Below are 87,927 nucleotides of genomic sequence, written 5' to 3' on the forward strand. Positions count from 1 at the left end.
TTGTGGTTCTTTTCGAATGCCATGAATTGCCATAACCACTTTCCCGTCTTCAGAGGATTGAAGTGATAAACGGGCATCCATGCGAGTAATAGCTGTCCCTAAATTAAGGCTGATGGGAACCAGTTCATTAGTTTTATAGCCTTTAAGTAAAGGTTCAAGCAGATTCATCTTTTCGAGTTTCTCTTTACTCAGTCCCAAATTGTTCATTGTTTCCCAATCAATCTGTTCTGGTTTAAAACGATATTCGTTTGCTTCCGGAGTTGTTTGTGTTGTTTCCATATTTTTTTGATTTTCTTGGTTATGTGCTACTGGTTCCTTGACTTCAAGTTTTGTCAGGAACGCTTCACCTTCTTTCGTTGGTGTGTCTACATTCTTCTGTATTTCCTTAGCTGTATCAATTGCTTCGAAGGCTGGAACTTTAAAGAATGAGAAATGAGTTGGATTCTTTAATTGGCTGAAAAAGTTGGCAAAGAAGTTTGAAAAAACATCGCCATTTTTGTCCACACGCATAAATTGATTTTGATTTTTTTTGTCTGCTGGAACCGTTTTTAACATTCCATCTTTATCAACTCCTTTTACAGCCACGATCTTCATTTTTTCCTTGTCCAATACTAACAGAATATCTGTTAGTTGTTCCTGGATGGGCTTTTCCATTTTTTTCTGTTCATTCATAATCTTACTTTTAAGTTTTGTTAAAGTAGGGTCGAAAGTAAATCAAGGTCAAGCATATATACCTTTAAGTCCCTGTCTGGCTTTATTTGGCAGGGATTGTCTCGATTTATTTTCTAACAGGAGCCGAAAAACTTTCTCTGATAAACTGGTGTACGTCCGATAGCTTGTAATACAGCTTGCCACTGATCGTATAATAAGGGAGCTTGCCAGAAGAACGATAACGCTGCAAAGAGCGGGCACTTACCTTTAGCATCATATAAAGATCCTGATTGTCTAATAATTCCTCCCCGTCAATAGAGTTTTTCTGTTTTTGAACATTCTCCAGACGTTCACCAAGTATATCGAAACGATCCATGATGCGTTCCATCCATGCTATAAATTCCATTCTATCGATATTCATATAGATGTGTTTTAATCATTTATACAAAGTTGGAAAGCATTTGTAATATATTCTGCCAAGCTTAGCCAATTGAAAATGATGTTTTTGAAACTTCTCAAAAAATATATAGTTGATTGTTTTTCAGATGATCCAGTTTTCTGTGGCAAGAAATATTTTATTGCGGAGGGAGTTTTACCAATGGGTAGATATGGGCAGCTATAATAAAAAAGCAGTGTTTTAAAACACTGCTTTTAACTGAGACGAATCATGTCACTTATTATAAATCTTTATCCATATATTGCTCCAATGAAGATTTGAGCTGATCTAAGAATAAAGTTCGATTGTTGGTCCTGTCTTTCATACGATGGAAAGCATGGTGTATATCACCTAGTTGGGTGCGGAATAAGATTTGGAAAACTAAACTGATTTTACGGATTCCCACCTTACCATTAGAAATTGCTCCGGATGCGTAAAGGGCATAAATTAATTCTATCAGTGCATTTTTGGATTCTGTCCAGAAAACATCTTTGGTGGATTCGGCATTCTGTAAAGCCATACCCGGCTTGTCTACGGGATTTATTTTGATAATCAGATAATTATAAAGCAGTTCATCCGCTATAATACGGGAAACTTTGTAATCATAATAAGTAGAAAATTGGGTATCAACTTCAAAGATAAAACTGTTAAGGCCCGTATTAAGATTTATCTTCCCCAATTTGAAAAAATCGTGATCCCTGTCAGTTCGTCCAGAACGATAATACCGGTAAAAATCGGAATTGCAAATATGTTCCTTATATTCCTGCTTTAGCTGCTGTAATTCACTGGAAAAATATTTATAATACATTTTTCCTGTACTCACTGGACAAGAGGTCTCTATTCTGTACATCTTGTTGTAATAGATTAACTTACCCAGTATTTGCGGTTTTATGATTCTGAAGAATTCAATTTCTTCATTTTCATCTGTAAAATGATGCTCCAAAACATGGTTTTTCATACCTGACAATAAATCCTGAAGGAATTTAGTCATACGATAGGATTCGTCTATTACATGCACAGATTCCAAGCTGATTTCCTGTTCTTTTTTCAGGATACTGTAGAGGGCATCTTTGTAAGTGGACTGCATCATACTGGCAATATTAAAGTGAATAAGTAATCAATTTATGTTCCATCTTTTAAGTATGTTCTGAATCTTCAATTAACTGACCATTCATCATTCAAATTTTAGCTTCAAACGGTATTCAGATGGGGACATGGAAGTATGTTTTCTAAAAAACTAAAAAATAAATAAATAAACTCATGAGTATGAGTTTGATATTTTTGAAAAAAACAATCTCTTTAGGAACGGTATTGAAATCTTTTTTATCCACTATTTTGCAAATTCCAGCCATATGACTACCCAATTCCAATTTAAAGTGAGCACCTAATTCCGGGGCAAAATGACCACCTCCATTTTTCATTAAAAACTACTTTTTTTTCATCTGTTAATTAGTATTCAAATACACTTCCGTTCTTTTGCAATTGATTTGTAATCGTTTTGCAAAGTATTCATAAATTCCATTGCGTAATTGTCTCTTGCCTGAATGTAGGCTACTTTTGAAATTATTTGGGCTCCTAACTTTCTTTTTTCAAAGGAAGCCGACACTCCAAAATCGATTTTTTGAAATTGTAACGCATTCGCTCTTTTTATAGTTTGAAACAACAATTGTCTGTAGAGTTGGTATTCTTTCGCCCATTTATAATCCATACCTATTAATTCTGGCACATAGGTATGATTGTTGTTTTTATAGCAAAACATGACTCCTACGAATGGATTTTCAGTTTCTGTTTTGAGTGCCAATACTATAAACTCCCAGTTTGGACTTTCATTCATGTTTTTGAAAACTTCTTGGGTATATCGGAATGTATTTATAGCGTAATTATTGTCTTTTACATTATTATAGAGTTGGTATGCTCTTGCTATTTCCGATTTACTTAATTTATCTTTTATTACAACATCATAGTATTTCTCAAAAGGCTCTATCTCTTTATTGAAATGTTTACGGGAACGAGGTGACAATTTTTTTGTAAATTCTTCGTAGGTATGCCAACTTTGGTTTTGCACCACACAGGATTCCGGCATGTCAATTTTAAAATATCCTTGATCCCGTATCGTTTTGTTGTAGTTGCTACTTTCTTCAAAATCTCTTAAAACCAACATATCTGCATTTAAAGAATTGTATTTTTCTTCTATACTGTCCAATAAAAGTTTTAATGCTTTTTCTGCTAAAAGATGTTCTTGATTGATGAAGCAGTGTTTTCCTTCTGTAAATAATGACCCCATACTCAACACTTTTGAGGTGAGGTATAAAGGATTGGTTTTTCTTATTTCTTCCAAATGCATGGAGATAGATTCTGTTGCCAGCATATCGTCTTTCCAAAGGCTGTAGGTGAAAAAGGTCATTAGTATTATGTTGCCTTTGTGGTCTTTAATGGTGTAGTAATAAAAATCCCATCGGTTGGTTGGGTCTCGATGTTGGCTGAATGTTTTTTCTAAATAATCCATTCCTTCCCAGTCGAAAATATTTTGTTTTCCCATATATTGATTCCATTCTAATTTTTCGATATTCTGAATGGTATTCATTTCTTCTATAAAAAGTTCCTGTATTTTTGATTCTAAAATCCTTTCATTTTTTCTACCATCTATTCCAAAAGCCTCTCTAATTTTATTTTCACTGTTATTGGTTTCTTCCAAAGCTTTGGGAAAATGGTATTCTATCGCTTCGGCTAAAGCTGTAATGTCCTGTTGATGATTGTGACTCGATAGCGTAATTCTAATTCCCGTATTCTTGATTGGTACAGCAGGATAAATTCCCAAATTCAGGAAAAAGCCTTCTTTGAATAAACGGTGCACAAAGTTATAAGCGGTTATTGGTGTGCCCATCCCCAGAAAGAAAACAGGAGAATCGTTTTTTGAAATTATAGGAAGGTTTCCTTTCGACAGCAGTTGGTTGAAGTAGGCTATTTTATCCGCCAAATCTTTTTGTTTTTTCGCTATCTCAGGAGATAAATGAATGTCTGCTGAGGCAATTGCAGCCGCCACAGATGCGGGTTCCAGTTGTGCAGAAAAAGTAAGTGGCCCTCCAAAGTTTTTAATCTTGTCTCTCAATTTCTGGTTTCTGCAAAATATTGTTGCGCCACTTGCTCCAAAAGTTTTGCTTAGTGTGCTTACCACAATGCAATTTTCGGGTAATTCTTTAATAACGTCAAAAGTAAAACCAGTTCCATTTTTGCCTTTCCAACTCATTCCATGAACATCGTCAAAATAGAGATTGAGTTGTGTATATTTTTGAGTTAAAGCCAATAATTCCAGTATGGGTGCATAATCTCCAAACATAGAATATACACCATCAGCCATGTACCAAATTTTGTTGCATTTTGTGGTTAGTTGTCTGATTTTATCTTCGAGCATATCCAAATTACTGTGTCTGATCATTTCTAGAGGAATTCCTCTTAGTTTTAAGAGTTGACAAGCATTTTGAACACTCCAGTGTACCTGATGATCCATTATTACTGCATCTTCATCTCTTATCAATGTCGGAATAACAGCTAAATGTCCTAATGTACTGTTCTTTGTTATAATTGGAGGTATCCCATACATTAATTCTATTTTTTGTTCTAGTTCATTGTAAAGCGGATGTGAAATATATGATTTTGAAAGTGGAAATTGCGTACCATAATTGTGTATGGCCGCTATTGCTGCCTCCTTCAACCGGAAGTCCTGTTCGAGTCCCAAATAGCCAGTTGTTCCAAAATGAAACATTTCCTTTCCCTTAATTTGGATTGTCCTGCCTGTTAGAACTTTGTCTTCTGCATATAAGTGCAAAACACCTTCTTTTTTAGCTCCAGATAAAACCTCATCTACTGTATCAATGAAGTTGTTGTGTTTGATTTTTGCCATTGGTTAGTTCTTTTTAGATATTATTAAAAAATAAACTTCTAAAAGTCATCATAAAAAATAAAAGTTTTTTCATGTTATTCTTTAATACTCCCAATATGACAAGTCAAAGTCCCGAATTGACAACTAAAACACCAAATAATCCCAAATTAGCAACGGCTCTATTAGTAAATATTTATAATTTTGTTGAATTACAACACTATAATTCATAGAACATGATTGCAGCCCATGATCTTTATGAGAATGATTTTGCCCGGTTTTGGATAACCGATGGTATTCTTTTTTTTGAATATAAACCCAATACTATTATTGATCTTAAGGTAGCTCAGTGTGTTGTAACCGATAGAATTCATTTTCAAAACGAAAGATCTTATCCCGTTCTGTGTGATATTCGGGGTATCGTTGCCACTAAGAAATCAGGTAGAGATTATTTGGCACAATCTGGGTCTATATTGATACAAGCCGTTGGTCTTATTGTGCACGAGAAAGTATTGTTGACAATTAGTACTTTTTATTTACAGATTAGCAGGCCCTCTGTACCTACTCAAATTTTCACTGAAGAAGACGACGCTTTGGTTTATCTGAAAGGGTTTATTATTTAGGATTTAGTTTATAGAAATAAGAATTAAGAGTTGAATCTTATGAAAAAAGCCTACAACGAAGAACGTATTGTTACAATACATCAAATGTTATTTGAGATGGCACGTGGCAATTTTAACAGTCACATTCCCTTAAGTTCCAATGAGGACGAATTGGAAACGCTAGTTGTTTTAATTAATATGGTTGCGGAAGAAATAAAAGAGTCGATTTTTCATGTCGGCTACGTTAATCCCCATAGGACACATCAATTTATAGCCCAATCCACATTTGTTTTGGATGCCTCTTTTTTAATCAAAAGTTTTACTCCTGAAGTTACTTACTTTTTAGGTTATTCGGAATCTGAGTTGATAGATCTACCTTTGGCGGGCATTATTACTGTAGCTTCTTTGGAACAACTTCAAGACGTACTCGATGCAAGCGTTTCATTACCTACTACTATTGCATTAGATTTCACACCTAAAGAACATTTACCTGTTTCTGTTTCTTGTAGTATTGGAAAGTTAGTTAATCGTTCGGAAATTATATTAAATCTTGTTACTCCTGCCCGTCAAGATTTCTACAATCCTTTGGCATACGAATATGAAAACGAGAAACATAATAAAACTCGAAAAGCAGATGCACTTTTGATTCAGAAACTTTATGACTATATATTAGCGCATCTTGAGGAACCGCTTCCGTCACTAAAAGCACTTTCTTGTGAATTTGGCACCAATGATCATAAATTAAAAGATGGTTTTCGTCATTTTTTTAAGACCAGTATTTACCAGTTTTATAATGATGAGCGTTTGAAAAGAGCTTATTTTATGATTGAACACACTACGATACCTTTGAAAAAGATATCGGTGATGAATGGTTTTAACAATTATTCCAATTTTTCAAAATCCTTTAAAAAACGATTTGGTTTTTCGCCATACGAAATGAAGCGAAATGAAACCAGTTTTACTTCTCTACCGGAAGGTTAAATTTTTAGTTTTTCAAACTTTCTCCGTTTTGGTCAAGTTTTACTCCCAATAAGACAAGAGTTATTATTTTAAAATTCAGAATTTTGCTTTGTGGAACTTAAATCTATAAAGCTATGAGATTGAATACCCAAATACAAAACCTGTTTTTAGAGTTTATTTGTTTTCTCTATATTTTGCTTTTTGTTTATGCAGCAGTCAGCAAATTAATGGATTTTGAAAACTTTGTAGCTCAGTTAGGACAGTCGCCACTCCTAAGTCCATTTGCGGATTATGTATCCTTTGGAGTAATTATTACAGAATTTACTATTGCTATTTTGTTGAGCATTCCAAAATTAAGATACTTTGCTTTGTGGGGTGCAGTCTCTCTTATGGTACTATTTTCCACTTATATTGTCATCATTTTAAATTTTAGTTCTTTCGTTCCTTGTTCATGCGGAGGTATTCTTGAGAAACTAGGATGGACAGAACATTTAATTTTTAATGCCGTATTTGTAGTTTTAGGAGTAGGTGCAATTCTCTTAAAATCCCGGACTAATCGTATTCTAATCAAACTATCAATTTTAATTCTACTGAGCATTTCCATTATTGTGGGCTTATTTCTTTTTTCGGAGGATATCATGCAAAAAGAAAACCCTTTTATTCGCCGTTTTCCTCAAGGAACTGCTGCTAAAGTGGCAGGAACAGATTTAAAGAACATATCGTATTACGTAGCAGGTACAGAAAAAAATAAAATTTATTTAGCCAATCGCTTAGCGCCACTTCAAATTCTTGAAATGGATACCGATTTAAAAAACAAAAGACATTATACCATACAACTTGACCGTGAAGATTTTAAATTTCAGGCAGTTGAGGTTCGAATTAGCCCTCCTTACTTTTATGTATTTGATGGTACAGTACCTGTGATTTACCGAGGAATGATTTCTGATTGGAAAGCTAAAGTAATCAGCGAGAAAAAATATTATTTTTCCGATATTATATTTATGAATCCAGAGTTGATATCATTCCGAACTCAAAAGCCTTACACAGGAGAAAATATTATTGGTATTGCAAAAGGTAATGACAGCCTGGGAATTAAATACAATCCGCTTGTATTGCAAAAACAGATGGATGGCATTTTCGACACTGATGGAACCATGCAGTATAGCGAAGCACTACATAAGCTAGTTTACACCTATTACTATCGAAACGAGTATATTATAATGAACGAAAATCTAACCGTAGCGCAGCGGGGGAATACCATTGACACGACGACAAAAGCAAAATTGAAAGTGGTTAAAATGAAACAATCCGGAGATACTAAATTGGGTGCACCGCCCTACATGGTCAACCGTCATACGACTATATCCAAAAATCTGCTTTTTGTCAATTCCTTATTGCGTGGCAAATATGAAAGTGCAGCCGTTTGGAAAAATGCTACCGCTGTTGACGTGTACGATATATCAAAACAAACCTATGTCTTAAGTTTTTATGTGTATGATGAAGAAGGCTTCCGGATGAAAAACTTTTTTGCGACCGATGCCGCCATCTATATCATTTCGGGGCATTATCTCCTCAAATACGGATATGGGGAAAGAATCCAATCAAAATTTCAATAGCTATATATAATATTCTTAAAAAATACTGGCCAGTAGCAGGAGTAACGATCGAAAACCTGTAGAAAAGAGTAGATCAATTTTTATTAATTCAAATTTTAATATTATGAAAATTACCATTTTAAGAGCGTTTGTGTTGCCAATGGCAGCATTTGCTCTAGCCAGTGCTGGTGCAGTGAGTACCAACACTTCGGATGAAAGTAAAGCGAATGTTTTAATGACGGCCTACATTCACGATCCAGCAGTTAACAGTTGTAAACCCGTTCAGGTGGATTGCAGCATTGGTTCAGGGCCTACTTGTCTAAGTGGGAGCTTTACCGCATTTGGGCAAGGCCCTCAAAATTCTTGTAACGTGCAATTGCACCGCAATTAGGTGAACCGATTTTTCAATGAAAGGTAATGCAGTTTCTTTTTTAAGAAACTGCATTACTATTTTCAATTGGTTAGTCTGCTGAAACTTCTTTCGATATCCATTCCTGTACTGGTTTCCCTTTCAATAAATGGTCAAACCATGCCATCATTCGCTTGCTGAGATCCGTTTGATTTTCTGCATTCTCCAGTGAATGATCTTCGTTAGGATATACCAGCAACCTATTTTTAACCCCCAATCTTCTGAGCGCTAAATAATAGGAAATACTCTGATTCCATGGAACGATTCTATCATTTTTTCCTGTCCACAGAAGTAATGGAGTTTTAACATTTTCCGCATGCATAATTGGAGAGTTTCTACAGTATCCCTCTTTGTCATCGTATAAAGATTTCCCCATGCGCCACTGCTGGTTTTCAAATCGCCACATATCGGACTGAAAAATACCATTTTTACTAATATTAAAGTAAAATGAAATGATGTCACTAATTCCGGCTCCGGAAACAGCAGCCGCAAAAATAGGGGTTTGTGAAATAATAAAATTGGTCTCATATCCTCCAAAAGAATGTCCAAACAAACCGATTTTGCTTTTGTCCACCAAGCCTTTGTCAAGAACCGTATTGACTGCTGCTGTTACACAATCAACAGCCGAAACTCCAGGATCACCCATCTTGTAAGCGATATCAGGTAACAATACAAAATAACCGTTGAGCGTATAATTGGTACTATTAAAACCTTCCCTATTTAAAAGGGAAGGTTTGACATAATGGTACAGGTTCTTAGACATACTATCATAGATATGAACCACCATTGGGTATTTCTTGGCGGGATTATAATTGGCGGGATAGAATAAGGCCGCTTTTAATTTTTGACCTGCACTATTAGTATAATATAGCAATTCTGATTTTCCAAAGTAATACTCTTTTTGTTGTTTGTTGGATTCAAAAAGTACTTTAGCATTACTATCATTTCTTTTCCTGAATTTAAGTCGTGGCGGTTGATTAAAGGTTTGATTCTGGAAAATATAAAGACTGTTTTTACTCTTCCTTATTTCATCCATTTTACTGGCACCGTATATCAAGGGCTTTTCTCCTGATTTGCTATTATAAATAAAATATCCAGTTGACCAATTTTCAGTATTTTCTGCTTCCAGTATTAGATCTTTGGACATATCTATGGTTGCTGGGGCTCTTCCATTGTAATTAACCCATGAAAAACCGTCATATTCAATCTGAGCTATTCTGAAAACTATGCTCTTTTCACGGCCTTTAGTCAATCTGGTGCAATTTGAACCATCAATAGCCACCAGCCATATATCATTGGCATCATACAATAGAACGTTTTTCCCGTCTGAGCTCCAGCCCGGATTGCCATAAGCCATGAATTGGTGGGGCGCATCAGTATTACTACTGTTGTCCCACTTTGTCGTGACTTTTCTTGTCAGATTCGTATGTGTTTCTTTGATAGGATCATAAATCCACCAATTGCTTTCCCGATAATACAGTATTTTATTATTGGAAGGATCAAATCCCATTTGGTTCGGGTCACAGGATTGCTTTTTCAGCATCAGGTTTTGAGAACCGTCTTTTATATTCTTAAGGTAATAATCGATTTCCTCATAATATTTTGGTTGCAAGCCATAGGCATTTTTATTGTATGAAATGGCATAATCCTGTTGACCGCTCAGCATAATGTGAGGTAACTCATTGCTATTGATTTGGGAGTACCAATCAGTATCAGGATACCAGACAGCCAGTTTTGGTATATCTCCCCACTGTTGTCTGTCTATATACAACCATTTATCATTGCCATTCCAAACTTCCACGGATTTTGGATCCTTTTTTACTTCCGGGTCCTTTTTTTTAGCCTCCATAAAAAACACTTTTGTACCATCATGGGAAATAGATAATGGGGTGCCATTGTAAATGGCCAGATTATCTGTTGAACCCACTTTAGCAGAATAATCAAATGAGAACAGTTTTTTACCGGCGATTCTGAAACAATGGATAGTAGTTGTTTTTGAAACAGAGTCTGTTTCATTCAAAAAAGCTACCGATTTGCCATTTTTTTGCCATGCCAGATTATGAAATTCGCCAGTGCTACCTTTCGATACCATAAAGCGGGAATACTTTTTAAAGTTGATAATCCCAACTTCATCGTACCCTTGATTATTTGTGGCAAATAATACTGCGTCTTTAGTATTATTTAAGGCATATTCCGTTACTCCAAGGATACTGTCAATAACATTTCCTTTTTCATTTCTCACCTTCAAAATACTTTTTTCGCCGTACCCACTATCTAAAGTTAGTATGTATTTGCCTTCAAGCACTACTTCATATCTTTTAACGGCTGTAAGTACTTCGGTTTTGAGCGTTTCTAGATGGATGACTTTTAGTTTGGATTCAGGTTGTAAAAAAGCAAAAATCTTTTCTCCCCCAAAATGACTGTCTCTGCCTTTCGGAAAAGAATAACGTTCATTTCCTGATGTACGCTGTAAAAATAAAGTATCGTTGTGATTTTCATACGTCATTTCATAACTGGACCACTTTCCCTGATCCGAAATATCTTTGGTGCTCAATGTTCCCCATCTTCCATAATCTGCCTCCGTTAATAGCTTTTTTGGCTGTTCCTGTCCCGCTACAGGACAGGATAACAGTAAAGTAAGGAATGGGATAAATAAACCTAAAAGATCCTTGTAAATTCTTCTTTCAATTAAATTGATATTTTTCATATGGCTTTTAGTATCCTGGATTTTGTGGGTTCAAATTCGGGTTCGCGCTCAACTCAAGAGCAGGCAGTGGCCAAAAGCCATCGGTAGTATTCCAGCCGGGTTTAGATCCTGACAATGTCTGATCCAACTTTGCTGTTCGCTTCAAATCAAAAAACCGCTGTCCAAATTCGGTAAACAACTCAAAACGGCGCTGATTAAGGATGTCCGCTATAATTTCAGTGGCTGTGGTCGCAATGGTATTGGGAAGCCCTGCTGTAGTTCGGATTGCATTTACATCCTCTTTCGCACCAATTAAATCATCTTGGCGTGCTCTGGCTTCTGCACGAATCAGATATTGTTCGGCAAGGCGAAACACTATTGAGTATTCCACTGAGCTTCCCGTGCTGGATTCCTGTTTGTACTTTGAGGCATAATACCATGTCGTTGTGCCATCTGTTACCGCAGTAGTCCAATGCAGTTTCCTTTGGTCGTTCGTCTCAAATGCATCCACAAAACTGGGTTTAAGCCCCACAATAGCTGGTGGTCCTGCAGCAAAAATATACAGATCCCCTTCGGCAGTATTGGTTCCGTTCGCCTCAGGCATGAATTGCCATATTGTGGTGGTGCTTTCTTTTAGGAATATTTTATCTAAATCCGTTTCCCATGTGTAAAGCGGATTATTAATAACCGTCGAGGCTGTATTGGCAGCTTCGGGATACGACCCCATATACAAATAAACCCTTGCCAAAAGTGCATACGCTGTACTCTGATTAGGAACAGTACGTTCCGCCGAAACATAATTTTCCGGCAGTAGGCTGATCGCTTCATTTAAGTCATTTACGACAAAGCCATAAACGGTGTTAGTTGGCATTCTTGAAACGGTGCTGTTCTGCACATAATCAGTAGTATTGATGTACGGAATATCGCCATAGAGGTTCAGCAGATAAAAATGAAGCAACGCCCTTACAAACAATGCTTCGCCCCGCAATTGGTTTTTTCCTGCTTCGGGCAAGACAGTGGAATTGCTCAAGCCCTCAATAATGGCGTTGGCAGCATAAATCTGATTGTAGCTCTGGTTCCATATATCGCTGACTCCCGGCTCTGCGGCAAATAGTGTATTGTTATAAAAGTTGCTTACCGCATTTTGTTGGTAGTAATCAAATTCATCTGCGTAGAGACCGAGATAACAGGAGATGCCCGTTGCATTTCCCGTCAATATACCGTTGTTTCGCATTTTGGCATACAAACCGGCCATAGCTGCATTGGCAGTACCGATGTCTTCAAACACGGCTTCCCCCGTAAGTTGGGAACTCGGCACATCAACCTCCACAAAGCTGTCGCAGGAACTGAGAAAAAAGCACGCCGCCAATATGGAACATTTCTTATAATTGGAATTCCATGCCCCTTTTAGGGATACGGTTTTTAAAAAATCAAGTCTATTTTTCATTGCTATACTAGTTAAGTTAAAAAGTGAGTTGTACACCTGCGGTATAAACCCTTAATGGCTGTAGGTATCCTGTGTATTTAAATTCGGGATCGCCACCCTTATACGGCGTAAAGGTCAATACGTTTTGTCCCTGTAGTGATAGTTTGCAGTTAACGCCTTTGAGAATCTGCAATGGCAAGTCGTAGCTTAACGAAATGTTCTTCAACCGAATGTAAGAGCCATCTACAATCGTGGCATCACTGTCGACATAGTTGTAATACGCATTTACGGCATCCCCATTTTGTCCTGAGGTATTCATTTGAAAAGGCTTTATATCTCCCCACTGTTGCCACGCATTTACCATATCGGAGTATTGATTTATGGGGCTACCACCTGGAACGTTAGGGCTGTAGTCATAATTTTGTTGCTTTACAAACTGGAAAAGAAAATCCAGTTGCCAGTTTTTGTATTGAAACTGGTTTTGCAACCCGCCAAAATATTTGGGTGTGAGATCAGCTATGGTTTTCTTGTCTCCCAATGATGTAATGATGCCATCACCATTTACATCTTCTACTTCATAGAGTCCTGTTTGAGGGTTGACCCCGGTATAGTGATACACTTTTACAATGCTTGTTGATTCTCCGATGACATACCTGTTGGAATACGTCGAGCCTTCCAGTCCCGGAAATGAGATTAGTTTATTTCTAGAAACTGAGATATTAAAATTCGTAGACCATTTGGAGCCTTTACTGTCAAAATTTACGGTTCGTAGCGTAAACTCGACACCAGAGTTTTGAACAGTGGCGTCAAGATTAGCATTAATTGCGCTAAATCCTGTAGTGCCCGGCAAGGGTATGCCAACGAGTTGATTAGAGGATTTATTTCTATACCATGCGGCAGTGAAGAATATACGATCTTTTAAAAATCCAGTTTCTATAGCAGCCTCAAACTTCCGGCTGGTTTCCCAACTAAAATCAGGATTGTATAAGCGTGTAGGTTCCAGACCAATCATGCCTTGGTAATTCAACCCGCTGGAAGCATAGGTATTCAAAAATTGGTAATCTCCTATTTGATCGTTACCCGAACTGCCATAACTCGCGCGAAGCTTCCCAAAACTCAGCACGGGACTGTCTTTTAGGAAATTTTCGTTCGAAAATAACCAGGCAGCACCTACAGCGCCAAAAGTGGCAAACTGCTTGCCTGGACCAAACCTACTGGAACCATCTCTTCTGCCGGTCAGGTTCAAAATATATTTCTGATTCCAATTGTAATTAATCCTCCCAAAAAAGGCCTGATATTTATAAATTGTTTCGTCGCTGGCAAAAATATATTTGGTGGTGGCAGATGCCATATCATGGATCAGGCTGTTGCTGGAAAACCCGATGCCGAGTTGGTATAGCCGAGATGAACGTTGCTGTTGCGCAGTACCACCAATCAAAACGTCTATTTTGCTGGTTTCAAAATTATGTGTCCAACGCAGTTGTGGCTCGACGATCCATGATTGTCTCATCGTAAGATTGGAATATAGCAACGAATTATCACTTCCCAATTGGTAGATCGGATCATACATTGTGGAAGGCAGTATTCGCTGTTCGGAATTTTTTAAATCCGTGAACCCTAAATTGGCTTTGAGTTCCAAGTTTGGTATGATTTGATAGGTAAGTACGGTATTGGCCATACCGTCATTTGTCTTTGCGGTGGTAATGCCCCGAAGTGCTGCAAGAGGATTTTGGAAGGTGCCATTTTCAAAATTCAGGTTGCCATTGGCATCATATAGTGCAGGGGCATTTGGAGCCAGATTGCGCGAGGTGCGGGTAAGATCCGTTGCAGCTTGCAAGTTGTCCTGAACGGTATACCCGCTGGAAAAAAGGAGTTTGAATTTTTTATCCTCACTGAAGTGGTTCATGCTAAAATGGACAGCCCCTTTGTCATACTCAAAATCCCCCGGGAGTACCGTTGTTTCTGTCCGATAGGTACCGCTCAAAAGATATTGCGTCAATGCCGATCCTCCGGATATTGATGTTTGCAGGTTATTGATTACGGCAGTCCCGCCCAAAAGCTCTTTTTGCCAATCGGTATATCGGTTTTGGTCCCATGTTCCGTTTATGTCATAAGCCGAATCAGGATAGGTGGTTATACCATCATTGACAAAGCCTTGCCTTCTCATTTCTAAATACTGTTGCGTATCCATTAAGTCAAGCATTTTTGTGACTTTTCCGACTCCTGATGAAGCGGAAACGGTTGTTTTCGTCTTTCCTGCCTGACCTTTCTTGGTTGTAATTAGTACCACCCCATTAGCACCACGAGAACCATAGATAGCTGTTGCATCGGCATCTTTTAAAACTTCGATGCTTTCAATGTCACTCGGATTAATACTGTTTAACGGACTTGTAGGTGTAGGCATTCCGGATGTGATATTGCTGTATCCTACGCTTTCCGAGGAATACGGCACTCCGTCAATAATATAGAGCGGCTCATTGCCATTTTCCCGAAGGCTGTTTAGTCCCCTTATTTTTATTTGAAATCCACCGCCTGGGGTTCCGCCATCCTGAGTGATATCAACCCCCGCCATTCTACCCTGCATCGTTGCCAGTACATTTGTAACAGGTTGTTTCTCTATATCTTTGGATGTTATTTTGGCGATGCTTCCAGTGCGTTCGCTTTCTTTCACGGAATAATAGCCTGCATTGATCTTGACTTCCTGTAGTGCGGTAGCATCTTCCTGCATTTTAATATTGATTGTCGAACGACCAGCAACAGGAATTGCAAGGGTTTTAAAACCCATATAAGTAAAGATTAGAATGTCGTTGGATGATACCGCTATAGTAAATTTCCCGTCGAAATCTGAAACGACTGTATTTTGTTGTCCCTTTACTGAAATGCTTACGCCAGTCAGAGGGGAAGTACCGTCTGTTATGGTACCAGTGACTTGTTGTTTTGAAGTAGTACTAAGGGGCACATTTTGTGCAAACGAAGGAGAGTGGCACAAGCACAGCCCTAAAATAAGGGAATAGCAAAGTACCAGCCATCCTTTGTTTAATGAAAAATTATTCATAATATTGGGTTGGTTAAGTGAAACGTTAGTTTTATTAGCTACGGTCCTCTAGTTAGTTTGTCGACGAGATAGAGGGCCATTTTTTTTGTTGTACCGCTAAAGCACAAAGGTTTTTGTGTTTTTTTTAATTCATTGGCATTTTTTTAAAGTTTTTTTAAGGAAAGCCAACTGCCCGTTGCCTGTTGCAGCCAGACGGTGGCAGTGCCTTTCCCAACTAATTCAATTAATTAATTAATTAATGGTATTGCGAAACTAAAAAAAGGAAGCGGTGCTAAGAATTGAAGTTGAGTTTTGCCTAAATATTGGACAAAAAAATGGCATGGAACTCAGCTTATTGCATCAGAGGCATTGGCATACCTTAACCACAAATAAGTGAGCCCACGCCATGGTCGTGAGCATCTTAACTTATCATCTCGTGGTTTTAAAACGCCAATTTTCTGATACGAGATTCAAAGCGAATGCTTCAAATATTTTTAAATGAAGAAACGCAAAATTACATTAAATAAAATGTAATTAATAATACAAATATATAAAATAATATTTACACATGTGTAATTGTCAAGATGTTTTTTTATAATTCAATTTGTTTATATGGGAAAACAGATAAAGATTGAAGAACTTACTAAGGCTATTTCTACTGTTATTAAGAAGCTTTATAAGGATCGCAATGGAGTAATCTTAAGTGAAAACAATGAATATTTTACGGAGATTGGTAAAAATTTAGGTCTAGAAAGATATATTAGCGATCACAATGTAACATGTAGTAAGCTTTTTGCAATCTGCGATTTTTTAGAAATTTCATTATCTGATTTCTTCAAATTAGTTGAGGAAGAAGATGAAAAATTAAAATTTAATAAGGAGACTAAAGGACAACTAGTTAAAAAAGCTTATAAAAAAACAATAACTATCTAAAAGGTTGTCATTGAAAATGAATAAATAAAACAGAAAGAGATGCCTAGGCATCTATTTCTATTTTACAGCGATACGGAATACTTGTCAATTCGGGATTAATAGTTGTCAAAAACGGAGTTTTTGGTTTCTTGCTGAAAAAGTAGGTCTCTATACGTTCTATATTTGAGGTATGGAATGGTATAAAATAATAGGGGTAATTGTGGTTTGGTTTTTTGGCCTTTACCTGAGAGGGAAGATTTATGAGTTTAGGAGGGACTATAATAAAAATGGTAGTTGGAAGGATAGGAGGAAGAAATAGAAGATGTCGAGAGGTGTCTTTTTTTATGCATAATATTTTTGGTTACATTATGGTAAACCATAATACATAATTAAAACTATTTTGTATGTTTGGTATAGCACAGTAAAGGTCATTTCACGACAGAGATCCAACTGAATATGAGGTATTGTAGTGGCTTTATGGCTGGTATGAACAAGTTAGCGGTCATTACAGCGTGATGTAATAGAACGAAAAATAAACCAATGACTGAAAAAGAATTATTATATCATTTTTCATACTTTATTGACAAATAAAGTAACTTTAGACATTTTGTAAATGACAACCATTCCTAATTATTCTGACAATTCCAATGAGTAAAGAATTAAGACAACATATTGAAGAAATAATACCTCTGACAGATAAAGATTTTTCCTACATACTTTCCCACTTTACTGAAAAGAAATTAAAAAAACACCAATATTTAATACAAATAGGTGACAAGGTTGCCCATACCTATTGGGTAAGTAATGGCTTGCTAAAAGCTACTTATACAGATGAAAAGGAAAAAGAACACATTATTCAATTTGCTATGGAGAATTGGTGGATAACCGATTATCAGGCATATTTCACACAAACAAAAGCTATACTCAATGTTGACTGCTTGGAAGCAACTGAACTTCTTTGTTTATCTTATGAAAATCGGGAAAAACTTTGTAAAGAATTACATAAAATGGAACATTTCTTCCGAAGAAAAGCAAATAACGGATTTATTGCTTTACAAAAAAGAATGCTTTCTTTTATGACAAATAGTTCAGAGACAAGATATGATTTATTACTAAAGCAGTATCCAACCCTTTTTCAGCGAGTATCTAAATCAATAATTGCTGCTTATCTTGGTGTATCAAGAGAAACATTGAGCAGATTTAATAAATAATGAAGTGACATTCATCACAAAAAATCCGTGATTTAAGTCCTTTTATTTGATAACATATCAACCCAACTTTGTATTATTTTTTTTTTTATAAAATGCAAAACACATTATTTATCACATCATTTGTTATTCTTACATTTCAACTATTCGCCAAAAAACCTAAAAATGGCAAATATTTCGCAATATTATCCCCTAAAGCATTAGCAATAATTTAATAAATATGATACACACGTACATTGTAGACTCTTTTACAGACAAGCCATTTCAAGGAAATCCTGCTGGGGTTTGCTTAATAGAAAATGATTTAAATGACAATCAAATGCTATTAATTGCAAAGGAACTAGGTTTGTCCGAAACTGCCTTTGTTAAAAAAATTGAGGGTGAGGATTTATTTTCAATTCGATTTTTTTCTCCCAAAATGGAAATGACATTATGCGGTCATGCAACTCTTGCCTCATCTAAAGTTTTATTTGAAAGAGATAAAAATCTTAATAAGATTCACTTTAAGAATATTCAAAATTTAGATTTAATAATACGTAAAGAAGGTGAGGAAATAATTATGGAATTCCCAATTTATGACACCGTGTCTTCTTCCGTTCCTTCAGAACTTTTATGGGCTCTTGGATTGACAAGTTATATAAACTGTGAATGCAACCAAGAATATAACATTCTAATTTTAGAAATAGAAGACCCTAAAACATTAAGTGAATTAAGACCTGATTTTGAAGCGTTATATAAATCTCATGATTCCATTAATGGTGTATTAGTTACATCTAGTTCTAATAAAGCCAACTTCGACTTCGAGTCGAGATATTTTTGGCCTTGGAGCGGAACCAATGAAGATCCTGTAACTGGTGGTTCGCATACATTCTTGGCAAAATATTGGAGCAAACGACTTGGAAAAACAAAAATGAGTTCATTTCAATGCTCTGAGAGAAGTGGTTTTATGGAAGTTGAATTATTAAATAACAGCAAAATGACAATAAGAAGTATGGCACAAATAGTTTTTATAGGTCAATTAAAAATATAAATTGTTGCTAATAAAGGAGGTAGTTAAAAAAATGGTGTGCCCACTATGTTAATCCAAGGAAAAAAAGGGAAAATGAAAGATAATAAGGAAAACCGTAAAGTATTGTGAAAATGGTTTTGTATGTTTGGTACAGCATAGTAAAAAGCTATTTTATGGCATAAAACAAACTTAATTTGGTTGGATTGTAGCCACTTTATGGCTGGTATTAACAAGTTGTGCGTCATTTTGCCCGAACAGTATAGAAAAAAGAAACCTAACCAAAAGAATAAATTTACAGTTCTATAAATTGTAAAATAAGAATTACAGAATGAAATATACATTAGAAGGACAAGAGACAGAAAGATTAAAATTTAGGTTATTAAATATTGAGGATTTTGATGATTGTATTGAATTGTTTAAAGACATTGAAGTTTGTAGATTTTTAGGAGTTGATAAAATTGAAACGCCGAAAGAAAGATGTAGACTTTGGTTTGAAATGACATTTGAAAGATATAAAAACGATTTAGGCGGACAGAATATTTTGTTAGAAAAAAATACAAATAAAATTATTGGACAGAGCGGACTTTTAGTAAGAGAAATTGAAGGGAAACAAGAAATTGAAATTGCCTATTCTATTTTGCCAGAATATAGAAAAAAAGGATTTGCAACCGAATCAACTGAAAAATGTAAAAATTTTGCCTTTGAGAATAAATTTTCTGAAAGTTTAATTTCAATAATTCATACTGAAAATATTAATTCTGAAAAAATTGCAAAAAAGAACGGAATGAGAAAAGATAAAAATACCGAATTTAAAGGAATGTCGGTAAACATTTATAGAATCGATTTTAGTGAATGGAAGGAATAAATAAAAAAACGAACGCACAACACTTGCTCACAAGAGATTTGGGCAATTGGCTTAATGGAATAATGGTTTTGTATTTGGGATGTTTAGGCAAATCCGAAAATGAGGCTTAATTTAACCCCAAACCTCTTGTAGCAAGGGAACGTTAATGCCATTTTACCGAACGACACTGCAAACATCAATCGACAGAAAAAAACTTTGAATTTTTTGTCCAATTTTGAAAATCTCAATCGTCATAGAGTCGTAAACAATTAATTTTAACAATTTTAAAAAGTAAAAAAATGACAGAATTTATGATGATTTTCAGAAATGAGTACAATCCATCGTTTAAACCTTCGTCTGAACAAATGCAAGCAAGCATCAAACAATGGCAAGACTGGATTGGCGGAATTGCAGCACAGTGAAAATTTGTGAGTACAAACCGCTTAGGTTTTGAAGGTAGAACTTTGAAGCCAAACAATGTAATTGCAGATGGACCTTATGCCGAAGTAAAAGAAATAGTTGGTGGTTATATTCTTGTAAAAGCAACTAACATTGCCGAAGCTATTAAATTGGCAGAAGGTTGTCCTATTCTTAATATTGGCGGTCACGTTGAAGTTAGAAATGTATTACCAATGAACAATTAATTTGCACAATAAGGAACTAATACCACAACTTTTTAAAACAGAGTACAGAAAAATAATTTCTGTACTCTGTAAGTTGTTTGGCATCATTCACATTGAAATTGCTGAAGACATTACAACTGATACTTTCTTGTTGGCTTCTGAAAATTGGGAATTAAAAGGCATTCCCGAAAATCCAACAGCTTGGTTATACGCAGTTGCTAAAAACAAAACCAAAGATTACTTTAAAAGACACAAAATATTTTCAGAAAAAATTATTTCGGATTTAAAGCACAATCAAAAATCATTTGATGAAATTGAAGTTGATTTGTCTGTTAAGAACATAACTGATAGTCAATTGCAAATTATTTTCGCCATTTGCAATCCAATAATTCCAGCTGAAAGTCAAATCGGTTTGGCATTAAGAATTCTTTGTGGTTTTGGCATTGATGAAATTGCAGAAGCATTTTTGACCAATAAAGAAAACATCAACAAAAGATTATTTAGAGCCAAAGAAAAACTGCGAACAGAAAATATTAAAATTGAACTTCCGAATGAAAATGAAATAAACAAAAGATTAGAAACAGTATTGACAACGCTGTATTTATTGTTTAACGAAGGCTATCATTCAAGCACACAACAATCACATTTACGAAAAGAATTGTGTTTGGAAGCAATGCGATTAAACTATTTTCTTATTGAAAATGAAACCACTAATAAACCAATCGTTAACGCTTTAATGGCTTTAATGTGCTTTCATTCATCGCGATTTGAAGCAAGAACTAATCAAATGGGCGAACCCATTTTGTATGAAGAGCAAAACAAGAGTTTATGGAACGAAGAACTTATTGAAAAGGGAAATTTCTTTTTAATTGAAAGTGCAAAAGGGCAAGAAATTTCAAAATACCATTTAGAAGCGTCTATTGCATATTGGCATAGTACCAAAATAGAAAATTCAGGGAAATGGGAAAATATTTTACAATTATACAATCAATTACTGCAAATTGAATATTCGCCAATTACAGCATTGAATAGAACTTATGCAATTTCGAAAGTATTTGGAAAAGAAAAAGCAATACAAGAAGCTCTAAAATTAGACTTGAAAGAAAATCATTTTTATCATTCACTTTTAGGAAATTTAAACACAAACCTTGAAAACAATAAAGCAATAATTCATTTTGAAATGGCTTATAAATTAGCAAAATCAAACAGCGATAGAATGACCATTGATAACCATTTAAAGAAATTAAAATGTTAGAAAATTTACCAACATTTATACCCATTGTTTTCGGAATTACAACAATTGCAGCTCTTTTGTTATTCCATTGGTGTATGAAAAATTCAAATTCAGAAGCAACACAAAAAAATGCAGCTAAAATAATTATCGGTTTGACAATTTGGTTGGCTATTCAAACTGTTTTGACTTTGAATGACATTTACAACAAAGACACAAATTCATTTCCACCAAAAATAATGTTGACGGGAGTTTTTCCGACAATTTTGACAATCATTCTATTGTTTGTAACTTCAAAAGGCAGACAATTCATTGACAATTTACCACTCAAAAACTTGACGTATTTAAACATTGTGAGAATTCCGGTTGAGATAGTTTTATTTTGGCTTTTTCTGAACAAAGCAATTCCTGAACTTATGACTTTTGAAGGACGGAACTTTGACATTCTTGCAGGTATAACAGCACCATTTATCGCATACTTTGGTTTGACAAAACTGAAAATTAACAGAAAATCAATTTTGATTTGGAATTTTATTTGTCTTTCACTTTTATTAAATATTGTAGTGAACGCATTATTTTCAGCACCTTCACCAATACAAAAATTTGCATTTGACCAACCGAACATAGCGATTTTAAATTTTCCATTTAGTTGGTTGCCGACATTTATTGTTCCAATTGTTTTGTTCGGACATTTGACATCAATTAGACAATTACTGAAACGAAAAACGGAAAAAAGTTAAGAAAAAACTTAATATAACCGCCGTTTGGCAATATCGCGGGTTTAGGCTTAATTTGAAGTTGGTTTTGTATTTGGAAAATTAGTCATTAACCGAAAGTTTAGGCTTCCTTAATCCGCCACATCGCCAAGCGGCCAAACGTTGAAGCCCTTATTTTGAAACAAAATAGTTAATTTTCTGTAGCCGTAAAATGGGGTAAACAAATATTGTTTATCCAGTAACGACATCACTTCAAGATCCTCTTCGCTGTCGCCTTTAGGCGAATAATAAACGCAATTCCTATTGATACATAACGACTTACATTGTACTACAAGGCTTAATCTCTCGCTGCTGTCAATCATTTTTCTCGCTCTTTCATTGGGACTATTTCAACTTTTTTTAGAAAATCGTTTTCCAAAGTCAGTTTCCCAATTCGAGCGTAAAGCTTTTCCCTCGGAACACATCCTTTGGTGCTTTGCTTTTTTCCGTTGAAAAAACAGCCGAAATGTTCTTTATCGCTTCTGCCTTCCAAACCGAAATCTGACCTGGTAAAAGCTCATATTTCTTGGCTAACGCTTCAAGAGTCTCTGTCTCTTTTAATGCTTCTAAAACTACTTTGGATTTAAAATCCTTCCCGAAACTCTTTTTGTTCTTGACATAATATTGCTAATTTAAGGTTTTTATTCTACCTTAATTCAAATCAATTTTCTGTATTAATTTGGGGGAGCAGCATAGATTTTATAAATGGGTTTTAAAGTTCACAGTTATCGTATTTTTTATTTACAAAGTTATAAAGAATAGATAAAAATACTAATAGTGACAAACCCGCCACTATTTTTAAATCTATAGTATTGTTATAAAAAATAGCTAAACTGATTTGTATTAAAAAAAAGACGATTCCAAAAAGTGTATTCTTTTTCATTGTTAAAAAAGTTGAGTTAAAAATTCGGCTAATAAACCTGTCGTTATTCCAAACAAAAAGGTAGTTCCTATAAGAATAAGTGGAATTTTATATCCACCTAATTTTTCTTTGGTAATCACCATCGTAAAAAGACCAAAAGCAGGTGCAGTAAATAACATGGTTGCAACAACTCCGTTAGAAAACCCAAGATGCAGTAAAACAGTACCTAAAAGTATTTCGAACAAAACAGGCACTGATAGCAAAGTTCCGATAAAAGAAACGACTATTATAACCAAATAGGGATTTGAATGTGTAAATGTGGATAAAACTTCATTTGGAAAAAAAACCCGGAATACAGCAGTAATTAGCGTACCGAGAACCATCAGCGGAATAAGTTTCCAAGCCAGATTTCCAGCAGAAACTAACCAATCTTCTATTGACTTTATAATAAATTTAAGAACCGATTTTTGTTTTCCTAAATAGGGAATAGGAATAGTGTCCAAAAAAGGGACTTGCTTTTCAGGGTCTGAAGAACTAGCATCTAGTTTTGAAACTAGGGGAATCATCACCAAAATAAGTATCGCACTCATGATAATTCTAGAAAAAACCACTGCAGGATGAAACAATCCAAACATGGTGATAATACCGATGATGTTGAATAACGCACCACCAAGAATAATGCCTAAAGTAGCTTCTTTGCTTCCAGATTTAGAATTGATACCAACACTAGCCACTGCAGAACAATTGGCACACATATTCAAGGGCATTCCTAAAAGACTGCCCAAGGCAGCACCTCGAACTCCTTTGTATTCTAAAAAACGAGCCGTTTTTTTGCTGGACAATACCAATGATAATCCAGCACCACCGAGTATAATTGCAAATGTCATACCTGTAGCATTGGCTTCCCAGAAATTGTGAGCTGATTTTAAGACTGCTAATACAAACTTGTCTTTTGCCTCAACATGAAAACGTTCATGATAGTTGAGTTCGCCATGTTCATGTGGTTTTTCGCATTTATTTTCTATACAAACTACTTTTTTTTCCTCAGCTTTAAAACGACTTGAAAATAAAAAGAGAAGTAAAAAACCAACCAAAATAATGGACTTAATTAAGGATTCTTTTTTCATATAAAATATTCATTTTGTTAAATTAATTTGGAACAATCAATTTATTCGCCACCAATTCGCCACTTGGTATAGGCCAAATATAATTACTTGCTGTAACCAAGACCAACGGTGCTGTGCCTATAGAACCGCTTTTTGCTGGTATAGTTTGCAGTCGTCTTTGTAAGTCTTGTAAGCGAAATCCTTCCCCCAAAAGCTCAATACGCCTTTCTGTCAAAATGGTATTTATCAAAGCATCTTTTGAATTAATATCCGCATCTGGAAAAACATAGGCGGGATTCGAACGATTTCTAACTGCTTTCAACAAGGCATTAGCTTTATCTAAATCATTGTTATTGGCCGCAGCCTCCGCATAATTCAGCAATATTTCTGCGTAGCGGATAACGGGTACATAATCTCGAAAAGGCGCCGTTGTTATAGCAAATTTTTTCAACACTTTTAAATTTGCACTATTAGTGCCAACTAATGCAGAGCGAGCATCTGTTGGTGTACTGAAAACAACATTGGAGACGATACCACCAGTTGCCAATGGAATTATAGGTTGTTTCAAATAATTGAATGCCAAGCAACTTTGTGTGGCAGGAGTTTCGGTAGTACTGTTGGCAAATGGAATTGAAAAAATAGCTTCTGGACCTACATAACTCCCGCCGAAAACCGTTGCGATATTTCCTTCTAATTTATGTGTTAATGCTCCGGAAGAATATTGAAACGGACTGTTGCCAGAAACCAATTTTGTAGCTTCAAGGATAACGTTTGTAAAATCATTTTGGTTAAGATATACTCTTGTTTTCAATGCAATTGCAGTGCTTTTTTTGGCTCTGGATGTGTTTAGTAATGCTGTAGCGTAGGATTCCGGCAAGTCTATTTCGGCTTCATTCAAATCTTTCAAAATTTGTGCATACACTTCTGCAACTGAGCTTCGCGCCAAATCGTTGTTGCCTGCCGATGTAATAGCGGTAAGACGTAACGGAACACCTAGAGCATTTTTGTCTAAATTATATGGTTTGGCATACGTTTGCACCAAACTCAAATAACTCAATGCACGCACGAATTTGGCCTCTGCTATGTAGGATTTTGTATCGGCCTCTAAAATAATTTTAGTGTCATTAAGGTTGCTTATCAATTTATTTGATGCATTGATTGCGGTATAAGCCACCGACCAAACATTGTTGATATACTCGCTAGTCGAAGCAACATTATTGTTCCAAACTGCTGAACCTGCGGCCGCATTGCCATCGTTTTGTCCAAATTCGTCGGCTCTTTGTTCATTGAAAACAATGTACCTACCACCATAAAAACTTGCATTTTGCAATTGTTGATACAGATTGTTAACTTGAGATTTTATTTTGGCTGGAGTGCTATAAGCTGCATCTTCTGAAATACTGGTTTTTGGCTCAGTGTTCAAAAAATCATCGTTACAAGCTACAAAAAGGCTTGATACCATAAGTATAAAAGAACTTGATCTTATTAATATATATATTGATTTCATTTTATTTGGATTTAAAAAGTAACATTCATGCCTGTTGTAAATACTTGTGCATTGGGAGGCACATTTTGATCTTTCCCAGAATTTATAGAATTTCCGTTTATAGAAACTTCTGGATCTGAACCCCTATATTTGGTCCAAGTATATAGGTTTCCTGACTGCAAATAGATGCGTGCCGATGCAATTTTGTTTTTCAAGAAAGTTGCTTTCACAGGAATAGTATATCCTATTGAAATATTTTTGATTTTGATATAATCGCCATTTTCTACTTTTGAACTACTCGAAAACGAGAACCCCGCCGACACATTATCGCCGTATTGCAATTTTTGGATTTCGGTTATATCGCCAGGTTTTGTCCATCGGTTCAAGATAAAAGTACCGTTGTTGAAGTATCTTTGGTCGGAGTTCGTGGCTCTTGTGCCGTTATATAGTTTATTGCCAGCAACAAAAGTAAGATTGATACTCATGTCAAAATTTTTGTAACTAAAAGTATTGTTGAATCCTCCAGAAATTTTTGGCAAAGAGGCCCCTTGAATTACACCATCTTTGTAATTGTCAATTGCTGGTGCAGCGGTTCCGTCTAGGTGGGTCCATTTTGGCGAACCAATATGGTTGTATTGCACGTCTTTTCCAGTACTATTAGTAAAAACCATTAGACCATTATCTGGATTTACACCTTTGCAGGGAACGGCAAAAATAGATCCTACAGAATAGCCTTCACGAGTCATGTTTTGCACGCCAAATACACTGGGCACAAATACGTCTGTCGACAATGAGGTAACTTGATTTTTGAGTGTAGAAAAATTAAATCCTACATTCCATTTGAAATTTGGTGACTCAATAATTCTTGCATTTATACCCAATTCAAATCCTCGATTATACATGCTCCCCATATTGGTGTTGATATAATTGCCTGGAATTCCTGCCGATAATGATTGTGGTGCTTTCAAGATTAAACCATTGATGACGTTGTTATAATAATCAAGCTCTACATTTATTTTTTCATTAAACAGTGAGAAATTCAAACCCAAATCAAACTTTTTTACTAGTTCCCATTTCAAGTCAGGATTGGCAGTTTGAGCATAATTGAGTGTCGATTCGCCTGCATAAGTGCCCGAGGTATAAGTGCCAATTGCAGGATAATCGCCTATTTCGCTATTACCAACAACACCATAACTGGCTCTAATTTTTAGGTTATCGATGGTGTTGTTAAAACCAGAATTTTTATAAAAATCTTCTTCAAAAACATTCCAACCTAGAGAAGCTCCACCAAAATTTCCGTACTTATGACCCGTTGCCAAGGCCGAAAGTCCATCTCTACGGAAGTTGAAACTCAACAAATATTTTTTCTCGAAATCGTAAGTTACATTAGAAAAATAAGAAAGCATCGCGTTTTGGGTAGCCACATTTCCGTAAGGAGCAATATTGACAAAACCACCTTGATAATTGGTATAAGAAGGATCTAGAATATTGGATTGTTGTGCACCCCAACCATTGGTGGTGGTTTTTATAGTTTCTTGACCCAACAAAATAGTGAAATGATGCTTTTCTTTGAAATTAGCGTTATAAAGTAAGGTGTTTACAAAGTTGGTACGATACAATTTGGTAAACGTATTGGTTGCAACACCATTGGAAGTGGCTCCGCCTCCGTGAATAGGATTCAAGAAAGATTCATTGATAATCTGCAAATTGTTAATGCCGAAACTGGTTCTGAACTTTAGATTCTTGACCAGCTCCAACTCGCCAAACAAATTTCCTACAAAAGTGTTGTTCTCTGACGTGTTCAAATCCAGTTCTTGCACCATGGCTAGATTATAGGCATTGATTGTGCCAATAGTGTTTGGGTTATTGGCACCATACCCCACACTGATTCCGTTTTGAATACTGTACGAACCATCCGTATTATAAACAGGAACATTTGGAGGCAAAACATAGGTCATTCTTGCCAAAGGTTCGTTGGTTATATAATTGGTGTTGTATGAAGACGATGCTAAGGAGTTGCTAGAAACCGCACCCGTATTAGGGCCTGCATTTTTGCCATTGCTGTAGGTAATAGTTGTGCCAAATTTCAAGGCATTATTGAGTTGATGCTCCACATTCAATCGTGTTGCCAACCGTTTGAAGGTGTTGTTTTTGATAAAACTGTTTTGATTGGTATATCCTGTCGAAAAAAAGTAAGAAGTGGCATCATTTGCTCCCGAAATACTGATATTATTACTTTGAGAGAAACCAGGTCTAAAAGCAACATCATACCAATTGGTGTTTACTACACTGCCGTCTGGATTTTTTGCCAGTGCATATCCTGGCGCTCTACCCGAATTGACCATAGCTTCATTTTTGATCATTGTATATTCTTCGGCACCCAACAATTTAGGTAAATTATAGGGTGTACTCAAACTGAACCAATTGTCATAAGTTACTTTTGATTTGCCAATTCTACCTTTTTTGGTTGTGATTACAATCACACCGTTGGCTGCTCTTGAACCATAAATTGCAGCTGCTGAAGCATCTTTGAGTACATCTATGGTTTGAATATCGTTTGGGTTGATGTCAGACAATGGATTGTTGCCAATCAAACCTCCTGCCGAACCCACAAAAACGGTAACTCCATCGATAACTACCAATGGGAAAAGTCCCGAAGTAATGGTGTTCAAACCTCTTATTCGCATAACTGGTGTATTGTTCAAAATATTTGAAGGTTGAATTATTTCAACACCTGTGGCTTGACCGCCCAACAATTGGTCAAAACTTGATGCAGGTCGATTGCTGATTTGTCTTGCCGAAATAGTAGCAACAGCTCCCGTAAACTCTCGTTTGTTTTGTTGAGTATAACCACTGGACACCACTACTTCTTTCAACTCATTATAATTTTCTTTGAGTTGGATTTTTATTAAATCAAAAGAGGTCACTTTTACTTCTTGGCTTTCATAACCAATGCATATTACTTTTAATAATAAAGGCAATTTGTCAATATTTTTTATTTCAAAATTACCATTCAAATCAGATGAGGTTTCTATTTTGGTTCCTTTCAATAAAATTGAAACCCCTGTTATTAGGTTTTTTTTGGGGTCAGTAATTGTGCCTTTCAATGTTTCTTGTCCCAATGTTACTTGTGAAATTATTGCAACAAAAAACAAAATAAAATTTGATTTTTTAAGGCAATTATTCAAAACTATTGTATTCATTTTTAATCTTTTTTTTCTTTGGTCATGCATATAAAAAGTACATATTATATATTTAAGTATTTTTTTCTTATTTAATTGGTCCCCTTTTTTTATAATTTTGAGTAATCAATTTCTTTATAGTATATTTTCTTAATATTTTAGAACTCAACCCTCATTTGAAATGTAGGAAAGAATCCATTTTGAAAAACTGTATTTACAGAAGAAGTATTTTTGTCAAAAACTTGAAAATAAACATTCTTTCTATTTATTATATTTTGAAAATCGAAAGAACCTTCTATTGCAATTTTTCTTTTTAAACTTTTACGAATTCCTAAACGAATATCTGGCTTAAAATATAATTTGTTATGTTGTGTAAATGCTTCATTATCCTTAAACCTTGGTTCATTGTTTAGAACAGAACTTTCAATATCAAAAGGAGTATAAGGTAACCCTCCCGCAATAGTAACCTTTCCATTGATTAAAAGCGTAAGGTTATTTTTGAGTTTATATTCATATCCTCCTAAAGCATTAATGACATACTTTCCGTTATAAGCTGAGTTTCTCCAAATATTATCACTTCCTTTATATTTAGAATCAAATAAAGAAGCCGTAAGAAGAATGTAATAATCTTTTTCAAAAATTTTTTCCAAAGTAAATTCAAGACCATAATTTCTACCAACACCATTATTAACTAAATAGCCTTTATATGAATTTAGAAATGTATTTGCAGCATAATTTAAGATTGAATATGAAGAACTTTTTGTTTCAATAGGCACATGATTTAAATACTGATAGTATATTTCTGCTTTAAACCTAAAACTTCTTGATATTTCATTATTATAACCCACTACAACCTGATTACTTTGGGTAAACTTTAAATTTCTATTACTTTCGATTTTTGTTATTGGATCTTGATAGTAATAAAATCCAAAATGTTGTGTTTGATTATGTAAACCATATGCAATACTAAATGATTGATTTGAATTAAAATTCCAAATCAATCCAAATCTTGGTTCAAGAACAAATTGCTTATTAAGATTAAAATATTGACAATGAACACCCGAATTTAATGTTAAAACATTGTTAACCTTGTATTTCCAATGTATGTAAGATTGGATGATTGATGTACTTCCATCAAACTTATTTATATATTTAAAACCATTATTTAAAGGATTGGTTTGTTTATATATACTGTCTGTAGTTGAATAATTAATATCTTCAATACTAAAACCAGTTTGGATAGTATTTTTCGAATTAATTTTTTTATTTAGGTATGTTGATAAAATCAATTTAAAATTTGAATATCCAAATCCGCCTATTCTATAAATATTTTCATCGGCTAAGATTGAATCTCTATGCTGAGCATTTCCTTCGTATGTGATTGCTAATGTGGTTTTTAAAAAAGATTTTTTGTTAATAAATATATTGTGACTTACTCCTAAAATCCCCATTTTAGATCCAAAGTGCACGTTCTCACCTTTATTAGCTGGACTAAATTGAGTACTGTCTCTTTTTGAGTCATAAAAAACAGTATTACTTTTTCCTCCAATTCCAAAAACAGAAAATTCACCCACATTTTTTGATACTAAATTTATTTTAAAAGATAAATCTTGATATGTTGGGATAGAAGCAAAACCGAACTTAATTCCTAATTTAGTTAAAGTAGATAATGTAGAATATCTATAAGAAACCATATACGAAGATTTTTTTTTTTTACTTATTGGTCCTTCTGTCATTAGTTCAGCACCCAATGCACCTATAGTAAAAGTATTTTCATGTTTTTCGTTATTCCCTTTTCTCATTTTCAAATCGAATACGCCAGATGTAGCATTCCCGTATTCTGATGGAAAAGCGCCTGTTAAAAAATCGGAATTTGAAAGTATTTGAGGATTAATTATACTTATTGGCCCTCCAGTACTACCTTGACCACCAAAATGATTTGGGTTTGGAATAGAAATACCTTCTAACTTCCATAATAATCCTAATGGAGAATTTCCTCGAATAATAATATCATTCCTCTGATCATTTGCCCCTGATACTCCTGCAAAATTTCTAGCCATTCTAGACGGATCACCCAAACTACCCGCATACCTAGCTGCTTCTTTTGGGCTAAAGCTCCTAGCACTAACACTTGTCATTTTATTATTTAATCTATTTGTGTTTCGTGTTTGAACTTTCACCTCATCAAGTTGTTTAATAGGGTTTTCATCTAATTCAATTAATAAAACTATTTCTTTTGCTGAATTAACTTGAAGATCACTAACTGTTTGAGATTTATATCCATTTGCAGATACCATAATTGACATCCTTCCTAGTGGCACTTTTGTTAATTTAAAGTTTCCTAATGAATCGGTATAAATTTCATTATTCTCTTCTGAATTTTTTAAAATAATTTCTACATTAACTATTGGTAATTTTGAATCTCTATCAATAACGAAACCTCGAATAGTTTGTGTAACACTTTGGGAGTACATCAGTGTCGTCAATAAAAGAAAAAAGATAATTATTTTAGTTTTCATTTAAAAGAGTTATTTTATATTTATTATATTGTTATGATTGTCTGTGACTAATACCGAACCAATAAAATTCGTCACAGATTATATTATTTTTACTGATTCTTTTCGAAACAGTCTATAACAGGTGCTAATTGGTGAAATTTGTGATAAAAAAGACGCTTGACATAGTTAAGAATACTCATATTATACTTCATAGGTACTTACATCATCAAAAAATAACTCTTTAATAAATACATCCTCAAGTCTTAATAGTCTTGAAGTACTACAAATATGACAAACATATTGATCAAGTAAATTTATTTTTTTGAAATAATAATCGGTGTTATCAAGTCTTGCAAAATCATCATTCATTTTGATATCTTTTGCATCGAAAAAAATATTTTGATCAAAAACTTTGTATAAAGATTCAAATTTTGTCCAATAAGTATAAAATGTTTCTGTCTTATTTTTAGAATTATTAATTTTAAAAAAATCTTCGTTTTTAAATATTATATTAAAATTCTCAATATCAATATTCCCTTTTTTTTCAATATCTATACCAATATTTAGCTTCGATAAAACACAAATTGAAATGTCCTCTGAGTGAGAAATATTAAAATGAACCATTTTGTTTTTAAAAAAAGGTTTCCCTAGTGAATTGTAATTAATCTCTATTTTCTTAATATCATAACCTAAAGAATACAGCCCCTCTAGCAATAGTAATCTACCTAAAATCGTAAGTTGTATATCTTGCCACTTAATATATTTTTTAATTTTGTTCCAATCGTAGAAAATTTCGGAATATTTTTTTAAGTAATATCTAACTAAATCGTAATGATTCTTTTTTGAAACAGATGCGTAAAAAATAGTCGTCATATAATTATCACAAATCCAGTTATTACTATGATTCTAATTAAATTGTACAACTTTCACTATAATCACTGTACTCTGGATATTTTTCAGTTCCTTGGCAACCACAATACTCACAGTTTTTATTATTTTCAACTTTATACGTTTCAAAATCCATACTTAAAGCATTGTAAACCATTAGCTTGCCCACCATGTTTTCTAAACCTAAAATTATTTTAATAGCTTCTGTAGCGCATAAAACACCTATTAAACCTGGAAGCACACCCAAAACACCTGCTTCGGCACAAGAGGGAGCAATTTCTGGTGGAGGTGGCAAAGGATATAAGCAACGGTAGCAAGGAGCGTCCTCAACTTTCGATGAGGGCCAAAAAGTAGTAAACTGTCCTTCAAAAAGAAAAACTGAACCATGTATATTTGGGATTTTTAATTTGACACAAGCATCGTTTATTAAATATCTGGTGTTAAAATTGTCCGTCCCATCAATAACGATGTCATAATTACTAATTATTATTTCAATATTTTCTTTAGTAATTCTTTTGTTATATTCGATTACATTAATTTGAGAATTTAATTCTGAAATTCTCTTTTTTGCAGACATAACTTTAGACTTACCTACTGATTTTTCGGAATGAAGTATTTGTCTTTGTAGATTTGTTTTATCTACAATATCGTCGTCAATAATTCCTAAAGTTCCAATCCCAGTAGCTGCTAAATAAAGGGCTACTGGAGAACCAATTCCTCCAGCTCCAACAATTAGTATTTTACTATTTAGTAATTTTAATTGTCCTTTTTCTCCTACTTCTGGGACTAAAATATTTCTTTTATATCTTTCAAAGTCTTCTGAATTAAGTTTTTTTGGAATCTCAAAAGGGAGTGATTTATTTTTCCAAGCATTAAATCCACCTTTGACAGAAAAGACGTTTTTATAGCCCATCTGTATTAATGAATATGAAGCTATCAATGACCTCTTACCCGCTGCACACATAATAAATAATTCTATTTCTGGATTAGAAACTATTTGTCCGATTTGCATTTCTAACATCCCTTTTGAAATTCGAATTGCATTAGTAGGACTTCCTGAATTGATTTCATCAGGTTCTCTAATGTCTATAATTAGAGCGTTTTTACTAATTTGATTATTAAATGCTTCATCAACGTTTTTTTCGATGACCTTTTTATTTACCACATTTAAATAAGAGTTTAAATCTATCATATTTTTAATTTTTTATAAGCCTGAATTAGCATGACATGAGTAACATTGATAGGCTTTTTTAAAGTCCTTTGAATTAATAAAACTATGCAAAATAGGTTTTGGATAAGATGCTAAATTTTGACGAAATGATTTAATTTCATTTAACTTATCTTTTCTTAATTGAAATGTAGATTTATCTCTCCAAGTGTTTAAAAGTGCTGATTTATGAGTTTCTATATAATTAACAATTGTATTCATTATTCCCAAATGCATATCTAAATCATTAATTTGAGTGGATGATAATAATGTGTTATTTGTTAGCATCCAGTCAATTTTTTTTAAATTAACATCAAATTTATATAGAGGTCCTAAAATTTCAGGATACTTACCTCCAATACTTGGTAAAGTTCCAGGCACAATTAATTTTGTATTATAAGTATTTAGTACTTTTTCCATTTCAGGATTCTGAAACGTATTTAAAGGATCGTTGTAGTCAGTTAATACTACAAGTGGCATTAATAAATTCCATACAGGAACTTGTGTATAGTCTTGAAGATTATAACCAGTAAAATCCGTAGCTAATTTATGTGCAAAAGGATTGCTGAGATGGTTCGTACTTCTCAATCTTTTTTCCGTTTGATTGACTAATACAAAAAAACCATAGGCTCTATCATTATAACCATTTAAAGTGTAAGCCTGTCTTGCAATTTCTTCGGCTCTAGTCATCATACTTAATAACTCAGTAACTTCAAAATTATTTTGATTAGATCTAGCTCCTGAAAATAAACCAATTTCTTTACCTCCACTTATATCATTAAAGCTTATATATCCATCAAGATATGCACTCACAAGAGCTGTAATGTAGAATGAATAATACTGTTTTGACAGCCTAAAGTTTTCTAAATCACTATCACTCGTATATATTCCTGAAAGATAATTTAACTCTTGTTTGCCGTAAATTTCTTTAAAATTACTTAAAAAAGTAGAGATGTTATTTTTAACATTTTGAGAATCGAAGTTTAATTTTTCAAAAAAAATGGGTCTTATTTCACTTAAAAAAAAATCAGCTTTGTCATCAATTTCTTCTGTTTTGTTGCAAGAAACAAATATTAAAATAATAAGACATATTGCAAATAACCGTTTGTATATTTTCATAATATTTAAAGTTTATATATGATTCCTAACATAATTTGATTTCTTATAAATTTATTTAATCCATTATTTTGTTTGCCAAAATTGTATAAGACTACGGAATGTATTTCTAAATCATTAATAACATTCCATTCGATTAATGACGATAGTTGACTTGTATTATCATCAAAACAATAAGCATATCTGAAAAAATAATTTACTTGATTTAAAAAATCATTCTGACCAAATTGTGAAAACAAATAATTTTTTCTAATGTATTGCATACCAGGATTTATTGCTCTTGCTAAGTTTTTCTTAGCCAATTCTTTTGTAACATCAAAATTATAATTTGACGAAGTAAGAATCATATCATAATAAATTTTTGAGGTTAATCTATCATAACCTCTACCATTATAAAAGTATTCCAAACTAAAAGTTGGGCCAAAGTTAAAAGTGTATGAAGCACCAGCAATATTAGAGAAAAATAATTTTTTATTATCATTTATCATTTCATAATTAATTAATCCTGTACTATTCCCTTGTACTGGATAAAACCGATTAGGTTTATAATTAAATGCTCCATCTACCCATATAAGTATGGCTTCATTCATGTTTTTTTGTCCATTAAACCCAAAATCATAACTTTTATTTTCATCGAATGCGAATAATAAACTAAATTGACTTGACTCTGCATAGTTTTCTATTTGAAGCGCATATTTTCTGTGGTATTCAAAAAAAGGAATTTCATATATTTCAGATTCCCCTTTACCTATATTTGCCATTAACTGAAGCTTCCATTTAAGTGATAAAGAATATTTAAGTTCGAAAAAATCCATTGGTTTGAGCTCTAATTTAGGATTTAGTGAGATTGATTCTGAAAAAAATAGATTACTTGGATTTATAGTTGCTGATGTTCCAATATTCTTAAAGTATCGCCCAAAATAAACTGTCGATTTGTTAGACAGATCGTATTTCAATTTTAATTCCTGAAAATAGAAATCGTCTAAAATATAATTATTATTGTACTGATCATATTCTAAGTTATATCTTGGTTTTAAATTTATGCTTATTTTTTTTTTTTCATAATTAATATCTGGTCTTATATATAATCCATAGTCAAAAGAATCAAGTTTTGCTACTTCATTGCCCGGATTGATTGTTTTTTTTTCTTTTCTAAAACTTGTACTTCTTAAAAAAGAAAATATATCTATTGAATAATTTAAACTTTTTTTTACAATAGAATCTTTTTTTACAATAGAATCTTTTTTTACAATAGTGTCAAATTGAATATCAAGCTTCAATGAATCAATTTGTGAAAATGATAAATTAAAACAAGATAGATAAACAATTGTTATGATAATAAATCTTTTACTCATTTATTTATCAAATTTAGACATATTAAATGATGTTAATTTCGGATTAGATATTTCTAATAAAGTATAATCACCATTATTGATATTATCAACTATTGTTATTTTAGAAATGAATTTAACATTTGCTTTTATAAAATTGTTATATTCAAATGTTGCTATTTTAATTAATTTATCAGATTTTCCAAAAAACTCAGCTTTTAATCCCAAATTATCATCTAAACTTATCCAATATTTCACTGTAGAATATGACACTAAATTATTCTTAGATTCTAAAACAAAAAGGTAACATTTTTTATTATCTAAGACAGTTTCTTTTGTAGATTTGATATTGTAATCAATAAAGTAATTTGCATTTGCAACATCTGCATTTGCTGCAGACCCAGTTAGTCTTTGTCTACCTGATATAGGAATTCTTTTCTCAACTCCTTTTTTAGAAAACCACATACTGTTATTCCTAATTAGTAATTTTTGATCTGAGAATTTTTTGGGTTTTAAAAATGATATGAGCGCAAATTGATTATTTTCTATAGTTGAAGCTTCTACAAATATATTTATTTGGTTTTCTAAAATTAATTTCTTGTAATTTTTAACCTCTAAGTCCCAACTCAGCCCGTTCAACTGCCCACCTCTATGTGTGTCTGCAACTTTTAATATTGTAGAATTTTTGTCGTTATTTTGACTAAAAATAAGATTTGAAATAAGCAGTAAAATTATTGTTTTTATTTTTTTCATGATTTTTTGTTAAAATAGATTTAAACCAATTAATGATGCTATAATACCACAAACAAAAGTGCAAATAGCTCTAATTATATAATATTTATAAATTCTGAAAGCCTCTTCATTTGTAGCTAATTGTAGTTTAGGCCAAGTAAATACTGTACCATAAAGTGTAAACAATGTCATAATAAGTAAACAAAAGACTTTTACGGCTACCATTAGGATTTGTGTTTTAGATTCTACGGGCTTTATTATTAAAAGACTAATTCCGGAAAACCATAAAAGAAAGATTCCCGTGTAAACACTATAAAACACTTTTGTACCTTGACCTACAATAAATTTGAATGGAAATTTACCTTTAGCCATACTTTCTCTGGCAGAAGGCCAATCTATAAATGCTCCCATATATACAGCTCCTACCCAAATAATAGTCGCCACTAAATGAATATTCTTTAAAATTCGTACTAGTATCATTTTTTCAATTATTAATATTTTAAAATACCTTTATAAAACAGGATTATCCTCCAGCTCTTGATAATAATAAAGAAATCTTATCATTTTGAACCACTTTTGTGCTAAGACCATTTAAGGTGTTAATATTATTTTCGCCTAAGTATAAATTAAAATAAGGTCTGACTTCGTTGTTTTCGTCAAGCAATCTTTCTAAAACATTTCCGTAAGTATTTTCAAGATGATTCAATAAATCAATAATACTTTCACCTTCAAATTCTACTTCTTTTATATTATTAATAAATTTTGCAATTTGTACAGGGAACTTAATTTGTATTTTTTTAGTTGTCATAATTGATTGTTTTAATTACTTTGATTTAACGAATTTATGATTCGTTGATTTGTGATTCTTCGAGCTGCAAAAAATGAAGAAACAACACTTGCTACTACAAACATTACAAACACACTAATAACAGTTGGAGCTTTAAAAATAAGGCCTATTAAGACTTCACTTGAAGCTACAGGCGGAATAAATGTAATGTTCAACCACTGTAGTAGTAATTTTATTAATAGAAGTATCGGAATGGCTATTAAGCAACCAAATATTCCCATAATTAGACCTTCTAAGCAGAATATTTTGATGATATTCTTTTTTAACATTCCCATTGCACCTAAAGTTCCAATTTCTTTGGTTCTTTCGTTTACATTCATTTGCATTGTATTTAATAGAGTAAGAAGTACTATAAAAGAGATAATGATACTTAACACTCTAAAAATTACACCAAACATTGTTTTTACTTTTCCGTAGGAAAGTGAAATTTTATCCCAAGTTTTAGATTCGACTTTAAATCCTTTTTGCTTCAAAGCTTTAAAGACTTGGTCTTGAGTAGTTTCCAATTTTGAAAAATCTTTAACTGTAACAACTAATCGTTGTGCACCTTCTGTATCGTATAATTCTTGTGCACTTGAAAAATTCATAAGCACAAATTTGTCATTTGTACCCGGATTTCCAGTATTGTATATTTGACCAACAGAAATATCTAAAGCATTTGCAATACCATCTTTAGTTGAAGTAAGCAGTGTTAAGTTATCACCTTCTTTAATTTTTAAATTTTTAGAAAGTTCAGCAGATATTGCAACAACATCCTTCTTATTATTATTGGAAGTAGGCAATGACACAACGCCTTTTTCTTTTATTCTTCCATCTATACTTGTTTTTGATAATTGTTCATCATCAATCGGCACAATTGCTTCAGATATAAAAATGGTTGAAGAATTTCCATTGCTTATTATTCCAAAAAGACTTAACCTTGGTGTTGCAATAGCTACATTTTCATTCGATTTTACTATGGCTTTAATGTCTTCAAGCTCTTTTTTAGTCCATAAATAATCTTGTGGACTAATTTTTCCATTTTCACTAAACCCTTCCTTCGAAATGGTAAAATGGCCTAATTTTTCATTAACAATTGCTTGTTCTTTAAGTCTAGAAAAAATATTATTAAGCATACCACCAATTACTCCTAATGCTGTGAATCCCAGACAAATTGTAAATATGGTAACAACGGATCTTTTTTTGTTTCTAAAAATATTTCGTAATGCAAAAACTATATTGTTCATAATTTATTTTTTTATTTGTCCATCTATCAATTCAATTGTTTTTTCGACTTGATTTATTATTCGCGGGTCATGAGTTGAAAATATGAAAGTTGTTTTTTTTGTTTCATTTATTTTCTTCATCAAATCGATAATTTCGATACCTGTTTTACTGTCTAAGGCAGAAGTTGGTTCATCAGCAATAATTATTTCAGGATTTGTTATCAATGCACGAGCTATTGCCACTCTTTGTTTTTGACCACCACTCAAATAATTTGGTCTGTGATTTAAATGATTTCCTAAACCTAATTCATTGAGTAGTTCTTTAGATTTTTCAATGTTTTCTTTGTTATTTCCATTTTGAATTTGAAGTGCTAAGGCAACATTTTCTGTAGCACTAAAAACTGGTATCAAATTGAAATTTTGAAAGATAATACCGATTTTGTTACTTCTAAATTGAGCAATATCTTTATCTTTGAGGTTTTCAACATTAATATCACCATATAAAATTTTACCTTCTGAAGGTTCATCTATAAAAGATACTAAATTAAGCATACTACTTTTTCCACTACCTGAAGGACCAATTATGGCTATAAAATCTTGATTGTTTATAGTTAAATCAATGTCTTTTAGGGCTTCTATTTTTTGAGTTCCAAGAAAATACGTTTTATTAACTTTCTGAAATTCAATTAGTTTTTTATCTTCACTCATAAAATATAAAATTAATTATTTATTACATTTAATAAATCATTCATTGATCCAAGACCACCTTGAATCGAAATTATTTTGTCTACATTTAAGTTTTTTTCATTAATATAATCCAAAAGGTATTTTGCTCGGCGTTTTAATTCCGATTTTGTAGAAGGTGTATAGCTGTTAAAAGCTTGTCCATTCCAAACTCTATAGAAACTACCCATCCAAAGCATTTCAGATTGAATTATTAAATGATATTCGGGAACGTACACAATTAACATATCATCAGAATGCTGCCCTGATAAACTATTAGATTCAAAAAAAGTTTTTAAAGGATGAATTTGTATTTCACCCCCCGAAAGGTTTACTATATTATTCACGGATTCAATAGAAACGGCTCTCGGGTTTAATGATAGAGCATCTGGATGAATATTGTGAATTGCATTAATAACAGAAGTCAATTTTCCAACACCATTTTGAGCAGTATAGATTTTCCCACATTCATAGGCAGTTTCTCTGATTCCTGAGAGCGTTGCACCATGAGAATGACTTGAAATTCCCGCAATTACAGGGATACCTGGGAATTTACTTTTTGCAGTATTTATTATACTTCGTGTCCATATATTATTTAAAGGGGATTCAAAAATTACTAAACCGTCATTGGTTTTAATGACTACTCCGTAAATACTATGATCTGGTCTGCCAATTATTTTTACATTATCGCCTACATGTTGATTTTGAATTCCATAAATTGATAAATCAAAATCTTCTAAAATCATGGCTCCACTATTTAATGGCTGATCAAAAATTAAACCTCTTACAATCCATCTGTTATACCATTGAGAATGTAGGTATCCAAAATCTGCATTTTGCTCATTAAAAACAATAGGATTAGCGATGGTGATATTAAAATAATCTGAAGTGATTAAAGGATTTATAATTAAATTGGATATTGTTTCAATTTTTAAAACCTTATCATTCAAAAGATAAGTTAATTTTTTCGGAAATTTTATATTAGAAATATCACTCCAATTTTCATATTTAACTTCAAAATAAACATCACCATATAAATAATCATCTTCTTTAATTCGGGCACATTTAGGTAGTTTAGTACTAGAATCAAATAATAATTCGATATTTAACCCTTGAATTCTTGTTGGAATTAATAAAGTATTCTCATTTACTTTGAGTCCTAATGTAATTGCTTGTTTTAATAAACCTATTGGATTTGCTAATTTTTGATTTTTTAAAATGGCTTCAATTTTACTGGAATATATTGGAATAGCCGAAGTTTGATTAAAGAAATGAGATTTGAAATCATATTTTCCACTTATAGAACCATGTTTATCATTAATTGTAATTATTGCACTATTTGAATTGTAGTCAAAAGGTTGTTTAATTTCAAGATTGTTATAAATAAGTTTACATTTTCTACTATTAACTTCTTCAATATAATCAAAGATATAATTAGACGTATTTATAGGGTTTGGCATAGTAATGGTTGACTCTTCCCATTCATATGAAGCTCCATTAATTCGATAAGATAAGGTATTAAAATTTGAAATATTTATCTCACCACCAACTTGTTTTAATGCTTCAGCTAAATTTATTGAATCATTAGACAAATCTTCTTCACAAGATGTTGTAAGCCAAAAAAGGCTTACAATTAAAAGTGAATTATAAATTATTTTTTTCATGATTTGAAACATTAACTAATTTGGTATTCTTCAAATAAATGAAACATAGAGTCTGGAAAATTGGTTGGTATCATTTTTCCATTTACCTCAACCATTGCTGCTGTTGCATGAGTTCCTTTGCATGATAACGTTAGCGATTTATCGGCTTCTTCTTTATAATATTCAAATCGCATAAGTAATCGGCTGCTACTTTGTGCTTCAAGATACATTCGCATAACTACTTTATCAAAAGCAAAAATTTGAGAGATATATTGAACACTTAAATCAAGTGTAATAAGAGCAAGACCTCTATAAATTTCGTCAATTATATCTGGACAATATTCATAAAGAAACATTTCTCTACATTTGCCTTGCCAAACCACGAAGTTTGCAAAATAGATATTGCCAACTACATTGGTTTCTTCAAAAGTGGTTATAAAACGATATTCGAAATAGGATTCTCCATCTGGAGATTTTATCATTGGCATAATTTAATTTTTTATTAGGTTTAATTCTTCTTGATAGATATTAATAACATACTCCGTTTTACTATTAGATAAAAGAACATTAGTTGAATCTAATAACTTATGACCGTTATTTTTTGAATTTGCATTGGTTAATAAAGAATTGAAAGAAATTATAACATCATTGTATTCCATTTTTGAAGATGTTGTTCCATTTGATAATTCATTCACTAACCTTCTACAATCGTTTAAATCAATTTTAATGTTTGAATTATTAATAAGATGTCGAAGTTTGTATTCTAAAAATGGAACTAATAAGTTATAATCCCATTCTCCTTTAAAGGATGTTCCAGAAACTTGGGTTAATATAAGTTCGTTCCAAATTTGTTTTACTTGTCCTTTTGCATTAAATACAATTACATCAATTGTTGTATTGCTTCCATTTTCAAATAATTCAGTTGTTTTAATATAGAATGGACCCTCAATTTTTTCTGGGTTTATTGAAATGCTTTTAGCAGATGTTGGCAATAATCTTTGGCTTGGTCTGCTAACTTGGTGACAATGAATTGCAGCATCATTTAATCCAGGGTCGCCTAGAATTTTTTCTTCTGATAAAAAAGAACTAAACCATTGATCTTCTATATTATTATTGGCTTGTGCAAGAGCACCCAATGATTTAATTTCAGAAAAAGCAACAATTCGTCTAAAAGGCCCTTCATGGAAGAGCAAATCATCATAGAATTTTTTAGGAACATCAATTTCTAGGCTATTCCAAGTTGTTACTTTATTATCTGTTTTTTTGATAAGTTCTGCTTCGAAATTAAGTTCTGCTTCGAAACAACTAACTTCAAAATTAGAGTCTTCACTTTGAACGATTACTTTTATTTTATATTCTGATAATCGTATAGCAATAAATCGAACACTATTATTGCCTTCTTTAGGAATAAATATTGATTTGTTAATTTTTAGGCCTTCAAATTTCCAATTTTCATTTGTTGGATAAAGATATTTTGCCACTTGAGCCATTCCTTCAAGAATCATAACTGTTGGAAATACGTATTGCCCGTCAAACACGTGATTTTTTAAATACAAATCATCTTCTAGATTAATATTTACTTCCGAAACGACTTCAATATTTGGGATATGGTGCGTTATGTTTGCAATAAATCTACCAATAATTGGTTTTCTTTTGGAGTAAACCAAAGTCGGAATTTTTCCAAATCTACCCGAAACAATATACCTTCCATTTTGGCATTGATCATCACTTATAACTGCTTTTAAAATTTCGACACCATTTTTAATAGGAATTGGCCAAACACCTTGTCCTTTAAGGATGTCTATACTATTTAAATTAACACCCATTCCGGTTTCATCCCAAACAGACCATTCTAAAGTAATGCATTTGCAATGACTATTTTCTTTACTAAAATTCTCAATTACTAAAGCTAGTTGATCGTTTGCCCATGCATAATCTGCATTGCCTTGCATTCCGCTTTGAGCAATAATAGAACCATAACCTATTACTAAATTCAGTTGCTTTGCATCTACAGCATCGATAATATTTTTCATTCCGTCTACTTTAACAGAAAAAGTTTTGTCGAAATCTTTTATTGATAGAAACTCAATTCGATTTGGATTATTAACTCCAGCTCCGTGAAGTATCGCTTTTATATGTCCTAATTCTTTAACAATGTTAACTACACAATCGTTTAAATCTTCTTTGTTTAGAACATTAACAGAATAATATTTATATGTAATATTATTTCTCTTTAACAGTTCTAGATTATCACTAAGCGCTTTATCTTGGTTAGGATTTGATCTTCCAAAAATGGCAAGTTTTGCATTTGTAACTTTTGCCATTTCAAATACCGATTCAAATGTTATTCCTTTTCCTCCTCCGCTTGCAAGAATAACATCTCCTTCAGAAATAGGATAATTGGCATTGTTTTTCTTTGGGAATATGATTTCAACTTCAGACTCTGTTCTAGTTTTAGAAACATCATAACTTACTTCTTTGTATTTATTACAATTTTTAATTTCGTCAATTAGCAGTGTTTCAAAATCTTTAATTTCAGAATTAAAATCGATAGATAAGGTTTTAACATCTGGACTTTCTTGTTGAAAAGAGCGTAAAATTGGTTTTAAATCGCCTTCGATTTTATTAAAAGTAAAATCTACTAAAGCAATAAATTCTAGATTTTTAATTTCAGGTCTTTTTAGAAAATTTAAAAAAAGTTCAAGGTAACTATATCCATAATCAGAAGAATAAACAAAAACGGCTCCATCACCGAGATTTAAATTGGTGTTATTTAAAACTAGCTTCAATTGATTTTTTAATTCTTCCTTTCCTTCAACTAGAATAGTACCCTGTTTTTTATTAACATTAATTTTAGTTAATTCTTTTGGTATTGCTTTTCTGATTAAAGTATGTGTCCAATTTGGCAAATTATCTAAATTGATTTTTTTTCTATCTAAGGAGTTTATATTTATCGTTTCTCCTTCAAAAATAAGTTTACTTAACTCGGAAATACTTCCATCGGAATTAGCCAATATAGAAGCCGCCGAAAAAACCTTATGGCTTTTATTAAAAACTTTTGCGGTTAGAGATAATATTTCTGTTATTGCCAACGAATTGATATGCAACTGCGACATTATTTTATCATTGTCGGTTATGATTTCAACAGGAATATCCGTTTTGTCACTAATGATTTTTTTAATATGAGTTATTATTCCTTCAACGGAATTAGATACACTTACATTATTATTATTATTATTTACTTCTTTTGAATCAGAAGTTTCTACAGAAGTTTCGGCTATTGTATAAGACCCATTATGATTGACTTTTTCACAAGGGTTTTCTAAAGCTTTTAATTCCCATGTATTGAAATCAAAATCTCTAAAAAATCTATTTGTTGATAATTCTTCAAAAGCAACTTGATTGCCACTAATAAATGCAGCCGAAAGAATTTTCAGAAATCCTTCTAAAGAATTAGAGCCATAATTTAATGAAATTACATGGGTATCATTATCATCAATAAGCGATTTAGAAAGTGCATTTCCGGGACCAATTTCAAATAAAAATGAGACTTTCTTTTTAATTTCATTTATGGCTTGAATAAATTTTACGGGCTTTTCAATTTGTTCAAATAAATGTTGATTTATATTTATTTTTTCATCTAAATATTTTGCAGACACAGTTGAAATTATTTTTTTTAACGGTTTATTAAACTCTATTTGAGTTGTTTGTTCTTTAAATTTAACGGCTGCCTTTTTCATTAAAGGAGTATGAAAAGCATGTGATACTTTAAGCCTTACTGTTTGAAAACCTTTACTAAAACCTTTATTTTCTATATCTCCTATGTGGATTGAATTTCCACCAACAACAAAATTATCTGTACCATTATAACCTGTTATTACGATTTTGGAATTTGAAATTAAGTCCTCAATTTCAAATTCATTACATTTTACAGCAAGCATGGCTCCATCTTTTTCGCCATATTTAGACATCAATTCACCTCTAATTTTTGCCAAGTCAATAGCGTCATTAGTATTAATAACTCCTGCCCATGCTAAAGCTGCAATTTCGCCTAAACTATGACCAATACCATATTCAAATTCAACACCATAATTTTCAAGTAAATTTAATGATTCAAGTGTGCTTTTAATGATGTGAGGTTGAGCAAAACTTGTGTCCACAGTAGCACTATTATTACTTAAATTACTGGCTCGATTTGAATTAGTTTCAAAATTAACATTTTCAAAAGCTCCAATATTAGGATAGATTGGTGCGCCTTGACCAGGAAATAAAATAGCATTTTCAATTTTGTCTTGAATAGCACTATAAAAAACACCTTCATTGATGTCGAAAAATAAGTCTTTATCTTTACTGATATTATCTAATAGAAAAGAAACTTTTTTAAATAAGTTTTCAGGGTTTTTTGCAACTAAACTGGCTTTCCATTTACCATTAATCTTTGTGGTTTTGGTTAGATTATTTGATAAATCTGTCATTTCAGCTCTAGAAATGTCACGAGAAATACTTTTTAGACGCTGTAATTTTTCTAATAATGATTCAAAATTATTTGAAGTTAAAGGAAACACTTCTGCATCAAATGGAGTTGTGGCTAATTTTTTTGTAAAAGAAGAAATTTTCTTTATTGGGGTTGATTTAGGAAATTCTTCAATTGTAATATGAACATTTATTCCACCAAAACCAAAGGAAGATATTCCAGCTCTAAAAGGTTGCTCATCAGTCCATAACTGAGGTTTATCTATTAATTTAAGAAAATTGCTATTTTCTTCTAATAGTGCATGAATGCCACTTGTTTTTTTAGAAGGTGGAATGATACTGTTTTTTGATGATAGAACTGCTTTTATTAACCCAGCTACACCAGCAGCAGCTTTAGTATGACCTATAAGATGCTTTATTGACCCTAATATTGCAGGGGAATTTGTTTTGTTTGAGTTTTTTAATTTGTCAACAATAGCTGAAATTTCAACTTCATCACCGGTTGGAGTACCTGTTCCGTGAGCTTCAAACATTGAAATAGTTGATATATCATAATTGGCTTTTGAATAGGCTCGGTCCATGGCCAATTGTTGTGTTTCAATTTTTGGCCTTGTCATACCTCCTTTTCCATCAGAAGAAATTCCCCATCCTTTAATTACGGTATAAATATTTAACCCTTTTTTAACAGCTTCCTCTTCTTTCATTAAAACAAGAATACCACAACCCTCACCTGGCCAAAATCCTTGAGATTTATTACTAAAAACTTCCATTTCAGACTTTGCAAGAGCGCCATTTCTAGCAAAACCTATAAGTTCAAAAGGGTCAATACTTAAATCGACACCACCAACAATTGCAACTTCTATATCATTATTTATAATTGAATTACATCCATTTACTACGGCTAGCAAAGAAGAAGAGCAAGCACCATCTACAGTATATCCACCACCTTTAAAATCAAAATAATTACATACTCTACCAGCTATTGTATTACTAAGACCGCCTGCTAACATATCAGCATCAGGTTCTGGAAAAGGTTCTTTATACTCTTTTTCAGCAGCAGATAAAATATCATTCATATCTTGGTCTGAATATTTTAATCTGTTCAATGTTGATTGCAAGGTTTTATAAACATACGGCCATCTTAATCTTAAGATATTAGCACGAGTAAATTCGGCATTTAAAGAATTACCAATGATAACGCCAACTTTTTCTTTATTAAGCCCATTACCGTTTTCAAAACCAGCATCTTTTAAAGCTCCCGAAACCACATCTAATGTTAGCCATTGTGCAATATCAGTTTGTTCAAAAGTTGATTTCGCTATTTTGTATTTCATTCTATCAAAATTATAGCCTGTCAAAACAGCTGCATGTTTTGAATAGGTATAATCTACTTTAGTTGCATCATCAGAACCGTAATAGTTTAAATTTAAACGACTGTCAGGGATTCTTCTAAATTGTTGTCTTAATGATAAAATGTTTTCCCAAAATTGATTTAAATTATCTGCACCAGGATATCTGCAATCTATTCCAACAACAGCTATTCCATTATTATTTTTCATAAACAATCTTTTTTATTACTTTACCAACATTGTCGTCATTTAAATTATATTTGACCCAAGCTCTTATTTCTTCTAAGAACACTTTTAACGAATGTTCTCCATTTATATACCTTCTTCCATCTAGTTTAACATTTGCTTTAAAGGCAAATTCATTACATTCTTTAGCTGATTTTCCGGTTAGAATTTGCTGTGTTGTATCTTTTTCATGCGGGTTTTCGGCTATATCTCTTGTGTGAGATGCTAATACAGATCCCTCGCCTAACATGTAATCATATTGGCAAGCCAATCTTTTTAAATCAAGAATTTTTTCAGGCGGAACTCCGCCAGCATAAGTAGCAGCTAAACCAACTCCAGCCCAAATACCTGCTTTTCTGTTTTCTGGGAAAAGAGAAATTGTTTGATGTATTTTTTCTGGATTTCCTCCATTATAAAACCATAAAGCTCTACCAATTCCATTATCATAACATTCTATATAAAATGGATCTTTTTGTACACTTTTAGGGATATATAGATTGTTGATTGCTTTTTTAGGTTTAAAATAAGCATAATAAAAACCAAATCCATTTAATATTAATAATCCGCTTGTGGGAGAAGCTTTTTCTAAAAAATTTTCAAAAGGTCTATTAAAAAAAACACCACAGGCTATACCAGCACCTATGTAAGACATGTATTCATGATTTTTACCTTCCCCTTTTATGAAATTCCAGAATCTATTTTTATTAAAAGGCGAGAATAAATCTAAGGTATATAAACCCATTCCTATTCCTTCATTATAAAACCCAACTAATTCTGTTTTTATAATAGATCTATTTAACATTAAATCATCTGATAACCCAGTTTCTAGAGCAGTGTTATAGCCTTTAACTACCGTTTTTGCAACACTTTCCAATCGTTTTCTTGGTAATTCATTGACTTGAAATCCACGAACATCAAAATTTGCTTCTGAAAGTGGTAATGCAAACATCATTTTTCTTAAAATAGCTAACTTTCCCATATAATTTATTATTATCAATAATTGTTTTCTAAAATTTTAGGTATTTCTTCTGTATAGATTACTTCTTTTCTCATTTCACCATTATTTGAATCAATATCCTTATTTATAGTCTCTTTTATTTCTTGTTTTTGCATATTAGTTATCCATAAATAAACTCCTCTAATACTACAAACTGTAAAAAGAGAAAAGAACAATCCGAAAACGACATGAAAAGCCATCAAAATGCCATAAGTAAAAGCAACACCAGCTCCAAAATAAATTTGGTTTTTAAATTTAAAAGGAGTTGTAGCTGGATCACTCACCATGTAAAAAGTAAATAATAGAAAAGCTACACCAGACATGGTTCCTAAACTTGCGATTGTTGCAGTATCAAAAATGGTTGTTCTGATAACTGTTTGAAGGAAAAATCCAATTAACCAAGCAAAAATCAAAGGCATTTTTTTTGTAAATTTTGTATTTAGAAAACTTCCTAAGGAAACAAAAACTAGTATAAGAAACCAATCCCAATAACCAGATGTTGCTTCTGAGAATTGATATGGAGGTGCTGATCCAACAGAAGGGAATAAAACAAACAAGGCAACTATACCCGTATTAGATGGATTTAAAAAGTGTTTGTTTTTCCCATTTATTTTGATTCTGAAAATATATTTTGATAAAAGTGCGGCAGCAACACCAAAAGAAACTAATAATAAGTTTGTATTAGTAAATGTTAGCATTCCGACTGCTAAAGCTGAAATGTGTCCAGGTAATAAAAAAAGTATTAAATTTTTTATTCCTCCTAAATAAGTAGGTTTTCTATTTTCATTTCTAGCTACTAAAGTTTCCATTAATAATTCAACGAAGTATGCCGTTCCCAATGCAACAGCTACATGCGAGTACGATTGTTCAAATCCTAAGTAAAGATGTCCTACAATGTTTAATAATGTTATTGCTGAAGCAAATCTTATTAATGCGGGGATTCTGTTATCTATTGCTTTATTCATAATATATTTATTTAATTATTAATATGGTAAGTAAATGGTATGCCATCCATTATTTAGATTGATTTTTGATTTTTTTATTATTCCTTTTGAATTCCTCCAAGTAAGATCAACACTAACAATTTCATTGTTGTTTTTACCAAGACCAAAATGAAGTTCTGGACTATTTCTTCCAGAATGGCCATTACCGCCATCAACAAAACGCATAAGTTCTTTTCCGTTTTTTAATTTTATTTTTGCGATTGCTCCAATTGCATATTTAGTTGGACCCTCAATTTTTTCGTCAATTTTAATAGAATTATTAGTAGAATTTAAGGGGAATTTTAGAGACAATCCTAAAAAGGAATTAAAAGATTTTGATTTGTTATGATATAGTTTTGAGTCTTCCCATTGGTTGCCCGTTACAAAATCTAGTTTACCATCATGGTCAATATCTGCTATTGCAATGGCTCTTGTAATTTGATTTTCATCAATACCAATATTTTTTGAAAGGTCAAAATATTTTCCAGATTCAGATTTAACAAAAAAAGGAATATGGGCATTTCCAGATATAGCATCGCCAGGTTTTAATTGTGGCCAAAAATTAATATCGGCTAATAATTCATCATTTAAAGTTGCTAATTCTTGTAATTCTGGCCAACGATTTGTTTTTCCTTTTACAAAACCAGTTGCTTGTACAGCTTCGGGTATCATATCATTATTGAAATCTCCAAATTTACAATCCCAACCCCAAGAACTTCTTGACATTCCGAGATCTTCACTTTTGTTTTCAAAAGGAGCTATTCCACTTTCAATTAGTTTTTTATCCCCATTATTTATAAATAAGAAGTGGCTTTCATGTAAAGCATAATCATCGGCAATATTACTAACAAAAATATCTAGTAAGCCATCATTATTTATATCATACATCTCAGCTCCCATTCCTTTAAATGAATCATTTCCGATTATATTAGATTTTAAACTTGTAAACGTTCTTTGACCTTTTAGTTCTTTGAATAGGAGTTTTCCTTTAGTAGATTTATTTAATAAAAGTTTATCTGGACCAAAATCATTTGATATATATAAATCAGGAACTAAGTCACCATCTATATCACCTGCAGCTACAGCTAAAGTCCAATCATTTGGAAGAGGAAGACCCTTTAGCCAATTCTTATCTTCTTTGAAAATAGCCTTCCCATTTTTATCAATTCCTGACCATAAAAAAATTCTATTTCTTGCGCCATTATCACCATGCGACATAGAATGTTGCATAATTTGATTTTTGTCTGTACAATTTGGATTGTATAAAATAGACTCATTAGGGAAATAGTTCCCAATAAAAATGTCGGGATGTCCATCAGAATCAAAATCAGCTATTGTTCCAGTTGTTGAATTCCATGTTTCATTTAGAATTAATTCGGCTTCATCGTATCCTTCATCTGACTTATAAAATAGGATAGGAGATCTTCCAAAATACATCACTAAAATGTCTTCTTTACCATCTTCATTAAAATCATTAACTAATAAACCAGAAGGCGCTACTCCTTCGTTCATTGGTAAAGTTTTTACTTCTAATTCAAAAGGTAAAAATCGATTACCAGTATTATTAAGTGGCGACACAAAAACTCTATTAAATCTTGGATCAATAGATACAACATCATTTAACAAATTGTCATCATCATAATCTATAAAAGCTACAGAGGTTCCAATAGAAGAAATCCATGTGGATAATTTTTCATATTGAGGATGCACTTTTCTTACGAAAATCGGATTCAAATTTTTTGGATAATACAATATGCTTTTTTCAAAATTAAAATTGGATGATAATTTTGTTTTTTCACTATTGCTAATATCTTTTGGTCTTGCAAAAGCGTACAATACTAATAATAGTATAACTGCAATAATTCTTGGAATTTGTTTCATAATAATAGTATTTCTATTGATGTCTAAATTTGATTTTTCTCTAAATATGGGTTTGAGTTATTGCTAATGGAAATAGTTCTATTTTTTGTTTTGGAAAGAACTCTAAAAAAAAGGTATCCAAAAACAATGATTGAAAAACTAATTCCACAGAGGTATAATGAAGGTTTTAATATTATTATTGCTCCTAAATATTGAATTATGGTTACTATATATAAAAAATTTGTGACTACATTTCTAGTAACAAGTGTTATTAAATAGGCACCTAAAGGAGCAAAAAGCATGACAAAAGGAATTGCACAAAGCCAATAGTTAAAAGCTACTGGTTGAAAATCTTTTAATATAAAAACATGCATAAAAAATCCGATTAATGTATTTATAGTCATTAAGACCACGGCTGTTGGTGTGGCAATTTTTTCATTTATTTTATAGTGTAGTGTTAATAGACAGAAAGTGAATATCCCAACTCCATCGCCAAAAAAAGAAGTTATAACGCCCCCAATAAAGCCAAAAACAATAAGTTTAATAACTTCTATTTTATCTAATGTTATTATTTTGTCAATAATTTCTCTGTTTTTATTTTTATTTAATAAATATAAAGCAATTGCAAAACTCAACCATAGTGATACAAATAATAGTTTAATTATTTTTGGAGGAAATATACCATCTAAAAGATAAATTCCAAATACTAATCCCAAAAAACCTCCAATCGATGCAAAACGGATAGATTTCCATTCAACTGGAATCTTCATTCCAATTATTAACAAACTAGCAGAAGTCATTCCTATACTTTGTATGGCAAAACAAAAATTTCTTGCAATGCTTGGTGAAATATCTAATAATAGTGTAAATACAGGAAAAGCAACTGCGCCACCACCTTCTGAAGTTGCTCCGGCAACAAATGATCCAAAAACCATGGTTAGAGAAACTACCCAATTTTTTTCAAACAAATAAAAAAGATTGTTGGAGGTCATATAGTAAATCCATATTGATAGTACTCCGACAAGAAAAGTTAAATAGTATTTCATATGTGTTTTATTTTTTGTAATATCAATTTTTTAAATTCCTTTTTCAACAACTCCCCAGTGTCGCATTTGTTACTTGAATCTAAGGTTTGAAAAAGAAAACTCTAAATTATCTAAAAAAGAAGGTTGCGAAAATGGATTTCCTTCTACATATAGGATTTTCGTAAATTCTAAATGGATTTAACTGCTTAATAGGGTCTATTAATTCTACGACTATAGTTTAAAGAAAGTGTACTATTATCGTTTGATTTATAACTCACATAGGCTGTTGGAAAGAGTTTTATGCAATTATTTGTGTTAGTTTCATTATAGTTTTTAGAATCCTTAATTTATCAACAAAACTTCAGCTAAATTAATAGGGGTGTTTTCATGGTTGACAACTTTACCCGTTACTTTAATCTGTGAAAACGAAACAGAACTATAAATAAGAACTAAGGCAATAATATTTTTTTTCATTGAAATAATAATGTAATTTTTCTGAAGCCAAAACTATATGAAAGGTGTTGTTCAAAACAAACGGTAGTGGTCGATATTTATAAATATAGAGTCTAAATTTATAAATTCTTATTAAGCTAAATTATAACCAACTGATTTTTAGACACATTATAAAATACTTTTTTTAATGATTTTGTAGGTATTTTTAGGAAAATAAGGATTAATTTTTAAAATAATTAGCTAATTTTGGCGCATACAATCTTATAATCGCGCTGTTTTTTTATTGTTTCCATGCCAAAATCAAAAATAAGTTATCGTTTCTTTTCTTCCTTCATAATAAGAACTCCGGTTTATCCTATTGATTTTTATAAAAATCTAACCAAAGGATTATTTATTGAGTCCGATGCAATAAAAGAAATACTTAAAAATGCTCCAATAAATGAAGCGTTGTTTTTGGCATCGCCCGAATTGTATGCCGAAATCCGAAAATGGCTTACACAAGAAGATTATCCTATTGATAAAGCCAGTAAAATTAAGCTTTCGGTGTTGAAATACTTTATACGAATGTCAACCCGATGTACTCCTTTTGGGCTTTTTGCGGCTTGTGGTGCGGGCAAACTGGCCAATGAAACGGTTATCAACATCGATAAAGAAAAAAGCTTTCGTAGAAAAACTCGTTTCGACATGCAGTTCCTAGCAAATTCGGTAAGTGAACTAACAGCAAATCCAACTATCCAAAACCAACTCCTTTTTTATCCCAATTCGACACTTTATCAATTGGGTGATTTTTATAGATATGTGGAGTATACTTTGCATCAAAATAAACGAAAGTATTCTCTTGAAGCATTAAAACGTACAGATTACTTAGATTTGATATTGCAAAAAGCGATTGTTGGTGCCAGGAAAAAAGAATTGGCATTAGTTTTAATTTCTGAAGAAATAAGTAAAAAAGAAGCTATGGAATTTATTGAAGAATTGATTTTCAATCAAATTCTGGTATCAGAATTGGAACCTACACTTACTGGAAGCTCATCTCTCAATCCATTCTCAGGGGAAAGAGATATCGAAAACATCAATAAAGAGGTAGTAGCGTTTGGAGGTTTTTATGATAAACTAAATAATCAGTTACTAAAAATTGACACTAAAATAGGAAATTTTATATCTTGTTATGAAGACATAATAGCAACTATTTCCAAAACAAATATTCCTTTTGATGAAAAATACTTGTTCCAAACCGATTTATTTCTTGATTCTGACAATTTGCAATTGGAAAAGGAATACTCGTTTGAATTATTAAGAACAATAGATCTTCTCAATAAAATTTCTGAAAAGCCAAAAAATACAGCATTAGAAAATTTCAAAAAAGCTTTTGTTGAACGATATGAAAGCGAAGCTATTCCATTAGTTAAAGCACTCGATGTAGAAACAGGAATTGGTTATTTACAGCAAAGCGGTAGTTTTGATGTTACACCATTATTAGATAGTTTAGCAATAAGGCAAAAAGTAAATCCGGATAATCATCAAATAAGCTTGAATAAAGCGGAGAAAATTATCTACAAGAAATTACAAAATGCCTTGCAGAATAACGAAAACAATATCATTTTGAATCTTTCTGACTTTGATAATATTGATTTTTCAGGACAAAATTTACCTGCTACTTTTTCGTGTCTTTTTGAAATTGTTGAAGAACAAGAAAAAGAATGGGTCGTAATTCAAAGCATTGGTGGTTCGAGTGCTGCCAATTTATTGGCTCGGTTTTGCTATGGGGATTCTGGAATAAATGATTTAGCAAATGAAATTACTCAATATGAATCGGAAAATTATTCCGATAAAATCTTAGCCGAAATAGTCCACTTGCCAGAATCAAGAACTGGAAATGTGTTACGAAGACCCAGTTTTAGAGCCTATGAAATACCTTATTTAGGACAAGCTAGTTTACCTACTTCTCACCAAATAAACATTGAAGATTTAGTACTATTTGTGAAAAATGACCGCTTAGTTTTGTGGAGCAAAAAACAGGATAAAGAAGTTATACCAAGATTGACTAATGCTCACAATTATTCCTATAATGCGTTACCCATTTATCATTTTTTGTGTGATATGCAATTTGAAAATTGTAAACCCTCAATTGGACTTCATTGGGACAACTTGGAAAAGCTTTTTGATTATTTTCCTAGAGTGACTATTAAAAATTGTATTGTATCGAAGGCCAAATGGGTATTTAGCAAAGAAAAACATCCTGAATTTTTTAAAATATTGACTATAAAAGAGATAATTTATGACAAAAATATTTTTAGTTTTGCGTCACATATTCCGTCTTTGGAGGTTAATGAGCTTTTACCTCAATATGTTTCACTGGCAGATGGAGATAATGCACTGATAATTAATCTAGAGAATAGTACATGTATTGAAATGCTTATTGAAACTGTTAAAAATAGATCACAATTTGTTTTAGAAGAATTCTTATTTCCTTCAAGCAAAGTGGTTACTGGAAAAACCGATTGTTATGCAAATCAATTTATTGTAGGATTAAAAAGGGATAAATCATAATGAAAGAAATAAAAAGGACTTTCATTCTGGGACAGGATTGGCTATATTATAAGATTTATTGTGGGAGTTACTCGGCAGATATTGTTTTGATAGAAAGCATACTGCCAATTGTAGAGGGGTTGCAGCAAAAAAAGCTTATTGACCAGTGGTTTTTCATACGATACCATGATCCTAAAAATCATTTAAGATTACGTTTTCATTTGCCGAATCCAGATAATCTTCAAGAAATCATAAAATTAACGCAGCCCTATTTCGGTAAACTGATTGAAAAAGATATCGTTTATGACATAGTAACGGCAACCTATAAAAGAGAAATGGAACGATATGGTAAAACAACTATAACAGCAGTTGAAAAATTGTTTTATTACCATAGCGAGAAAACACTTCAACTTATTGACAACATTACTCCGGAAGATGATGAAATAGCCCGGATATTTGCTTCGTTGCAAATGATAGACGATTTATTGGAAGAATTCGAGATGTCTTTGACTCATCGACAAGAGTTCATACACAGTATGCAATTGCAATTCAAAGAAGAACATAATATAGGAAAGGACAATACGAAAAAACTAGATCACTTATATAGAAATTATAGAACCGAAATTTCATTGTTTCTTACAGAAAAACAAGAACCACAATATTTAGAAGGACTCATAGAAATAGTAAAAACAAAAGAAGAGGAAGCCAAAATAATAAAAACCATTTTGAGTAAAATTAAAGAAAACGGCACTACTATTTCACTTGAATTGATTGCCTCACTCATTCACATGAACATCAATCGTGTTTTTCGATCCAAACAAAGACAATATGAAATGTTATGTTATGATTTCATGAACCGATATTACAAAACCAGACTAGCCAGAAAATGAAAAACCCTATTATAATTATTTTATTATTAATTACAACAACTCTTTTTTCTCAAAAAAAGTACCATTTTATTGTTCCAGAGTCATTACAAAACATGTCTTTTCAAACCTTGGAGAAGCGTTTTGACAATTCTCTTTTTAATAAAAAAAGCCTTGCTATTTATGCTAAAACCTATTATAAGAAATCAGAATGGCAAAATGATGAAATAATTAAAGCAAATGGAATGTACATGCTTGCTTATATTTCTAGTGAAGACTCATTGTTTTCTTTAACAGATTCAATCATTGCTTTAACAAAAAAAAGGAATGATTTTATTTTTCCTGCAAAAGCTTATATATTAAGAAGCATAATCTTTTTTTCAAATGGACAGTTTAATAAAGCATTAGTTAATATACTGAATGCAGAAAAATATTCCAGTAAGTCTGGTAATATAGAGCAAAAAACACTAATTAATCAGCAGATTGGTTTAATAAAGATTGAATTAGGTAAACCCCAGGAGGCATTAGCTTTGATCATTGAAAATTATAATTATTATAAAAATAAAAAGACAGGTTCTCCTTATTATGTCTATTCTGCCTGGATATTATCTAATATTTATAATCGTCTTAACAAACCAGATTTAGCTTTATACTATAATGAACTTTTCTTAAAAAAAATGAAAGTAGAAGATCCATATTATAAATATTTTATGCTTAATAAAGGAGTTTCATATCATTTAAAAAAACAGTATTCATTAAGTAATAAAATATTAGACGAAGCTATAAATCTGTTAAAAATAGATAAAATAAACCAAGCTATAGCATATTATTATAGAGGAGAAAATGTCTTACAAGGTGAAAAAAGCGATCTTAAATCTAAAAAATATTTTGAAAAAGTTGATTCTATATTAATATCTACAACTGAGTTTACTTCTATTTTACGAAATAATTATCTTCATTTAATTGAAATTTACAGGAAATTAAAAGATAATAATAAGCAACTTTATTATTTAAACAGGTTAATTGAGATTGACGAAAAATTAAACAAAAATAATGTTGTACTATCTGATAATATGAATCAGAAATATGATACTCCTCATTTATTGTTTGAAAAAGAAAAAATTATTGTCAAAATAAATCAAGAAAAATACATCTACATTGGTATTGGATTTATTGTTTTCATTGGATTAGTTTTTTCACTCTATTATTTAGTAAAAACTAAAAGAGAAAAACAACTTTTTGAAGAGCGTTTTAAAGTATTGATGGAGCAGCCTAAAAACGAAGTAATTCAGGTAATAGGCACAATACCAGTTACAACAATTGTGGAAGATAATAAAACAAAATCATTCGATTTACCAAAAGATATTGAAAAAGATTTATTGCAAAAGTTAGCATCATTTGAAAAAGAGCAAGGTTATTTAGTGATGAATTTAAAACTAACCGATCTTACCAAACAGTTTGACACCAATAGTAGCTATTTGTCAAAAACCATAAACCATTTTAAAGATAAAAATTTTAGCCAGTATCTTAACGATTTACGAATCGCATATGTAGTAAAGCATTTGAAAGCGGATAAAAAATTTAGAAAATATACCATAAAAGCAATTGCCGAAGAAGTAGGTTTTAGTAATTCCGAGTCATTTGCCAAGGCTTTTTATAATCAAACGGGGCTGCAACCCTCCTTTTTTATCAAAAAAATAGAGGAGAACAAGGAAATTTAATTTTTTTAACGTTATGAAAATAAAATACATACTGATATTTTAAATCGGAATTTATAAATCTAGACTACAGTTATTTTTTTGTGAAGAAGTAGCACATTACATTCGCCGAAATCTAATTTAAAAAAACAAATCATGAAAAAAAAGACAGTTGAAACAACAAAAAAGTTGTCGTTAGAAAAATTTAAAATAGCTGAATTAAAAAACCCAAAAGCAATTGTAGGAGGAAATGCAGACGATGGTGGTGGAGTTATAACTGCTGATCCTACTAAAATAAGTCGAGGTTAAAAAAAAATATCCCAGTTTTATCTTTAAAAGATTTATAAATGGTCAAAATAAAAGGTTGTCTATTTTTGTTTGTTTGTGTTTTTACTAATGCACTTATAGGGCAGAATATTTTATTGCCGGAGAAGCAGTTTAACGAAAAGTATTTTGAGAAAAATATTTCCGATCCATATCGCTATATGGAAAAATTAGATGATCCATTAGTCCAAAATTGGTTTAAGCAAAATAGTTTAAAAACACGTGCTTTACTGGATAATATTTCCGGTAGAAAGGAAATTGTAGATAAATTATTAGAAATTGAAAGTAGAAAATCCTACAATATAACATCGTTAAATATTACTGATGATGATTTCTTTTTCTATTTAAAAAAAACTGATAAAGATAAAACCGGGAAATTATATTACAAAAAATCTGAAAAAGGAGCTGAAAATTTGCTTTTCGATCCTGTTGAATATAAAAAAGGATACATAATCAATTATCTAAAACCTTCATGGGATAATAAGATAGTTGCGTTGGGTTTATCAAAAAATGGTGAAGAAATTGGTGAGATTGTTTTTTTGGATGTAAGTACGAAAACAATCAGGCCTGAAGTTCTACCAAATGCATGGCCCGCTGAATTAAAAGGAATAAAATGGCTTTTGGATAATTCGGGTATTATTTATCAGCACATTCCGGTTATCGATTCAAATAATAAAAATTATCTCTTGAATACTGAATCAGTCATTTATAAATTAGGAGATGATCCATTATATCATAAAGTTGTTTTTTCAAAAAATAGTAATCCGGAATTAGCTATCAAACCTGAAGATTTTCCTATTATTTGTGAATTCACTCCAAAGGACAAATATATTTTAAGCTTTTTAGGTGGAGCATCAAACTATTATGATTGTTTTTACGCTAAAATTCAAGATTTTAATAAGATACAAATAGATTGGAAACCTTTATTTAAAAAAGAAGACAATATTAAAGATCAAATTGTTATCGAAGATTCTATTTATTGTTTATCATCTAAGGAAGCGTCTAATTTTAAAATAGTTAAAGGATATATAACAAATTTTGATTCTCATAAATTAAAAACTATAGTGCCGGAAAACAAAAATGAAACTATTGATGATTTCGTTATTACAAAGGATGGATTATTTTATTCCACCACCAAAAATGGTGTAGAGGCTCATTTATATTTTGTTGATGATAAAATAACAAAGCAAATTGTTTTACCAATTAAAGCAGGAAGATTATCAATACAAATTAAAAATAAATTTCGTTCTGACTTATGGATATCTTGCAGTGGCTGGATTAATGCAAAGCAAAGATATAATTATGATGTTTTTAGAAATAAATTTATTGAAGCCTCTTTATCTCCAGTTATCACTTATCCGGAATATCAAAATTTTGTAGTCGAAGAAATTGAGATTCCATCGAAAGATGGAGTTTTAGTGCCTGTATCCTTAATCTATAAAAAAGGACTCAAAAAAAATAAAATGAATAATGTACTAATAGATGGATATGGGGCATATGGAACATCTCTAACGCCTGTATTCCAGCCTATATACTTGTCTTGGGTATTGAATGGAGGCATGTATGTAGTTAGTCATGTTAGAGGAGGTGGAGAAAAAGGAGATGATTGGCATCAGGGTGGTTATAAAGCTAACAAACCTAATACTTGGAGAGATTTAATAACTACAGCAGAATATCTAATTAAAGAAAAAATAACAAATAATAATAAAATTGCCATTTCTAGCGGAAGTGCAGGGGGAATTTTAGTTGGTAGAGCTATAACAGAAAGACCAGATTTATTTAAAGTTATGCTTTGTGAAAATGGAGATCTGAATACTTCAAGAATTAAAGAAGTCTCGAATGGACAAAACGGAATGAAAGAATTTGGTAATCCAAATATTGAAGAAGGATTTAATGCACTCTATGAAATGGATTCATATCAGCATCTAAAAAAAGGAGCTTCATACCCAGCTTGCTTGATTTCAGTTGGAATGAATGATGCCCGTGTCGCTCCATGGATTTCAGGTAAGTTTGTAGCCAGAATAAAAGCATCAACAATATCTCATAATCCAATTCTTTTTGCAGTGGATTATGATGCGGGTCATGGAATGGATAGTTCCAATTTACAGCTTTATAATGATTTTGCTGATGGATTTGCATTTGCCTTGTGGCAGATGGGGCATCCGAAGTTTAAGTTGATAAAAAAGTAATTTAGATTGAAGCGATTTCCTCATTATTTACAGAATGATTATAAAGACTGCGGACCAACCTGCCTAAAAATCATTGCCAAACATTACGGCAAAACTATAAACATACAAGCGTTACGCAATTTATCAGAAACCACACGTGAAGGAAGCAATCTGCTATTTCTAAGCGATGCTGCCGAGAAAATAGGTTTTCGAACATTAGGTGCAAAACTCAATCTAAAAAGATTAGATGAAGCGCCATTGCCTTGCGTGTTGCATTGGAACAAAGAACATTATGTAGTCTTATACAAGATTAAAAAGGGTAACTATTTTATTTCAGATCCTGGGTTTGGATTAATAGAATACAACCAACAAGATTTTATCAAATTCTGGATAGGTAATAATGCCACTGAAACCACAGAGGAAGGCATAGCTTTATTACTTGAACCTACGCCAAAATTCTTTCAGTCAGAATTTGATAAGGAAGATAAAAAAGGATTAGGATTTGGTTTATTATCCCAATATGTATTGAGATACAAATCCTTTTTAATGCAGTTAAGCATTGGTTTATTAGCGAGCAGTTTGTTGCAGCTTATTTTTCCTTTCCTAACACAAAGTATTGTCGATGTTGGGATTCAAAACCAGAATATTCATTTTATCTATTTAATTCTGTTTGCACAACTGTTTCTTTTCGCAGGTAGAACAGGCTTGGAACTCATTCGAAGTTGGATATTGTTGCATCTTTCTACTCGAATAAACATATCCTTGATTTCGGATTTCTTTATTAAATTAATGAATTTGCCGATTTCCTTTTTTGATGTTAGGATGACGGGCGATATCATGCAACGTATTAATGATCATCATCGTATTGAGCGAATACTTACCACTTCATCATTAAACGTATTGTTCTCGGTAATCAATATGTTTATTATGGGAGGGGTTTTGGCGTATTATAACCTACAAATATTCTTCGTCTTTTTTGCGGGAAGTTTATTGTATTTCGGTTGGATAACCTTGTTTTTAAAAAGAAGGGAAGCACTGGATTATAAAAGATTTTCAGAAGTCAGTCAAGAGCAAAGCAAAGTCATGGAGCTCATCAACGGGATGCAGGAAATAAAATTGCACAACGCCGAGAAACAAAAACGCTGGGGATGGGAATATGTCCAAGCGAGATTGTTTCGGGTTTCTATAAAAGGCTTGGTTCTGGAACAAACGCAAACCATAGGCTCATCAGTAATAAATGAGTTAAAGAATATTTTCATTATTTTTCTTTCGGCAAAATTGGTTATCGACGGACAAATAACCCTAGGAATGATGATGGCAATTACCAGCATTGTGGGGAGCTTGGATGGTCCAATTATGCAACTAATTAATTTTGTTAGAGAATTACAAGATGCCAAAATATCGCTTGCCCGACTTTCTGAAATTCATAACAAAGAGGACGAAACTCAACAAGAAGTCCATCAAACACATGATATTCCAAAAGATTGTGCTATTCAAATAAAGGATCTTTCCTATCGTTATTTGGGATCGGATATTCCGGTTTTAAAAAATTTGAACTTGATCATTCCTGCTCACAAAGTAACTGCCATTGTGGGGGTTAGCGGAAGTGGTAAAACCACCTTAATGAAACTATTGCTTAAATTCTACGAGCCTAACAAAGGAGAAATTAATATAGGGAATACTTCACTTGCAACTATTGCTCAAAAATCATGGCGTGCTAACATTGGAGCCGTAATGCAGGAAGGGTTTGTTTTTAATGATACCATTGCGAATAATATCGCTGTAGGGGTTGATAATATTAACAAAGAACGACTGGTATATGCTGCTGATGTTGCCAACATAAAAGATTATATTTCTGGTTTGCCACTGGGATATAATACCAAAATTGGTTCCGAAGGAGTTGGTATGAGCACAGGACAAAAACAACGTTTATTAATCGCTAGAGCCGTGTATAAAAATCCTGAAATGTTGTTTTTTGACGAAGCTACTTCGGCATTGGATGCCAATAATGAAAAAGAAATTATGGGAAAATTGGATATTTTCTTTAAAAATAAAACCGTGGTTGTGATTGCGCATCGATTAAGCACGGTTATGAATGCAGATCAAATTGTTGTTCTGGATAAAGGAAAAATTATTGAAATGGGGAATCATTCCGCATTGGTAGAACAAAAAGGGAATTATTTCGAATTGGTTCGGAATCAATTGCAATTAGGGAATTAAAGCCCCCCTAACCCCAAAAGGGGGAATGAATGTGGTTTGAAGATTAACGATTTTAGAGTTAAGAAGGAAAGAGATTAAATAATGGCCACAAATAAAGAAATAGAGTTAAGAAGCGAAGAAGTACAAGATATACTCACGCGTGTCCCGCATTGGATGATCCGTTGGGGCACGGTTTTAATTTTTGGAATTATCATGATGCTATTTTTTGTCTCCTGGTTTGTGAAATATCCAGATGTTATTACAACGGAAGTTGTGATTACGACCAACATACCGCCTGAAAAGCTGGTAGCCAAAACTTCTGGGCGAATTGAAGCTGTTTTAATAACGGATAAGACCAGAGTTAAAGTAAACATACCATTGGCAATAATTGAAAATCCGGCTAATTATAGGGACGTGTTTTTATTGAAAAGTATCATTGACACTATAAATATCAATGCTAAAAATAATCATTTCCCTTTTGAATTATTGAAAAATAAGCAGTTGGGCGATATTGAAAGTGCTTTTTCGATTTTCCAAAAAGACTATATAGCCAATAAGCTCAATACGGACTTACGCCCTTTTCAAATCGAAAATAGGGCGCAGCTTTCAGAAAGTGTGCAGATTAGGGAGCGTCTAAGTCTTTTACAACAGCAAAAAAGCATCAATGAATCGGAATTACTGCTTCAAAAAAATGATGTGAATCGATTTGAAACGCTGTTTAATAAAGGAGTTGTGTCGGCACAAGATTTTGAAAATAAAAAACTAGGATACCTTCAAGCCCAAAAGAATTACAAAAGTCTATTGAGCAGTATTTCGCAATTAAAGTCATCCTTGATTGATAATAACAGAAACAGTGAAGGAACGAGAATCAGCGGTACTAAAGAAGAAGTTAATTTGGAAGGGAATAGAATGCAGTCTTTTTATCAATTGAGAAAAGTAATAAAAGATTGGGAATTGGCTTATGTGCTGAAATCATCTATTGAAGGACAAGTTACCTTTTTGCAAGTTTGGACGGAGAACCAGACTATAACTGCTGGTGACAATGTGTTCTCTATAATTCCAGTCGTGGAAATGGGGTATGTGGGTAAAGTAAAAGCCTTGGCTCAAAATTCAGGAAAGATCAGAGTGGGTCAAAGAGTCAATATTCGTTTGGCAAATTTCCCTGATAGAGAGTTTGGCGTGCTGAGTGGTAAAGTGAAAAATATTTCTCTTGTTCCTGACAAGGAAGGTAACTTATTATTGGATATTTCGCTTCCGGGAAACTTGAAAACAAATTATAATAAGGTCATTCCTTTTCAACAGGAAATGAAAGGTTCCGCCGAAATTGTTACAGAAGATTTGCGTTTAATAGAACGACTGTTGTATCAGTTTAGGGATGTTTTTAGGAGGTAATTCACTCTATATAATCTTCACATTTGAGCTTAAATTAGAATTTACAGCATCCCATTTGTTTCTTAAAATTATCATATTCTCGCTCACTTTTTTATCTAATATTTTAGCATAATGCTGCGTAGTCTGTATGTTTTTATGCCCAAGCATTTTGCTTACGGTTTCAATTGATTTCGCATACGTTCGATTTCTGCCCGCTGCTGTTTTGCTTTTTCATTATACGTCTTTTGCCTTCTTTCGAAAGTGACTTGTTTCAGGTGAAGTTCTTTGTTTATTCGAGCAAGTTTTTTTTCCAAGACCAAAGTCTCATTATGATTATAATTGTACATAATTAATAACACTGCAATGATGATCAAAGAAAAAACAAGTTTTAATTGGTGTTGTTTTAGCATTTCAATTATTTTTAATAACAAACGGTAAGAGTTTAAAATGTTCTTTTGGGAAAATTTCCAGACTAAGATAAATGCACTACAATTTACAAAAAAACTATTCCATATCAACTTATATTTGTATTCTAGATATTTATGAAGTACTTTTTAGCAGGTAATTTGAAAATTGTCTTTTAATTACCTGAATTGAGATGTCTATTTCAAACTAATTGATACCAAACAACATTAAGGATGTAATCACTTTTCAAAAGCCATTCAAATTGTTCTAAATTTTGGTATTTATTCGGGCAGAGCCAGTGGTAAAAAAAGCATTCACAGGATCGTAAGGGCATAGTTCTTTTTCTGGTGACAATAAACAGTATGGAGCATAAGTTAAAAATTTAATATTGCAAAAGATAATTTCCTTCAAACAAACACTTTAATTTCTTTAATGGAACAAAATTTTAATAATAATTTCCATTCCAAAGTGGGAATTTCAGGAATAAATAGTAAATTTGCTTTCAATCAGAAGGATTATAACGTTCTTTAAAATTCAATAAGTTTCATGCAGGGTCTTTTTAAGATATTGGAAATAAAAGATGATAATTGTGGCACTTTCGTGGCACTCTTATTCTCAAAGAAAAAATAAGTAAGCGTTTACGTGGGTTTCGTCCAATAGGTTCGAACCCCTCATCGCCCACAAGTTTAATAACAAATGATTTCAAAAGCCGATAAATCCTAAGATTTATCGGCTTTTTTCTTTTGGACATACTTCAAAATTATTCATTCAATCTTATGGATCAAGTTCAAAAAGATTGGATAATCTGAATAAGAAAAGATCTATTTTGCTCAAACCCATAAAACGACTTCTAAAAGCTTTTATTTTAGCATTAAAAGATTCTGGTGATGATTAGTACTTCGATATTAAAATAGTTTAGTATTGATTAGTAATTAAAAGTTATTGTATTGAGAAGAATACTGAAGTTTTTAAACCCGGATTCTTCAACTTTAAACTATTCAAGAAGTAAAACTTCTTAAAAATTTAAGAATCACTTTTTTATAAGAAATTTTTTGTTATTTTTGAACAAATTTTCAAAAACAAAAAATACTATGAAATTAAATTACCTACTAGGATTTGTATTTTTTTTGTCGCTGTTTGCAAAGGCAAATGCGCAAAGCATTTCTTCAGAAGTTGTAGAATACCAACTTTTAAGAGAACCAAAGATTATGATTGAAAATGGTTCTCGACAATATTCAGTTGCTGTTACTTCACCTTATAATTTAACTAGCGATGAAGTTTATGCTCAATCAAAGGTTGATTTTCAAAATGAATTAGACAACTTTGATAAAAAAGCTGCAAATAGTGAAAAAGAGTTTCAACAGAAGCTAGTAGATTACGACAGTGATGTTGCAAAAGCAAAAGAAAAATACAAATTAGAATCTGAAGAATTTAAAAAATTAACCTTATTAGAGCGTTTAACCTTGACAGATAAAGGACAAAACCCTAGACTTAGAATTCCAAACAGACCAATTTATGTAGCGCCAACAAAACCGGTTTACCAAGAACCAAATCTTCAAGATTATGTTATTATAGACAATAATGTATTGGTCTCACAGGTAAATATTGATGGATTTACCAAAGACGGAAATTATTTGACTATTACATTAGATATCAAAAAAACAAACTTTCAAGACAATTCCGGGCAAACTTATGCCAACCAACCTACAACGCTGATTGTAAAACAAAATGGACAGGAAAAGATAAACAAAACCTTTTTTCAGGAATATAAGTACATTAGCTCATCACCTACAAACAACATCAATAAACCTCGTGAAGAACAACAGCATTTGAAAAAAGTAATCGCTTTTATAAATGAGTATTTAAATGAAACATTTGCTTTCAAGACTATAAGATACAGTGTAAGACTTCAGAGTGTTAAAAACAAAGGACAATACGACGATTTAGAAAAAGCAGATATTTATGTTTCGACTAATTTGAAAAAATTAAACCCTACAAATCCACAAATTAACGCTGCTGCCTTTACGGGAATGCAAAAAGGAATTGATATTTGGAGAGAAACGCTTGCAAAGGTTAATTATAAAGATTCCAAAGCTGATTTTAATCCTAAAATTGGCAAGTTTATTTATTTTAATTTAATGAATTTGAATCTGGCATTAGATAAAAAAGCAGAAGCAGAAAAGGTTTTAAACGAGATGCAGGAAAATTTAATCTACATGAAGTTGAACTCAACTGAAGAAACGGAGTTAAAAGCTATCGAAAACCAAATCTATAAAACTACCTAAAAACAAAATATGAAAACTAAAATAGTAGCGATCTTTTTTTTATTGATAAGTATTTCCGGATTTAGTCAGATTAAAAGAGAATTAGGAACCAAATTTGACTATAACGGAAAAGATGAAAAAGATCTTAAAGTAGTTTTAGTAGACAACTACAATCATTATATGTTTTCGGTAATTAATATTGATGGTGGTATGATGCCTACGAACAAATTAATTATTAGAAAATTTGATCAAAAAAATCAATTAGTAGATACTTTCACGGAAGAATTTCCGCATAAAGATGTTTTTACATTACACAATTATCTTGGAAGTTTTGAAATAGGAAATGAGAAACTGGTAGTTGTAACAGATACTTATTCGAACAAAACAAAAAAGAAAGAATTACACAAAATTACTTTTGATAAAAAAACAGGCACATTTGACACCACATTGATAAGTGAACACACTTTTGAAAGTTTATCAAAATCAGGAACTGCTTACGCAATGGTTTCACAAAACAAAAATTATATAGGTGTTGTTTACAGTAAATTTGCTAATAAAAAAGTTGCCGAAGAACACGAATGTGCAGTTATTGATGGCAGAACAGGAGATTTACTTTGGCAAAAAAATGTTTCTTTCCCTTTACTATCGTTTACTGACAATGTTGTTTTGAACGACAGCGGGAAATTTATTTTTGTTAGAACTACTAAAGAAACAGGATCTAAAAACGTGCTGGCTATTGCGGACGGAAACACAATCGAGAATAAAGATTTTGGAACTGAAGATGTTAAGATAAAAAAACCGCTTTCGTTTTCAGTGGGACCAAATGACTATTTGTTGGCATTTGATACTTATGCTCATGGTGTGAATCGCGGAGAGTATGGAAAAATTCTTATGTACGATGTAAATGCCGGAAAGGTATTGAAAAACAATTTTTTAGAGAATTTTAATCAAATTAAAGATTTAAATAAAGTGAATTTCAATACATTGTTTGTACAAAATGATGAAATTTATGTATTTGTAGATTGTGACTTTCAAAGTGGAACAAAACCAGATCCTACTTTTCCAAATTCTACATTTAAGGTGCCTGAATATTCTAATGGTTACCCTAGTTTGTTAATATTTACAATGGATGGAGAATTAAAAAGAAGTGTAGACTATAAAGTACTATCATTTAAAGAAGGTAATAAATCAATTGGGGTGCAAAACATTAAAGGCAATTTTTATCTAAATACCTATGTGAAAGGTCTAAACCATTATTATAACGGAATTTATCAACTAAATAATGGATCTATTGATCAAAACATTAAAAGATTGAGCCTGGATGAAGATGGAACAGTAATTACACAATTTGGGAATTACTTACCAGAAGCTAAAAGGTTAATTTTGGCAGAATCATACGGTGATACAAAAATGGCCTTTATCAATGTTACAGGTATACAACTATAGAATAAAAGTAGCTTAAGAAGTAATTTATTTTGAATCATATAAAGGCACTTGTTTATAGCAAGTGCCTTTATATATTTTATTACAGGTGTATGAAAACTGGGAGTATGAAAAAAGCTTCTTTAATTCTTTAATATTAAATACAAATCAACAACTTAGTAGTTTCGCCTGCACCATAAGTTTTGAAGCCTGCAATATAAAGTTCGTCAAGCGAAGTTCCAGACATTAAATTAATTATTTTTCGGATCTGTTTTTGAGAAATTTCGTAAAGTGCACTTATATTTTTATTTATTAAAATGATGTTTAAGGAAAGTAATTCACAACTGAAATGGCAGGAATGGCACTATATGAAATGTTGGGTAGTATAAGCTATAAATACGAATTTATTAAGTTTTTAAATAACCGAATGACGTATCGGACTATTGTTAACTCCATTTGAGACGAGACTCGAGTTCATGGCTTTATCATTATTCATACTAAAGTGATTTACATGATTTACTATTTTAAATTACCAACCTTGAGTCAATCCGTTCTTAACAACTTCTTCGTATTTTTCTTTATCGAAACTGTATAAATTTGGGGCTTTATGGGCTACATTACTTTTCTTCTCGTCCAGTTTGGTTAAAATCCCGATTGCCGTAATTTTGCGAAGAAAATTTCTTCGATCCAGCATTCTGCCTAATATGGTTTCATATAGTTTTTGTATTTCCGGGATGGTAAATTTTTCAGGAAGTAAATTATATCCTACCGGCACTAAATTCAATTCCATACGCAGGGTTTCCAATGCTTTGTCCAGAATTTGCTTGTGATCTAAAATCAATTCCGGCACCGCATTATGGTCAATCCATTCCACAGTTTCATTGTTCCCTTTAGGTTGCGGAATCGTTTTTAAAAAATCAACTAAAGCATAATAACCAACTGTTACAAAACGGCTGGCAAACCATTTTCCTTTGTCTAAAGGTATTCCGTAAAAGTCCAGAATACTATTACTAAAATTAACATCACATCTTCTAGCAGCTCCAAATGTAGAAAACTGCCTTAGGAAAATCCCTTTTAGTCCTGTTCTACCATGCAAAACAGTAACCGCAGCCTGATCAATATCTTCGTTTACAGATACAAAACCCCCAGGCAAAGCCCATTTATCACTGTACTTTGTTTTTATCAATAACACTTTAAGCTGATTGTCATGAAATCCGAAAATCACACAATCTATTGACAAACCCGGCTGATAGCTTTCCTTGTTATCTAAAATGGCTTTTAACATGCGATCTATCTAGTAATTAAATTATACTTTTTGAAAGACGCAATTTAGTTCATTTTTTTAAGAAAATAAAGGAGCATACAATTTAAAAAATTATTGTTTTTTACTTTCAGTTTAAAACAAAAAAGATTTGGGCAAAGAAACAAATCCATTCGATGAGAATCTTTGCACCTGGTAATTTGCTCTCTAAAGCCAATTTTTTGCAACATTTGCTTTAAAAAAATCATTCCGCTCTAAGGCCTAATCTCTTTACTGGCAAAGGATATGTCGAATTCCATAACACTGATTTTTCTAATGCTACGCATTAGGTTTTAAACTACAATTTAATGATTTTTTTTCTAATGCAAAATTTGGGTTTAAGAAAACCAAAAAAAGCCATCATAATAATTCATGATGGCTTTTTTATTTATAAGCTACTTGTCTTTATGAAAGGAAATCCAAGGTTCGCTCCAATGCCATTCCTCTGGAACCTTTTATCAAAATAGTACTATTATTGAATTCAGCCGTTGGTAAATCATTCGAAAAATCTTCAAATGTATTGTAGAACCAGAAGTTGCTTTTTCCAAGTTTATTAGCATAAAATGCCGAACCAATAAAATAACATTTCACTTTATCTTCATTCGAAAGCATGTCAACAATTGCTTTATGTTCTTGCTCACTTTCCTGTCCCAACTCAAACATATCTCCCAAAATCATACCCTTATTTGAACCCTCTAACTGCAGGAAATTTTCAATAGCTACTGCCATACTGCTCGGATTTGCATTATAAGCGTCCAGAATAATTTGGTTAGTTCCTTTTGTCAATAACTGCGACCTGTTATTTTCAGGCACATAGCTCTCTAAAGCCTCTTTTATAGCAATATCATCAATGCTAAAATACTTTCCTATAGTGAGTGCTGCATTGATGTTATTAGCATTATACAAACCTATTAAATGGGTTGAAATGGTTAGATTCGAATAATCTATTACTACAAATGGATTTGCTTTAACAGATGCAATATTTACATCCGCATTTGTTTTATTTAAACCAAAAGAATACGCTTTTAACGACATTGATTTCTCAACTTGAATCGGGTCTTCTAAGTTTATGAAAACAAGCTTATCATTTGCTAAAAGGTATTGATACATTTCACTTTTCCCTTCAATAACTCCTTCAACGCCACCAAAACCTTCCAAATGTGCTTTTCCAAAATTAGTGATATAACCATAATCCGGCTTTGCTAATTCACATAGAAATTCAATTTCTTTTTTGTGATTCGCCCCCATCTCAACTATTCCTATTTCTGTTTCTGAAGTAAACGAAAGCAATGTCAATGGCACACCAATGTGATTGTTTAGGTTTCCTACAGTCGCTTTTGTTTTATACTTTCTGGAAAGAACAACATGAATTAGTTCTTTCGTAGTTGTTTTCCCATTACTTCCCGTAAGCGCAATTATAGGTAGTTTCAAATACTCCCGATGAAATTTAGCCAGTTTCTGCAAGGCTATTAAACTGTCATCAACTAAGATGGTTCTTTGATCAATAAAATAAGATTCATCATCAATTATCACATAAGAAGCACCTTTATCTAATGCTTCCTTCGCAAATGTATTCGCATCAAAACGTTCCCCTTTTATGGCAACAAATAAGGAGTTTAGCTCAATCTTGCGGGTGTCTATCGAAACCGATTTACATTTTAAAAATAAACTATGAATGTAATTAATATCCATTTGAAACGATTTAAAAAAATAAAAGCCCTAATCAAAGGGCTTTTATTTTTATTTTATAAAAAATTTAATTTCTAGCTGATTTTTTCTTGTCGGCTTTAGGACCAACTCGAGACATAGCACATCTAAAACCAATGTAGTCTGTAGCCATATCCTGCGGAAAATATCTTCTTTGCGCTGGATCTAACCAATACGCTCTATCTCTCCAAGAACCACCTTTATAAACTCTAACTTCATCATTTATCAAAGTTGTTCTCTTGCTTGATTTATCATATTTTCTAACCATTTTGCCTAAGCTATCAGTTGTAACATTGTGTTTAGGAGAATTATACATGATTTTCTCCTCTTTTTCTTTTTCAGTATCAGCTTCTGAAGATCCAAAATTATAGTATCTGGTAGATTGTTTATCACCATCTCTGTAATTGACATTATCACTTTTGTCAAAATTTTGTCTCAAATACGTTTCTTTTTCATCAACAGGAACTTGAGCAATCTGACCTGGATATCTTCTGGCAACTATTTTACCATTACTTAAAGTGTCAAATTTCATATTGGTTGCAGTAATAATTTCAACTTTACCGTCAGCTCCAATTTTATTTTTAGTATATTGATTTCCTCTGAAATAATTAAAATCATTTCCTTCGTTATCAATTATAGGTCTGTAAACATCTTGCACCCATTCGGCAACATTTCCAGCCATATCATACAAACCAAAATCATTTGCAGGATATTTTTTTACTTCATTTGTAATATCAGCACCATCATCAGACCAACCTGCAATTCCACCGTAATCTCCATTACCTTGTTTGAAATTGGCCAATTGATCTCCTTTACTTTGTCTTTTCCCAGAGCGAGTGTAACCACCAGACCAAGGGTATTTTTTCTGACCTTTATAGATATTGTATTCTCTTTGTCCTACATCAGCAGCAGCTGCATATTCCCATTCTGCTTCCGTTGGAAGTCTGTATTCAGGAAGAAGAATACCCGAAGAACGTTGTGCATAAACATTTTTAGGCTCAATTACTTTACCATCTTTTCCAGCTTTAGGAGTTTTTCTACCTCCATTTTTTCCTTTTAATACAATCTCTTCATTTCCTCCGTATGCCAAAGTAGGTGAATTTAAATACGTTTCTGTATCAAAATTACTCTCAGCAGTAACATCTAAAGTTTTCGCATTCTTTTTAAGATATCCGTTTTTTTCCAAAAGCGCTTCATTTACACGTTGTGTTCTCCAGTTACTGAATTCAACTGCTTGAATCCAATTTACTCCAACAACAGGATATTCTGCATAAGAAGGATGTCTTAAATAATTATTAGTCATCGTTTCGTTATAACCCAATCTATTTCTCCAAACTAATGTATCAGGTGAGGCTCCCTCATATATATTTTTATAATTTTCTTCAGTTGGCGGGTAAACACTTTTCAACCAATCTAAGTAATCTAAATACATTGAGTTAGTAACTTCAGTTTCATCCATGTAAAAAGATTGAACGTGTTGTTGTGTTGGGGTATTATTCCAATCATGCATAACGTCATCTGCTACTTTTCCCATAGTAAATGTACCACCTTCAACAAAAACCAAACCTGGCCCTGCTTGTTGTTTTTTACTTGAACCAGCTTTTTTGCTGTCCATATTCCAACCCGTTGCTCTTGAGGTATTTTTGGAGCTGGACTTCTTGCTGCAACTGGAAAAACCAATAACTAACATGATCGATATCAACAATCGTAAGCCCATAATTTTGTTTGCTTTCATACTCTTTAGTAGGTAATAATTTAAGTGACGCAATATAATAATTAACCATTAATCAACATCAAACTTTCCAATAATTTTCGCTGGTGTAATTTTAACAATAAATTATATATCAGAACGCAAATTTATAATATTTATTATTTAAATCACACGAAATGGTTTATTTTTACTGATAAATAATAACTCACTATTAATCCCGTTAAAAAAACAATGAGAAAAATACTTCTGGTTTATTTGAGCCTAATTCCTTTTGTTTCTTTTGCTCAAATTAAAGATGACATAACCATTGAATGGATAGAAAAAAAAGAAATGTCCTATGGAGATTACAAAGTTATTATTCCGCAATTTACAGGAAATAATTTCCATTATGATGCTTCGCAAAAAACACTGTTTTATACTTTAAAAATAAAAGAACCAGTCACTTTCAACGAAGGGAAAGTCACAATCACAAATGTAATTTACGAAGCAATCACAACTGCTCAACTGGGTGATTTAGCTCCCGAAAACATTCCTAAAACAATAAATGCATCCCTGAAAACAAACATTTCAAGAGACATCAGAGAAGCTTTTATTAATCTGTCACCCATAATTAAGGACGATTTCGGATTTAAACGTATCAAATCTTTTTCTTATCAGGTAGAAAACAATACTGCCCGTATTTCACAATCCAGTAAAAGCACAAATAGCATTGTTAATTCTGTTTTAGCAACGGGCAACTGGTATCAATTTTATATTGAAAAATCCGGTGTATATAAAATTACCAAAAGTTTTTTACAACAGCTAGGATTAGACGTAAGCACAATAGATCCCCGAAAAATAAAAATATATGGTAATGGTGGGCGAATGCTTCCGCTATCAAACAGTTTTTTCTATCCAAATGACGTATCCGAAAACGCAATTCAAATCAACGGTGAAGCTGACGGCATTTTCAACAATGAAGACTATATTCTTTTTTATGCCGAAGGAGTTGACACTTGGAATCCCGAAAGTCTGACCTTTACTAATTTGTACGATACAAAATCCTATTATTACATTACTATTCAAGGTGCTGATGGAAAAAGAATCAATCCTATGGCCCAACCTTCCGGGAGCAGTACTTTAACCGTAACTTCTTTTGACGATCATCAATACCACGAAGCAGACCTTATTAATATAGCGCGATTGGGTCGTCAATGGTTTGGCGAATCATTTGAAGTCAAAGACGAGCAGGAATTCGACTTTAATTTTCCGAATTTTGATGCTTCAACTCCTGTAAAACTGATGTTAACTGCTGCTTCCGCTGCATTTACTCCAACTTCTTTGAATGTGGCTGCGAATGGTACTCCTGTTCGAACTATTTCTTTTCCTGCTTTAAACAACAATTCCGGAACTGAGTTTTATTTAGGTTTTTTGCCAAACAACACCAACTTCAATGGTGCTGAAAATATAAAAATAAAACTGAAATACAACAACAATGGTGTTCCGGGTTCCAAAGGTTTTCTTGACAACATAAGGCTTATCGCCAAGCGAAAACTACAAGGTTATGGAAAACAGTTTCATTTTCAATACGATCAATCTAATTCTACTCTTGGGATTGTAAATTATAGCATTTCAAACACAACAAGTATTCCTCAAATTTGGGATGTTACTGACATTTACAATGCAACCAAAATCGAGAACTCAAATCAGAGCACATTAAATTTTAAAGCAAACTTAGGAGAACTCCGAAAATACATTGCTTTAGACGCTTCGGATTATTATACCCCTTTAAAAGGTACCAAATCTAAAATTGCGAATCAAAATCTAAAAGGAACATTATTTAAAAACGGACAAGGTCAATTTCAAGACATCGATTACGTGATTATCACACCATCTTTTTTAGCCACACAAGCCGAAAAATTAGCTACTTTTCATCGCACCCAATCCAATTTAAATGTAAAAGTTATTCCTTTAGAGTCCATCTATCAAGAATTTTCTTCTGGAAAACAAGATGTTGCAGCAATACGAAATTGCATTAAATACATCTATGACAATGCTTCCACGCCTGAAAAAAGAATGAAATTTGTCAATCTTTTTGGCGATGCTTCTTTTGATTTTAAAAATAGAATCTCAAACAACACTAATGTTGTACCCATTTACCATGCCTTAAACAGCAGCACAACAGGCGAATCATCCTTTGCCTCCGATGATTTTTTTGGATTAATGGATCCCTCAGAAGGAAATGTTGTGTCGTTTTTTGGAGGAATCGATATTGCTGTAGGAAGAATGCTGGTCAATGACACTAAGCAAGCGGATGAAATGGTAAACAAAGTAATAGAATACCACGATTTAAAATCATACGGGAGTTGGAGAAATAATTTCGTCCTGATTTGTGATGATTCAGATAAATCTTCGGATGCAAGTTTGCAAAACAGACAAAATAATCTAGCCGATGTCATTGCCTCTGCCAAACCCTTTTTGAATGTCAATAAAATAATACTAGATTCCTACGTTCAAGAAGCATCAGCAGGAGGCTCCAGATATCCCAAAGCTCGAACAGATTTCTTTAATGCTTTCGAAAAAGGAGCTTTGGTATTTAATTATTTAGGGCATGGCGGTGAGGATGGCTTATCAAGTGAACGGATTTGGGAAAAATCAGATGGGCAAAACTTAAGTAATCAATACAAGTATCCATTATTCATAACTATTACTTGTGAATTCTCCCGTTTTGACAATCCGTTTAGACCAACCGCCGGAGAATATACGTATTGGAACCCAAAAGGCGGAGCAATTGCAATGATTACCACCATTCGATCCATTGGACAATTCAGTGCTGAAAACTTCAACGACACTTTAACGCAACATTTATTATCCTACAATTCGAATCAATATACTTCAATTGCAGAAGCGCTGAGGATTTCAAAAAACAGCAATCCAAATTCAGCCACCAATGTTGTTTTTTATATCGGAGATCCCGCATTAATGCTTGCCATACCAAAACCAAAAATTAGATTGACAAAAGTAAATGACATTCCCGTTACCCAGCCCATTGACGACTTCAAATCATTGGCAAAAATGAAACTGACGGGAGAAGTTACTGATGAAAACAACAATCCGCTAACAAACTATAACGGAGAGGTTTCCACTACTATTTTTGACAAAACAATTTCAAGAACAACTTATAATAATGACGGAAACAGTCCAGCTATCAATTTCAATGTTTTAGGAGAGACAATATTCAGAGGGAATGCATCAGTCACTAATGGTCAATTTGAATTTAGTTTTGTTGTCCCAAGAGACATCAGAGTCCCATTGGCCAACGGAAGAATTAGTTTTTATGCCAAAAAAAATCAATTATTACAGAACGAAACCGGGTATGATTCCAATATAAAAATAGGAGGAATAAATGAAAATGCAATCGCAGACAATATTAGTCCAAGAGTTAAGTTATATATGAATGACGAGACTTTTGTTTCCGGCGGAACAACCAATGAATCCCCATTTTTTGTTGCACTGCTTGAAGATGAAAACGGAATAAATACGGCAAGCGGAATAGGTCATGATATTATTGCTGTTCTTGATGGAGATGTAAGCAATCCCTTTGTTCTAAATGATTATTATCAAACAACGTTAGATGATTTTACAAGTGGACTACTTCGGTTTCCGTTGCGCAATTTAGCTCCTGGATTACACACTATAACATTCAAAGCGTGGGATGTATACAACAACCCGATAACCGCCGAGATTCAGTTTATTGTTGTAGGTGACGAAACGATAACATTGACACATGTGTTGAATTATCCTAATCCGTTCGTTAATTATACTGAATTTTGGTTTACACACAACAGACCATTTGAACCTCTGGACGTTCAGGTTCAAGTAATGACAATAACGGGAAAAGTGGTTTGGACGAAAAATCAAATTATCACAACTGAAGGATTTTTATCAAAAGAAATCACTTGGGATGGCAAAGATGATTTTGGAGATAAAATAGGAAAAGGCGTTTATGTTTACAAGCTAACCGTCAAATCAAGCGTAACAAGTACGAAAACTGAAAAATTTGAAAAACTTGTTATACTTTAATAAAATACTATATTTGTTTAACAAAAATTTCCTGTAATAATGAAAAAAACAACATTACTTTTTATCTTTTTATTTGTAATTTCTTTCATAAAAGCACAAGATAGAGTTATAAATCCGGGGGTTCCCTTTTTATTAGTCGCAGCAGATGCAAGAGCAGCAGGTATGGCAGACGTAGGAGTTGCAACATCAGCGGATGCTTTTTCCCAGCAATGGAATCCGGCTAAATATGCTTTTGCAACATACCAAAAAGGATTTTCTGTAAGCTACACACCTTACCTTACTGATTTAGTAAATGACATATCATTAGGGCAATTGACCTACTATCAAAAACTGAATGAAAGAAGTGCATTTGCGGGAAGCCTTCGCTATTTTGGATTGGGTGAAATCGAATTGCGTGAAAATGCAAATGACGAACCTAGATTTGTTTCTCCAAACGAGTTTGCCATTGACGGTTCGTATTCCTTAAAATTAAGCGAAAAATTCTCTATGGCTATTGCGGGAAGATTTATAAATTCCAATCTAAAAGTAGCCTCCGAAAACAATGATGCTTCTTCTGCAAGTACATTTGCTGTTGATGTGGCCGGTTTTTACCAATCTGAAGAAATAGCGTACAACGAATTCAACGGAAGATGGAGAGCGGGATTTAACATTCAAAATTTAGGTCCAAAAATCAGTTATGACAATGATGATTTTAATAATAACTTTCTACCCGCTAATTTAAAAATAGGAACTGGTTTTGATTTTATTTTAGACGACTATAATAAGGTGGCCGTGAATGTTGAATTTAATAAATTATTAGTTCCAACCCCTCAAATTCCTGTCCCTCAGCCGGCAACTGATTTAAATGGAGATGGGGATACCCTCGATCCAGGAGAACCTGCTAATGACGGAACGGCTAAAGCAAATAATGATTACCGCGCTATTGGATGGACCTCTGGAGTTTTCAAATCATTTGGTGATGCTCCTGATGGATTCAGCGAAGAATTAAAAGAAGTTACGTATGCTGTAGGTGCCGAATATTTGTATCAAGATTCCTTTGCAATGCGTTTGGGTTACTTTCACGAAAGTCCTGTAAAAGGAGCTCGACAGTTTTTCTCGCTTGGAGCAGGCTTCAAATACAATGTAGTCAAAGTAGATGTTTCTTATTTATTCTCGGCATCAAAAGTAAAAAACCCTTTAGAAAACACGCTGCGTTTTTCACTTACCTTCAATTTTGGAGATAAATATGACGAATATTAAACTTAAATAAAATCCACAAATAACAATCCAAATTTCAATCCCGAAGCATCGGGATGAAGTTTGGATTTTTTTTCCTTAAAAAAAACATGAAAGAAATAACAATTACCACTCAATTCAAAGTATTCGATTCCATTCAGGATTTACCAAATGACATTCAGGACTTAATGACTCAAGCCGTTGAAGTCCGAAAAAATGCTTACGCACCTTATTCAAAATTCAGAGTTGGAGTTGCACTTGTTTTAGACAACGGTAAAATTGTAGTAGGTTCAAACCAAGAAAATGCAGCCTATCCTTCGGGACTTTGTGCGGAACGTGTCGCTATATTTTATGCCGGGGCAGTCTATCCAGAAGCCAAAATTTTGAAAATGGCAATTACCGCTGCTTCGGATACGAACCAAACTACAGCTCCAATTCCTCCTTGTGGCTCTTGCAGACAATCCATAGCAGAATACGAAATCCGACAAGAGACCCCAATTGAAATCTATTTCATGGGAGAAATTGGCGCTATTTACAAGTCGGAATCCCTAAAAAATTTGCTTCCATTTATGTTCGATAAAAAATTCCTGTAAAAATTCCAAAAATTGCCTATTAAATTTTAGTTCTTACTTGGAATGTCTTATTTTTGCATCCCGACCCTTCGGGGCGCAAATTTGTGGGAGGAAACTATTTTGCGTTATAGGTACAAATTGATAATACAATAACACTTTAGCAAAAGAAAAATTCAGATGAAAGAAGTTACAAAAGAAGTATATTTAAAGTGGTATGAAGATATGCTGCTTTGGAGAAAGTTTGAGGACAAACTTGCAGCATTATACATCCAACAAAAAGTTAGAGGTTTTCTACATTTATACAATGGTCAAGAAGCAGTATTAGCTGGTGCATTGCACGCAATGGACTTGACAAAAGACAAAATGATTACTGCTTACAGAAATCACGTTCAACCAATAGGAATGGGAGTTGATCCTAGACGCGTGATGGCGGAACTTTTAGGAAAAGTTACCGGAACTTCAAAAGGTATGGGTGGTTCCATGCACATCTTTTCAAAAGAGCACCGTTTTTATGGTGGACACGGAATTGTAGGAGGACAAATTCCTGTAGGTGCTGGATTAGCTTTTGCCGATAAATATTTTGAAACAGGTGGTGTTACTATGACCTATTTTGGTGATGGTGCAGCACGTCAAGGATCTTTACATGAAGCTTTTAATATGGCGATGTTATGGAAACTTCCAGTCGTATTTATTGTTGAAAACAATGGTTATGCAATGGGAACTTCTGTAGAAAGAACAGCCAATCATACTGATATTTGGAAATTAGGTTTAGGATATGAAATGCCTTGTGGACCAGTTGACGGAATGAACCCAATAAAAGTTGCCGAAGCAATGACAGAAGCTATTGACAGAGCACGTCGTGGTGATGGCCCAACTTTTCTTGAAATGAAAACATACCGCTACAGAGGACACTCTATGTCGGATGCACAATTATACCGTTCGAAAGAAGAAGTAGAAGAATACAAAAAAATTGATCCAATTACACAAGTTTTGGATGTGATTCTAGATCAAAAATATGCAACCGAAGAAGAGATTGAAACAATCGATCAAAGGGTAAAAGATTTAGTGGAAGAATGTGTGAAATTCGCTGAAGAATCTCCTTACCCGGAAATTCAACAACTATACGACGTAGTATACGACCAAGAAAACTATCCATTTTTACCTCATAAATTATAAATCAATTATGGCAACAATAATTACAATGCCTCGTTTGAGCGATACGATGACGGAAGGAACGGTAGCGACTTGGCTAAAAAAAGTAGGTGATAAAGTAAGTGAAGGTGATATCCTTGCAGAAATTGAAACTGACAAAGCAACAATGGAATTTGAGTCTTTCAACGAAGGAACACTTTTACACATAGGAATCCCTGCAGGTGAAACTGCACCGGTTGACTCTTTATTAGCAATTATAGGAAAAGAAGGCGAGGATATTTCGGCATTACTAGCAGGAAAATCAGCTGATGCAGCTCCAGCTAAAGAAGAAATAAAAGTTACTGAAGAAACAGCAACTACTCCCGAAGTTACAAAAGCTGCAGCACCTGCAACAGCTTCATTACCAAAAGGAGTTGTAGTTATCACCATGCCTCGTTTAAGCGACACCATGACTGAAGGAACTGTTGCTACTTGGTTGAAAAAAGTAGGTGATGCAGTTGCCGAAGGAGACATTCTTGCCGAAATCGAAACAGACAAAGCAACAATGGAATTCGAATCTTTCAACGAAGGAACTTTATTATACGTAGGAATCCAAGAAGGCAATACTGCACCCGTTGATAGCCTTTTGGCAATCATTGGACCTGCAGGAACCGATATTAGCGGAATTGCTGAAAACTATAAAACTGGCGGAGCGCCACAAGTAGCTCCTGCAGTAGCAGAAGAAAAAGAAGTTGCTCCAACAGAAAAAGCTACTGAACCAATTGTTCAAGAACCATCAACTGACGGGCAAAGAATTTTGGCTTCGCCATTAGCAAAGAAAATTGCTAGTGACAAAGGAATTCAGCTAACACAAGTAAAAGGTTCTGGTGAAAACGGACGTATTGTGAAAAGCGATATCGAAAATTTCACACCACAAACTGCTGCTACTCCAGCGCCGACAACTTCAGCACCAGCAAAAACAGAAACTGTAGCTGCTGCAAAACCATTTGTTCCGGCAGGAGAAGTTTTCACAGAAGAAATAAAGAATTCGCAAATGCGAAAAATCATCGCAAAACGCTTAGCAGAATCTTTATTCACTGCACCACATTACAACTTAGTAATAGAAGTAACTATGGATGAGGCAATGAAATCAAGAGCTATTATTAACAGCGTTCCGGATACAAAAGTATCATTCAACGATATGGTAATAAAGGCTTGCGCAATGGCTTTGAAAAAACATCCTAAAATAAATTCTCAATGGAGAGAAGATTCAATTCTTATCAACCATCATGTGAATATTGGAGTTGCTGTAGCGGTTGAAGACGGATTAGTGGTTCCTGTATTACGTTTTACAGATGCTATGAGTTTATCTCAAATTGGCGGAAGCGTTAGAGATCTTGCAGGAAGAGCTAAAAACAAAAAATTATTACCTACAGAGATGGAAGGAAGTACTTTTACAGTTTCTAATCTTGGAATGTTTGGTATTACAGAATTCAACTCTATTATCAATCAACCTAATTCTGCTATTCTATCCGTAGGAGCTATTGTAGAAAAACCGGTTGTAAAAAATGGTCAGATTGTAGTAGGAAATACGATGATGTTATCTTTAGCTTGTGACCATAGAACAATTGATGGCGCAACTGGAGCTCAATTTTTACAAACATTGAAACAATTTATAGAAAACCCAGTTACGATGCTTGCGTAATAACTCGGTTTTTAAAATAGTAATCCCGTCTTGTTTATAAAACTTGACGGGATTTTTTATTTATTCTTCTCCTCAATCCAACGAGACATATATTTGGTGCTTTTTAAAGTATGATGTTGTAACATGGCGCCCATAAAATTATTCAGTCGATGTTGCTGTAAATTAGAGCGTAAAAATGCTGTTTTTTTTCTAAAGTCAACCTCAAATAAACCTTTCGAATATCGTTGATTAATAATTGCAATTCCATTTTGTTGGGCTTTACCCCAAATTCTTTTGTCTTGATACAATCGTACTGCTTCTTCGGCAAAATCAGTTACAACATCCGTAATAAAACCATTCCAAGGCAAATCACCATGCATAGATTCAGAACCGATAGAAGTCGTAACACTTGGCGTTCCGCATTGCATGGCTTCCAATAATTTTCCTTTAATACCTGCACCAAAACGCAAAGGAGCCAAAACAACTCGTGCTTTTTTGACTACCTCTTGGGCATCAATTGCACGTCCCCTAATTAAAAAACCTTCTTTAACATTATGTAGCTGTAATACTTTTTGTGAAGGATATGCACCATAAATATTCAAAACAGCTTTTGGCGATTGTTTCTTAATTAATGGCCAAATCGTTTCTTTTAAATACTGAACGGCATTCCAATTGGGCTCATGAAGAAAATTTCCGATAAAAATAAAGTCTTTTCGATCTTCGAAAGAAGGCAACCTCTCGATTTCGGCATCCTCAATTGGCTCCAATAAAAAAGGCAAATAATACAATATGGCTTTATCTATTTTGAATACAAATTCTAATAATTCCATTTCAAATTCAGAAATCATCAGAGACAAATCACAACGCAAAATACTGGCAATTTCCCTTTTTGCTACCTCTTCAACAAACAAATCAGTTGCCTCAAAGGAACGGTTTTCTTTGGATGCTTTCTGGCGAGCCAATCGCAAACAATGCAAATCTTCAGTATCTAACAATCGTAACGCATCAGGACAATTCTCGGCAACGCGCCAACCAAATTGTTCTTCTATCATAAAACGGTCAAACAGAACAACTGAGGGATTCAGCTCTTTTATATAAACATCAAAACTGGAATCATTAAGGGCTATTGATTTTTTATCAACTCCGTGTTTGTCCAAATCAACCATAAAATCACTATTTTGTGCAGGACTGGCAAACGTAATGCTAAAACCTTGCGCTTTAAAAAGTGAAATCAGCTGCATCATCCTTCCTCCCGCTGCGGACGAATTAGGTTCCGGCCAAACAAAACCAATAATTAAAAGCTTTTGAACTTGATTCATACTATTATAAAATTTCAATTGCAAAATAATGCTATTTTGACTTCAATACCGTCATTTGAACCAAAAATAGATTAGAAAACACTAATTTTGTACCAAATAAATTTCATTACCATGTTAGGATTAAAATTAGCCACAGACCCGCGTTGGGTGAATATAGTTGAATCGAATATAGAAGAAATCTTGACAGATCACGCTTGGTGTGAACAAAAGGCAGCCTCAAATGCGATAAGTTTAATCACTTACAATTCGGAATTAGAAGAATTAGTAACTGAAATGTTAATCATTGCAAAAGAAGAATTAGACCATTTGCAATTGGTACATAATTTAATAAAAAGCAAAGGATTGACTTTAGGCAGAGAAAGAAAGGATCATTATGTAAATGAACTTTTTAAATTCATGAAAAAAGACGGCAGCCGAAAAGATGCTCTTTGTGATCGATTGTTGTTTTCAGCTATGATTGAAGCAAGAAGTTGTGAACGCTTTAAAGTTTTATCAGAAAATATAAAAGATGTGGAACTGGCTACTTTTTACAGAGACCTTATGATTTCTGAAGCGGGACATTACACTACTTTTTTGGGTTTTGCGCGAAAATATGCTGATAATATAGATGTAGATAAACGTTGGAAGGAATGGATAGAATTTGAAACTTCTATTATCACTAACTATGGTAAACAAGAAACAATCCACGGTTAATTAAAAGAAATCATATTAAACAAAAAACAGGATGCTTAACGGCATCCTGTTTTTTATTATTTACAATCTAAGTAAATTATTTCACGATCATAAACTCAGATCGTCTGTTCAAGGCATGTTCCTCTTCGGTACAGTTTTCCTGACAATCCATTTTAAACTCTGATTCTCCAAAACCTTTTCCTGTTATTTTATCACCACTAATTCCTTTTGAAACTATATATGCTACAGTAGAATTTGCTCTTCTCTCAGAAAGATCTAAGTTAAATTTATCAGTGCCTCTGGAATCAGTATGTGCCTTAACATAAATTTTTAATTTATTATTTTGAGACATTATATAAACCAATTTATCAAGCTCTACAGCTCCTTTCTTAGTTATATTGCTTTTGTTGTATTCGAAATAAATAGGATTCAAAATAATTTCTGTTTCAGTAACTATCACTTCAATTGGATCAATTATTGCATCAACAGTAACTTTTCCTTCATTAATTTTAGTTATCGGAAAAGATTTCGAAATATAACCATCTTTAAAAACTTCTATGGTATATGGCTTTTGACATTCTACGTTATAAAGAACTTCGCCGTTCATATTAGACATTTGAGTATCTAAAACAGTTTTCGTTGCATCTAAAATAACAACTCTGGAATTAGCCAAAAGCTCTCCCGTTTTAGCATTTTTTACTACACTAAGAATTTGCCCTTTACATACTGGAATAGAACTATAAATATGATCTATACCACTACGATTACTGGATAAATACCCGATATTTTTTTCTTTATTAAATGTAAAAGCAAAATCATCTTTCTCAGTATTTACAGGTTTTCCAATGTTATACGGTTCACCATCTTTATTTAAATCTACAGAAAAAACATCTGAACTTCCAAAACCCGTCAAGCCGTTTGAAGAAAAATATAAAATAGCATCTTCAGTTACAAAAGGAAAATTCTCGTCACCGGCTGTGTTAATTTTATTTCCCAAATTTTCAGGTGTTCCAAATGTTCCGTCATTATTCACCGCTACTTTCCAAATATCAGTTCCTCCGACAGAACCTGACATATTGGAAGCAAAATAAAGCACTTTCCCATCTTTGTCTATGGATGGATTCCCCATAGAATAACTTTTACTGTTGAATGGCAGTGGAGTAATGGCTCCCCATTTACCATTTTCTTTAACTGCTTTGTAAAGATTCACTTGACCAAACTTCAGCTTGTGTGTTTTATCTTTCTCGAATAATTTATCTTTGAAGCTTTCACTAGAAAAGTAAACAACATTACCGTCTTTGGTCATTGTAACCGGACCTTCATGAAACCTACTATTTAATTCAGCTACAGGAATTGGCTCTGAATAACTCCCATCAGCATTATAAGTAGACTGATAAATATCTAAAAAGGGTTCGTTATTCCAACCATATATTTTGTTACTTTCATTTCTGGCACTTGCAAAATAAAGTATATCTCCATAAAGACTTGCCCCAAAATCAGATCTTTGAGAATTAACTGAAATTTTGTCTACAACAAAAAGCTTTTCTTTATTCAATAGCTCCGAAAGATAATTTGGATTTTTATTGAATTGTTTGGCTCTCTGATCATCAGGCACTAAAGCGGAAAATATTTTCATTTGGGCATTAGACTCCGTGTATTTCCCGTTAGATTTTAACATTTGAGCGTATCTAAAATGTGTTTCCGAATCTTGTTTTGTTTGTATCGCTTTGGCATACCATTTTTCGGCTTCTACGGTATTGCGCATATAATAATAACTATCACCTAGATGTTTAGTTACATAAGCATCTGCATTTCCTTTTTCAGCTAAGGCTAGATATCCTTCAGCAGCTTCAACATAATCGTAGCTTTCAAATAATTTATCTGCATTCTTAGTCTCTTTATTTTGGGCGCAAAGTGAGAAACCTGCTAGCACAAAAAACAGTATTAGTGTATTTTTTTTCATTAATTATAAAAATTAAATTTTAGAAAAATCTAGGAGAACGTGAAACTTTTTTCGATTCAAATAAATCATATAACAATATGAATTCATGTGAGGATGGGGAAGTTACTTTCAAATCTGAAATAATATGATCATAAGCATACCCAATTCTTAATTCAGGTGTGATAGCAAAATTGATCATCCCTCCAAAACTGTCTTCCAATCTATAGGTTACTCCAATCTCAAATTTTTCTTGATATAAAAAATTGGCAGAAACATCTAAGGATGGAGATACATTAAACGCCGATTTTAACATTAATGAAGGCTTGAATTTCAATTCATAATTAACATCAAAAACATAACCAGCTGTTAAAAAATAGTGAGATATATCTGAGCCATATTCACGTCCATTATAATCTAAATGAGCTGATTTAATCATATTTGGAATCGAAAAAGACACGTAATATTTGTCCGTGTAATAAAACAATCCTGATCCTAAATTAAATGATGTATCGTTGATGTCTTCTCCAAAAATACCTTCATTAGGATCCGGCAAACTGGATTGAATATCCCTGAGTCCAACTTTGTGAAAAGAAACTCCAGCTTTTAAACCAAAGGCCAATCTTTGCGTATCTCCTAATTTCAATGTATAAGAGAAGTCTCCAAATACATTTTGTTCTGTTACCGGTCCTATCTTATCAGATATAAATGATAAACCAACACCAACATTCTTGCCCGCAGGAGTATGACCTGCAAAAGTAAATGTAGCCGGTGAATCTTCAATATTTACCCATTGTTTTCTATATAAAAGACCAAAAGAAATGCTCTCATTAGAACCTGCATAGGCTGGATTAATAACATTCATATTATACATATATTGGGTATAATGTGGGTCTTGTTGCGCTTTTACATCCATATAGGCAATAAGAATTAAAAGAGACATCAATATTTTTTTGCTCATATCTATTTATTTTTCGGTTTATTGGTCTATTTGAAAATTTACAGACTAATAAATGTATTAATTACTGTTTTTCTCTGATTAAATAAATCCAACCTGTTTTTGGTTCTCCATTATTGGATTCTATGACATAATAATAGGTAGCGCTTGGAAGATCTTCTCCTTTGTCTGACTGACCTTTCCATTGATCCGTATAATTCGTCTGGCTGTAAACCTTAATACCATATCTATTAAATATTTCCAGTTTTTTGACATCCATCAATCTTAAATCAAAGAAGTCATTTGAACCGTTCCCATCAGGAGAAATTCCTTTTTGTATATTACAATAAATAGACTCAACAACTACATCACTTGATGTTTCACAACCTGTATTTGTAGAAGTTACAGTAAGCGTATATGTTACTGGAAACACTACTTGTCCGCTTGGAGTTGATGCTATCACATCAGTTACATTTAAGACATTTGAATTAGTTCCTACTGAATTTCCACCTTTATTATTCCATTGATAAGACACATTGTTTGGATCATATGATCCTGCTAGTGGATTTGCGGTTAGAGTATATTCTTTATTTTCACAATCACTTATAGTTTCAAATTGAATTTGTGGAGGAATAGCATTTATAGTTATTTCAGAACCTAGAGTTATACACGCAATACTATTTGTAAATCGCACACTCATTATATATTTCCCAGGAGCCAAATTATTAAAGACATTACTGTTTTGATAGCCACTACCTATGCTGTATTGAACGTTTGCTTGTGTACTAGTTGTAATACTCCCTGACGGCACCAAACAAGTTGGTTGTGTAACTTGAACCAAAGTTGGTATTGACGGCAATAAAGGAAGTGGATTAACAGTTACACTCGTTAGACTTTGTACTGAACATGTATTGTCAGCAATATTCCTCACATACAATGTGTAATTATTTGGAGCTAATCCCGAAAATGTATTTGAAGCTTGATAGGTTGTACCATTCAAGCTATACTCTACTCCAGATTGAGCAGCTATTACAATAGTCCCGGATGGTACGGAACATGTTGGATGAACCACGCTAGTCATTGTTGGAACTGCTGGAGGAGTTGGAATAGCATTAATAATTACAACTGATGCAGATGAATTTAAACAGCTGATGTCAGTTGTATTTCTTACATATAAGGTGTAATTACCTGGAACTAATGCATTGAAAGTATTTGAAGCCCGATACGTTATACCGTTTAAACTATACTCTACTCCAGGCTGTGTTGTTATTACAATACTTCCGGATTGCACAGCACATGTTGGCTGAACTACGCTAACTGCTGTTGGTGCTAGCACTACTTGAATAGGATTAATTGTTGTTGTTGATACCGAAGAAGTAACACAAGTAGTATCCGAAAGACTTCTTACATACAAAGTATAAGTAGTCCCCGGAGCTAATCCGCTGAATGTATTTGAAGCTTGATACGTTGTCCCATTTAAACTATACTCTACTCCTGTTTGTGTAGTTATTACGATACTTCCTGATGGTGCCCCACACGTAGGTTGAGTGACACTTGCTGTTGTTGGAACTACCGGAGGAGTTGGAATTGCATTAATGGTTATTGCCGATCCTGATGAAGTTATACAAGTATTATCGGCTGTATTTCTAACATATAATGTATAAGACCCCGGAGCTAATCCCGTGAACGTATTTGAAGCCTGATATGTTGTACCATTCAAACTGTACTCTACTGCAGTTTGTGTTGTTATTACGATACTTCCTGATGGTGTCCCGCAAGTAGGTTGAACAACGCTTGCAGTTGGAACTACTGGAGGAATTGGAATTGCATTAATTGTTATTGCAGACCCAGATGAAGTTACACAAGTATTATCGGCTGTATTTCTAACATACAATGTATAATCTCCTGGAACTAATCCGCTGAAAGTATTTGAAGCCTGATAGGTTGTACCATTCAAACTATACTCTACTCCTATTTGTGCAGT

Annotated in this window: 64 protein-coding genes (1 of these 64 only partly in view); 27 read left to right on the forward strand and 37 right to left on the reverse strand. The window is 32.8% G+C overall.

The window, feature by feature from the left end:
* From E0I61_RS09545 to E0I61_RS09565, 5 genes are all read right to left on the reverse strand, one after another.
* Positions 1–672, reverse strand: the start of a protein-coding gene (locus E0I61_RS09545) for a DUF3945 domain-containing protein (RefSeq protein WP_132071005.1). 774 nt of this gene lie to the left of the window's left edge; 672 of the gene's 1,446 nt are visible here — the first part of the coding sequence; the start codon lies at positions 670–672; the stop codon falls past the left edge of the window.
* Between the two features lie 106 nt (positions 673–778).
* Complete coding sequence (locus E0I61_RS09550) at positions 779–1,072, reverse strand: helix-turn-helix domain-containing protein (protein ID WP_132071007.1); 294 nt, start codon at positions 1,070–1,072, stop codon at positions 779–781.
* Positions 1,073–1,328: 256 nt separating this feature from the next.
* The gene (locus tag E0I61_RS09555) at positions 1,329–2,174 is read right to left on the reverse strand and encodes an RteC domain-containing protein (protein WP_132071130.1); all 846 of its coding nucleotides are present in this window, start codon (positions 2,172–2,174) and stop codon (positions 1,329–1,331) included.
* A 142-nt stretch (positions 2,175–2,316) separates the two neighbouring features.
* Entirely contained in the window at positions 2,317–2,508 is a 192-nt protein-coding gene (locus E0I61_RS09560; RefSeq protein ID WP_132071009.1) for a hypothetical protein, read from the reverse strand.
* Positions 2,509–2,543: 35 nt separating this feature from the next.
* On the reverse strand, positions 2,544–4,988 hold the full coding sequence (locus tag E0I61_RS09565) for a bifunctional aminotransferase class I/II-fold pyridoxal phosphate-dependent enzyme/GNAT family N-acetyltransferase (RefSeq protein WP_132071011.1): 2,445 nt from the start codon (positions 4,986–4,988) through the stop codon (positions 2,544–2,546).
* A gap of 212 nt (positions 4,989–5,200) precedes the next feature.
* On the opposite strand from E0I61_RS09565, the gene E0I61_RS09570 reads away from it, so the two are divergent.
* The 4 genes from E0I61_RS09570 (at position 5,201) to E0I61_RS09585 (ending at position 8,512) form a co-directional block, all read left to right on the forward strand.
* A complete protein-coding gene (locus E0I61_RS09570; protein WP_132071013.1) occupies positions 5,201–5,587 on the forward strand; it encodes a DUF7793 family protein in 387 nt (128 codons plus the stop codon).
* Between the two features lie 39 nt (positions 5,588–5,626).
* Positions 5,627–6,547, forward strand: coding sequence for a helix-turn-helix transcriptional regulator (locus E0I61_RS09575; RefSeq protein WP_132071015.1), 921 nt, complete (start codon positions 5,627–5,629; stop codon positions 6,545–6,547).
* Between the two features lie 113 nt (positions 6,548–6,660).
* The gene (locus tag E0I61_RS09580) at positions 6,661–8,142 is read left to right on the forward strand and encodes a MauE/DoxX family redox-associated membrane protein (RefSeq protein WP_132071017.1); all 1,482 of its coding nucleotides are present in this window, start codon (positions 6,661–6,663) and stop codon (positions 8,140–8,142) included.
* 103 nt (positions 8,143–8,245) lie between these two features.
* A complete protein-coding gene (locus E0I61_RS09585; protein ID WP_132071019.1) occupies positions 8,246–8,512 on the forward strand; it encodes a hypothetical protein in 267 nt (88 codons plus the stop codon).
* A 70-nt stretch (positions 8,513–8,582) separates the two neighbouring features.
* Here E0I61_RS09585 and E0I61_RS09590 read toward each other — a convergent pair whose 3' ends face one another.
* The 3 genes from E0I61_RS09590 to E0I61_RS09600 are packed head-to-tail and all read right to left on the reverse strand — an operon-like array spanning position 8,583 to position 15,601.
* Entirely contained in the window at positions 8,583–11,237 is a 2,655-nt protein-coding gene (locus tag E0I61_RS09590; protein WP_132071021.1) for an alpha/beta hydrolase family protein, read from the reverse strand.
* 7 nt (positions 11,238–11,244) lie between these two features.
* Entirely contained in the window at positions 11,245–12,663 is a 1,419-nt protein-coding gene (locus tag E0I61_RS09595) for a RagB/SusD family nutrient uptake outer membrane protein (protein WP_132071023.1), read from the reverse strand.
* Between the two features lie 16 nt (positions 12,664–12,679).
* Positions 12,680–15,601, reverse strand: a complete 2,922-nt coding sequence (locus tag E0I61_RS09600) for a SusC/RagA family TonB-linked outer membrane protein (RefSeq protein ID WP_317126168.1) — start codon at positions 15,599–15,601, stop codon at positions 12,680–12,682.
* Between the two features lie 687 nt (positions 15,602–16,288).
* Between E0I61_RS09600 and E0I61_RS09605 the strand changes: the two genes are divergently transcribed.
* From E0I61_RS09605 to E0I61_RS09635, 8 genes are all read left to right on the forward strand, one after another.
* On the forward strand, positions 16,289–16,609 hold the full coding sequence (locus E0I61_RS09605; protein WP_132071027.1) for a hypothetical protein: 321 nt from the start codon (positions 16,289–16,291) through the stop codon (positions 16,607–16,609).
* A gap of 626 nt (positions 16,610–17,235) precedes the next feature.
* A complete protein-coding gene (locus tag E0I61_RS09610) occupies positions 17,236–17,799 on the forward strand; it encodes a Crp/Fnr family transcriptional regulator (RefSeq protein WP_132071029.1) in 564 nt (187 codons plus the stop codon).
* Between the two features lie 217 nt (positions 17,800–18,016).
* Positions 18,017–18,826: a PhzF family phenazine biosynthesis protein gene (locus tag E0I61_RS09615; RefSeq protein ID WP_235832098.1), complete on the forward strand. Its 810-nt coding sequence runs from the start codon at positions 18,017–18,019 to the stop codon at positions 18,824–18,826.
* Between the two features lie 307 nt (positions 18,827–19,133).
* Entirely contained in the window at positions 19,134–19,670 is a 537-nt protein-coding gene (locus E0I61_RS09620; RefSeq protein WP_132071031.1) for a GNAT family N-acetyltransferase, read from the forward strand.
* A 278-nt stretch (positions 19,671–19,948) separates the two neighbouring features.
* Positions 19,949–20,071, forward strand: a complete 123-nt coding sequence (locus E0I61_RS16550) for a hypothetical protein (RefSeq protein ID WP_262708577.1) — start codon at positions 19,949–19,951, stop codon at positions 20,069–20,071.
* A gap of 6 nt (positions 20,072–20,077) precedes the next feature.
* On the forward strand, positions 20,078–20,293 hold the full coding sequence (locus E0I61_RS16370) for a YciI family protein (protein ID WP_205728750.1): 216 nt from the start codon (positions 20,078–20,080) through the stop codon (positions 20,291–20,293).
* 1 nt (position 20,294) lies between these two features.
* Positions 20,295–21,527, forward strand: coding sequence for an RNA polymerase sigma factor (locus E0I61_RS09630; protein WP_132071033.1), 1,233 nt, complete (start codon positions 20,295–20,297; stop codon positions 21,525–21,527).
* Positions 21,521–22,243, forward strand: a complete 723-nt coding sequence (locus tag E0I61_RS09635; RefSeq protein WP_132071035.1) for a hypothetical protein — start codon at positions 21,521–21,523, stop codon at positions 22,241–22,243. The genes E0I61_RS09630 and E0I61_RS09635 overlap by 7 nt, the downstream gene beginning before the upstream one ends.
* Positions 22,244–23,143: 900 nt before the next feature.
* On the opposite strand, the gene E0I61_RS09640 is transcribed toward E0I61_RS09635, so the two are convergent.
* The 21 genes from E0I61_RS09640 to E0I61_RS16565 all read right to left on the reverse strand — a co-directional run bounded on the left by E0I61_RS09640 (position 23,144) and on the right by E0I61_RS16565 (position 52,343).
* Positions 23,144–24,247, reverse strand: coding sequence for a permease (locus E0I61_RS09640; RefSeq protein WP_132071037.1), 1,104 nt, complete (start codon positions 24,245–24,247; stop codon positions 23,144–23,146).
* 22 nt (positions 24,248–24,269) lie between these two features.
* Complete coding sequence (locus E0I61_RS09645; protein ID WP_132071039.1) at positions 24,270–25,733, reverse strand: RagB/SusD family nutrient uptake outer membrane protein; 1,464 nt, start codon at positions 25,731–25,733, stop codon at positions 24,270–24,272.
* A gap of 11 nt (positions 25,734–25,744) precedes the next feature.
* On the reverse strand, positions 25,745–28,915 hold the full coding sequence (locus E0I61_RS09650; RefSeq protein WP_165930208.1) for a SusC/RagA family TonB-linked outer membrane protein: 3,171 nt from the start codon (positions 28,913–28,915) through the stop codon (positions 25,745–25,747).
* A 137-nt stretch (positions 28,916–29,052) separates the two neighbouring features.
* Entirely contained in the window at positions 29,053–31,413 is a 2,361-nt protein-coding gene (locus E0I61_RS09655; RefSeq protein WP_132071042.1) for a TonB-dependent receptor, read from the reverse strand.
* A gap of 180 nt (positions 31,414–31,593) precedes the next feature.
* Positions 31,594–32,265 (reverse strand): 4'-phosphopantetheinyl transferase family protein, encoded by a 672-nt coding sequence (locus E0I61_RS09660; protein ID WP_132071045.1) that lies wholly within the window; start codon positions 32,263–32,265, stop codon positions 31,594–31,596.
* A 37-nt stretch (positions 32,266–32,302) separates the two neighbouring features.
* On the reverse strand, positions 32,303–33,472 hold the full coding sequence (moeB, locus tag E0I61_RS09665; RefSeq protein ID WP_132071047.1) for a molybdopterin-synthase adenylyltransferase MoeB: 1,170 nt from the start codon (positions 33,470–33,472) through the stop codon (positions 32,303–32,305).
* Between the two features lie 12 nt (positions 33,473–33,484).
* Positions 33,485–34,606 (reverse strand): hypothetical protein, encoded by a 1,122-nt coding sequence (locus E0I61_RS09670; RefSeq protein WP_132071049.1) that lies wholly within the window; start codon positions 34,604–34,606, stop codon positions 33,485–33,487.
* Positions 34,607–34,611: 5 nt separating this feature from the next.
* Entirely contained in the window at positions 34,612–35,958 is a 1,347-nt protein-coding gene (locus tag E0I61_RS09675) for a hypothetical protein (protein ID WP_132071051.1), read from the reverse strand.
* A complete protein-coding gene (locus tag E0I61_RS09680) occupies positions 35,959–36,687 on the reverse strand; it encodes an outer membrane lipoprotein-sorting protein (protein WP_132071053.1) in 729 nt (242 codons plus the stop codon).
* 9 nt (positions 36,688–36,696) lie between these two features.
* On the reverse strand, positions 36,697–37,146 hold the full coding sequence (locus tag E0I61_RS09685; protein WP_132071055.1) for a hypothetical protein: 450 nt from the start codon (positions 37,144–37,146) through the stop codon (positions 36,697–36,699).
* Positions 37,147–37,189: 43 nt separating this feature from the next.
* Complete coding sequence (locus tag E0I61_RS09690; RefSeq protein ID WP_132071057.1) at positions 37,190–37,474, reverse strand: ubiquitin family protein; 285 nt, start codon at positions 37,472–37,474, stop codon at positions 37,190–37,192.
* An 11-nt stretch (positions 37,475–37,485) separates the two neighbouring features.
* On the reverse strand, positions 37,486–38,739 hold the full coding sequence (locus E0I61_RS09695; protein ID WP_132071059.1) for an ABC transporter permease: 1,254 nt from the start codon (positions 38,737–38,739) through the stop codon (positions 37,486–37,488).
* A 3-nt stretch (positions 38,740–38,742) separates the two neighbouring features.
* Positions 38,743–39,426: an ABC transporter ATP-binding protein gene (locus tag E0I61_RS09700; RefSeq protein WP_132071061.1), complete on the reverse strand. Its 684-nt coding sequence runs from the start codon at positions 39,424–39,426 to the stop codon at positions 38,743–38,745.
* A gap of 11 nt (positions 39,427–39,437) precedes the next feature.
* A complete protein-coding gene (locus E0I61_RS09705) occupies positions 39,438–41,105 on the reverse strand; it encodes an MBL fold metallo-hydrolase (RefSeq protein WP_132071063.1) in 1,668 nt (555 codons plus the stop codon).
* A gap of 11 nt (positions 41,106–41,116) precedes the next feature.
* Positions 41,117–41,572, reverse strand: coding sequence for an acyl-CoA thioesterase (locus E0I61_RS09710; protein WP_132071065.1), 456 nt, complete (start codon positions 41,570–41,572; stop codon positions 41,117–41,119).
* Between the two features lie 3 nt (positions 41,573–41,575).
* Entirely contained in the window at positions 41,576–47,116 is a 5,541-nt protein-coding gene (locus E0I61_RS09715) for a type I polyketide synthase (protein ID WP_132071067.1), read from the reverse strand.
* Positions 47,106–48,110 carry a DUF1702 family protein gene (locus E0I61_RS09720; RefSeq protein WP_132071069.1) on the reverse strand — a complete coding sequence of 335 codons (1,005 nt, stop codon included), beginning with the start codon at positions 48,108–48,110 and terminating at the stop codon, positions 47,106–47,108. Before E0I61_RS09720 ends, E0I61_RS09715 begins: the two co-directional genes overlap by 11 nt.
* A gap of 14 nt (positions 48,111–48,124) precedes the next feature.
* Complete coding sequence (locus tag E0I61_RS09725) at positions 48,125–49,093, reverse strand: hypothetical protein (protein ID WP_205728751.1); 969 nt, start codon at positions 49,091–49,093, stop codon at positions 48,125–48,127.
* Between the two features lie 18 nt (positions 49,094–49,111).
* The gene (locus E0I61_RS09730; RefSeq protein ID WP_132071071.1) at positions 49,112–50,992 is read right to left on the reverse strand and encodes a CRTAC1 family protein; all 1,881 of its coding nucleotides are present in this window, start codon (positions 50,990–50,992) and stop codon (positions 49,112–49,114) included.
* 23 nt (positions 50,993–51,015) lie between these two features.
* A complete protein-coding gene (locus tag E0I61_RS09735) occupies positions 51,016–52,017 on the reverse strand; it encodes a sulfite exporter TauE/SafE family protein (RefSeq protein ID WP_132071073.1) in 1,002 nt (333 codons plus the stop codon).
* 185 nt (positions 52,018–52,202) lie between these two features.
* Entirely contained in the window at positions 52,203–52,343 is a 141-nt protein-coding gene (locus E0I61_RS16565) for an outer membrane beta-barrel protein (RefSeq protein WP_317126169.1), read from the reverse strand.
* 397 nt (positions 52,344–52,740) lie between these two features.
* Between E0I61_RS16565 and E0I61_RS09745 the strand changes: the two genes are divergently transcribed.
* From E0I61_RS09745 to E0I61_RS09770, 7 genes are all read left to right on the forward strand, one after another.
* Positions 52,741–54,999 carry a lantibiotic dehydratase family protein gene (locus E0I61_RS09745; protein WP_132071075.1) on the forward strand — a complete coding sequence of 753 codons (2,259 nt, stop codon included), beginning with the start codon at positions 52,741–52,743 and terminating at the stop codon, positions 54,997–54,999.
* Positions 54,999–55,868, forward strand: a complete 870-nt coding sequence (locus E0I61_RS09750; protein WP_132071077.1) for a thiopeptide-type bacteriocin biosynthesis protein — start codon at positions 54,999–55,001, stop codon at positions 55,866–55,868. The genes E0I61_RS09745 and E0I61_RS09750 overlap by 1 nt, the downstream gene beginning before the upstream one ends.
* Positions 55,865–57,565 carry a helix-turn-helix domain-containing protein gene (locus E0I61_RS09755; protein WP_132071079.1) on the forward strand — a complete coding sequence of 567 codons (1,701 nt, stop codon included), beginning with the start codon at positions 55,865–55,867 and terminating at the stop codon, positions 57,563–57,565. The genes E0I61_RS09750 and E0I61_RS09755 overlap by 4 nt, the downstream gene beginning before the upstream one ends.
* Before the next feature lie 132 nt (positions 57,566–57,697).
* The gene (locus E0I61_RS16310) at positions 57,698–57,850 is read left to right on the forward strand and encodes a hypothetical protein (RefSeq protein WP_165930209.1); all 153 of its coding nucleotides are present in this window, start codon (positions 57,698–57,700) and stop codon (positions 57,848–57,850) included.
* 38 nt (positions 57,851–57,888) lie between these two features.
* The gene (locus tag E0I61_RS09760; protein WP_132071080.1) at positions 57,889–60,054 is read left to right on the forward strand and encodes a prolyl oligopeptidase family serine peptidase; all 2,166 of its coding nucleotides are present in this window, start codon (positions 57,889–57,891) and stop codon (positions 60,052–60,054) included.
* Between the two features lie 6 nt (positions 60,055–60,060).
* Positions 60,061–62,253, forward strand: coding sequence for a peptidase domain-containing ABC transporter (locus E0I61_RS09765; RefSeq protein WP_132071081.1), 2,193 nt, complete (start codon positions 60,061–60,063; stop codon positions 62,251–62,253).
* Between the two features lie 81 nt (positions 62,254–62,334).
* Entirely contained in the window at positions 62,335–63,624 is a 1,290-nt protein-coding gene (locus E0I61_RS09770; RefSeq protein ID WP_132071083.1) for an HlyD family secretion protein, read from the forward strand.
* A 152-nt stretch (positions 63,625–63,776) separates the two neighbouring features.
* On the opposite strand, the gene E0I61_RS09775 is transcribed toward E0I61_RS09770, so the two are convergent.
* Complete coding sequence (locus tag E0I61_RS09775; protein WP_132071085.1) at positions 63,777–64,013, reverse strand: hypothetical protein; 237 nt, start codon at positions 64,011–64,013, stop codon at positions 63,777–63,779.
* 1,086 nt (positions 64,014–65,099) lie between these two features.
* Between E0I61_RS09775 and E0I61_RS09785 the strand changes: the two genes are divergently transcribed.
* Both E0I61_RS09785 and E0I61_RS09790 read left to right on the forward strand, forming a co-directional pair.
* Complete coding sequence (locus E0I61_RS09785; protein ID WP_132071087.1) at positions 65,100–66,293, forward strand: hypothetical protein; 1,194 nt, start codon at positions 65,100–65,102, stop codon at positions 66,291–66,293.
* A 9-nt stretch (positions 66,294–66,302) separates the two neighbouring features.
* Entirely contained in the window at positions 66,303–67,718 is a 1,416-nt protein-coding gene (locus tag E0I61_RS09790) for a hypothetical protein (RefSeq protein ID WP_132071089.1), read from the forward strand.
* A 505-nt stretch (positions 67,719–68,223) separates the two neighbouring features.
* Here E0I61_RS09790 and E0I61_RS09795 read toward each other — a convergent pair.
* From E0I61_RS09795 to gldJ, 3 genes are all read right to left on the reverse strand, one after another.
* Complete coding sequence (locus E0I61_RS09795; RefSeq protein WP_132071091.1) at positions 68,224–68,979, reverse strand: NUDIX hydrolase; 756 nt, start codon at positions 68,977–68,979, stop codon at positions 68,224–68,226.
* A 420-nt stretch (positions 68,980–69,399) separates the two neighbouring features.
* Positions 69,400–70,686 carry a UDP-N-acetylmuramoyl-tripeptide--D-alanyl-D-alanine ligase gene (locus E0I61_RS09800; protein WP_132071093.1) on the reverse strand — a complete coding sequence of 429 codons (1,287 nt, stop codon included), beginning with the start codon at positions 70,684–70,686 and terminating at the stop codon, positions 69,400–69,402.
* A 64-nt stretch (positions 70,687–70,750) separates the two neighbouring features.
* Positions 70,751–72,436 (reverse strand): gliding motility lipoprotein GldJ, encoded by a 1,686-nt coding sequence (gene gldJ, locus E0I61_RS09805; protein ID WP_132071095.1) that lies wholly within the window; start codon positions 72,434–72,436, stop codon positions 70,751–70,753.
* Between the two features lie 207 nt (positions 72,437–72,643).
* Here gldJ and porU point away from each other — a divergent pair, with 207 nt between their 5' ends.
* The 5 genes from porU to E0I61_RS09830 all read left to right on the forward strand — a co-directional run bounded on the left by porU (position 72,644) and on the right by E0I61_RS09830 (position 81,097).
* Positions 72,644–76,474, forward strand: a complete 3,831-nt coding sequence (gene porU / locus E0I61_RS09810) for a type IX secretion system sortase PorU (protein ID WP_132071097.1) — start codon at positions 72,644–72,646, stop codon at positions 76,472–76,474.
* Positions 76,475–76,513: 39 nt separating this feature from the next.
* A complete protein-coding gene (gene porV, locus E0I61_RS09815; protein WP_132071099.1) occupies positions 76,514–77,713 on the forward strand; it encodes a type IX secretion system outer membrane channel protein PorV in 1,200 nt (399 codons plus the stop codon).
* 53 nt (positions 77,714–77,766) lie between these two features.
* A complete protein-coding gene (cdd, locus tag E0I61_RS09820) occupies positions 77,767–78,282 on the forward strand; it encodes a cytidine deaminase (RefSeq protein WP_394346062.1) in 516 nt (171 codons plus the stop codon).
* 156 nt (positions 78,283–78,438) lie between these two features.
* Complete coding sequence (gene pdhA / locus E0I61_RS09825; RefSeq protein ID WP_132071101.1) at positions 78,439–79,437, forward strand: pyruvate dehydrogenase (acetyl-transferring) E1 component subunit alpha; 999 nt, start codon at positions 78,439–78,441, stop codon at positions 79,435–79,437.
* Between the two features lie 7 nt (positions 79,438–79,444).
* Positions 79,445–81,097, forward strand: a complete 1,653-nt coding sequence (locus E0I61_RS09830) for a pyruvate dehydrogenase complex dihydrolipoamide acetyltransferase (RefSeq protein ID WP_132071103.1) — start codon at positions 79,445–79,447, stop codon at positions 81,095–81,097.
* Between the two features lie 56 nt (positions 81,098–81,153).
* On the opposite strand, the gene E0I61_RS09835 is transcribed toward E0I61_RS09830, so the two are convergent.
* On the reverse strand, positions 81,154–82,395 hold the full coding sequence (locus tag E0I61_RS09835) for a glycosyltransferase (RefSeq protein WP_132071105.1): 1,242 nt from the start codon (positions 82,393–82,395) through the stop codon (positions 81,154–81,156).
* A gap of 111 nt (positions 82,396–82,506) precedes the next feature.
* Between E0I61_RS09835 and miaE the strand changes: the two genes are divergently transcribed.
* Entirely contained in the window at positions 82,507–83,088 is a 582-nt protein-coding gene (gene miaE / locus E0I61_RS09840) for a tRNA-(ms[2]io[6]A)-hydroxylase (protein WP_131996069.1), read from the forward strand.
* 76 nt (positions 83,089–83,164) lie between these two features.
* On the opposite strand, the gene E0I61_RS09845 is transcribed toward miaE, so the two are convergent.
* The 3 genes from E0I61_RS09845 to E0I61_RS09855 form a co-directional block, all read right to left on the reverse strand.
* A complete protein-coding gene (locus tag E0I61_RS09845) occupies positions 83,165–85,030 on the reverse strand; it encodes an OmpA family protein (RefSeq protein ID WP_132071107.1) in 1,866 nt (621 codons plus the stop codon).
* Between the two features lie 19 nt (positions 85,031–85,049).
* A complete protein-coding gene (locus E0I61_RS09850; RefSeq protein ID WP_131996075.1) occupies positions 85,050–85,967 on the reverse strand; it encodes a PorP/SprF family type IX secretion system membrane protein in 918 nt (305 codons plus the stop codon).
* Positions 85,968–86,028: 61 nt separating this feature from the next.
* The coding region (locus tag E0I61_RS09855; RefSeq protein ID WP_132071108.1) for a gliding motility-associated C-terminal domain-containing protein at positions 86,029–87,927 on the reverse strand (1,899 nt) is incomplete at its 5' end.

It is taken from the genome of Flavobacterium ranwuense, assembly GCF_004349315.1.
Lineage (GTDB): Bacteria > Bacteroidota > Bacteroidia > Flavobacteriales > Flavobacteriaceae > Flavobacterium > Flavobacterium ranwuense.

Bases quoted from the DNA above. Each gene is read 5' to 3' on its own strand.
- E0I61_RS09575 (WP_132071015.1), top strand. From the start codon at position 5,627: ATGAAAAAAGCCTACAACGAAGAACGTATTGTTACAATACATCAAATG.
- E0I61_RS09555 (WP_132071130.1), bottom strand. From the start codon at position 2,174: ATGCAGTCCACTTACAAAGATGCCCTCTACAGTATCCTGAAAAAAGAA.
- porV (WP_132071099.1), top strand. From the start codon at position 76,514: ATGAAAAAAACAACATTACTTTTTATCTTTTTATTTGTAATTTCTTTC.
- E0I61_RS09590 (WP_132071021.1), bottom strand. From the start codon at position 11,237: ATGAAAAATATCAATTTAATTGAAAGAAGAATTTACAAGGATCTTTTA.
- E0I61_RS09645 (WP_132071039.1), bottom strand. From the start codon at position 25,733: ATGAAATCAATATATATATTAATAAGATCAAGTTCTTTTATACTTATG.
- E0I61_RS09570 (WP_132071013.1), top strand. From the start codon at position 5,201: ATGATTGCAGCCCATGATCTTTATGAGAATGATTTTGCCCGGTTTTGG.
- porU (WP_132071097.1), top strand. From the start codon at position 72,644: ATGAGAAAAATACTTCTGGTTTATTTGAGCCTAATTCCTTTTGTTTCT.
- E0I61_RS09660 (WP_132071045.1), bottom strand. From the start codon at position 32,265: ATGACGACTATTTTTTACGCATCTGTTTCAAAAAAGAATCATTACGAT.
- E0I61_RS09735 (WP_132071073.1), bottom strand. From the start codon at position 52,017: ATGAAATACTATTTAACTTTTCTTGTCGGAGTACTATCAATATGGATT.
- E0I61_RS09720 (WP_132071069.1), bottom strand. From the start codon at position 48,110: ATGGGAAAGTTAGCTATTTTAAGAAAAATGATGTTTGCATTACCACTT.
- E0I61_RS09730 (WP_132071071.1), bottom strand. From the start codon at position 50,992: ATGAAACAAATTCCAAGAATTATTGCAGTTATACTATTATTAGTATTG.
- miaE (WP_131996069.1), top strand. From the start codon at position 82,507: ATGTTAGGATTAAAATTAGCCACAGACCCGCGTTGGGTGAATATAGTT.
- E0I61_RS09565 (WP_132071011.1), bottom strand. From the start codon at position 4,988: ATGGCAAAAATCAAACACAACAACTTCATTGATACAGTAGATGAGGTT.
- E0I61_RS09655 (WP_132071042.1), bottom strand. From the start codon at position 31,413: ATGAAAACTAAAATAATTATCTTTTTTCTTTTATTGACGACACTGATG.
- E0I61_RS09760 (WP_132071080.1), top strand. From the start codon at position 57,889: ATGGTCAAAATAAAAGGTTGTCTATTTTTGTTTGTTTGTGTTTTTACT.
- E0I61_RS09755 (WP_132071079.1), top strand. From the start codon at position 55,865: ATGAAAAACCCTATTATAATTATTTTATTATTAATTACAACAACTCTT.
- E0I61_RS09650 (WP_165930208.1), bottom strand. From the start codon at position 28,915: ATGAATACAATAGTTTTGAATAATTGCCTTAAAAAATCAAATTTTATT.
- E0I61_RS09605 (WP_132071027.1), top strand. From the start codon at position 16,289: ATGGGAAAACAGATAAAGATTGAAGAACTTACTAAGGCTATTTCTACT.
- E0I61_RS09725 (WP_205728751.1), bottom strand. From the start codon at position 49,093: ATGAATAAAGCAATAGATAACAGAATCCCCGCATTAATAAGATTTGCT.
- E0I61_RS09770 (WP_132071083.1), top strand. From the start codon at position 62,335: ATGGCCACAAATAAAGAAATAGAGTTAAGAAGCGAAGAAGTACAAGAT.
- E0I61_RS09800 (WP_132071093.1), bottom strand. From the start codon at position 70,686: ATGGATATTAATTACATTCATAGTTTATTTTTAAAATGTAAATCGGTT.
- E0I61_RS09785 (WP_132071087.1), top strand. From the start codon at position 65,100: ATGAAATTAAATTACCTACTAGGATTTGTATTTTTTTTGTCGCTGTTT.
- E0I61_RS09680 (WP_132071053.1), bottom strand. From the start codon at position 36,687: ATGAAAAAAATAAAAACAATAATTTTACTGCTTATTTCAAATCTTATT.
- E0I61_RS09595 (WP_132071023.1), bottom strand. From the start codon at position 12,663: ATGAAAAATAGACTTGATTTTTTAAAAACCGTATCCCTAAAAGGGGCA.
- E0I61_RS09580 (WP_132071017.1), top strand. From the start codon at position 6,661: ATGAGATTGAATACCCAAATACAAAACCTGTTTTTAGAGTTTATTTGT.
- E0I61_RS09620 (WP_132071031.1), top strand. From the start codon at position 19,134: ATGAAATATACATTAGAAGGACAAGAGACAGAAAGATTAAAATTTAGG.
- E0I61_RS09640 (WP_132071037.1), bottom strand. From the start codon at position 24,247: ATGAAAAAAGAATCCTTAATTAAGTCCATTATTTTGGTTGGTTTTTTA.
- E0I61_RS09585 (WP_132071019.1), top strand. From the start codon at position 8,246: ATGAAAATTACCATTTTAAGAGCGTTTGTGTTGCCAATGGCAGCATTT.
- E0I61_RS09610 (WP_132071029.1), top strand. From the start codon at position 17,236: ATGAGTAAAGAATTAAGACAACATATTGAAGAAATAATACCTCTGACA.
- E0I61_RS09705 (WP_132071063.1), bottom strand. From the start codon at position 41,105: ATGAAAAAAATAATTTATAATTCACTTTTAATTGTAAGCCTTTTTTGG.
- E0I61_RS09835 (WP_132071105.1), bottom strand. From the start codon at position 82,395: ATGAATCAAGTTCAAAAGCTTTTAATTATTGGTTTTGTTTGGCCGGAA.
- E0I61_RS09675 (WP_132071051.1), bottom strand. From the start codon at position 35,958: ATGAGTAAAAGATTTATTATCATAACAATTGTTTATCTATCTTGTTTT.
- E0I61_RS16550 (WP_262708577.1), top strand. From the start codon at position 19,949: ATGACAGAATTTATGATGATTTTCAGAAATGAGTACAATCCATCGTTT.
- E0I61_RS09690 (WP_132071057.1), bottom strand. From the start codon at position 37,474: ATGACAACTAAAAAAATACAAATTAAGTTCCCTGTACAAATTGCAAAA.
- E0I61_RS09715 (WP_132071067.1), bottom strand. From the start codon at position 47,116: ATGAAAAATAATAATGGAATAGCTGTTGTTGGAATAGATTGCAGATAT.
- E0I61_RS09560 (WP_132071009.1), bottom strand. From the start codon at position 2,508: ATGAAAAATGGAGGTGGTCATTTTGCCCCGGAATTAGGTGCTCACTTT.
- gldJ (WP_132071095.1), bottom strand. From the start codon at position 72,436: ATGAAAGCAAACAAAATTATGGGCTTACGATTGTTGATATCGATCATG.
- E0I61_RS09845 (WP_132071107.1), bottom strand. From the start codon at position 85,030: ATGAAAAAAAATACACTAATACTGTTTTTTGTGCTAGCAGGTTTCTCA.
- E0I61_RS09550 (WP_132071007.1), bottom strand. From the start codon at position 1,072: ATGAATATCGATAGAATGGAATTTATAGCATGGATGGAACGCATCATG.
- E0I61_RS09635 (WP_132071035.1), top strand. From the start codon at position 21,521: ATGTTAGAAAATTTACCAACATTTATACCCATTGTTTTCGGAATTACA.
- E0I61_RS09700 (WP_132071061.1), bottom strand. From the start codon at position 39,426: ATGAGTGAAGATAAAAAACTAATTGAATTTCAGAAAGTTAATAAAACG.
- E0I61_RS09790 (WP_132071089.1), top strand. From the start codon at position 66,303: ATGAAAACTAAAATAGTAGCGATCTTTTTTTTATTGATAAGTATTTCC.
- E0I61_RS09830 (WP_132071103.1), top strand. From the start codon at position 79,445: ATGGCAACAATAATTACAATGCCTCGTTTGAGCGATACGATGACGGAA.
- E0I61_RS09670 (WP_132071049.1), bottom strand. From the start codon at position 34,606: ATGAAAATATACAAACGGTTATTTGCAATATGTCTTATTATTTTAATA.
- E0I61_RS09850 (WP_131996075.1), bottom strand. From the start codon at position 85,967: ATGAGCAAAAAAATATTGATGTCTCTTTTAATTCTTATTGCCTATATG.
- E0I61_RS09795 (WP_132071091.1), bottom strand. From the start codon at position 68,979: ATGTTAAAAGCCATTTTAGATAACAAGGAAAGCTATCAGCCGGGTTTG.
- E0I61_RS09750 (WP_132071077.1), top strand. From the start codon at position 54,999: ATGAAAGAAATAAAAAGGACTTTCATTCTGGGACAGGATTGGCTATAT.
- E0I61_RS09775 (WP_132071085.1), bottom strand. From the start codon at position 64,013: ATGCTAAAACAACACCAATTAAAACTTGTTTTTTCTTTGATCATCATT.
- E0I61_RS09695 (WP_132071059.1), bottom strand. From the start codon at position 38,739: ATGAACAATATAGTTTTTGCATTACGAAATATTTTTAGAAACAAAAAA.
- E0I61_RS09710 (WP_132071065.1), bottom strand. From the start codon at position 41,572: ATGCCAATGATAAAATCTCCAGATGGAGAATCCTATTTCGAATATCGT.
- E0I61_RS09745 (WP_132071075.1), top strand. From the start codon at position 52,741: ATGCCAAAATCAAAAATAAGTTATCGTTTCTTTTCTTCCTTCATAATA.
- E0I61_RS09615 (WP_235832098.1), top strand. From the start codon at position 18,017: ATGATACACACGTACATTGTAGACTCTTTTACAGACAAGCCATTTCAA.
- cdd (WP_394346062.1), top strand. From the start codon at position 77,767: ATGAAGTTTGGATTTTTTTTCCTTAAAAAAAACATGAAAGAAATAACA.
- E0I61_RS09685 (WP_132071055.1), bottom strand. From the start codon at position 37,146: ATGATACTAGTACGAATTTTAAAGAATATTCATTTAGTGGCGACTATT.
- E0I61_RS16310 (WP_165930209.1), top strand. From the start codon at position 57,698: ATGAAAAAAAAGACAGTTGAAACAACAAAAAAGTTGTCGTTAGAAAAA.
- pdhA (WP_132071101.1), top strand. From the start codon at position 78,439: ATGAAAGAAGTTACAAAAGAAGTATATTTAAAGTGGTATGAAGATATG.
- moeB (WP_132071047.1), bottom strand. From the start codon at position 33,472: ATGATAGATTTAAACTCTTATTTAAATGTGGTAAATAAAAAGGTCATC.